Source organism: Marinobacter alexandrii (assembly GCF_005871205.1).
Lineage (GTDB): Bacteria > Pseudomonadota > Gammaproteobacteria > Pseudomonadales > Oleiphilaceae > Marinobacter > Marinobacter alexandrii.
On record NZ_SWKM01000013.1, the window covers coordinates 461,371 to 576,713 of the forward strand.

The window sequence follows — 115,343 nt, forward strand, 5'->3', positions numbered from 1 at the left end:
AGCTATCACGCCTTCGCGCAACAGAAACCGGTAAAACCGCCGCAAGCCGGACAAACGCCGGGCAGCGGTGGAGGTCTTTACACCATCAGCCAGCCCTCTGGACATCCAGGCGAGCAAATCGGTTCGGCGCACGGCCGTTAGCAAGGGTCGGCCGGGTTGTTCGTGCAACCAGTCCGCCAGGCGCATGAGATCGCTGCGGTACGCTTGCCGGGTCTTCTCCCCCAACCCGTCCTCCAGCCAGATGGCATCGGTAAAACGGGCAATGATTGCCTCATCTTCGAGTCTCAATACTCAATTCTCATGCAGTCGCTCTGACAGGAGCATGCCTGACCAAACAAACAGACACAAAAAAGGCAGCCAGTGGCTGCCTTTTTTACAAGCGTTCTGCTCAGCGAATGGCTGATCAGCCCAGCTTTTCCTTGATACGAGCCGCCTTACCAGACAGGTCGCGCAGGTAGTAAAGCTTGGCCTGACGCACGTCACCGCGACGCTTCACACTGATGCTATCGATCAGCTTGGAGAAGGTCTGGAACGTACGCTCAACACCAACACCGTAGGAAATCTTACGCACGGTGAAGGAGGAGTTCATGCCACGGTTACGCTTGCCGATGACAACACCCTCGAACGCCTGCAGACGCTCACGGTTACCCTCGGTTACGCGAACCTGTACAACCACGGTGTCGCCCGGCGCAAAGGCAGGGATTTCCTTGGTCATCTGTTCTGCTTCAAGTTGACTGATGATGTTGTTCTTGCCGCTCATCGTAATGCTCCTGATACCCAATCTTTTAATGCCCTGATGATTCAGAGGCACCCGGTTCGTTCAAAATCTCTTCCAGTAGCTGACGCTCTTCATCCGTAAACACCCGCTTTTCCAGCAGGTCGGGGCGTCGCTCCAGGGTTCGCCTCAGCGACTGTTTCAGTCGCCAACGCCGGATCTGATCATGGTGACCGCCCAATAAAACATCCGGCACCGCCTGACCTTCGTAAACTTCGGGCCGAGTGTAGTGCGGACAATCCAGCAAACCGTCAGCAAAGGAATCCTGCTCTGCCGACTGCGCATGACCCAGCGCTCCGGGGATGAGGCGTGTAACCGCATCAATGACGGCCATGGCCGCCAGTTCGCCACCGGACAGAACAAAATCACCCAGTGACACTTCCCGATCGACTTCCGTCGCAATCAGGCGTTCATCCACACCCTCGTATCGGCCTGCCACCAGAATCAGTCGCTCTTCAGCCGCCAGGGACTCAACAACAGTCTGATTCAGTGTTTCGCCCTGTGGCGACAAATACACCACACAGGCCTTACCAGGTGCCGATTCCCGTGCCGCACTGATCGCATCGCGGAGAGGCTGAATTTTCATCAGCATCCCCGGCCCACCACCGTATGGCCGGTCGTCCACGGTGCGGTGACGATCATGGGTGTAGTCACGGGGATTCCAGCTTTGGAAGGTCAGAAGACCATCCCGAACTGCCCTGCCCGTAATCCCAACGTCAGTTACCGCACTGAACATCTCCGGGAATAAACTGACTGCGCCAATCCACACCCGTCAGAACTCCGGATCCCAGTCTACAACCATCCGACCAGTTGCAAGGTCCACATCCCTGACCACCTGCTCGGGCAGGTAAGGAATCAGCCGCTCGCGCTGATCGATGGAGCTTGCCGAAGCTTGCACCACGAGGACGTCATTGGAACCCGTTTCAATCAGGTGGTGCACTGTTCCCAGACACTCACCATCGATCGTCGATACCTCAAGACCTTCAAGCTGAAACCAGTAAAACTCACCTTTCGGGAGCTCTGGCAGCTCATGGGTGCCGACTTTGACCTCTGCACCGCAGTACTTGAGAGCAACATCTCGATCATCAATGCCTTTAAGCCTGACGACGATCCCCTGCCCTTGGCGGCGACCTTCCTCAAGCTTGGCCGGAATACGTTTACCGTCCAGGTCTAAAGTCCAGTCGCGGTAGTTCAGGATTCCGTCCTTGGGGTCAGTGAAGGAGTAAACTTTTAGCCACCCCTTGACCCCAAACACCGAGGTAATCCGGCCGATCACAGTTTCCTGCGAATTCTGTGTCATGCCATAAACCCCGGTCTTAAGTCGTACTTACTCAGCGCCTTTCAGCAGCTGGGCAACGCGCTCGCTCGGCTGGGCGCCTTGGCCCATCCAGAATTCAACGCGCTCACGATCTACACGCAGACGCTCTTCCTGACCGCGGGCGACCGGGTTGAAAAAGCCAACTCGCTCAATGAAACGACCGTCGCGAGATTTGCGGCTGTCGGTAACTGTCAGATGATAGAACGGGCGCTTCTTTGAGCCACCACGAGCCAAACGGATGCTTACCATTTAACCAATATCCTGTTCTGTTGTACGAAACTTGTACGATTCACGCCAACTGAAACGCAGCTGGCGCGAAGACCCATACTCGAAAGGGGCGCTATTCTATGCTAATTGAGCGCCAATGAAAACAGGGAAACACGTTGATTCCCTGTTTTCGATGTAAGGCATTTTACATACGGCCAAACGGAGGCATTCCACCTCCACCACCGCCGGGCGGCATCATACCACCAAGACCGCGCATCATATTCGCCATACCACCCTTTTTGCCAAATTTTTTCATCATTTTCTGCATTTGCTTGTGCTGCTTGAGCAGACGATTGATGTCCTGGATCTGGGTGCCAGAGCCGGATGCGATTCGACGCTTGCGCGAGTTATTGATGGTATCGGGGTAGCGACGCTCCTTCGGAGTCATGGAGCAGATAATGGCCTCCATCTGTCCCATGGATTTGTCATTGACCTGCTGCTGCGCCATCTGGGCCATTTGACCCATGCCCGGCAACTTATCCATCAGACCACCGATGCCACCCATACTCTTCATCTGCTGGAGCTGATCCCGGAAGTCCTCTAGATCGAAGCTCTTACCCTTCTTGATCTTCTTGGTAAGCTTCTGGGCCTTCTTCTGATCCAGTTTGCGCTCTGCTTCCTCTATAAGGGAGAGCACATCGCCCATACCCAAAATCCGGGAAGCAACCCGGTCCGGATAGAACGGCTCAAGGGCGTCGGATTTTTCACCCACACCCAGGAATTTGATTGGCTTGCCGGTGATATGGCGAACCGACAGCGCCGCACCTCCGCGGGCGTCGCCGTCGGTCTTGGTCAGTACGACACCGGTCAACGGCAGCGCGTCATTGAACGCCTTCGCGGTATTGGCCGCATCCTGACCGGTCATGGCGTCAACAACAAACAGGGTCTCAACCGGATTCACCGCTTTGTGCAGTCGGCCGATCTCACCCATCATTTGTTCGTCTATGTGCAGACGACCGGCGGTATCCAGGATGACAACATCAATATGCTTTTTGCGGGCCGCGTCGATCGCACCCTCAGCAATGTCCACCGGATCCTGCTCGGCGGTGCTGGGGAAAAACTCCACACCGACTTCACCCGCCAGGGTTTCCAACTGCCGGATAGCCGCCGGGCGGTAGACGTCGGCACTGACCACCAGCACTGACTTTTTCTGACGCTCCTTAAGGAAGCGTGAAAGCTTGGCAACCGTCGTGGTTTTACCCGCACCCTGCAAACCGGCCATCATGATCACCGCCGGCGGCTGCACTGCCAGATTGAGGGACTCGTTGCCCTCGCCCATGACGCGCTCCAGCTCCTGCTGGACCACTTTCACGAACACCTGGCCAGGCGTCAGGCTGCGCTGAACTTCCTGGCCGATGGCCCGTGCGCGGACACCTTCGACGAAATCCTTGACGACCGGCAGGGCGACATCCGCTTCCAGCAGCGCCATCCGAACTTCGCGCAGCGTATCCTTGATGTTGTCATCGGTTAACCGCGCCTGACCGGAAATCTTGCGCAGGCTACCGGAAAGTCGGTCTTGGAGGTTCTCAAACATGTTGCTCTTCCGTACCCCGGATAAATTGAGTGCATGGAGTGCAGGTGCCGGCTAGGCGCCTTGATTCCAGTTGCATAATCGCGACATTATAACCAGACTATCGCCCTGAAACGACCAGCCCGGTCAAATCGGTGAAACGAACCACCGATCTCCTGTTAGAACAGTGGTATATAAGGAAGTTATGGGAACGCTGATTCTCGCGGTCACCGCTCTTTTCCTGTACAGCGTCGGCACCGCGCTGCAGGCTCTGCATTTCAGGGGACGCATTACCAGCAATCTCGCCATCACCACCTTGATCGGGGTGCTCGCACTGATCAGCCACGGCCTACTAATTGCCCAGAGCGTTCATCACGACGGCGGTTTCGACTTCGGCTTTTTTAAGAGCTCAGTACTGATTTCCTGGCTGATCGTGCTGCTGTTACTGGGCCTGAACCTCAGAAAACCGGTCCAGAACCTGTTCCTCGTTGTTTACCCGCTGGCCACCCTGACCATCATCTTGGCTCTGGTGACGCACACGCCGTCCAGACTGGTCTCGGACGACAGCTACGGCATGCTGTCACACATTGCACTTTCGGTCACAGCCTACAGCCTGTTTACCCTCGCCGCCATCCAGGCAACGCTGCTCTACTTCCAGAATCGCCAACTGAAGCACAACTATAACAGTCTGCTGGTGCGCAACCTGCCCCCACTGCAGACCATGGAGTCACTGCTATTTGAGATGGTGTGGGCAGGCGTGGTCATGCTGATCCTGGCCATCGCCACTGGCGCCCTGTTTGTGCAGGATCTGTTTGCCCAAGACCTGGCACATAAAACTGTTTTTTCCATGCTATCCCTACTGGTTTTCGTCGCCCTTCTGATCGGGCGCTATACCAAGGGCTGGCGTGGCCTGACGGCGAGCCGCTGGACGCTGGCGGGCTGCGTCCTGCTGATGCTGGCGTTCTACGGCAGCAAATTCGTCCTGGAACTCCTGTTCCAGAAAGGCGCCTGAGCCCGGACCTCATAACTTGACACCGACCTTGGCCACACCCTATTTTCCCCACTTGTCGGCAATATAAGGACACACCCCTTGAACGAAACATCGCTGACCGCGCTGTTTATCCTCCTCGTCGGCCTGATCATGTTGTCCGGTTTCTTCTCAAGTTCAGAAACCGGCATGATGTCCCTGAATCGATATCGCCTCAAACACCTGGCCAAAACTGGTCACCGGGGCGCGCGCAGGGCGGAAAAGCTGCTGCAGCGAACCGACCAGCTGATCGGGGTTATCCTGATCGGCAACAACTTCGTGAACATCTTTGCATCGTCGATCGCCACCGTCATTGCCATCAAGATCTGGGGCGACGCCGGCATCGCAATCGCGACCATCCTGCTGACCGTGGTGATACTGATTTTTGCCGAGGTCACGCCAAAGACCCTGGCAGCACTGTTTCCCGAAAAAATAGCCTTTCCGGCCAGCTACATCCTTGGCCCGCTGCTGAAAATCCTCTACCCCATCGTCTGGGCGGTGAACCTGCTCACCGGCGGAATCCTGAAACTCCTGCGGATCTCGCCGGAGGATGCAGCCACCGACCACCTCAGCCGGGAAGAACTGCGCACCCTTGTGAACGAGGCTGGCGCGCTGATACCGGCCAAACACAAGGACATGCTGGTCAGCATCCTGGATCTGGAAAAGGTCACGGTGAACGACATCATGGTGCCACGGAATGAAGTGGTTGGTATCGATCTGGAAGACGACACCGACACGATCCTGCGTCAGCTCCGAAGCAGTCAGCACACCCGCCTGCCGGTGTTTTCGGGCGACATTAACGAGATCAAGGGCATACTGCACCTGCGCAGCGTCTCCAAGCTGCTGCTGCACGAGGAAGTCAATAAGGCCATGATCATGCAACTGTGCCAGGAGCCCTACTTTGTGCCCGAAAGCACGCCGCTGAATACCCAGTTGATCAACTTCCAGAAGGGCAAGCGTCGATTCGGCGTGGTCGTGGACGAATACGGAGACGTGCTCGGTCTGGCCACCCTGGAGGACATACTCGAAGAGATCGTGGGCGAGTTCACCACCGACTACGCCGCCACCAGCCCCGACATCATTCCTCAGGACGACGGCACTTTTATTATTGATGGCACCGCTGCCGTGCGCACCATCAATAAAACCCTGGGCTGGAAGCTGCCGATCGACGGTCCAAAAACCCTGAACGGACTGATTACCGAAACCCTGGAGAATATTCCGGACACCAACGTGTGCCTGAAGGTGGAAGGGCACTGCGTTGAAGTGCTCCAGATCAAAGATAACGTGGTCAAAGCCGCCATCGTCCACCCGCGCAAACGCCGTAAACGCGCAGTGGCGAGGTAACCTCCAGGGCCACTATATATCCCGGAGCTATGAAAAACCGGACTTTAAAAAGATCAAATTTCAACCACCCCCTTGACCCTTATCAATTAGCCACCAACACTTATCATGGTGACGAATAAGTAATCATAAGGAGCATGCCTCTGAACCCAACGAAAAACGTTGGGTAGCTGTCCCATCCCGAAGCCGCGCAACCCGTTGCTCCCCAGGTTTTCACTGGTGGTACGGATAACTGGGTCAGTAACAACGGAACACGGCGCCTGCCACCTGCACCGTTTTTTGACGGCTATCGCAGGTCTGGTTTTAGTCATGTTAACTTTGCTGAAAATGCGGTAAATTTGACCAATAATTAGAAAATCAGGATTTTGCTCGGTCATGTATCCGGTTGAGGCGTAAAAGGAGTCTGCCATGAACAAGCAGTCCGGCATACATTACCTTCGCGAGCACAGGGAAGCGGGTAACAAACCGGTCCCCGCGGAGGTTACCCGCATCCGTGACACGGTGGTCGCCGGGCTGGGCGATCTGATGCAGGGTGCATTCGATGCCGTCGACGATTCGCTGTTCGAACTCGCTAACAATGCGCGTAGCAATAACGAACAGAATCGTTACTTCGAGGCCATGCGCGAGATTCGAATCAAGCGCAAAGGCGTCGAGCGCCATTTCCAGAGCGCCGTCGCCCATTTCTTCTCGAACCCGCCACACACCGGACACAGCCAAGAAGAGACTCTGAGCAAACAGGCCGGCTCCGAGAGCCTGTCGCTGGTGGGCGATGAGGACCTGGAAGAACAGGTTGCCCTGAACGCTATGATCACCAAAGCCAAGGCCCATTTCCAGGGCCCGCTGCTGCAATTACAGACCCGATTCAGCCAGGTCTACTCCGAAGCGACCGAAGAATCCCCCGTTAACCCAATGGCTCCCGAGCATCTCTGCAGCGCCTTCACCGAAGCCATTGAAGCCCTCGAGATCCAGATTCGCGAGCGTCTCATTTTGCTCAAGCAGTTTGATCGCTACGTGGTTTCCAACCTGGGCATGTTATTGGACGAGGCCAACCGGATTCTGATCCAGGCGGGTGTCATCCCCAACTTCCGCTACCACGGCAAAGCCGGGAAGCAATACAAAGCCGAATCCGCCAAGGATGCACCGCCCACGGCGACAGAGACACCGGAGCCAACTGGCCAGGCAAGCACCGAGGCCACAAGCAACAGCGCGGTATTCGAACAGATCCGTCAGATGCTGGCCCTGCAAAGGGCGAATGCCGGCATTCCGCCGCGTGCCTCCGATCCAGGCATTCGCCTGGTCGGTGATTCGGAGCTGGCCGACCTGCTGAACGCCCTGCCCCTACCGGATACTCGCCCCATCAGCGGCAATCTCAGCGATGGTGAGCCTATCACCATTGATCTCCGCTACGTGGTCCAGCAGATTCTGTCCCAGGCCGATACCGGCGATGGCCGGAAACCGGCGCTGAACGAGTTCGATGAGGACCTCATCAACCTGGTGTCGATGCTGTTCGAATTCATCCTGGACGATTACAACCTTTCAGCGCCAGTGCAGGTGCTGATCAGTCGGCTGCAGATTCCCATTCTAAAAGTAGTAATCAGGGACAAAAGCTTTTTTAGCCAGGCCAGCCATCCAGCTCGTCGCTTGCTTAACTCCATGGCCCGCGCCGGCATTGGCTGGAGTACCAGCGACGAAAAGACGAAAGACAAGCTTTACAACCAGATCCATAACATCGTTCAGCGGATTCTCAACGAATTCACCGGAGACGTCGCCCTGTTTGAAACCCTGAACCAAGAGTTTGACCAGTTTCTAGAGAAAGAGAACCGCAAGTCCTCCCTCGTCGAGCAGCGCACCCGGGAATCCGAACGGGGCCGCATCAAATCCCAACAGGCGCAGGAAACCGTCGACAACCTGCTCAGGCAGAAAGTTGCCCGTTACAAGCTGCCCGAAACTATCCATGACATCCTGATTAACGGCTGGAGCCGGGTAATGTTTCTCGCTTACCTGCGGGACGACGTGGAGCATCGCTGGAACGAATCCGTACGCGTTGTCGACGACCTGATCTGGTGCCTGCACCCCCATCAGGAAGACGACGAACGGGACCAATGGGTTCGGGTGGTTCCCAGTCTGCTCAAGACCCTTCGCGCCGGGCTCGAGGAGGTTTCCTACAACTCATCGAAACTGGATGTGATGATCGGCCACCTCAAGCACGAACTGGCCGAAGCCTTCCGGACCAACGCGGCCATCGAGGCGCGACAGGACTCACCAGCCGAACCTGAAGAAGACATCGCCACGCTGCATCAGACTGCGGTGGAACGCCAGCAACAACTGGAGGACGCCGCAATCTCCGAATATGTGACCCAGATCGATACCATCGACATTGGCAATTGGGTGGAATTCCGCCTGGTGAACGGTGCCAGCTTCCGCTGCAAGCTATCGGCGATCATTGAAGAGGCAGACTGCTTCGTGTTCGTTAACCGCATGGGACTGAAGGTCATCGAGAAGAATCGGATTGAGCTGGCACACGAAATGCGCCGCGGCCGCCTGACCCTGCTCGAACAGGGTGCCCTGATCGACCGGGCCCTGGACGCGGTAGTCGGCAGCCTACGGAGTAAAACAGCCTGAGTCTGATGCAACAAACAGACGGGGCCAAGCACAGCCTGCCGGCCGGCTATCGTATAGCACTGGCGATGTCGGCGGCTGTTCTGGCCCACACGCTGCTACTGTCCGGGTTTCCGTCGCCGTTTGAGGAAACCGACGATGCCCGCCATCGCGTCAGCGTTGAGCTGGTTGCCCCTGGCGCAGTAACCCGCCCGGAACGCCCTGCGGCGACGGCACTGGCCAATAGCCGCAACCCCAGATTCGAGGTAGCGTCCCTTCAGACAAAGACCACACCATCACGATCTGAACCCGCTCTCCGAAGCACCAGCGACTCCAGCGTCAGCACCAAGCCCCAAGCTCAAGCCTCGGCCACGAGTGCCCCGAGCAAACCGGCGGCCGGGGCCACCGCCTCAACGGCCTCCCGCGCAGGCGAGCAAGCCACCCTGATGGAGCCGCGACCGGTAGCAACCACCACCCGGATCACGGAATCACCAGACGAGCAGGACCCCTACCTCATCAAACTGGCAGTTCACCTGGGTCATGAGCTGGAAAAACTGAGAGTGCCAGCAATCGCCCAGCTGTCGGAACGGGTGGCGATGGAGATCGAGCTCCAGTTGCTGGGCAATGGTGCCCTGACACGGGCGAAGGTATTGAAATCGACGGGGCTTAAACGGATTGACGATGCGGCCTACCGTGCATCACTGGCCGCCAGCCCCTATCCAGAGCCTCCGGTCGGCGGCCAGAGCCGGTTCGAGATTGAACTGGTGTTCTCCCCGAACCGGTTCTGAAACGCTCAAATCAGGCTTCGGCCTGCTTGGCAGCATCCTTGACCATCTTGGCCAGTTCACCGCTCTCGGACATTTCGAGGACGATGTCGCAACCGCCTACCAGCTCACCGTTGATGTACAGCTGGGGATAGGTAGGCCAGCTGGAATACACCTTCAGGGCTTCGCGGAGCTCCTGGTTGTCCAGGATGTTTACAAATGCGAAGCGCTCGCCACAGGCCATCAGAGCCTGAACCGTCTTGGCGGAAAACCCGCACTGGGGTGCCTGGGGGCTGCCCTTCATGTACAGAATGACGGGGTTATCGCCGAGCTGGCTCTTGATGGTTTCGTTAATGTCCATGAACATTCACCTCTGATCGGAAACGGAATTGCCATCGGGCAACGGACTTGGTACCTATTGTACACGTCCAGCCGAGACCGCACCAAACACGGTACCGCGCCGGCTGCCTCAGCCTGGCGCCGCAGCGTTGTCATCCCTGCTACGAAGGGCTAGACTTGTTGGCCCATTTTTTCAGGCAACGTTTTCGCCAACTCCGGTGATGCCGGGCTTCGTTGACATAAGGGCCAATGCATGGCGGCACGACACTTTCTGACACTGAACGACATGACAACCACTGAGCTGGAAAGCCTGGTGGATCATGCCTCCAAACTCCGGAATGAGTGGCATCAGGGTAAGGTGCGGGACACCCTCAAGAATCGCGTTCTGGCGATGATCTTCGAGAAATCCTCTACCCGGACCCGGGTGTCGTTCGAAGCCGGAATGGCACAGTTGGGCGGCTCGGCAATGTTCCTGTCACCGCGAGACACCCAACTTGGGCGCGGAGAACCGATTGAAGACTCCGCCATTGTCATTTCCAGCATGGTCGATGCGGTGATGATCCGTACCTTCGCCCATGAGACGGTCCAGCGTTTCGCTGCCGCCTCCCGGGCACCGGTCATCAACGCCCTGACCGACGACTTCCACCCGTGCCAGCTGCTGGCTGATATGCAAACCTACCGGGAACACCGCGGCAGCATTCGCGGTGCCACCGTGGCCTGGATTGGCGACGGCAACAACATGTGCCATTCCTACGTCAATGCGGCGGCACAATTCGATTTCCATCTTAATGTTGCCTGCCCGGAAGGCTACGAGCCCGACGCCGAGCTGCTGAAAACCCATGGCGACCGGGTAACAGTATTTCGGGACCCGGCCGAAGCGGCGCGCAGCGCCAACCTTCTGGTCACCGATGTCTGGGCGTCCATGGGCCAGGAAGAAGAACAGAAGATCCGCGAGCAGGCCTTCCGAAGCTACCAGATCAGCCCAGCGCTGATGCAATTGGCCGACAAGGATGCTCTGTTTATGCATTGCCTGCCGGCCCACCGTGGCGAAGAAATTTCGGCTGACATGATGGAACACCCCAGCTCGGTGGTCTGGCACGAGGCCGAGAACCGGCTGCACGCTCAGAAAGCGTTGTTGGAGTTTCTCATCCTCAATCAGCTGAACTAACCTCATGCATACTCCCACCCATTCCCCGGACGGCTGGCTGCTCGAGGTGAACAACCTGTCTTGCGGTTACGGGGGTGACTCCGTAGTCAGGGACGTCAGCTTTGCACTCAGCCATGGCGACATCGGCTGCCTGCTGGGTCCCAGTGGCTGCGGCAAGAGCACCATCTTGCGAGCTCTGGCCGGCTTTCTCCCCCTGAACAGCGGTGAAATCAGTCTACTCTCCCAGGCCATCAGCCTGCCCGGCCGAACGCTGGCGCCCGAGAAACGCCGGGTGGGCATGGTGTTTCAGGACTACGCCCTGTTCCCGCACCTGACCATCGCCGACAACGTCGGTTTCGGCCTGCGCAACATGTCCAAGGCAGAGAAGCATCAAAAAGTGGCGGAACTGCTCGACGTGGTGCACCTGCAAGACCTGGCCAACAACTACCCGCACGAATTGTCGGGTGGCCAGCAACAGCGCGTCGCCTTGGCCCGCGCCCTGGCCCCGGAGCCGACTCTGATCCTGCTGGACGAGCCATTCTCCAACCTGGACGCAGACCTGCGTCGCCGGTTAAGCCTCGATGTGCGGGATATCCTGAAGACTCTCGGCATCAGCGCCATCCTGGTCACCCACGACCAGCAGGAAGCCTTTGCCATGTGCGATCAGGTCGCGGTGCTTCGCGACGGCCAGATCCAGCAGTGGGACGTTCCCTACAACCTTTACCACGAACCCTCTAACCGCTTCGTTGCCGGCTTCGTTGGTCAGGGCGGTTTCGTGCCTGGGAAGACATTGGGGCCGGATACCATCGAATCCGAGCTTGGCGTGATTCACGGCAACCGGGCCTACAACTGGTCAGCCGGCACCCTGGTGGATGTTCTCATCCGCCCCGACGACATCGTCTTCGATGCCGACTCCGAGCTTCGCCCCAAGGTGATTGAAAAAACCTTTGCCGGCACCTCGACCCTATACCGTTTCCGGTGTTCAGAAGACACCGAATTCGAGGCACTGTTCCGAAGCCACCTCGATTTTCACCTGGGCGAGCACGTGCCGGTGCGCGTCGAAGCCGATCACCTCATCGCGTTTGAGCGCAACGCCTGAGCGCAGTCAGTCGTTGCAGACACGCTCAACAGCATCGATCCAGCCAGCGTACAGGGACTCCCGCAGCGAGGGACCCATGCGCGGCTCGAATCGGTGCTCGCATTCCCAAAGTTTGGCGATTTCCTCAAGACTGGAGTAGACCCCCGTTTGCAGGCCTGCCAGATAGGCCGCGCCCAGAGCGGTTGTCTCGGTGATTTTGGGGCGGTCCACGGTGACATCGAGGATATCGGCGAGGAACTGCATCACCCAGTCGTTGACCACCATGCCGCCATCCACCCGCAAGGTTTTCAGGTGGGCACCGTCGTTCTGGATGGCCCGAATCAGGTCCTTGGTCTGGTAACACACGGACTGAAGACCCGCCGTCACGATTTCGGCTATTCCGGTATCCCGGGTCAGCCCCATGATCGCGCCTCGGGCATGCGGGTCCCAGTGTGGTGCGCCCAGACCGGTGAACGCGGGCACCAGGTACACCGGATTCTCAACACCTACAGACTCCGCATGCGCCGTAGATTCACTGGCGTGCTTGATCAGCTTCAGGCCATCCCTCAGCCACTGCATGGCAGCGCCAGCCACAAAGATGCTGCCCTCCATGGCATAGCAGGGTCTGCCATTGAGGCGGTAGGCCATGGTGGTTAGCAACCTGTTTTCCGATCGCAGCGCCTTATCGCCGGTATTCAGCATCAGGAAACAGCCGGTGCCGTAAGTGCTCTTCGCCATCCCCGGCTCGAAACACGCCTGCCCGATCAAGGCTGCGTGCTGGTCGCCGGCAACGCCGGCAATGGCAACCGGCGCCCCCAGCCACTCCGCCTGGGCGGTGCCATAATCTGCGGCGCTATCCAGCACCTCGGGCAGTAACGACCGGGGCACCCGGAACAGCTCCAGCAGCTTATCGTCCCAGTCCTGGTCGTGAATGTTGAACAATGCAGTACGAGAAGCATTGGTCGCATCAGTGCAGTGGGACTCGCCACCGGTCAGATTCCACAGCAACCAGCTGTCAATGGTGCCGAAGGCCAGCTCACCGGCCTCGGCGCGGACCCTTGCGCCCTCGACGTTATCGAGAATCCAGGCGATTTTCGTGGCCGAGAAATAGGGGTCAATCAGCAGCCCGGTGCGCTCCACCACCGTATCCTCGTGGCCGTCGGTCTTAAGCTTTGTGCACAGGGACGCGGTGCGTCGGTCCTGCCAGACAATGGCATGGTAGATGGGCTTGCCAGTGCTGCGCTCCCAGATCACGGTGGTTTCACGCTGGTTGGTGATGCCGATACCCGAGAGATCAGCGGCCGCAACGTTTGCCTTTTCCAGGGCACCGCGACACACCGCCAGCGTACTCTCCCAGATCTCAATCGCGTCGTGCTCAACCCAGCCGTCCTGGGGGAAATACTGGTGAAACTCCTGTTGGTCAGAAGCAACACTGGCACCGGTGTCATCAAACACAATAGCGCGGGAGCTGGTAGTGCCCTGATCGACGGCAAGCAGGTAGCGAGTCATAAAGATCTCCGTTTGTTTTTCCCGGATTCTAGCAGCAGTGGAAAAGCGAGGAGACCGAATGGGGCAAAAAAGGAGGGGAAAATAAAAAAAGGGCCGGAAAACCGGCCCTCAAATGACGAATGAAACAAGGAAAGTTCGTAAGAACTACAACCTCAAAAGCCATCCCTTACGCTCTTAGTATTAGCCAAGCGGTCACGTTCGTCCGTAGCGGTTGTGTAGCGACTTTGTTACATCTGGTTAGACCCTGGGCTGTAGATCACACAATCGGGTCGATCGGCTTCTTACGCGGCCACACCAGGCTGAAACGCGCCCCACCCAACTCGTTACTGCGGCCTACAAAAGCCTGCCCGCCATGCCAATACAGGATGCGCCTGACAATGGACAAGCCCAGGCCATATCCGCCAGAAGTACGGGTTCGGCTGTCATCAAGGCGTGCAAAGGCGGTAAACACTTTTTCCCAATCTTCCTCTGGAACCCCGGAGCCGTCATCTTCAACGTCAATCCGGCAGTTGTCCTCGTCGATGCTGCAACGCACCAGCACCCGGCCAGCCGCGTACCGACCAGCATTACCGACCAGGTTCTGAACAGCCCGGTGGATATAACGCGGCTCGACATCGGCAAGGGCCCATTGCTCGGAGGCCGGGTCAATATCAGCCTCGATTTTCAGTGCCGGTCGAATCAGCTGCTGCTCTGACACCACTTGCCGAACCAGATCGGTGACCGACGCCTCCTGCAACGAGAACACCGGCCCACCCTGCTCCAGCCGGGCGTAGGTCAGGATTTCATCAATCAGCTCATCCAGTTCCTGAATATCGCCATCGATGCCTTCGAGCTGCTTCTGCAGCCGCCCTTCATCCTGGCAGTCCTCGATCATCTGCACGCCGAACCGGATGCGGGCGACCGGCGTGCGCAGCTCATGGGAGACCGCGTGAATCATTTCACGCTGCACATTGACCAGACGCTGAATGTGCTCCGCCATGCCGTTAAAGGAGGCACCGAGGCGGGCAACCAGGGTTCCGGATCCGGTTTCCACCCGAGCGCCCATTTCACCGCGGGCAATGCGAACGGCCACCGACTCAACCTTCCTCAAGTTGCTGTCTACCGCACGCACACCAAGGAAAACCGCGACCGCGAGCACCCCGCCGACCACCGCCACCAGCAGCAAAACCACCGGCCAGGCCCAGGGCGTAAACGGGTGCGGCATGGCAATCCGGAACAGTTCACCATCGTCGAGCTGTAACAACACATGCCCCATACCGATCGGGCCCTGCTTGTAAAACACCAGACCATCCCTGGCTACCTGCTCAAGCACCTCATCGGAAGGCAACAGGGCAGCATCGTTCACTGGCGTCACTTCAACATTGAGCGCCTCGGCAAGCCGGGACGACATGCTGACACGCTCCTCCGGGCCCGACGCCCGAAGATGCCAGCGCACGATCAGGGCGACCGCTTCAGCCACCTCCTGGTAAGGATCGTCCAATTTCATCTGCAACACCCGGGCGTCGGGACCGGCTGCCAGAATCCGATAGCCAGCAGGGCTTGCCAGGGAGACAATCTGATCGTAGCCAAGGCGTTCCAGCGTTACCGGAGACAGGTCCAGCTCATCGGGAGAAGTCACTTCGAAGTCGTAGAGGGCACCGAGCCAGTGGTAGCGGTCGGCAGCATCGGGATCGGACTGGAGCCAACGCATCAGCGGCTCAGGGAAGCGCTCGTGCCAGAACTGGGACCTGACCGAATTAACCCCCACGAAGAGGGCGACACAGACAACCAGGACCAGCGTCACCAAACCGGCAAAGCGCGCGTAAAGCTTAAGAAAGAACATCAGGGGCATGTCATGAACCCTGGTACGGAACGCCGGTGCCTGCTAGAAAGGGTGCACCGGCTCCAGAGACTGAATTGTCAGGCTTCCTTTACGAACAGGTAGCCTTTACTGCGGACGGTCTTGATTCGACGGGGATGGATGGGATCGTCGCCGATCTTTGGCCGAATGCGGGAGACCCGAACGTCGATGGAGCGATCCTGACCGTCGTATTCGATACCACGCAAGGCGGTGAAGATCTCTTCGCGGCTCAGCACCCGTCCGGCGTTGCTCGCCAACAACCAGAGCAAGTCGAATTCCGCACTGGTCAGATCGATGCTGGCATCGCTCAGCCAGGCTTCGCGCATGGACCGGTCAACCACCAGGTCATTGAACTGCAGGCGGACCGGCTCTTCACCATTGGCTTCATTACCGGCGGCCTGCCCGGCTTCTGTCACACGGCGCAGCATGGCGCGTATGCGGGCCAACAGCACGCGCGGCTTGGCCGGCTTTCCGATGTAATCATCCGCGCCCATTTCCAGACCAAGGACCTGATCCAGATCATCGGTGCGGGCTGTCAGCATGATGATGGGGCCGGAATAGAACGGACGCACCCGACGGCAGATCGACAAGCCATCCTCGCCCGGTAACATCAGATCCAGTACCACCAGATCCGGCTGCTCGTTACGGATGCGCTCAACTGCCGCACCACCGTGGGTTTCGAGCGAGACTTGCAGACCGTTACTCTCGAGATACTCACGGGTCAGCTCGGCCAGTCGCTCATCGTCCTCAACAATGAGAATTCGCCAACTTTCGTTTGTCTGTTCCACGCCATCCATCTCTGATTTTGTTTTTCCAATTGTGATTCGTACCGTTCGCCCGACAATACAGGCAACCTGCGGTAACAGCAATTATACATGCTATTCAGAAATATACATGGAACTCGGACTCTGTTACAGCCCGTGACAAAGCGCCTCTTCAACTTCGGCTGATCGAATCCTGTCATACAGACGTCACCCGCTCGTCATGGGTGTGTCACACCGGCTTCATAGGCTTGTCGGGAAATGGACACAAAAGAGACCATGCCATGACCGGACAAACCGCGAGACCACGTCGAAGCGCTCGTCGCCTGACCAGCGACATCACCCGTAGCCCCGATTTGATTGAAGCGGCGCAGCGTCTGCGCTACCAGGTGTTTTCGGAAGAATACGGCAGTGATCTTGGTGCCGAGGTGCCAGGACTGGATCGCGATTCCTTCGACGACGTCTGCGACCATCTGATCGTTACCGACAGCGACAGCGGTGAGCTGGTTGCCACCACCCGGATTCTGCACCAGACCGACACCGAACTGGTCGGCGGCTTTTATTCCACCGGCGAATTCGATCTGTCTGCCCTGAACCAGTTGCCCGGTACCGTTGCCGAACTGGGCCGCACCTGTGTGCACCCAGACTACCGCAATGGCGCGACCATTGGATTGCTGTGGTCTGCCGTGGCTGAATATCTGATTGCCCGCAACGTTGACTACGTGATCGGTTGCGCCAGCATCAGCATGGCCGATGGCGGCCTGAAAGCCTGGCGGATCGCCCGTCATCTGCAGCGCGAGTATCTGGCAAACGACGAGTATCGAGTGTTTCCCCGACGAAAACTGCCACACCTGACCCACGTCGTGGATGAAACCCGGCCGGTCACCATTCCACCGCTGATCAAGGCCTACATGCGGCTTGGCGCCAAAGTATGCGGTGAGCCCTGCTGGGATCCGGAGTTCCGGTGCGCCGATTTGCTGGTCTTACTGGAAGTAAAAAATCTGGCCACTCGCTACAGCCGGCATTTTCTGGGCAAGGCCTCGTAAGGTGCCTTTTAGCCTGCCAGTGACACGCCAAAACGGAAGATCTTCCATGGCATGGCTCAGACTCACCTCCCGGCTGACCGCGTTTTGCCTGTTCCTGGCGGCGACAGTGCTGCTGGCATCCAGCCTCCTGGCGTTCGATGTGCTGACCCGCCGGCAAATTGATCGAACGCCTTGGGCACGCCGTTGCTTCCGATTAGCGTGCCGGTGTCTCGGTTTTCAGATTCGGGTTCACGGCGCCACGCCCGAACGCAACGTCCTGTACGTGAGCAACCACATCAGCTGGTCCGATATCCCGATTTTGGGCAGCTTGACCCCGATCCTGTTCCTGTCGAAGGCGGAAGTGAGCGACTGGCCCATCATTGGCTGGCTGGCGCAGCAGGCCGGCACCCTGTTTATCAAACGCGGGGGTGGGCGGGCCAGGCGAGTTCGAGCTTCGATTACGGAAAAACTTCAGGCGGGAGAGTCGGTGTTGGTATTTCCGGAAGGCACCACCGGTTTCGGCTTAACAGTGCTTTCCTTTCACGGCCTGCTGCTCGGCGCCGCCGCCGACTGCGAGTCGCCCATCCAGCCGGTGACCATCAGCTATCGCCGCGCTGGACGCCCGGACCATTTGGCTCCGTTCGTAGGCGACGATGCGTTCCACAGCCACCTGGTCACGCTGCTGAAACAGCCACCGACCCAGGTCGATGTCGTGTTCCACCCGGCGATTCGGGTCGAGCCCGAGCTGACCTCATCGCAATTGGCGCTCCAGCTCCGAAACACTGTCCAGGGCGGTCTGTCGCAGATTCAGGCCGGAGCTCTGGATCGCGCCGGGAGCAACATCATTAGAACAGCGGGTGGCCCTGAGCCATCTCATCCTCGGTAGCTTCCCGGCGGCCTACGATCTCCAGATCGAAGTACAGGGTGAAGCCGGCCAGCGGATGATTGGCATCAACCTTGACCAGGTTTCCATCAATGGAGACGACCTGAACAATTTGTGCCTCATCACCGGTATTGGTCTGAAACTTCATGCCGATCTGGAGATCCTCGACACCCTCAAACAGCGAGCGGGGCACCTTGCGGATCAGCTCGGGGTTGTGTTCGCCGTACGCCATCGCCGGCGGTACCGTGACCTCCAGGCAATCACCGACGTTGCGATCCTTAACCGCTTTCTGAATACCCTCGATGATGTCCGGGCTGCCATAAATAAAGTGCAGCGGCTCGCTGCCTTCGGAAGTATCGACAAGTTCGCCGATCTTGTTTTTCAGCACGTAGTGAACGGTGAAAACGTCAGGTTTGGTTTGTGAGACATCCATCAGGCTTATGGGTTTCCTGTGTCGGTTGGTGTGTCATTCAGTTGCAGACCGTAAATCACGAGGCGCTGATCCAGCTTTTCCCGCAGCCCTGACGGCTGCGCTAGCCCCATCCGCTCAAGCAATGGCGCAAAACGATTGTCGTCATCCCGGGCCCTGACGGCCTGCAATAGTGTCGACAGTTTACCACGGCGGGTTGCCGTTGCGGCTTTCAGGGTTTTAAGGGCTTTCCCTAACGTCAGTTCCTCGTCGGTAAAATCCCGCCCGAACGGGAACGCCGGAAACACATCCGCATCGCCCCCGGCCGTAATAGCTGCCTGAATCGCTTCCGGCGTATTGTCACACCAGTCCGCCGGCAGCTGGAAATCCACAGCCACCTTGCCGGCCTTCTGGGCCTGCTTCAGCAATCCGGGCTGAAAACGGGAATCGGCAATACGGATCAGCCGGAGATAGACCTGTTCGTCGGACTGGCCCCGCAGATCGGCGATGCCGTATTCGGTGATGACAATATCGCGCAGATGCCGGGGAATGGTGCAGTGGGCGTAGTTGAAGACAACGTTGGAGACGGCCTTTCCACCGGACTGGCGAGTAGCCCGCAGAGTGACGATGGACCGGGCTCCGGGTAGCTCATGGGCCATGGCGACAAAGTTGTACTGGCCGCCCACGCCGCTGACCACGCGACCATCCGCCAGCCCGTCCGACACTGCGGCACCGCCCAGGGTATACATCATGGTGGAATTGACAAACCGGCTGTGGAGCCGCTGTGCCGCTTTCAGCCGCTGGTCGCCAAAGCGATGATCATACAGGTGATTGATGAAATTGACGCTGGTCATACAGATCTGGTCCCGGCGCTCGTCACTCAGGTCCCGCAGCGACTGATAAAACCTCTCTGGCCCGACGTAGAAGCCGCCGTGCATGGTTACTCCGCCCTTCAGACGCGACCCAAGCGCCAGCGACTTAATGGCCTCCCGGGCCTGGGGATCATCCAGATCCCCATCCACCGACTCGGAGCCCACAAGCAAACGGCCGCCCCGGAGTTCCACGGTATCCCGAAGGATGCCCAACCGGACCAGCCAGGCCACATCCCGGGCCCGCATGGGTGAATCGATCAGCTGTTCGCGACGAAGCACATCCAGGGATTCCATCGTCACCTGCTCACTCAGCTCGCCCCGATTGATCAGGATCTGCAAACCGGCATGGTCGAAGACCTCACGCCTTAGAATGCCCGCCTGCATCAGGTACAGAAAACCATCCACCATCATCTCGCTGCAGCCATACAGCCCCCGCTCAAACGTGCCGGTGCCGCCGTCGGTCTCGGCCACAGGAAAACGCTCGGCAATTCTCAGATGATCGTACACCGCACGCCAGTGTTCGTTGTCCTTGTGGCGGAGGATGGCGCTGTGTACCAGGGCCGCCCCCAGGGAACCAATGCCCACCTGCAGGGTGCCGCCGTCTTTCAACAGGGCGCTGGCGTAAAAACCTATCAGGTGATCTTCCGGGCTGATGGCCATCTCCGGCGCCGAGAACAACGGGTAATCGGTGGAGGGCTGCTCGAACACCACATCAAACGCCGACTCTTCCACGGCGCTATGGCGATCCATCCAGGGCAGGTTCCGATTCATTTCCGCCACCAGAGCCACCGGCGTGCCCTGATCTTCGCGCGCCCGCAGCTCCGGGATCAGGTCGAGGGTCAGATCCGGATTGCAGCTCAGGCTGACCATACCCTCGCGCCCCGCAGGTTCGCCCGGGGCGACCATCTGGGCCACCACATTGACGCCCTGCGCCATCAGATCCCGAACCGCATGGGTGTAATTGCTGCAGACGTAATGCCTCTGTTGCGATTTATTGTTGAGGTAGTTGCCGGCTTTAAAGAAAAACTCGGAGACCTGCACGTTATCCGGCAGGCGATTAGCGGAGACGTCCCTGGCGTAGGCCAGTTCCGGAATCCGACCGTAGAGCCGGTCGGCAAAGGGGGTCAGAAATCGTTTTTCCAGTGACGAACCACCCCTGGGCGCCAAAAGCGACAGGGCGGTAACAATGTGCAGCTGGATTTCAGGATCAACCTTGGCACGCTGGTACAGGGCGTTAACGAACCGGATGGGTTTGCCAAGCCCCAGGGGCAGGCCAAGCGTGATGGTCTTCCCCACCCGATCAATCACTGCATCAACACAAGCCTCTACATCGTCTGAACGTCGACCAGTATCAGTCGCCATTGCCAAGCTCCTTATGGATCAATCCGGCTGTTGTTACGGGCGATGATCACACGACACCTGAACGCTGGCAATGTGCCAGATCAGGTTTGCGACAGAGAGATTAGTAATGCGAGGAGAAGAACAAACGGGACAGGGAGAGCTAGAAATTCCACTTCAGATTCAGGCAGGCACCTTCATTCAGCAGTGCGATGCCGTGATCAGGCTGGGCCGGTTCGGACGCATACCGCTTGCTGCCATCGTCGGAGCGGGTCAGGGTCAGCGTCAACAGGCGAGAGCCAATCTCACTGACCGCCTCGACCGGGCCATCGTCAAAATCACCGGACATGCGCTCCTGGAGCTCGTAAACGTCCTCAACGGTGACAGTTTCGCCCAACTCGTCGAATACGCGCTCAGCAGCTTCGGCGCGGACAACAAAGGCGACGAGATTAAGGGCTAGTAATGCGACAAAGATGCGAATAATCATGACACTTCAACGACCTGGAAACCGAAAGGATTGTAATGATACTTAAGGCTAAAGTCTAATGATTAAACGCCGGAAAGATGTGAAATTGAACACAAAAGCGCCACTGTTTTGTCAGCGAACACCCCCGTTTTTGTCAAAAAATAATCCAGGATATTTCAGCGTGTAACAGACAGCGCCCAGCCTTGGCATTTGCCGGGACTGGGCCGCCGGTTATGGGCAGGGATAGGTGAACTCCGTATGCAACGCCTCGATGGCGTCGAGCGCATCCAGGTCAAGGGAAATGGATGCGGAACCGATGTTTTCCTGCAGCTGCACCATCGTGGTGGCACCCACGATGTTGCTGGTGACAAAACTGCGACTGTTGACGAAGGCCAGTGCCAGTTCCACAGGTGACAGCCCATGCTCCCGGGCCAGCTCGACATAGGCCCGGGTTGCGGCCATGCCTCGGCTGTTGCTGTAGCGCTTGAACCGCTCATACAGGGTAAGCCGAGCTTTCTCCGGCCAGCTTTCGCCCAGGTACTTGCCGGAGAGCATGCCAAACGCCAGGGGCGAGTAAGCCAGCAAGCCGGCCTGTTCGCGATGGGCGATTTCAGCCATCCCCACTTCAAACGACCGGTTCAGCAGATTGTAAGGATTCTGGATACTGACCGCGCGTGGCCAGCCCTTTTCCCGGGCCAGGCGCAGATATTCCATGGTGCCCCAGGGGGTTTCGTTGGATAACCCGATTTGCCGGATCTTGCCCTCGCGGACCAACTCATCAAGGGCTTCCAGGGTTTCTTCAATGGGGGTAAAACTCTCTTCCGGATTAGTCTGGTACCCCAGCTGTCCAAAAAAATTGGTGCTCCGATCCGGCCAATGCACCTGATAGAGATCAATGTAATCAGTTTGCAAGCGCTTCAGGCTGGCCTCGCAAGCCTCCCGGATGTGGGCGCGGGTCAAACGGGGGCCGTTGCGGAGGTAGGTCAGGCCATTTCCCGGCCCTGCCACCTTGGAGGCAATGACCAGGTCGTCACGGCGGCCGCGTCGGGCCAACCAGTTCCCCAGGTACTGCTCGGTCAGCCCCTGGGTTTCAGCCCGGGGCGGCACTGGGTACATCTCGGCGGCATCGATGAAGTTCACACCAGCCTCGGTGGCGTAATCCAACTGCTCAAAGGCTTCCGATTCGGTGTTTTGCTCCCCCCAGGTCATGGTGCCCAGGCAGATCAGGCTGACATCAATGTCAGTATTTCCCAATTTTCGCGTTTGCATAGAGTCTCCGTATCGGATGGTGGAACGGGTAAAGGGATTGTCATGGGACTGTCGCAGTACTGTCACGCCCCGTTTTCATAGTGAGGACATGTCAGAGGAACCACAGGAATCATCGTGACCAAGACCGTTCAGGCCGCACGGCGCCAACAACACATTACCATTGTATCTGAGACCTTTCCGCCGGAAATCAACGGGGTGGCGAACACACTCAGGTATTTGTGCCAGGGTCTGATGCAGCGCGGTCATCGGGTCACTGTGGTGCGCCCCCGCCAACGCCATGAAAGCAAAGGCATGGTACCCAGTGCGGGCCGCGGCCTGTTCAGCCACGAACATGTGGTCACCGGCCTTCCGCTGCCGGGCTACGCCGACCTTCGTTTTGGTCTGGCCCGCAGTGGCGAGCTGCGCAGGCTCTGGCTGAAAGATCGACCTGACGCCATTTACGTGGCCACACAGGGCCCCCTGGGCGTTGCCGCCGTGTCGGCCGCCCGAAAGCTTGGCCTCCCGGTGAGTTCAGGGTTTCACACCAATTTTCACAGTTATAGCCGGTACTACGGTGTTGGCATCCTCGAACATCTTCTGTGCGCCTATGGCCGCTGGTTCCATAACCGCACCTCGATCACCCTGGTGCCTACCAGGAAAATGGCGCAGACCACTGCAGCTATGGGCATCAGGCCCACCGGACTCTGGAGCAGAGGCGTGGACTGCAACCGGTTTGCCCCTCACAAACGGGACCAGGCACTGCGAAAACGCTGGGGCCTCAAGGAAAACGAACGTGCTGTGATCTACGTGGGCCGACTGGCTCCGGAGAAAAACCTGTGCATGGCCGTGGCCTGCTTCGAACGTATTCGTGGCCTGCACCCCCAATCCCGGTTCATTCTGGTCGGTGATGGCCCCCTGCGGCGACAATTGGCTGAGCAGCATCCGGATTACATCTTCTGCGGCACCCAGCGCGGCGAAGACCTCGCCCGTCATTATGCCTCAGGTGACCTATTCCTGTTTCCGAGCAAGACCGACACTTTCGGCAATGTCGTTCTGGAAGCCATGGCCAGTGGGCTCGCTGTGATCGCCTTTGATGACGGTGCGGCCAGCGAACACCTTCGGCATGAGGAAAACGGCATGAAAGCCGACCTTCTCGAAGATGAGGGCTTTGTTGACGGCGCGCTGCGACTCGCCGACCAGCCCACGCTATTGAATCGCATTCGGGCCCAGGCCCGACTCGACGCTCTCGAGCTGGACTGGAACTCGCAAATTGAACAGTTCGAGCAACTGGTTTTCACCCAAACAGCCAGGACCGGATACCATGCCATTAACAAGCAAAGCATCTCGCTTCTTTGAACAGGCAGATCAACGGGAATATGCGTTCTGCCAGGCCATCAACCGCGTAGCCGGAGTGCCCTCGGTACTCGGCTACTTCCGACTGGTCAGCCGCCTGGGTGACGGCTGGTTCTGGTACGCGCTTATTCTGACCATCCCCTTTCTTTGGCCGGCCCAAGGTCCGGCGCTGGCTTTGCTCATGACCCTGACTGGCCTGACCTGCACCCTGACCTACAAGCTGCTAAAACGGCGCCTGATTCGGGAGCGGCCGTTCATTTCCTTCCCTTCCATCAACTGTGGAACGCCGCCCCTGGACAGGTATAGCTTCCCATCCGGGCACACCCTGCACGCGGCCTGCTTTCAGACCATGTTGTTCTTGGCCAGCCCTTCACTGGCTCTGGCCATCCTACCCTTCACCCTCAGTGTTGCCGCCTCACGGGTGGTGCTGGGATTGCATTACCCTACGGACGTTGCCGCAGGTGCCGTAATTGGTGGGTTGCTGGGGTATCTGTCGACGCACCACCTTCTGGCAGACTTCCTGCGGCTATTTCCGGCCTGAGTTCAGTCAAACAGCCGCAGCTGCGTTACCGGCGCATCGTCGTTGCGGAATCGCACTCCCAGCCCCAGCAGACGCACGGGGCGATCTTTCTCGCCCGCCAGCTCCTTGAACAGGGGCAGATAGTCCTCGATTTCCGGCTCCTGCACATGCTCGCGGACCCGTTCGAGAGTATGGGTGGAAAAGTCGCTGTAGCGGATTTTGATAAAAAGCTTGTGGATCGGCTTGCGCGCGCCTTTGCGGGTCAGCCGCAGATTCAGGTCCGCGACCAGCGCCGCCATGACGGTTTCGCAGGCGGCGCGATCGGGTAGATCGTGGGAAAAGGTTCGCTCGACACTGATTGACTTGGCGATCCGCGACACCACCACTGACCGGTCGTCACGCCCGTGCGCCATCTCATGCAGACGGTAGCCCTGCTTGCCAAAACGGTCCATCAGCACGTCCGGGCCAATGGCCTGAAGATCGCCACAGGTCTCGACACCCAGGGCATTGAGCTTGGCCGCAGTCACCTGCCCTACGCCAAACAGCTTCTGCACCGGCAGCGTGCGGACAAAGCCATCGACATCCTCAGGCCGGATTACGAACAGACCATCGGGTTTTTCCCAGTCACTGGCAATCTTGGCGAGGAATTTGTTGGGGGCGACGCCGGCAGACACAGTAATACCGACCTCGCGGCGAATGCGCTCGCGAAGGTACCGGGCCATCAGCGTGGCGCTGCCTTTGTGATCGGTGACCTCGGACACATCCAGGAAGGCCTCATCCAGGGACAGCGGCTCCACCAGATCGGTCATTTCCCGCAGAATGGCCATGACCTGCTGGGAAGCCGCCCGGTAACGGCCCATGTCCGTGGGCACAGTCACCAGGCCCGGACACAGCCGCCGGGCCTCGCTGCCAGGCATGGCTGAACGCACGCCGAAAGCGCGAGCCTTGTAGTTGCACGTGGTCACCACGCCCCGGCCACCGTCGCCACCCACGGCCAGCGGTACGTCCCGCAGGGTCGGATCGTCACGCATCTCCACCGCGGCGTAAAAGCAGTCACAATCGACATGAATGATCTTGCGCTGGTGCATGGTGCCTGAAACTCGCGTCAACATTCTGTACATTTATACAGCCTTGTATCTTACGGTACTATGCTGAGAATGTCAGAAATTCCAATGATCACGAGTCGAACCCATCGCGAGGCCCCATGAGCAATCCTATCCCCGAGTCAGACCGCACAGAAATTGAAGCTGCCGCCTTTCGTCGCCTGGTAAAGCACCTGCGCGAACACACCGAGGTCCAGAATATCGATCTGATGAATCTGGCGAGCTTCTGCCGCAACTGCCTGTCGAAATGGTATCGCGCCGAGGCCGAGCAGCAAGGCTTCGAGATCTCCGATCCTCAGGCTCGGGAGGAGATCTACGGCATGCCCTATGAAGAATGGAAAGACCGCTATCAGACCGGCGCCAAACAGGATCACAAAAAATGAACGTGAATGAGGCGGTGCGTATTCACCTGGCGTCCCTTGCCGCCGGCCGTGCGGAATTCGACGATACCCTGGCGCTGATTGAGCGCCATTTCGAGTACCGGCCGACCGGTTTCCACAACGGCCCACTGTACAACGCCGCCGGTGAGAATGCCGGCTCGTGCCGGGCCTTTGCCCTGGGCCAGTACTGCAATCTGACCGAGGCTGACACGCTGACGCTGTTCGCCCAGCACTACCACCAGGTTCTGGATGAGCCCACCGGCAGCAGCCATGGCAATATCCGCCAGTTCATCAGCACCGGCTGGTCCGGCATCCGTTTCGAGGACAGTCCACTGCGACCGCGCCCGTCGCCCAACACCATGGAAGAGACCCCTTCATGACCGATACCGCTAACCCCGGCGTTAAACAGGTTTTCCAGTTGAAAAGTGCCAGCGTGTCCATGACCGCACTGGAACTGCACTATTTCGACAATGAAGACTTCGAGGCCACACTTCGGGACAAGATCAGTCAGGCTCCGGGCTTCTTCAAGGACATTCCGATTATTGTCAGCCTGGAAAAATACGAAGGCCTGGACAGCGAGCTGGACTTCTTCAAGATTATCGGCGCGTGCCGTCGCCACCAGATCCATGTGGTCGGCGTGCGCGGCGGCAATGAAGACCAGCGCCGACTGGCCCGTGGTGCAGCACTGGCGTTGCTGCCCGGCAACAGCCAACGGGACCGCGCCCACGCCCCGGAAACCTCAGCCGAGACGCCGGAAGCCAACGGGTCAGCCGCGCCAGAAACCCAGGCTGCCAGCGCTGGCGAACCGGCACCGGCACGGGTGATCAACCAGCCGGTCCGTTCCGGTCAGCAGATTTATGCACCCGAGGGAGACCTGGTTATCCTGGCACCGGTGCAGGCCGGCGCAGAAGTACTGGCCGCCGGCAACATTCATGTGTACGGTCCGCTGCGCGGCCGGGCACTGGCGGGCATTCACGGGGCAGAGTCGGCCCGGATTTTCTGCCAATCTCTTGAAGCGGAGCTTGTGTCCATCGCCGGACACTATAAAATCTCCGAAGATCTTCAGGACAACGGCTGGAAAAAGGCTGTACAGATCCAGCTCAGGGAAGACCTGCTGGTGGTGACACCACTGGACAAGGCCTGATATCGAGACGGACTGCAACAATCTGACCGGATAATTCCGCAGACACGACGAATCCACCGCGAAACAGGAATTTTACCTTGGCTAGAATCATTGTCGTTACTTCAGGAAAGGGCGGCGTTGGTAAAACCACAACCAGCGCCTCTATCAGCACCGGACTTGCCAAACGCGGCCACAAAACCGTCGTTATCGATTTCGACGTGGGCCTGCGCAACCTGGATCTGATCATGAACTGTGAACGACGGGTCGTGTACGACTTCGTCAACGTCATCCAGGGTGAAGCGTCCCTGAACCAGGCGCTTATACGCGACAAGCGGGTGGATACCCTATACATCCTGCCCGCCTCCCAGACTCGCGAAAAGGAAGCCCTGACCAAAGATGGCGTCGAAAAAGTCATCAACGAGCTGTCGGACACCTTTGACTACATCGTTTGCGATTCACCAGCCGGCATTGAACACGGGGCCCTGATGGCGCTGTATTACGCCGACGAAGCCGTGGTCGTAACCAACCCCGAGGTATCATCGGTTCGCGATTCCGACCGTATCCTGGGCATTCTGCAGAGCAAATCCCGCCGCGCGGAAATGGGCCAGGACCCGGTCAAGGAGCACTTGCTGCTCACCCGCTACAACCCGCAACGTGTCGAGAAAGGCGAAATGCTGTCCGTGGCTGACGTTGAGGAAATCCTCGCAATTCCGCTGCTGGGTGTTATTCCGGAAAGTCAGGTGGTCCTGAATGCCTCCAACCAAGGCCTTCCGGTCATTCTGGAAGGCGAGAGCGATGCCGGCCAGGCCTACGACGATGCTGTCGGGCGGCTTTTGGGCGAAGACCGGGAACACCGGTTCATGACCGCCCAGAAGAAAGGGTTTTTCTCACGGATGTTCAAGGGAGGTTGAGGGATGAGTTTCCTCGATTACTTTAAAGGAAAGAAAACACACACCGCCAGCGTCGCCAAGGAGCGACTGCAAATCATCGTCGCCCATGAACGCGGACAGCGGGACCAACCAGACTACCTGCCCAAGCTGCAGCAGGAGCTGCTTGAGGTCATTCGCAAATACGTTCAGATTAGCGATGACATGATTCAGGTGGAAGTGGACCGTAACGACAGCTGCTCGGTGCTGGAACTGAACGTCACCCTGCCTGAGCGCTAACCGGTGCGCCACGCCCGCAGATTACCAGCGGGCATAATGGTCTTCCATCAATCCCCGTAGTCCGTCTACGGGGATTTTGTTTCCGGCATCGTCCCTTACAAACCCCGTGAAGGTGCCAATGAACTGACGAAAGTTGGACGCCAGCACCAGCGCGTTCATCTTTTCCCGGCGCACGCCAGACGGAACAAACTGCAGCGCCACCCGCCCGTCGTCAGTGCTTACATACCAGTCAGCCCCTGGCCGGTACCGATCAAAGACAAACCGCGCTGTTCCGACCCGGATGCAGCGCCCATCCAGCCAGATGGCATTTTCGGTCATGCCGGTCTCATTCACGCCAGCGGCCAGGTTAAGTCCAAGCGAGCGTCCATCAGCCAGTGTTCCCGCCATGCAGGCCCAATTCCAGGCCGTTTCCCGGCGCATGAACCCGCAGCTCCAGTCGACTGTCGCCCGAGTGCTGGCATCACACCGCCAGATCCGATGATCCCAGCGAATCTCGCCCTCCACCGGCAAGCCCGCGGATTTACGGGTGAATACCCAGCCATCGTAACCGGCCGGGCACACCAGCCGGAGTGGATCATTGTCGTCTTTGATCTCCAGATCAACCCGGATACCACCAGGCGCCGAGACGCTGATGTTGCGACCACCCGCAGCAGCACTCACCCGAAGCGATACATCGCCCTTGGAGAAACTGGCGACACCGTGCTCAGGCAGGGGCTCAATCCGGGTGCCACGAGCAAAGGGCTGGAGAAAGGATTGCTCGTACTTGGTGCCGGTTTCAAAGTCGTACAGGTAGAAAAAGCCATTAGCCACCAGCTTGAGATCCACCAGCGCCATGCCGAAAACCCAACCAGGCGCCATGGCACTGACAAACTGAAACTGGTTGAACCGCCAGCGCCGGGCCAGACGGGAGCGAGGGCGGTCCATGACCGAGCGCAGGTCATAGTCCAGATAATTGATCTCATCCACCGGGTGGTCAATCACCCCCGGCGTGAGCCTTCCCTTGTCATCAATGAGCTTGCGTAAGGTCATAATCGCGTCAGTTCGGGCCAATTGAAGGGACCGGCTACCCAGGGGGTTACCTGGTTCACAATCCCTTGTTTTGGTGGCCTTATGGGTTTTCGCCACATGCTAGACTCCGGCCACCGTCGCCAAGGAAGTTTACCTCATGAGAAAGACCGGAGCCCACCGATTTAAGGGCTACGCTTCAGCCATCTCCGGCGGGCTCGTCGCCTTGCTGGTAACCACTCTCGCTGCTGCCAGCGCCCAGGCCGATTTGCCTGCAGAGAACGCCGATGGCTGGAGTCTGCGCAAGGAAGCCGACAACATCCGCGTGTACACCATTGACCAGCACGGTTCCAGCTTCAAGGCGTTCAAAGCCGTGGCGACCCTGGATGCACCCATCGAAACCGTGATGGCGGTGATGATGAACCCCCAATCCTGTGTCGAATGGGTCTATAACTGCATCGAGTCCTATGCGTTCGGCTCCGGCACCTTCCATGACCGCTACGCCTATTCGGTCAATGACATGCCCTGGCCCGTCACTGACCGGGATTACGTGCTGCACATCCGAACACAAGGCAACCGGAATAGCGGCGAGATCGTCATGGACCTGAACGCCACTCCTAACCAGAGAGCTGGAATCGACAACCGGGTTCGCGTAGACCACTCCGACACTTTGTACCGTTTTATACCGGAAGGTGACAAAACCCGGATGGTCTGGCTGCAGCACACGGACCCTAACGGCGCCCTGCCCGGCTGGTTGGTCAACTCTCTACTGGTGGATATTCCCGTTCGTTCACTCAAGGCCCTGGAACAGGTGGCAGGCAAAGACCGATACCAGAATTTTGAGCTGATCTATAATGATCAGGATGAACTGGTGGATGTGCGCACAACCGAGCATTGAGGGATGACGCACATCCACTGACAGGCTAAGCTTTACGAAAATGAACACAAAGAAAAAGGCAGGCCCCGTTTAATGACCGTTCTCGCTTTCGAGATCATGACCCCGACCATCAAGGCAGTTCCCCAATCCTGGACCATGGACCGACTGGCGCGGTTCCTCACCGACAACGAAATCACCGGCAGCCCGGTCACTGACGAACACGGCGACATAGTGGGTATCGTTACCCTCAAGGACATCACCGAATTCCGCTGGAACGCTCACCGCTCTGGTGCAGACGCGAGCCTGACGTCCGAAGAGCAGGAAGAAGCCCGACGCCTGCGAATGGTGATTTTCGAGGAAATGGGCAAAGTTCCGGTCGAAGTCCGGGATATTATGACCCCGAGTATTTTATCGGTTGACGAGCAGACGCCCGTGCGCGACATTGCGGATATCATGATGCGTGAACACCTGCATCGGATCTTTGTCACCAGGGATTCAAAAATTACCGGCATCATAACCACTTACGACATGCTGAAGCTGATCTCGGACACCGCACTCACGCAACGGTGTACCGGTAACGACTGAGCCACCAGAGAGGTAGCGCCACCTATGCCCAGAGCACCAGAAGCTCGCAAAAAGATGTACGTCCTCGACACCAACGTTCTGATTCACGATCCCAACGCCCTCCTCAACTTTGAAGAACACGATGTCATCATTCCGATGACCGTCCTCGAAGAGCTCGACAGTCTGAAATCCGGCAAGCAAGCGGTCGCTGCAGACTGCCGTCAGGCCATCCGAAACATCGATAAACTGCTGGGCGATGCAACTCCGAAAGAGATCGAGAAAGGTGTCCCGATTGTGCGTGGCAAAAAAGCCGAGCCGCTGGGCAAGCTTCTGATTCTGATGAGCACGCAGCATGTGAATTCCCACTCGTTGCCCGAACACCTGAACGACAACAAGATCATCAATACCCTGGCGGCGCTGCAGAACGAGCACCGCGCCCGGGACATCATCCTGGTCAGCAAAGACATCAACATGCGTCTGAAAGCGCGCGGATTTGGCGTTGAAGCCCAGGATTACCACAACGACCAGCTACTGGACGATATCGATCTCCTGCCCAAGGGCTACCGGGAATTTTCAAACTCGTTCTGGGACACCATCGAGAAGGTGGAAACCATCCAGCGCGAAGGTATTACCGAGCACATCCTCAGGCGCGAGGGTGAGCTGGCACGGCTGAACATCAACGAGTTTGTGATTGACCAGCAAGGCTTTGTCGGCAAGGTCTCCGACCTGTCCGAGACCCAGATAGTGATCCGGGACCTGCATCAGCACGACCTGATGAACGAGGAAGTCTGGGGCCTGGTACCCCGGGATGTCTATCAGGCCCTGGCGCTCAACCTGCTTCTGGATCCGGACGTGCACCTGGTCAACCTGACTGGTTCCGCCGGTTCGGGCAAAACCATCCTGGCCCTGGCCGCGTGCATCGAAATGACGGTTGCCAGCAAGCTGTACAAACGCATCATCGCCACCCGCTCAACCCAGGGGCTGGACGAGGACATCGGCTTCCTGCCCGGCACGGAAGCCGAAAAGATGGAGCCCTGGCTGGGAGCCATCGTGGACAACCTCGAGGCCCTGCACGAAGACGACGAAAACATGACCGCCAGCGTGGATTACATCCTCAGCAAGGTGCCTCTGCACTTCAAGTCGATGAACTACATTCGCGGTCGCAGCTTCCAGCACAGCCTGATCATCATCGATGAATCCCAGAACCTGACACCGCACCAGATCAAGACCATCATCACCCGTGCCGGTAACGGCTCCAAGGTGATCTGCCTGGGTAACCTGGCACAGATCGACACTCCGTACCTGAGTGCCCTGAGCTCGGGACTGACCTACATGACCGAACGCTTCAAGAGCTTCCGTCACGGTGCCCACATCCACCTTCAGGGTGTGCCGCGCTCCGTTCTGGCGGAGTTCGCCGAGGCCAATCTCTGATCAGGCAAATATAGACAAACCAACACGACATAAAAAAGCCGGGGCCTCAGCCCCGGCTTTTTATTCCCCTGCCGATTACACCCGGTAGCGGCTGACTTGATCGGACATATCCGAAGCCAGGGCCTTGAGTCGCTGGGTTGCGGCCCCGGCCCGACGAGTGCCATCGGCGGTCTGTTCGGTGATCGCCACGATCTCGTGAACATTCTGGTTGATGGTCTCGGAAACGCTGGTCTGCTCTTCAGCCGCACTCGCAATCTGGCTGTTCATGTCATTGATAGTGCTAACCGCCTGATTGATCCGCTGCAGGGCAGCATCGACCTCACGGGTCTCTACCACGGTCGCCTCACTGCGTTCACTGATCGAACCGATCAAGGTGACGGCGTTGCCGGCGCCGGTCTGCAGGCGCTCAATGGTTTCCTGAATTTCCTGGGTGCTCTGCTGGGTCCGGCTGGCAAGGGTCCGTACTTCATCGGCCACCACCGCGAAACCACGGCCGGCTTCACCGGCACGCGCGGCCTCAATGGCGGCGTTCAGGGCCAGCAGGTTGGTCTGATCGGCAATCTCACGGATCACCTCCAGCACGTTATCAATCTTGCGGGAGTCCGCCCCCAGTTTTTCGATAACCTTGACGCCTTCCTCGACTTGCTCGGACAAGCCACCAATGACACCAATTGTCTGGTGCACCAGGCCCTGGGCATCACAGACCTGGGCGTTGGCTTGGTCGGCCGCCTCGGAGGCCTCGCTGGCGTTATTGGCCACTTCTTGGGCGGCCGCAGTCATCTCGTTCATCGCCGTCGCGACCTGGTCACTTTCGGATTTCTGGCGCTCAACACCGCCCTCGGCTTCCGCCATGACCTGGTTCAGTTCTTCGGACGCCTCATTCAGGGTGCGCGTCGACGACAGCACCTGTTCCACCAGACCGTGCACCTGGTCGGCGAAACTGTTGAAGGCGGTTGCCAGCTGGCTCAGCTCGTCCTTGCCGTCAATCTCAAGGCGCCGGGTCAGGTCGCCGTCGCCGCTGGCGATGTCATTCATGGCCGATACCGCCGATTTCAGTGGCCGGATGATGCTGCGCACCACGATCAGGGCCAGCAGCACGATCAGCGCCAGCGCCACCAGTGAAGTAGTAATGGAGCCGAAAACCGCGTCATTAAGCGACTCACCAACCTTCGCATCCATGGCCGAAATCTGGCCTTCCAGACCGTCCACCCAGAACCCGGTGCCGATCATGATGCCCCACTTCGGAAGCATTTCAGCGTAACCGAGTTTTGGTGCAATCTGGCCGGTATCACTGTTCTTCCAACCGTAGGATACGAAGCCACCGCCACTGCGCGCGGCCTTGACCAGTTCCCGGATCAGGTAGGTGCCATTGGGATCCTGGAAAGCCCACAGGTTTTTGCCTTCCAACGCGGGTTTAACTCCGTGCATGACGTTCACACCACTGGTGTCGTAGGCAAAAATGTAGCCTGGACTCCCGGAATCATTGAAACGCAACTGGCGCAGGATTTCGTATGCCTGCTCGCGGATTCTGGGATCGTCGGCGGAGCCCGGCTGATTGTAAAGATGAGCAATCGACGTCTGGGCTAGTTCCAGATAGTTCTTCAGCTCTTCCCGTTTACTGCTTTCCATGTCTGTGGAGAAGCCGGCAACAGCTTCATTACCGATTTCTCGGGCCTGATTCAGGTTGTACGTGGTGAGAAAGGCCGTCAGCACAATGACAGGCACCAGTGCCAACAACAGCACCCGTGTCTGGATGGTCAGATTTTTCATGGGAAAGACTTCTTTTAATCGGTGCAAGGAATGGCCGGAAATATCAGGCCAAAATTTCGCGCCAGCATACCCGGTGTCGGGCATCAAAATCATTCAAGGTAATGCATTATTTGGAAACAAACCGTAACCGAAGGGTTAGCGCGCTAAATCAGGGTCAGTCTTTGAACTCAGCCTTATCAAGACCGTGCTTTTTCATCTTGTCGTAAAGTGTCTTTCGGGCAATCCCAAGCTGCACCATCGTGTCCTTGATGCTGCCATGACAAACGTTCAGGGCACTGACAATAGCGGAACGCTCGAAACCATCCATCATTTCCGTAAGGGTCTGCCGACCGGCAACGTCATCGGAACCCGCGGCTGCATTTCCATCAAGTGCCGCTGGACCAAGCAGCACATAACGTTCGGCCAGATTCCTCAGTTCTCGCACGTTTCCGGGCCAGGAGTGCTGCATCAGACGAGCTGCCTGACTGGCGTTCAAGGGGATACTCTCGCGATCGTAACGAGCTGCAGCAATCAGCACGAAGTGATGGAACAGCATGGGAATATCTTCTTTGCGCTCCCGCAAAGGCGGAATATTCACCTTCACCACGTTCAGCCGGTAATACAGGTCCGAGCGGAATTCGCCAGCATCGCTCAGAGCTTTGAGGTCGGCCTTGGTTGCGGCAACGATGCGCACATCCACATCAATAACCTGATTGCTGCCCAGGCGCTCGACTTTCTGCTCCTCCAGCACCCTCAATAACTTGACCTGCAGGGGCATGGGCATGCTTTCCAGTTCGTCCAGGAACAGTGTGCCCCGGTGCGCGTGTTCGATTTTCCCGATACGACGCTTGTCGGCCCCGGTGAACGCGCCGGCTTCGTGGCCAAAGAGCTCGCTCTCAATCAGGTTTTCCGGCACTGCGCCGCAATTGATGGCGACAAAGTTGTGGGCGCTGCGCTGACTGTTTTCATGAATATAACGGGCCAACGCGTCCTTACCGGAACCGGTTTCACCGTGCAGCAAGACACTGGCGGAGATGTCCAGTACCGGGTCGATGGTGGACATCACCCGCTGCATGGTCGCGGATTCGCCCAGCAGCCTAGGCCCAGGGCGCGCCAGATGCTTTAACTGGGCCTTCAGGCGCCGATTCTCGAGTGCCAAATGCCGCTTCTCCAGCGCGTGTCGCAAGAGTTCGATTAATTCCTCATGGTCGAACGGCTTTTCGATGAAATCGTAAGCCCCCTGCTGCATCGCGGATACCGCGGTACTGATGTCGCCCTGGCCGGTCAGGATAATTACCGGAATGGCGTCGTCCAGCTCGCGCACCCGATCCAGCATGGCCAGGCCATCCATGCCCGGCATGTTGTAATCGCACAGCACCACGCCCTCGTAGTCGGCAGTGATGGTCTCAAGGGCCGAGGCTGCGTCCTCAAAACAGGCGACCGCCAGCTCCTCCAACGCAAAGGTCTGGCTGATGGCCTTCCGGATGTGTGGATCATCATCCACAAAGATTACCGAAGGTTCTGTCATTCCATGGTCTCCCGTTTTTTCAGGGTCAACACAAACTCCGCGCCGGGGCCGTCGGACCGGTTGTGCCCGGTCAACCGGCCGCCCAGGGCATCAACAATCTGGCGGGAGATGGACAAACCGAGCCCAAGCCCCTGCTTGACGGACTTGGTCGTGAAGAAAGGCTCAAATATCTGCTCGCTGTTGCCGGGCAGACCCGAACCGTTATCCCGCACCACACACTGCCAATGCTCGCCCTGGTCCTCGATGTCGATGCTGATCCGGGGCTGGTCCCGGTCTTCGACCGCCTGCACCGCGTTGGCCAGAAGATTAACCATCACCTGCTCGATGCGGATCAGGTCACCGTGACACAGGACCGGCTGCTCGGGCCGATGCCAGTGGATTTCGACACCGCCACTGCTGGTCTGGGCCTTGATGATCTTGAGCGCGGCATCGATGGGCTGGCACAGATCCACCACCGACGGTGGGCCCTCGGACTTGCGGGCGAACACCTTAAACTGCCGGGTCAGCTCGGACATCTTGTCACACAGGCTGACAATCTCCTGCAGGTTAGCATCCACCATCTCGGTGGCGCCCTTGTCCAGAAACTTGCGGCTGTTGCGGGCGTACGTCTGAATCGCCGTCAACGGCTGGTTCATTTCATGGTTCAAGCCCGCCGACATCTGCCCCAGCACCGCCAGCTTGGCCGCCTGAATCAGTTCTTGCTGGGTCTCCCGCAGCTCGGTCTGGGTGCGCTCCCGCTCCTGAATCTCTTCCAGGAGTTTTTCATTGGAGCGTTCCAGGTCCACCGTACGCTCGGCGACACTGCGCTCCAGCTGCTCGCCCCGCAGCGCCAGTTCCGCCTCCCGCCGGTACCGCTCGCGCAGATACAGCCAAGCCAGCAGCCCCCCGAAGAAAACTGCCAGACCGACGCCCACGAAGGCCAGCCGCATCCAGACCACCGACTGAGTACTGACCATCACTTGCAGGGTCCAGTCCAGTCGAGGCAGAGCCGTACGAACACTGAGGTAATCGCCCCCCTGTCCATCTTCCAGTATCCTGATTTTGCGGGATTGTTCGGACAGGCCCCAAGGCCGCCCCAGCGGTTGAAACTGGATCGGCGCCAGTTCCCGATTGGGATAGCGTTGGCGAGCGACTTCCCCCACCTCGGCACCTGCATCAGGCTGGAAATCCCGGTAAAGCCAGCGTGATTTGCTGGCCAGAAAGCTGATCCCCGACGGATCCAGCACCACCATCTCGGCCTCGGTCAGGGACGACGGCCGGTGCCACTGGGATTCCAGCTCGTGCACCAGGACTTTCACCGCAATTACACCCAGAATTTCTCCTTCCGGGCTCCAGATCGGATGGGAAAAATACAGGCCTCGCACGCCGGACATCAGTCCCAGGGCAAAATAGACCGCGGAATCACCGGTCGCTATAGCCTCGGAAAAGTACGGACGAAAAGAGAAATTGCGACCGACAAAACTGTCGTTCTGCTGGTAGTTGTTGGCGGCGATGGTCAGGCCGGAGGTGTCCATCAGGTAGACATCGGAGCTGCCGACGATGGTGGCCATTCGCTGCATTTCCTCATTGGCCAGCAGGATCAGTTCCGGGTTGTCGGGGTAGCGCAGCGCGTCTTCCAGCAGTGGGTGTTCGGCCATCAGCTCGGGGATCGGCAGGTAGCGGTTCAGCTCATTGGCGACCAGTTGGCGGTAACGAAAAGATTCTTCGAGACTTTCCTGTTCGACCTGTCGATAACCCACCCAGCCGCCAAGGGTCCAGGCCAGTACCAGGGTCAGAACAAGCAGTGCGATCGCACCAATCCGGTAGGGCATAGGGCCGGTTCCTAAAAAACAGCTAGAGTAGCGCCCGGAACCGGGCCGAACAACCGCAGCGAGTGCGACTGCCCTGCCCGCTCCGGGCCGACCGTCAGGCCGGCGCCACCCTCACGGCGCGCTGGCGCTGCATCAGGAACGCCAGTACGGCGAGGCCGATACCGGCCAGATCGGTCCAGATTCCACCTTCAATCATCATCAACGCGGCAACGATGAGCAGCACGCGGGTTACCCAGGGCGCCGACACCCGGGCAAACCAGCCCAGCACACCACCGGACAACATGTACACGCCGAAGGTGGCAGTCACCAGGGCCCGTGCAATCTCGAACCAGCTGGCATCCATCAACAGCGCACTGTTGTAGAAGAACATGAACGGAACGATGAACGCGGCAATCCCGATACGGAACGAGGCTACCGAGGTTTCCATGGCGTTGGCACCGGAGATACCGGCCGCCGCGTAGGACGCCAGCGCCACCGGCGGCGTGATCGCCGACACCACCGCAAAGTAGAACACGAAGAAGTGCGCGGTGAGCGGTTCAATGCCCAGCTGGACCAGACCCGGCGCAACTACTGACGCTGCGACGGCGTAGGCGGCCGTGGTCGGCATGCCCATACCCAGCAGAATCGAGATGAACATGGCAAAGATCAGCGCCAGCAGGTTACTGGCAGCAGCCACATCCAGAAGCAGCACCGAGAAGCGCGCACCGACACCGGTCAGGGAGATAACGCCAACGATAATGCCGGCGGCAGCACACACGACAATGATCTGAACCGCCATGTAGGACGCGATCTCAAAGGCCCTGAGGATGGACTTGAGACCCATCTTGTGAGGCGAGATCCAGCTCACCACTGCGGCAGACACCGTCGCCAGAGTACCGGCCCGAATCACCGAGTATCCCTGGAACAGGGCCACAATCAGGATAACAATCGGAATAAACAGATAGGCCTGTTTGGCCAGCCGCTTCAGGTTCGGCAGCTCGTCCTCGCGCATGCCGCGCATGCCCAGCTTCTTGGCTTCAAAATCCACCATGAAGTACACCGACGCGAAATACAGAATAGCGGGGATAATCGCGGCAATGGCAATTTCGGTGTACGGGATGCCGGTAATTTCGGCCATGATGAACGCGCCCGCGCCCATGATCGGCGGCATGATCTGGCCACCGGTGGAGGCGGCTGCTTCCACCGCGCCAGCGGATTTCTTGCTGTAGCCCACCTTCTTCATCAGCGGGATGGTCAGCGACCCGGTCGATACTACGTTACCGGCACTGGTGCCGTTGATCATGCCCATCAGGCCGGAGGCGAAGATGGCAACCTTGGCCGGGCCACCACGGGAGCGACCGGCGGCGGCAAAGGCAAAGTTCACAAAGTAGTCACCCACTTTTGAGGCCTGCAGAAAGGCCGCAAAAATGATGAACAGGATGATGTAGGTGGACGATACCGCCGTGGTCGGCCCAAGGATGCCGGCGTCGGTATAGACCTGACTGAAGAAACGCTGAACCGACAGCCCGGGATACCCCAGAAACCCGGGCAGGTACGGGCCGGCGAAGACGTAAACGAGAAACACCAGGCCGATAATCACCAGGGCCATTCCGGCCACCCGGCGGGTCAGCTCCATGATCAGGGCCGTACCAGCAATGGCTGCAAACGAGATGCCGATAGGCGCAAACGAGGTGCCCGTGGACATGCGCATGGTGGTGTTATAAACCACCAGGAAATAGGCCGCGACGGCAATGGAGCACACGATCAGAACCAGATCAGGTACGCTGAACCGGGAGCGCTCGCGCTGGTGGAACCAGGACATGACGACACCAAGTCCGGTGGCCGCCAGCAGGGGCCAGCCAAAATGCCAGGTTTCCAGTTCCACCGGGATCCGCAGGGTACCGCCCTGCACCATCTGATAGAACGAGAACGTCTGGTACAACGCGTACAATGCCGGAAGCAGCGCTGCTGCACCGAACCAGGTGGTCCAGCGGTGACGGGCTGAACCCTCTTCAGCAGAAACAAAACGGGCGCCGGCAAACAGTATAAAGCCCAGCACCAGCGCACCCGCGATGTGTACGATCCGGAACGACCAGGTTTCCAGCGGTGCGATGTTCAGAGAGTACAAATGGAACGCCGAATAGACAATGGCCAACAACGTTACGAATTTCAGGAGTCCGCCTTCGAACAGCCGGCGGTTGGCCTCAACCGGCTCCTCGTCCACATCGTGCGCCAGCATATGGTCTTCTTCAGGCATGGCCGTGTCGGCAGACTGGGGATGGTCGGTTTTGGAAGTGTGTTCTGTGGTCATGATAAACCCTGCTTACAGGAATACTGTCGTCGGCCTGAAGCCGACGGCATCCAGGGCGGGCCACCTAAGCGGCCCGCCCTGTCGGCGATGGTTACTGCTTGATGCTGCCGTCTTCGATCGGGTAACCGTTCTCGTTGAACCAGCGAGCGGCACCCGGATGCCAGGGCAGTACGTTGTTCTTGCTGTAGTTCTCAGGAACCGAGTTGCGAGCTGCCTTATGGATGGAGACCATCTTGTCGTTGTTCTCCATGGTCAGCTTGGTGATTTCGTACACGAAGCTCTCGGGCATGTCGCAGTTCACCATGGCGAAGTTCCACATGGACACCACGCGGGATGACTCGTTCAGGGACTGGTAGGTATCGGCCGGAATAGTGAACTCAGAGACCGGGAAGTTATCAGTGATCTTCTTGGCCTCGGCGTCGTTCATGCCAATGATGTTGACGTCGGTCTGTACTTCCAGCTGACTGACCGCCGGAATGGGGATACCAGCAGCAAAGGCCACTACATCAATCAGGCCATCCTGGAGCTGACCACCGAGGTCAGACCAGCTGCCGTTGCGGCGCTCGAAGTTTACGCCCAGGGTTTCCATCATCCGTGGGAAATAGGTATCGGAAGTTGAACCGGCCGGGCCGAAACCGATGGTGGCACCATCTGGAATCTCATCGATGGAAGTAATGCCGGAGCTGGTCAGTGCGGTAACCGAGAACGGCGTCTCGTACATCGGGAACATGGCACAGACATTATCCATGTTCATGCCCGGTGCCAGCGGACTTTTGCCCTCCATGGACTCACGAGCAGGGCCCATGGTAGTCAGGCCGAATTTCAGGTCGCCGGTGTGCACCAGCGCCATGTTCTGCATGGGGCCGCCGGTGATTTCAGCACCACCAGACACGCCCAGGTTCTCCGCAACAAAGTTGGCCCAACCCGAACCATAGGCGAAATAGGTGCCGCCCTGACTGGCGGTACCCACGGTAAAGCTCTCCGGCCATCCGGAACGGTCTTGCGCAAATGCGGTTGGTGCAACAACGAGAGTGGAGGCGAACGCGGCCGCCATCACGGCTTGGGTCTTCATAGAGGGTGCTCCCCGTTTCATTTTGTTTGTTGGGTGCTTATTAGAGCCATCAGAAAGACCAACGGCTTCAATCTAGACAGCAAGGAGCAGACCAGTTAATAAAAATTCTTTAAAACCAACACTCTACTAAAACAAACGGGCTTTCCCTGCTGAAAAATGGGTGAATGTCCACCCATAAAATTCAAGCAATGGGTGGGTATTCACACTCAGTGTAGAACGGATTGGGAGACTCGTAAGGCCGGAGGTCGGGCTTGAGATTTACCATCGTCCCTGTAGGGTTGCCACCAGGCGACGGCCACCGGAGTCGTCCCGGTGCTCGCACAGGTAGATCCCCTGCCAGGTGCCCAGGGCCAGTCGGCCATGATTGACCGGCAGGATCAGTGAGGGGCCTATGAGGATAGTTTTGATGTGGGCAGGCATGTCGTCCGGCCCCTCCGCGACGTGCTGGTAGTGCGGCGCGTTCTCGGGAACCATGACGTTGAAATGCCGCTCCAGGTCGCCGCGGACATCGGGATCGGCATTTTCATTGACCGCCAGCGACGCCGAGGTGTGCTGCAAGAATAGATGCAGCAGCCCCACTTCGCAGTTGCTCAGGTTGGGCGCCCGGGCCAGGACTTCATTGGTTACCAGGTGGAACCCCCTTGGCAGAGGTTCCAGGTCAATAAATGTCTGATCCCAGATCATCGTTAGCCTCCCGTCATTTCTGGTTTTCGTCCCACGGGTGCACCGGCACCACATCATCGGCCAGGTCCGACTCATAACTGCTACGGAAATGCTTCATGGCGGCTTCGGCTTCACCCAGCTCGTCAAAGCGTGCGATGTGGTAAATCGCCTCGCCCTCGTTGACCAGCGGCAGGTTGTTGACGCAGATAACGATGCCAGAACAGGGTGACAGCACCGCGTTTTCTGACTCGCCAAACGGATCAGCCACCATCGCCAGCTTCTGGCCTTTCCGAACCCTCTGCCCGAGCCTCGCCACCGGGCGCATGATGCCGTCAATATCGGTGCGCACCCACTGGGAGTTGGCGGCAGTTTCCGAGCGCGACTTAGGGGCGCCCGGGCCCTTCTTGGCCGGAATCATTTCCAGCTCCCGCATCACTCGAATCACGCCTTTCACGCCGCTGGAGATAACCACCTCGTCGAACCGCAGGGCTTCGCCGCCCTCAAAGGTGATAACTGGAATGTCCTGGGAATCGGCGTAGGCCCGGAGGCTACCGTCCCGCAGACCGGCGTTGATGATGATGGGAGCACCAAAAGCCTCAGCCATGCGAATGGTTTCCGGGTTCTTCAGCTCGGCCCGAATCTGGGGCAGGTTGAAGCGGTGAATCGCGCCAGTGTGCAAATCGATAATGTGCGACACGTTCTCCATGATCTGGGTGCGCAAAAGGTAGGCGATGCGACCACCCAGCGAACCGGATTCAGTGCCTGGAAAACAACGGTTCAGATCCCGTCGGTCCGGCAGGTAGCGAGTGCGCTGTACGAAGCCGAAGATATTGACAATCGGCACCGCCACCAAAGTGCCCCGCAGATGACGCAGGGCCGAGTTCTTCAGTACGCGACGAACAATTTCCACGCCATTGATCTCATCGCCGTGAATGGCTCCACACACCATCAGGACCGGGCCGGCCCGACGGCCGTGCACCACCTCCACCGGGATATGCAGCGGCGTGTGGGTATACAGCTTGGCGACCGGTACTTCCACGGTGCGCCGGGTGCCGGCCTTTATCTCGTAATCGGCAATAACGAAGGGGGCGCGTGCTGCCATCTCAGCCGCCCCCGCCCTTGGTTCGGGTTTTCCAGGGCTTCTGGTTCTTTTCGGTCCAGTTGATGATCATGCCGGCAATGTTTTTGCCTGTGGCATTCTCAATCCCCTCCAGGCCCGGTGACGAATTCACTTCCATCACCAACGGCCCACGGCTCGACCGCAGCAAGTCGACACCGGCAACGTTCAGGCCCATGGACTTGGCGGCCATCACCGCAGTGCGACGCTCTTCTGGAGTAATACGCACCAGTGAAGCACTGCCACCGCGGTGCAGGTTGGAGCGGAATTCCCCTTCCGCGCCTTGACGCTTCATGGCGGCAATCACCTTGTCACCGATAACAAAGCAACGAATATCGGCACCGCCCGCCTCCTTGATGAACTCCTGCACCAGGATGTCGGCCTTTAGCCCCATAAACGCTTCGATCACACTTTCCGCAGCCTTACGGGTTTCCGCCAGCACCACACCAATGCCCTGGGTGCCTTGCAGCAGCTTGATGACTACGGGGGCGCCCCCCACCATTTTCAGCAGCTCGGGTACGTTGTCCGGCTTGTTAGCAAAGCCGGTCACCGGCATGCCTACGCCTTTCCGGGCCAACAACTGCAATGAACGCAGTTTGTCCCGGGAACGGGTAATGGCCACTGATTCGTTCAGGGGAAACACGCCCATCATTTCGAACTGGCGCAATACCGCCGTACCGTAAAAGGTAACCGAGGCGCCAATACGGGGAATGACCACGTCGTACTCTTCCAGCACTTCCTCGTGGTAATGGATCTGGGGCTTTGCCGAGGTAATATTCATGGAGCAATGCAGGCAATCAATCACCTGCACGTCGTGACCCCGATTGATGCCCTCTTCCACCAAACGACGGGTGGAGTACAGATTTTTGTTGCGCGACAACACCGCAATTTTCATTTCTCGGTCCTTAGCGCCGGCTCGCCGGCTAAATAAGAGGCTTCAGGGTAAATCATTGAGCGCCCGCCCATGGCGGTGCGCCCTAGTAGCATCCGGAATCGCATGGAATCCCGGTTGGTCAGCGTCATTTCAATCGGCCAGCTTTGATCCCCCACTACCAGCGTGGTTTCGATCACCAGCCGCAACTCCCTATGTCCACCCGAATCGGACACATCACGTTCATCCAGCACCTTGGCATCGCACTCCACCACCTGGTGCAGGTTGTTCTGGACCGGATGAACCCAAAATCGAACCCGGCGCTCGCCATTGGCGGTGTATGGTTCCGTGCGAAAGGTATGCAGGCACGAGGTACGGGCCCCGGTATCCACCTTCGCCTTGATCCGGCCAATATCCAGATCCGGCAGTGCGATCCACTCCCGCCAGCCCAGGGCAACCTTATTGTCGTTGGGTTTCGGGGGGATGGACTTGATCATCTCAACGGTCTTGGTCGACATCCAGCGGTTCCTTGTTAGCAGTGGTCTCCGGCCCCAGCAACTGCACCCGGAACGGCTCCGAATGACTGCCGGCGTAGATACTGGTGTGCGGGAATGGGATCTCGATACCATCCCGGTCCAGTGTCTGTTTGATTGCCACCATCATACTGCTGCGGCCATCCAGCACTTTGTCCTTGGGCACCCAAAAGGAAAACTGCAGGTCCACCGACGACGGACCAAACGCAGTTACCAGCACAAAGGGTTTTGGCTCTTCCAGGCAAACGGAGTTCTTTTCGGCCAATTTCAACAACAGCGCCTCAACTCGCTCTACATCTTCAGCGTAGGCAATACCCACAGTCAGGTCGAGCCGGCGAATAGGGAACCGGGACCGGTTCACCACCCGGGTCTTGATCAGGGTTTCATTCGGAATCCGGACGTACAGGTTGTCCGGCGTCCTCAGTTTCACGCTTAGCATGTCGATGCCAACTACCTCACCAATGGTGGCATCGGCCTCGATGACATCACCAATTTCAAAGGGTTTTTCCACCAGCAGGAACAACCCGCTGATCATATTGGAGGCCGAGGTCTGGGAAGCGAAACCAATGGCTACCGTCAGTATCCCGGCCGCGCCCAGAACCACATCGAGCGAAAACCCGGCCTCCCGAAGGGCTGCGACGGCAAACAACAGCACGATGACGTAAAAAACCAGCCGGCGCACCATGACCGTGTGATGTCGGGTGCTGCGCTGTTCCATGAACCTCGCTGCACTGCGGCCCGCCACGGAGCCCAACACCACACCCAGCACCAGCAGAAACAGCGAACTGGCCCATACCCCCCAGGCAATGTCGGTGAACACCGACATCACACCGGCCTGAATTTGTTCTAACAAAACGATGACTCCCTCATACGGGGTTAACCAAACATGCGATCAAAGGCGCGGACAAGACGGCCACGGGCAATGGGCTCACGGGCTGGCCCAACCTGCTTGCACGGCCCTGCCGCTGCCAACAACGACTGGTCCACGTTCAGACTGGCCGAATTCATTTCGGTTTCACACACAACCGTCACCCCGGGTGTCCAGAGCTGGCCCCGTTCATTCAGGTGCAGGGACAGCAACGGCGTCGGCAGGCTGAACCGCTCCAGCAACAGCGGCGCCGTCCGCTGGTTCACGATGGTGACTGGCGTGACCGCCCGCCACGGCCGCTTGGGCACTGCCTCCAACACCAACCGGGCAAAACTGGACGACGAATAGCACAGCTCCCCCTCCATGGTGTTGCGACCGACCCACGTGAGTGAAGGTGTTCCCAGCGGCACCTCGGTCAGAACCGTTTTCGTCTCGCCGACGCAGACCTTCATCCATACCACCGTGCCGACATAGATGACGCAGCGGCCACCGGCGGGGATCGTCAGCGGTTGAAAAGGGCGGATGACCGTGGGCAGGGACGCAACACCGGGAATAAAGGTAACGACATTGGAATCACCGGGGCGGATGAAACGCTGTAGCTCCACGTCAGACGACGGCAAGGTGTGCCCGATGCTCTGGGTCCAGGTAACGGGATCTGTCTCCGGCGCCCGAGTCTGGGAGCGAACCTGCCATTCCTGATCCAGAAGAGTCACCCAAAGACGCACTTGCCCCAGCTGATGATACTGGGTTTGCCCGGACGCCAGGGTGTACGGCTGAGCCCACACGCCGTCTTGCAGGCCTTCGGTTTGGGGTTCTATTTGTGCCACGGGACTCCTTCGCATCTCACTGGCAGATTTCACTCACTATAATCCAATCATGGCAGCTCAGCGAATATCCAAGTCTGTGATTTTATTGAATCCTTGGCATGTATTTACCCTTATGCCTGACTTTATAAATAAGGTACTCCAAATGTACCTCCAAGAGAGCAACGCGCGACAGGATTTCCCATGACACAGCTGGTCTGGTTTCGAAACGACCTCCGCACCGCCGACAACCCGGCGCTCACCGCCGCCTGCAAAGCCAAGAGCGGCGTGCACGCATGCTTCATCCTTACACCAGAACAGTGGCAGGAGCACGACTGGTCCCCGGCCCGGGTGCACTTTGTCATTGCCCACGCCAATGCGTTGGCCAAGGAACTTGCGCAACTGGGTATTCCGATGACCTTTATTAATACCAAGCGATTCAGCGACAGCATCGAATCCCTGACGCAGCTTTGTCGCGATAAAGGCATTGGCCATGTGCACTTCAACGAGGAATACGGGGTCAATGAGCGCCGCCGCGATAAGCAGTTGAAACAGGGACTGGACGCTGAGGACGTGGGAGTCTGTAAGTACCGGGATCAGACTGTGGCCCCGGTGGGTGACATCCTGAATCAGCAGGAAGAGCCATACTCGGTGTTCACGCCCTTTTCCCGCAGCTGGAAAAAATGGATCGATGTCGCCCAACCGACCGTGCTGCCAATTCCCGAAGCCCAAGGCAAGCCGGTGAAGGCGGCGCGTGTGGAGGAGATACCCAAGGCGTTTCGCGATGCCCCGCCCCCGCTGGTAGAAACCGGTGCAGATGCCGCCCATGACCAGTTGGAAAGTTTCCTCAGCGAACGCGCCGGTGCGTATAAAGAAGATCGTGATTTTCCGTCACTGGATGGTACCAGTCAGTTGTCGCCCTATCTGGCCAACGGCGTGTTATCTGGCCGGCAGTGCCTGTTGGCGGCGCGCCAGGCCCAGGGCATGGGCGGCAATCAGGAGGGCCTGACCACCTGGATCAGTGAAATTGCCTGGCGCGACTTCTACATCAACATTCTTTACCACTACCCGCGCGTGAGCATGCATCGGGCGTTCAAAACCGACACTGAAGCGCTGACGTGGAATGAACCCGGTGAGAAGTTCGAGGCCTGGAAAGAAGGCCGGACCGGAATCCCGATTGTCGACGCCGCCATGCGGCAGCTGAATGAAACCGGCTGGATGCACAATCGCCTGCGCATGGTGACCGCCATGTTCCTGACCAAGAACCTGTTCATCGACTGGCGCTTGGGCGAGGCCTATTTCATGTCCAAACTGGTGGACGGCTTCCTGGCATCAAACAACGGTGGCTGGCAATGGAGCGCGTCGACCGGCACCGATTCAGCGCCCTACTTCCGGGTGTTCAACCCAGTGACCCAGAGCGAGCGCTTTGATCCGAAGGGCTATTTCATCCGCCAGTGGGTGCCGGAACTGGCCAAGCTCGACAACAAGCGCATTCACGATCCCGGCAACAAAGGCGGGGTTATTCCGAAGGGGTATCCGCGACCGATCGTGGACCTGAAGGAAAGCCGGAAGGAGGCGATTGCCAAGTTTCAGGCGTTGAAGGATTAGATCAGACACAGCGTGGCAACAGACTGGAAGACTCTGCCAAAACACGCTGTGAATACGTCCCTGTACGCTCGGCTCCGCCATCCATGGCTCCGCACGGTTTTGGCAGAGTCTTCCAGTCTGTTGCTATCGGATCAGGGGGTACCACAGACTGGGCATTCAGGATCCCTCGCCAGTTTCATTTCGCGCCAAGCCATTTGCCAGGCATCAAGGATCAGCAACCGACCAACCATTGGCGTGCCGACACCGGAAATCACCTTGATGGCTTCCATGGCCTGGGCCGATCCGATCATGCCGACCAGGGGCGCGATTACACCGGCCTCGGAACAGGTCAGTTCCTCGTTGCCCTGCTCGGGATAGAGGCAGTGGTAACAAGGGCTCTGGTCATTCCGGGAATCATAGACCGAGAGCTGACCTTCGCCCCGAATCGCGGCACCAGATATCAGCGGCACCTTGGAGGCCACACAAGCCCGATTTATGGCGAACCGGGTCTGGAAGTTGTCACAGCAATCCACCACCAGACTCGCTTCTTCCACCTGCCGGGCCAGAGCATCGCCGTCCAGGCGCTGGTTAAGGGCGGTGACTGAAACCAACGGATTGATCCGCTGCACCCGGTTGGCCAGGGCTTCGGCCTTCGACTGCCCCAGTTCCGACTGTTCGAAGCCGATCTGGCGCTGGAGATTCGCCAGCTCAATGTCGTCGTCATCCACCAGGGTCAGTTGGCCCACGCCAGCCGCACCGAGATACAACGCCACCGGGCAGCCGAGACCGCCAGCGCCTATTACCAGCACCCGAGCGGATTTCAGCGCCGTCTGACCCGCCACATCAAAACTGGGCATCAGAATCTGTCGGCTATAGCGCAGCAGCTCGTCATCACTGAGCATGTCGCTCTCCTCTCTGCTGATCCGATTTTGTTAAGCCACCGGGGCAACGCCCCAGTGTCATCCGATCACGGTCACCGTAGTCTTTCCGGGATTCCACCGCCCAGAAACCTCTTGCCTCCAACAACGAGCGAACTGCGGGGGCCTGATCAAAACCGTGCTCCAGAAGCAGCCAGCCACCAGGCTCAAGCCAGTCTGGCGCCTGCTCCACAATCTGTCGGATATCGTCGAGACCGTCCACACCAGAGACCAGTGCGGACGACGGTTCAAATCGCACGTCACCTTCATGGAGATGATGATCGGTATTAGCAATATAGGGCGGGTTGGACACGATCAGCTCAAATTTTCCGGAATTAAGGCCGGAAAACCAGGAACTTTTCAGCACCTCAACCGACAGCCCAAGCTCTTGGGCGTTTCTGCGGGCCAGTGTCACTGCTTCGTCCACGCAGTCGCAGGCAGTTACCTGCCATTGTCGCTGTTCACTGGCCAACGCCAAGGCAATGGCACCCGTGCCGGTGCCCAGATCCAGAACCCGGGCCGCCGCCGGAAGCGGCAGGGACAACGCCGCTTCCACCAGGCACTCGGTGTCGGGACGGGGAATCAACGTTGAGGGGCTGACTAATAAAGGAAGAGACCAGAATTCCTGATGCCCCAGAAGATAGGCCACCGGCTTGCCGTCAGTGCGTTCGGACACCAGGGTATCGAATTCTGCCGCCTGATCGGCGGAAACCTCGCGTTCTGGCCAGGCCCGGAAGCTGGTCCGACTCAGGCCGGTAACGTGGCTGAGCAGCAGCTCCGCATCCAATCGGGGGCTGTCGCCGCCGATACGCTCGACGGCCTGACGCAACAGACTCTCACAACTCAGCGAGGTGTTACTGGTCATCAGCCAGCGACGCCAGCAATTCGGCCTGGTGCTCCTGCTGCAAGGGCACCAGCACCGCATCCAGATCACCGGATACCACTTCGTCCAGCTTATACAGCGTCAGGTTGATGCGGTGATCAGTCACCCGACCCTGGGGGAAGTTGTAGGTACGAATCCGTTCGGAGCGATCACCACTGCCAACCAGACTCTTGCGGGTTTCGGCCATGGATTTCTGCTGCCGTTCCAACTCGGCATTTTGCAGCCGGGACGCCAGGAAACTCAAGGCCTTGGCCCGGTTCTTGTGCTGCGACCGCTCTTCCTGACACTCAACCACGATTCCGGTGGGCAGGTGGGTAATCCGGATCGCAGAATCGGTCTTGTTTACGTGCTGACCACCGGCACCAGAGGCGCGGAAGGTATCAACCCGAAGGTCCGACTTGTTGATTTCTACCGCCTCGGCTTCGTCCGCCTCCGGCATAACCGCCACGGTGCAGGCGGAGGTGTGAATGCGGCCCTGGGATTCGGTTTCCGGTACCCGCTGAACCCGGTGAGCACCGGATTCAAACTTCAAGGCGCCGTATACGCCGTCGCCAGCAACCCGGGCAATGATTTCCTTATAACCGCCGTGCTCGCCTTCGCTTTCGCTGACAACTTCAACCTGCCAGCGGCGGCGCTCCGCATAGCGACTGTACATCCGGAACAGATCGCCGGCAAAAATAGCGGCTTCGTCGCCGCCAGTACCGGCCCGGATTTCCAGGAACACGCTTTTACCGTCGTTGGGGTCTTTTGGCAGCATCAGGCGCTGCAGCTCTTCGTCCAGTTCTTCGTTTTTCTGCCGGGCAACCGCCAGTTCATCCGCCGCCATTTCCCGCATATCGGCATCGCTGTCTTCAGCCAACTCTTTGGCCGCTTCGATGTCGTTCAGGGATTCACGCCAAGCTTCGAAGCAATGAACAATCGGCTCTATCTCGGCAAATTCACGGGACAGATCCCGAAACTGGCTCTGATTAGAAATAACGGACGCATCGCTGAGCAACGCGCTGACCTCCTCGAAGCGGTCAGAGAGCTGTTCGAGGCGAGATTGGATCGATGGTTTCATATTTTTTCCGGGGTGGTCGGCTCGTCTGCTTCCAGAACATCCAGCTGGTGCAATTCACGCAGCCATTCGGTCACCTCGGGACGTCCTTCGGTAGTGGCCTTGCGGACCTGTACCGACGGTTCATGCAGAAGTTTGTTGGTAAGACCACGAGCCAGACTGCGCAACACCGTTTCCGGATCGCCTCCGTTGCGGAGAGTACGCAGGGCTTTTTCGGTTTCCACATCGCGCAGGACTTCGGCGCGTTGGCGGAATTGCTTGAGCGTTGATACAGCATCCAGTGCGCGGAGCTGGTTGAGAAAATCCTGAACCCCGGAGGCGACCAGGTTTTCAGCTTCCCGGGCCGCGCCCTCACGGGACCGGATATTTTCTTCAATGACCTGACGCAGGTCGTCGACGGTATACAGATAGACATCGTCCAGCGAGGCCACTTCCGGTTCAATATCCCGGGGAACAGCAATGTCCACCATGAAATAGGGCCTGTGCTTGCGCTTCTTTAACGCCCGCTCAACCGCACCCTTACCCAGAATGGGCAGCGGGCTTGCGGTTGAGGAAATGATGATATCAACGTCGGCCAGGTGTTCCGGGATTTCCGACAGCAGAATGCCCTTACCACCATGCCGACCAGCCAGGGTCTGGGCCCGCTCCAGAGTACGGTTTGCCACCAGGAAATCCTGCACGCCGGCATCGGCCAGGTGCCGGGCCACCAGCTCAATGGTCTTGCCGGCACCGATCAGCAGGGCCTTGTTGCGGAACATGTCGGCAAAAATGTGGTGCGCCATGCTTACCGCAGCGTAAGCCACCGACACCGGGTTTTCGCCGATCGCAGTCTGGGTGCGTACCCGTTTCGCCACCGAGAACGCCTGCTCAAACATTCGAGACAGGAAGGCGCCGCTGGCGTTGTTTTCCCGCGCCAGGGCATAGGCATCTTTCAACTGCCCGAGGATCTGGGGTTCGCCCAGCACCATGGAATCAAGCCCTGCTGCTACCCGCATCACATGCCGGACCGCCTCGGCATCCCGATAGACATACAGCGACTGTTCCAGCTCGGAGCAGTCGAGATCGTGAAAGCCCGCCAGCCAGCGCAGCACCGACGGCGCGCAGTCGTCATCACCCGCCAGGTACAGCTCCGTGCGGTTACAGGTAGAAAGAATGGCCGCCTCAGTAGCACCAGACGCCGCCCGCAATTCGGCAAAGGCGTGCGCCATGTGCTCCGGTGTGAACGCCACGCGCTCGCGCAGCTCTACCGGAGCTGTACGATGATTGATTCCGAGCGTTACCAGTGCCATGTCTTGGTTGTACAACCTTATGCCAACAGGGGTTAATGTCAGACATTTTAACGACCAGCGCCCTCCGCTGCCACCTTAATGCCGGAACGCTGCGGCAAGTGCGGACAGGTTGGGCAAGATCAGGCGCTTATGCCATTATAGGGAACCGGCCACGGCCGCGAGCCGATCCAGCTCAAACCAGCGGCGGGTTGGCGTCAATCTCTGATGAGCTGTCGACAGAATCACGGGAAGTTGCATGCAAAGATCCGCACCCTTACTGGCCACCTGCCTGCTAGGCCTCTCCCTCGCCGGTTGTGCCAGCCTGAATGGCTCCGGGGAAACCACCAGCACTGAAGCCCAAGCCGCCCCCGAGGTAAAACCCGCCAGTGAGGCGAGCATTGAGTATGCCGACTTCGAGCCGGACGTTCTTTATCTCCTTCTTACCGGTGAGATTGCCGCTCAGCGCGGCCGCTACGACGTCACCCTGGTGAACTACCTGAAGGCAGCCCAGAAGTCTCGGGATAAAGGCGTCATCGAACGCGCCATGCGCATTGCCCAATCCCTCAATGGCGACAACGCCCAGAGGCAACTCGCTGAACTGTGGCTGGAGGTCGATCCCGACAATCTGCAGGCCCTGCGGGTATCCGCCATCCAGGCCATCAAGCGCAACGAACTGAATACTGCGCTAGGCCACATGGAAAAAATCATGAACCAGGGAGGCGATGCTGATTTCGACAGCCTTGCCGCCATGGCCGGCAATCTCCCTCCGGAACAGCAGCAAGAACTACTGCAGCTATATAAGGAGATGGCGGAGCGCTACCCGAATTCTCCCGAACTCGAATACAGCATTTCACTGCTATTAAAAGTAACCGGCGATCCTGGTCAGGCCCTGAACCGACTGACCCCGCTGCTGGACGAGCACCCCAACTTCCAGCCAGCGATTATTCTCAGAGGCGACCTGCTCTATCAGGAAAATGCCCAGAAGCAGGCGCTTGATTACCTGATGACCAACACCCGCCGCTTCCCGAACAACCGCCGCATGGGCACACTTTATGGCCGCATGCTGTTGGGCGAGGGCGAATTGCAGGCCGCCCAGGACGAATTCAAGCGCCTGGTGCAGCAGTACCCGAACACTCCGGGCCTTCGTTTGTCACACGCCCTGGTTGCCATGGAAAACGGCCAGACTGATCTGGCCAGACAGGAACTGAATCGCCTGATCCAGCAGGGGCACCACGCCAACGAAGCCAACTATTACCTGGGGCGGCTGGAAGACGAGGCCGGCAATATCCAGCAGGCCATCAGCTATTATCAGAGCGTTGCCCAGGGCAACTACTATTTCCCGGCACTGGCGCGCACCAGCGAGCTTTTGGCCGAAGAAGATCGACTGGACGATGCCGTTGCCAATATTCGCAGCCTGAAAGGCGCCAACCCGCAACAAGCCGAGAACTTCTGGCTGCTGGAAGTGAACCTGCTGCTGGACCAGAACCGCAATCAGTCCGCCCTGGAAACTGCCACCGAGGCACTGGACGAATTCCCCGGCAATATCCAGATTCGCTACGCCCGAGCCATGATGCTGGACACCCTGGATCAGCCGGGACGCGCCGAGAAAGACCTCAAGCACATCATCGACGAGGATCCGGGCAATGCGGTCGCCCTCAATGCCCTGGGTTACATCCTGACCACCCGAACCGATCGCCTGAAGGAAGCCCGCAATTACATTGAGCGCGCCCTGGCCCTGGATCCGGAAAACCCCGCCATTCTCGACAGCATGGGCTGGGTCCTGTTCCGGGAAGGACAGCTGCAAACTGCCCTCGACTACCTGGCACGGGCCTGGTCCGCATTCCCCGATCCGGAAGTCGCTGCTCACTATGGTGAGGCGCTGTGGGTAAGCGGTGCCGAGGATCAGGCCCGCATCGTCTGGAAGGAAGGCCTGGAACAGGATGCTGACCACAGTGTTTTGCGGGAAACCATCGACCGGCTGACCGACAACGGTGATCTGTAATGCCACGAACGTACCGTTTATGGCTGTTACTGCCATTGATCGCCCTGCTTGGCGCCTGCACCACCATTGACCTGACCCCCCTGCCCGAGGGGATGACCGATCAGCCACCTGCTGGCTGGGCCAAGCGCAGTCAGCAACTGACCCGCTTCGACCACTGGCAGCTAATGGGCAAACTGGCAGTACGGCAACCTTCAGACAGCGGTACCGCGCTGATCAATCATTGGATCCAGCAGGGCGAAGCATACGACCTGGCCCTGTCGTCGTCATTCCTGGGTATGGGCAGCACCACGTTAAAGGGTGTGCCGGGGTTTATTGAACTGACGTTGCCCGGTGGCGACACCTACCGATCCGGCGAACCCGAAGCCCTGGTGGCCGCCGCCACCGGCTGGCAACTGCCCCTCAACCACCTGGTGTGGTGGATTCGGGGTCTGCCCGCCCCGGGCGACGATTTCCGTCTACTGTTTGATGACGCCAGCCAGTTGGCGATCATTCGCCAGGCCGGCTGGGAAATCCGCTACGACCGCTGGCAGCAATTCCTGCCAGACCACCCCACCCTGCCGGCGAAAATCACCGCCCTGAAAGACGACAAGCGGGTGCGATTAGTGGTCAGTGACTGGAACACCCTGGACACCAAGCCGTGACTAGCAGCATCACCCTGCCGGCGCCGGCGAAACTGAATCTGTTTCTGCATATTGTCGGGCGCCGGCCAGACGGCTACCACGAACTGCAAACCCTGTTTCAGTTCCTTGACCACGGCGACGACATCACCCTCACACTGACCCCCGAGCGCCCGGGCATTCGTCTTACCCAGGCCCTCGCCGACGTTCCCGACCAGGACAATCTGGTGCTGCGTGCGGCCGAGGCCCTGGCGAAACGGGCGGTCGCGCCCTTGCCCGGTGTCGACATCAGCATCATCAAACGCCTGCCCATGGGCGGTGGCCTGGGCGGCGGCAGCTCTGACGCCGCCACCACGCTGCTGGGCCTGAACCATCTCTGGCAGCTCGACCTCAGCATTGACGAGCTGGCACAACTGGGCCTGACACTTGGAGCTGACGTTCCGGTCTTTGTTCGTGGCCATGCCGCCTTTGGTGAGGGCGTGGGCGAAAAACTGACGCCGGCAACCCCGCCGGAAGACTGGTTCGTGGTTCTGAAACCCGGCTGCAACATCAACACCGGTAAGATTTTTTCCGATGAAGGGTTGACAAGGGACACCCCTAGAATCAAAATAGCGCCCGCTTTTGAGGGAGACGCCTCGAGGTACCGAAACGACTGTGAAGATGCGGTTCGAAGACTGTATCCTGAGGTCAACCAAAGCCTGGATTGGCTTGCACAATTCGGACCTGCAAGATTAACCGGAACCGGGGCTTGCATATTTGGACGTTTCCCTACAGAATCCGCAGCCCGGATTATCTGGGAAAGCAAACCCTCCGGCATCACGGGGTTCGTAGCTAAAGGGGTGAACTATTCGCCTCTACACAAAAAGCTGACAGAGCTGAAATGATGCCAAAAAAGCACGATACTGGGGTGTCGCCAAGTGGTAAGGCAACGGGTTTTGATCCCGTCATGCGCAGGTTCGAATCCTGCCACCCCAGCCACCTTTCTCCCGCTTCTTCTGAATCAAACGCCGATACTGAGAAGGATGCCGTCGTGTCCAAACTGATGATTTTTGCTGGCAACGCCAATCCTGAGCTTGCCAAAGACATCGCACAGAAACTCCACATTCCCATGGGCCAGGCTACTGTCGGTCGGTTCAGCGACGGTGAAACCACCGTTGAAATCAATGAGAATGTACGCGGCCATGATGTGTTCATCATCCAGCCGACCTGCTACCCCACCAACGATAACCTGATGGAACTGATTGTGATGGCCGACGCCCTTCGCCGGGCCTCCGCAACACGTGTCACTGCCGTTATCCCTTACTACGGGTATGCACGCCAGGATCGTCGGGTACGCTCTACCCGAGTTGCCATCAGCGCCAAGGTAGTAGCAGACATGATCTCCAGCATCGGCGTGGACCGTGTTCTGACCGTTGACCTGCACGCTGATCAGATTCAGGGCTTCTTCGACATTCCGGTGGACAACATCTACGCCACGCCGGTCATGCTCGAAGACATCGAGAAGCAGCGCTTTGAAAACTTCATCGTGGTTTCTCCCGACGTCGGCGGCGTTGTTCGCGCCCGTGCCGTCGCCAAGAAACTGGACGATGCCGACCTGGCCATCATCGACAAGCGTCGCCCGAAGGCGAACGTGTCCCAGGTCATGCACATCATCGGTGACGTTCGCGACAAGACCTGCATCCTGGTGGACGACATCATCGATACCGCCGGCACCCTGTGCAAAGCGGCCAACGCTCTGAAAGAGCATGGCGCAGCCCGGGTTGTGGCCTACATCACCCACCCGGTTCTGTCTGGCCCCGCGATTGATAACATCAACGCGTCGGATCTGGACGAACTGGTTGTCTGCGATACCATCCCGCTGGGTGACAAAGCCAAAAATTGTGATAGAATCCGCGTCCTCGGAATGGCCGGGCTGATGGCGGAGTCGATTCGCCGCGTCAGCAACGAAGAATCGATCAGTGCCATGTTCGAGAATGCCTAAGCGGGTTTAGCGCGCTAGCCCTCTGGCAAAACAAGCAGTTACCGAGTCGGGAGCCTAATCAGGCTCCCGACTCTTTTAGTCAGCCGGAAAAATCCGGCTTTTCAGAAACATCACCTGATCCAACGCCTGGTCGCGGGCAGTTCAGGTGACGATTGAGGTTATTACCATGTCTCAGGATTTTGTTATTGAAGCATTTCCTCGTGACGATCAGGGGAGAGGTGCGAGCCGCCGCCTGCGTCGTGAGGAACGGAAAATTCCAGCCATCATTTACGGTGGCAACAAGGAAGCAACCGCGATTTCCATCTGGCACAACGAGCTGAAGAAAGCTCTGGAAAACGAAGCGTTCTTCTCCCACGTTCTGACCGTTGAACTGGACGGCAAGAAAGAAAGCGTGATCCTGAAGGATCTGCAGCGTCATCCATACAAGCCCATCCTGACGCACGCTGACTTCCTGCGCGTAGACAAGGACCACGAAATCCACGTGAACGTACCGCTGCACTTCGTTAACGAAGAATCTGCACCGGCTATCAAGCTTCACGGCGGTGTGGCTAACCACCAGATCAACGAAGTTGAAGTGATCTGTCTGCCGCAGAACCTGCCTGAGTTCATCGAAGTGGACATGGCTGCGGTTGAAATGGACCAGGTTGTTCACCTGAGCGATCTGAAACTGCCGGAAGGCGTTCGTGTTGCTGCCCTGCTCCAGGGTGAAGATCACGACCTGCCGGTTGTCGCCATTCACAAGCCGCGCGGCGCGAAAGTCGACGAAGCGGAAGAAGGTGAAGAAGGCGAAGAAGGCGAAGAGAAGGAGTAATCACTCCGGGGGCAACGGCGAATGGCACAGGATATTGTCATGGTGGTCGGACTGGGTAACCCCGGTCCTGATTACGAGAATACCCGCCACAACGCCGGCGCCCTGTTCGTCGAAGCGCTGGCCCGCCATGCGGGCCAGACGCTCCGCCCCGAAAAGAAGTACCACGGACTCTATGCCCGCATTCAGTGGCAGGGACTCGACCTGCACTTGCTGAACCCCTCCACGTTTATGAACCGCAGCGGCCTGTCCATCAAGGCTCTGGCGGACTTTTTCAAGATTTCCCCCGAACAGATACTGGTTGCGCACGACGAACTCGACCTGCCCCCTGGCACTGCCAAACTGAAAAAAGGCGGTGGTCATGGTGGTCACAACGGTCTGCGGGATGCCATCGCGCACCTTGGCAGCAAGGAATTCCAGCGCCTACGATTGGGCATTGGTCATCCAGGCGATAGCCGCAAGGTGACCGGCTTCGTACTCGGCCGACTTGGCAAGAAAGAAACCGAGGAGCTGACCGCGGTCTTTGACGAGGTCATGCGGGTTCTGCCAGAGGCCGCCAGCGGTAAACTGGCCGCCGCCATGAACCGTCTGCACAGCTTCAAGCCTGCGCCCTGAGAGGGCATTTCCCCTTACTCGCACGTTCCGGCTGACACCGGTATAATCCGCCCACATTTTTTAGTACCAGCAGAGGCATTCCATGGGATTTAACTGCGGCATCGTCGGCCTTCCCAACGTCGGCAAATCCACCCTGTTCAACGCACTGACCAAATCTGGCATTGGCGCAGAGAACTTCCCGTTCTGCACCATCGAGCCCAATGCTGGTGTGGTAGCGATGCCGGATCCGCGCCTGAACAAGCTGTCCGAGATGGTCAAGCCAGAGCGCACGGTTCCGACCACCATGGAATTTGTCGACATCGCCGGCCTGGTTGCCGGGGCATCCAAGGGCGAAGGCCTGGGTAACCAGTTCCTGGCCAACATCCGCCAGACCGACGCCATTGCTCACGTGGTGCGCTGCTTCGAAGACGGCAACGTGATCCACGTGGCCAACAAGGTTGATCCGGCATCCGACATCGACGTGATCAACACCGAGCTGGCCCTGGCCGACCTGGACACCGTAGAGAAGGCCATCAAGCGCGTTCAACGCGTTGCCAAGAGCGGTGACAAGGAAGCCAAGGCCCAACTGGAGATGTTCGAAAAGCTGCTGCCCGTGCTGAACGAAGGCAAGCCGGTGCGCAGCATGAATCTGGATAAAGACCAGATGGCCCTGATCCGTGAGCTGTGCCTGCTCACGGTGAAGCCTACCATGTACATCGCCAACGTGAATGAAGACGGCTTCGAGAACAACCCGCACCTGGATACCGTGCGCGAGATTGCCGCTTCCGAGAACGCCGTTGTCGTCCCCATCTGCAACAAGCTGGAAGCCGAGATTTCTGAACTGGAAGACGAAGAAAAAGCCATGTTCCTGGACGAAATGGGCATGGAAGAGCCGGGACTGGACCGCGTTATTCGTGCTGGTTACGACCTGCTGGGCCTGCAGACCTACTTCACTGCCGGCGTGAAGGAAGTCCGCGCCTGGACCGTCCGTATCGGTGCCACTGCGCCCCAGGCCGCGGCCGTGATCCATACCGATTTCGAGCGTGGCTTCATCCGTGCCGAGATTGTGGGCTACAACGATTTCGTCCAGTTCAACGGCGAAGCCGGTGCCAAAGATGCCGGTAAATGGCGCCTGGAGGGCAAGGATTACATCGTTCAGGACGGCGACGTTATCCACTTCCGCTTCAACGTGTAACTTTTCAGGAAAAAGTCGGCCCCAAGCCTTGACAGGATGGGCCCAAATACTGAAAATACGCGCCTCGTTTAGGGCAACGCCCGGAACGAAATGGCAAGGTAGCTCAGTTGGTTAGAGCACAGCACTCATAATGCTGGGGTCGGCGGTTCGACTCCGCCCCTTGCTACCAGACTTCGAAAAGGGTCACGATTTTGGTCGTGGCCCTTTTTTTCGTCTGGTGATTTGTCTCCCGCAGAGACCCTAAGCAGGCTCACGGCATCTGGTGTTCAGGTGCGGTAGATAACGGGGCCGGCTTTCCAATAAGGTAGCCCTGTATTTTATCCACATTGAGCTCCCTCAGCATATTGAACTCTTCCTGAGTCTCCACTCCTTCAGCAACCACTTTCGCCCGGGCACGACGGGCGTAGGAGACAAGTGCGGCGGCAAGCGCCTGCTTCTTTTCGTCAATGTGAATATCACGAATCAACGTAAGATCCAGCTTGATGACGTCAACATCAAGTTCAAGGACGTGCTGAAACGTAGCGTAGCCTGCCCCCGCATCATCGATAGCGAGGCGGACTCCCATCTGTCTCAGATTATGGGCTGCCTCTCGAAGCTCAGAGTAGTTCACTATTCTGGAGTGCTCCGTTATTTCCAGGATGATGCGATGAGCGTCAAACCGATTAATCAGCCTCTCTGCTTCGCCGGACAGAATCAGCTCAGGGGAGGCGTTTACGCTCAGAAAGCACTGCTCAGGAAGCTTAAAAAGTTGGTCCAACGCCAATTTGATCGCCATCGACTCAAGGATTTCACGCTGCCCTACTTCAGCGGCTTCGCCAAACCAGACGTCTGGGGTGCGGTATGGCTCCGTTTTGAATCTGGCCAGAGCTTCATACCCGGCAATGGAAGCACTTGCCACAGACCAGATTGGCTGAAAATACATTTCGAACTGCTGCTTGGAGAGTAGATCACTCAGGCGTTGTCTAATTTCTTTGGTACGCAATTGGGCGTTTCGATAAGCTTCAATCCGGTCCGCTATAACACTTGCCACAAAACGAAGAATGGCAGGATCGCGCTGTTCCAGAGATCGATCGCTGGAGCGTTTCATACAGCACAAAGTGCCGTATAACTCGCCGCCTGAAAGATAGAGTGGAACACCAATATAGGAGCCGATAGAGAGTTCGTCAGTGATCGGCATTTTCCGTGTAATGGGATTGCGCGACGTATCTGAAATGATCGCTGGCAACTCACCTTCTGCGATTTTTTTGCAATAGGTGTCTTCATCTGCATGACAGAAAGAACCGGTCTGGGGGAGCTCAACGCCTTCTTTGCCATCAACGAAAACGGTGGTTCGAGACCCGTTTTCGAACTTACCGATGAACGCAATGTCCATGTCGAAGCTTTGGCGAAGCAACGACAGAAGACGGGACACCGAAACACTGACATCTATATCGAAAAACTCACTGGCAGGAACCATTTCCTGAGTGCCCATTGCAAAAACCCCATTTTATGCCTGTGTGACGACTACTATTTCTCTTACGATGCAATTTCCAAAATGTCCTGATACCGAGCTTAGATTAATCGCAAGAACATGCGACGAATCGCCCGGCGAAGGGTTTCCGTTAGCTGGCTGTCTCCGTGGGGACGCTCGAACACGCAGCGATAATACTCGGCAAAACGGCCAACCAATTGGCCATTGGACACCGCGATCTCACGCTCAATGCCTTCAGAGACACCGGTTCCTCATCCGTGCCCGGTGTTGCTATCCGTGGTTTACGAAATTTCTCCAGACTCACCGTATATCCGACTATAGTGCAGGAATCCACTAATTCCACTAGCGTCGCAAACAGCGAATATCTCACCCTGATATTATCGCTCGGACGGGATCACATTTATTCACAGCTGAAGCACACGAATCTGATATTCGCTTCCCAGGCCGCTGGCAAATTACACAACCTTTGACAATCGAAACCAGGCTATTGCGCTAGTATCGCACTTTGACTCCCTGAACTTTTTCCTGGTTAGTTCACATCATGCAATCGCGGCAAGCTGAGTCCCTTTTCCTGATCGTTCTGGTGGTGACGGTAAGCCTGCTTTCGGCCGGAAGCAGTCTGAAAACGGTCGCCGTCTCCCTGGCCTTGTTCGCAACCTGTCTGGCGGTGTTTTTCTACCCCTCAATTCTCGACTACCTGAAGCGTCGCCGCCGTGGCGATAGAGATGGTGGAGACTAACTCCAAGTACACCAAGCCCCGATGGGCTCAGAATGCCAGATAACGATAACCCAGCGGCCGCGGGCAGAGTACCCGGAAAGCGGATCAGTGGCCGCCTGCCCGGGACAGAACATTCAGCACGAACACTCCGGACACAATCAGCGCCATTCCAACCACTCCCCAGACATCCAGCTTCTGGTCGAACAATAGCCACCCCGCAGCCGCCACCAGCACAATGCCCAGGCCGGCCCAGATCGCGTAGGCGGTTCCCACCGGTATGCTTCGCAACGCCAGTGACAGGAGATAAAAGGCCACGCCATAGCCCACGACCACGATTACCGATGGCGCCAGCCGGGCAAAGCCATCACTCGCCTTGAGCGACGAAGTGGCCACCACTTCTGCGACAATCGCCAACGCCAGAAACACCCAATTTGTCATTCGTCGTCACCTCCGGAGGAATGGCGCGTCATTGTGCTGATTGGCTATCGGGATGTGAACCCCGACATTTCACTACCCGGCCCGATCCGCCAGCAGTCACCCTTCTCGCCGCCGTCAGAATGACATAAGCTCCGGTTTTACCCGAAGGAGTCCGTCATGCCCCAACCCAATGTTGTCGCCGGTTTGTCGCTGGATCGCCTCGAGCGTATTGCTAGTCACCTTGATGACAACTACATCAAGACTGGCAAATTGCCCGGGGCCGTTACCCTGGTGGCACGCCACGGGCAGGTGGTCTGGACCCACGCCCAGGGCTTGATGGACGTGGAGCGCAACAAGCCAGCCCGGAACGACACTATCTTCCGCATCTACTCCATGACCAAGCCGGTGACCTCCATCGCCATGATGCAGCTCTATGAGCAGGGGCGTTTCCTGCTGGACGATCCGGTGCACAAATACATCCCGACGTGGCGGAATCTGTCCGTCTACAAAGCTGGAAGCTGGCCCGACTTCGAGACCCAACCGGCGACCCGCGCCATGACCGTGCGGGACCTGCTCACCCATATGTCTGGCCTGACCTACGGGTTCCTGGAGCGCACCGAGGTTGATGCCGCCTACCGCCAGCTGAAACTGGATGGCAGTGGCACCCTGACCCTGGACAAGCTGGTCGACCGACTGGCCGACCTGCCATTGGAGTATTCACCCGGCACCGCCTGGAATTACTCGGTGTCGACCGATGTGCTCGGCTACCTGGTACAGAAGCTGTCCGATAAACCGCTCGACAACTACTTTCAGGAACACATCTTTGGCCCCCTGGGCATGACCGACACTGGTTTCCAGGTGCCTAAGGCTCAGTTGGATCGCTTTGCCGCCTGTTACCTGCACCAACCCGGCGACACCATGAAGCTTCAAGACGACCCGCAGCGCTCGCGCTACCTGAAAACACCCGGGTTCCTGTCCGGTGGTGGCGGGCTGGTGTCCACGATCACCGATTACCACCGGTTTGCCCAGGCCCTGTGCCAGGGGGGCGAGTATCAGGGCGAGCGCATCATCGGCCGGAAAACCCTGGAATTCATGCGCAGCAATCATTTGCCCGGCAATCAGGATCTGCCGGCGCTGTCGATTGGCGCTTTCAGCGAAACACCTTACGAGGGCAACGGCTTTGGCCTGGGTTTTTCAGTGAAAACCGACGTCGCCAAGTCCCACACCATTGGCTCCGTGGGAGAATACGGTTGGGGCGGCCTGGCCAGCACCAATTTCTTCGTCGATCCGGTGGAGGATCTGGTCGTGGTATTCATGACCCAGCTCATGCCCTCCTCTACCTACCCGATTCGCCAGGAACTGCGAGCAATGGTGCACGGCGCTCTCGTTTGACCGGTGTGACAATCCGGCCCATTCGACGATCTCAAACTCTGTGGCATACTGCTGGTCGACACCGATAACACCAACAAACCACAAGCAAGGAAGTTGCAATGAAACTCGAAACCCTGGCATTGCACGCGGGCTTCAGCGGAGACCCGACAACCAACGCTGCCACCACCCCAATCTACCAGACCACCTCCTACACTTTCGATGACACCCAACACGGTGCCGATCTGTTTGACCTGAAGGTGCAGGGAAACATCTACACCCGCATCATGAACCCCACCAACGGTGTTCTTGAGGAGCGCATGGCCCAGCTGGAAGGCGGCATTGGCGCGCTGGCCCTGGCATCCGGCATGGCGGCGATCACCTACGCCTTGCAAACCATCTGCAAGGTTGGCAATAACATCGTCAGCACCAGCCAGCTCTATGGTGGCACCTACAACCTGTTTGCCCACTCGCTGCCCAACCAGGGCATCGACTGCCGTATGGTCCCCCATGACGACTTTGACGCCGTAGAAAAGGCCATCAACGACAACACCCGCGCCCTGTTCTGCGAATCCATCGGCAACCCCGCCGGCAACGTGGTCGACATCCAGCGCTGGGCCGACATCGCCCATCGTCACGGCATCCCGCTGATCGTGGACAACACCGTCGCCACCCCGTTCCTGTGCCGTCCGTTCGAGCACGGTGCGGACATTGTTGTGCACTCCCTGACCAAATACATCGGCGGCCACGGCACCACGGTTGCCGGCATTGTGGTGGATTCCGGCAAGTTCGACTGGAAAGCCAGTGCCGCCAAGTTCCCGATGCTGAACGAGCCGGACCCGTCCTACCACGGCGTGGTATACACCGAAGCCCTGGGCCCGGCCGCGTTTATTGGTCGCTGTCGCGTGGTCCCGCTGCGCAACACTGGCGCCGCGCTGGCACCGTTCAACGCCTTCCTGATCATGCAGGGCCTGGAAACCCTGTCCCTGCGCATGGAGCGCCACTGCGAGAACGCGGAAAAAGTTGCCAACTTCCTGCAGCAGCATCCGTCTGTGGAATGGGTTAATTACGCGGCGCTGGCGAACAGCCCGTACAAGGCCTCCTGTGAGAAGATCTGCGGCGGCAAGGCCTCCGGCATTCTGAGCTTTGGCATCAAGGGCGGCCACCAGGCAGGGGCGAAGTTCATCGACGCCCTGCAGCTGATCTACCGCCTGGTCAACATTGGCGACGCCAAGTCCCTGGCCTGTCACCCGGCCTCCACCACCCACCGCCAGCTGAGCCCGGACGAACTCAAGAGCGCCGGCGTGAGTGAGGATCTGGTGCGGCTGTCCATCGGCATTGAACACGTCGATGACCTGATCGCCGACATCACCCAGGCCCTGGACGCTGCCCAGGCTTGATAAGCCGCTTCAACCCTGGCCGGGTACGACCAATGTCGTGCCCGGTACCCCCGTGATTGCCCCTATCTGCCTTGTAACTGGACCTTCCTGACATTACTCTTTAATGCTCACCAAGCTTTTATGCCTGAATGCCCCAATGCATGTATGCAAACGCATGCTCAAACGAGAGTCCCGTTGCAATGAGCGACACCGCAAAACCCCGCATTACCAGTGGTTCCAAATTCCGTAACGAGCACGGCTTTTCCGCCATCAAGGATGGTATCAAGCGCAGTTCGGGCGAGACCTCGGAATCCAAACCGGTAGAGCGCAAGCCCAAGTGGCTGCGGGCCAAGATGCCTGGTGGTGAGCGTTACGAAGCCGTTCGCAAGAACGTCAGCGACCATCGTTTGAGCACGGTGTGCCAGGAATCCCACTGCCCGAACATCGGCGAATGCTGGGCAGCCGGCACCGCCACCATCATGGTGATGGGTTCGGTCTGCACCCGGGCATGCAAATTCTGTGCGGTCGACACCGGCAACCCCAAGGGCTGGCTTGATCACGACGAACCGGACAACACCGCCAAGTCGGTGGAACTGATGGGCCTGCGCTACATTGTGCTGACTTCGGTCGACCGGGACGATTTGGACGACGGCGGCGCTGCCCATTACGCGGCCTGCGTGTCGGCCATCAAACAACGAACTCCTGAGGTCGCTGTAGAAGCCCTGACTCCGGATTTCGACGCGGTAATGCCCCACGTTGAGAAGGTGGTGGATTCCGGCCTGGACGTATTCGCCCAGAACGTCGAGACCGTTGAGCGCCTGACCAGCCGGGTACGCGACCCCCGTGCCGGCTATGAGAAAACCTTGAGCGTACTGGCACACGCCAAGAAACACCGACCCGACGTACTCACCAAGACCAGCCTGATGCTGGGCCTGGGTGAAACTGAAGAGGAAGTCCTGAAAACCATGGACGACCTCCGCGCCATCGGGGTGGATATCCTGACTCTGGGCCAGTACCTACGCCCGACGCCGAACCACCTGCCGGTAGAACGCTACGTTACGCCGGAAGAGTTCAACCGGTACCGGGAACTGGGTCTGGAAAAAGGCTTTATGGAAGTGCCCTCAGGCCCGATGGTGCGTTCAAGCTACCGCGCCGATAAAGTCTTTGATCAGAACAACCTGGGCCTTGCAGTGCCCGAGGTTCCCCAAATCGACAACGCCATGCAGATTCCCGTTAAAGCGGTCGACTGATCCGACGCCGCTGCGCGCCATCCTGAGCCCTCTGAAAGGTCACAGTTTTCGGCGCTTTGTGGCACACTCTGCTCTCGTTTTCAGCAGAGTAGTTGCTCCATGAACTGGTTCGGTACCCTATACGATCGCCTGATCCTTGCTCGTCCCCTGGTAGTTCTGGGTATTTTTACACTCCTGCTGGCCGTGGCAGCCATCAAGTTTGGCCAGTTCCGGCTGGATGCCTCGGCCGAATCCCTGGTACTGGAGAACGATCGGTCGCTGGAGCAGTACCGCAAGGTCAATCGTCGCTTCACCACCTCCGACGATTTTCTCATTGTGACCTACACACCCGAGGGTGAACTTTTTTCAGAGGCAGGCCTGAGCCGGCTTCAGGCCCTCCGCGACGAACTCCAGGCGCTGCCGGCAGTCGGTTCCACCAACAGCATCCTGAACGTGGCCCTGCTGCACAGCCCCGAGCTGACCCTGGACACCGTCGACGCCGAAATCAAAACCGTGGACGAAGATCAGGTTCCACCAGGCACCGTCCGCGCTGCCCTGTTGGACAACCCCCTCTACCCCAACCTGCTGATCAGCGAGGATGCCCGGACCACCGCCATCCAGGTTAATCTGCCGACACCGGAACAGTACTTTGAGCTGCTGCAGCAGCGAAACCAGCTCCGCGACAAGGTGGAAGCTGGCGATGCCTCGGCCGCCGAACGGGAACAACTGGAAGCGGCCCAGCAAGCCTTCATCGACTTCACCGAAACCCAGGGCAAGGAGCGCGACGCCACCATCGAGCGTGTGCGGACCATACTCGATAGCTACCGCGACGGCGCCGAGATCCATCTTGGCGGCGTGCCTATGATCGTGTCGGACATGATTCGCTTCATCAAGAACGACCTGTCCACCTTCGGGCTGGGAGTGCTGGCGTTTCTGGTGCTGACCCTGATCATCATCTTCCGCCAGTGGCGCTGGGTGCTGGTTCCCCTGCTGTGCTGCGGCTTTACCGTTTGGCTGATGATCGGCTTCCTGGGTTGGGCCCAGTGGCCGGTCACCGTGATCTCCGCCAACTTCATCGCGCTGCTGCTGATCATGACCCTATCCCTGACCATTCACCTGATGGTGCGGTACCGGGAATTCCAGCATGACGACACCGAGGGTGACCCTAGGGAAACCCTGCGTCAGACCCTCGCCGCCATGTTCAAACCCTGCTTTTACATGGCCATCACCACCATTGTTGCTTTTGGCTCCCTGACCTTCAGCGGCATCCGCCCGGTGATCGACTTCGGTTGGATGATGACCCTGGGCCTTTCCGTCGCCTTCCTGATCACCTTCCTTATCTTCCCGGTCTTGCTGCGTCTGCTGCCACCAAAGGCGGACTGGACAGTCACCTCCAACCGGGTGCCCTTTACCGACATCTTTGCCCGCTTTACTGCGCGATTCGGCAAGACCGTGCTGGTGGGCTCAGCCGTTATTGCTGTGCTCTGTGCCATCGGGGTGAGCCGACTGACGGTGGAAAACAGTTTTATTGACTATTTCAAGCCGTCGACCGAAATCCACCAGGGCATGATCACCATCGACGACCGCCTGGGTGGTACCACGCCCCTGGACATCGTGATTACTGACGAGGCAGCGCCGGAGAACGCCAGCACCGACAGCGACCCGTTCGCTAGCAGTTGCGACCCGTTTGTTGAGGATTGTGGTGACGGCGAGGAATACCGGGATACCTGGTACACCTATCAGAAGATGCAACGGCTGGAGCAAGTGCACAATTACCTCGACAGCCTGCCGGAAACCGGCAAAGTACTGTCCATTACTACAACCCTGGATATCCTGGCCCAGATCAATCAGGGCGAGCGGCTGGATGCACTGGAACTGGCCTTTGTACCGGCGGCGGTGCCGGACGACCTGCAGGACACCCTGCTGACACCCTACATTTCCGAAGAGCACAATCAGGCGCGATTCAGCATCCGGATCCTGGAAACCATGCCGGAGCTACGCCGACAGGCCCTGCTGGACAGGATTCATAACCATCTGACCTCAGAGCTTGGCTACGAAGAGGATCAAGTGCTGTTTGCCGGTATGACGGTAATGTACAACAACATGCTGCAGAGCCTGTTTGATTCCCAGATCAAAACCATCGGGGCGGTGTTCGTGGTAATCACCATCATGTTCCTGCTGCTGTTCCGCTCGCTCAAGCTGGCCCTGATCGGCATTGCCCCCAACCTGATTGCCGCCGGCTCGGTACTGGGCCTGATGGGCTGGCTCCGGATTCCGCTGGATATGATGACCATCACCATCGCGGCCATAACGGTTGGCATCGCGGTGGACGACACCATCCACTACATCCATCGGTTCAAGACCGAATTCATCAAGGACCGGGACTACTTCGCCACCATGCATCGCTGCCACCGCAGTATCGGTCGCGCCATGTTCTACACCTCCCTGACCATCGTCGCCGGGTTCTCGATCCTGGTGCTGTCCAACTTTATCCCGACCATCTACTTCGGACTGTTCACCGGCTTCGCCATGTTCATGGCGCTCTTGGGCGCGCTGACCCTGCTGCCGCGACTGATCATTCTGATCCGCCCCTTCGGTCCGGGCGCGGCCGAATAAAGGCACAAAAAAAGGCCGCATCCTCGGATGCGGCCTTTTCCAGTTCAGCGTAACCTGACTGGTTTACTGACCCTGCTTCTGCTTCTGCATCTGCTGCTGCATCATCTGTTGCTGTTGCTGACGCTGCTGCTGCATCTGCTGCATGCGCTTGTCCAGGGTGTCGCGCTGCTCTTCGGTAAACACGCTGTCCACTTTCGCCTGCATCAGGGTGGACAGGGCCGCGATCTCACCAGTCACATCACCGAGCTCTTCGGCGTTGTCACGGATTGAGTCTTCGTCGTACTCCGGCTTGATCTCAGCCTGCATCTGCTGCTGCAGGGCGCGGGCTTCCTGGCGGAGCTTGGCAATCTTGTCCTGCTTCTCATCGATGATGCCGCGAATCTCGGTTTGCTGATCATCGGACAGGCCAACCATCTGTGCCAGCTGATCCACCTGATCCGGCTGACCACCGGCGGCTTGCTGTGCGACCGCAGGCGCGGACAGGCTCAGTGCGACAACAGCGGTACCAAACATCTTTGCGAGCTTCATAGAGTTCTCCGTTATCGGGGTGGCCACGATTTAAAACCACCGATTCATACCAGTTATGTTGTTCAGGGTGTACACCCTAAAACATCACGGCGCCGGTTTTCACCCCGATGACCCTTCTTTTTGTACACATTTTCCAGCGAGTTAGCGCTCAACCCGCCACACTGGCGGGCCGAAACAAATGTGAAAGTTTGGTCATTCCCCTTCATAATGGCGCCGTCCAACGACCTCCGGAGTATATGAGATGGCAATTAACTGGTTTCCAGGGCACATGCACAAGGCCCGCAAGGAGATCAAGCAGGTCATGCCGCAGATGGACCTCATTATTGAGGTGCTGGATGCGCGCATCCCGTTCAGCAGCGAAAATCCGCTGGTACCTTCCCTGCGTGGCGACAAGCCGCTCATCAAGGTGTTGAATAAACGGGATCTGGCCGATCCGGAGATCACCCGGCAGTGGCAAAACTGGCTTGAAAAGGAGCGGGGGGTGCGAACCATCACCCTGACTCACAACCAGCGTAACGAAGCCCTGGGCATCCTCAAGCTCGCCCAGGAGATGACTCCCGACCATGATCGTCAGAAAAGCGCCCTGCGTGTGATGATCCTGGGCATTCCCAACGTCGGCAAGTCCACCATCATCAATACCCTGGCAGGCCGGCCCGCGGCCAAGACCGGCAACGAGCCAGCGGTGACCCGGGCGCAGCAGGCCATCAAACTGCCCGACAACATCCTGCTCTACGACACTCCCGGCTTCCTTTGGCCCAAGTTGTCGCCGGAAGCCTGCGGTTATCGCCTGGCGGTGACCGGCGCCATTCGCAGCTCGGTGCTGGATTTTGAAGATGTCGCGCTGTTTGAGGCGGAATTTCTCCGCCAAGCCTATCCGGAACTGATAAAGACCCGCTACGGCTTTGATGAGCTGCCGGTGGATGGCCTGGCGGTGATGGATGGCATTGCCGCCAAGCGCCGGTTCTTTGGTCGCGGCGGCATACCGGATCTGCACAAGGTATCCGAGGTGCTGCTGAATGAGTTCCGGGCCGGCACCCTGGGGCGGGTGTCGCTGGAAACCCCGGCGATGGTCGAGCAGGAAGCCGAGGAAGCCGCCCGGGCTGCCGCCGAAAAGGCCGAGCAGGAAGCTAAGAAAGAGAAGGGAAAGAAGAAGGGCCGCAGCGGCAAACGCTAAACGCACCGGTGGTCACGTACTCCGAGGGCACGGCATCGAACATGCCCCGGGCGGTGCGAACGAAGTGGGGCTGGTCGTAGAAGCCCGCATCTATGGCCAGCTGGGACATCGACTTGCCCCGCTCCCATTGGGCCAGTACCTGGTTCATTTTCAGGTGCAGTAAGAACCGCCGCAAGGTCACGCCGGTTTGCTGCCGGAACAGATGACTCAGCCGCGACGACGACAACCCCACCGCCTGGGCCAACCTGGCCACGTCCACCTTGTCCGGCAACTGGCTACGAAGCTCGTCACAGATCTTCCGAACCCGCCGGTCCATGGGCTCTGGTGAGCCACCCAACTGTTTTACAGCACTCGACAGCGCCTGCCAGACCGCCTGGCAATCACCGGACGACTCGCTGTGCAGGCTGGCCCCGGTTACAGGGATATCCACCGATGGCTGATCACCCAGCCGGTGCTGCAGGGCTCGCCAGAAATCACTGTCCGGATCAAGCTGGGCACACCACATCCGGGTGTCACCGGGATCGAGGGATTGCTCAACGTCCGGCGCCACCAGCGCAGCGGAAGTCATGCGCCAGTGCCCCCCAACCTGCAATCGGAAAGGGCCGTCGAGACCAACCAGCCAGGACGCACTGATGTGCCGATGGGGTCGGTTCGGTACCAGGTGCCCGATCACCTGCCAGTGATCGGGCCAGAGGAACAGGGTGCCACGTGGCGAATGCTGCATATCCGGGCCGGTTATCTGTCGTTACGGTGCCCAAAGCATACCTCAGGACAGACTTTTCTCCAGCCCTCGCCCAACAGCCATCCTGCCTATTCGACAAGATGCCGCGGGAATTAGTGTCGGTTAGTGACCCTGAATCTGTCCGTCAGAGTGGTCTTTGCCTTGGCTACGTTGGCCATGTGACACCGGCACCCCAAGCTTGGATGCAAATTCGATGCTGACAAAGATTGGCCCGATCAGCAGGAATACCAGGTCTTCAACAAACGAAGGTTTTTTACCTTCGATCTTGTGGCCATAGACCTGCAGGGCCCAGGCAGCAATCCAGACCACGAGGCTGGTCCAGAACAATGACCAACCGGCCGCCAAAACACCCTGGATGATTAGGGCCGAGACCGCGAACCAGCCGGCCATCAGTACAAACACTCCGACCGACAGGCGCAGGTAAACCAGACCGGAGATCGCCGCCAGCAGGGTCGCGCCGTTCACCCATTCGCCCGTTGTGCCGGTCAGGCCGAGCCAGCTACCGATAGGGATCAGCCAGAGCAGCCCGAGGGTTGAGAACACGATAGCCGGCACACACACGATGTGGACCCACTGATTGAAATTATTCTGATGACTGTCGCCATAATCACTCAGGAACTGAGCCAGTGAACGCATAATCAGGTCTCCGCTGTTGTTGTCTTTAATAATCGACACTTTAACAGGCACCTGGACTTCAACCTTGTACGTAACGGCTATCCTGCAATCTAACGATCCAGCCCCTGCCCCTTACCAAGGTCAAATATCCCGGGGCTGGCAAAGGGCCTACACTGGGGAATAACAGCATTGATCGCATGACGTCGCCCCAACTGGGCGAGTCGCACAGGAGGAATGTATGAGACGCGTTGTCGTCACCGGTATGGGCATTGTGTCCTGCCTCGGGAATTCACTGGATGAAGTGCTGGACAGCCTTAAACACGGCAAATCCGGCATCCGCTTCAACGAAACCTATAAAGAGATGGGCTTTCGCAGCCAGGTTTCTGGTTCGCCAGACGTAGACACCTCGGTGATTGATCGGAAGATGCGGCGCTTCATGGGACCCTCGGCCATGTACAGCTACCTGTCCATGGAGCAGGCCATCGCCCAGGCCGGCCTGACCGATGACCTGATCTCCAACGACCGCACCGGCCTGATTGCCGGTTCCGGTGGAGCGTCCTGCTCCAGTCAGGTCGAAGCGACCGACATCATGCGGGAGAAAGGTGTCAAGCGTATTGGGCCCTACATGGTGCCGCGGATCATGACCAGCACTGTATCCGCGTGCCTGGCCACCGCTTACAAGATTCGGGGCGTGAACTACTCCATGTCGTCTGCCTGCGCTACCAGTGCCCACTGTATTGGCCATGCCATGGAGCAGATTCAGGCCGGCAAGCAGGACATCGTGTTCGCCGGCGGCGGCGAAGAGGAGGACTGGAGCCTGACCATGATGTTTGACGCCATGGGTGCACTGTCCACCAAGTACAACGATGCGCCAGAAACCGCTTCGCGTCCGTTCGACAGCGGCCGGGACGGCTTTGTCATTGCCGGTGGTGGTGGCATGGTGGTGCTGGAAGAACTGGAGCACGCCCGCAAGCGTGGCGCCAATATCATTGCCGAACTGACCGGCTATGGCGCCACATCCGACGGCTACGACATGGTCGCGCCCTCTGGCGAAGGTGCTCAACGCTGCATGAAGCAGGCCATGGCAACCATCCGTGGCAAGGTGCAGTACATCAACGCGCACGGCACCAGTACGCCAGTGGGCGACGTGGCTGAAATGGGGGCGGTACGCGACACCTTTGGCGCCGACGTACCAACCATCTCCTCGACCAAATCGCTGTCCGGGCATTCCCTGGGCGCGGCCGGCGTGCATGAAGCCATCTACTCACTGCTGATGCTGCAAAACGGCCTTATTGCCGGCACTGCCAACCTGACCAATATCGATGACAAGATCAGCAACATGCCACTGGTCGGCCCGGCCGCGCAGCACGCCGAGCTCAGCACCGTCATGTCCAACAGCTTTGGCTTTGGCGGCACCAATGCTTCACTAGTGTTCGAGAAACTGTAATACTAAATCAAGTGACAGGCCCTCGCGCCTGTCACTTACCGACTGCTGCAAAAATTCCGCCCGCCATTGGCGTTGGCAAAGCCTCGCTTTCCTACTAAAGTTAAAATTTGATCAGGATCAATTTGGACGATCATCATGAGCAAAACGCTGCCCTTCCGTCAGGCACCCATCCCACTCAAGGCCTCGTGTCATACCTGCAGCCTGAGCAAGCTTTGCCTGCCGCTGGCCGTTAATGAAACCGACCTTGAAAGCCTGGAAGACATTGTCCAACAGGGACGGATTTATAATCGGGGTGAGCACATCTTCGACCAGAGCACCTCTTTCCGCTCCTGCTTTGCGGTGCGCAGTGGGGCTGTCAAGACGTCGATTGTTTCCGAGGATGGCGAGGAGCAGATAACGGGCTTTTTCCTGCCCGGGGAGCTGGTAGGGCTCGATAGCATGAGTGGGGATTTTTACGCCTGCACCGCAAAGGCACTGGAGCGAACCAGTATTTGCGAATTTCCGGTGCAGAAACTGGAGGAGCTGACATCCAGGTTACCCGACCTGCAGCATCACATGTACCAGCTGATGAGCCAGGAAATTCAGCATAGCCACCAGCTGACAATGCTGTTGAGCAAAAACACCGCCGAAGAACGCATTGCTGCACTGCTGCTGTCGCTGTCCAGCCGGTTTCAGCGCCGACGATTGTCCGGCATCCGTTTCAGCCTGCCGATGGCACGTAACGATATTGCCAATTTCCTGGGCCTGGCGGTTGAAACCGTCAGCCGGGTGTTTACCCGCTTCCAGAATCAGGGCCTGATCAGGGCCCGAGGTCGTGAGGTGGAGTTGTTGGACATACCAGCTCTGCAAGGCGTTTCGCGGGAGTTGTCCCGTCAGGTCTGCCCATAACAGACGCCGGCCACGGACTGGACTCAGTCGACCGGCGTTTTCTCATCCTGCCCGTTTTGCGCCTTCATCATGGCGAACTCTTCCACCAATCCGGAGCGCCAAGGCAGCTGTTTGATTCCAAATGTATTGCGGATCTTGGTGCAGATCAACGTGGTGTTCACCGGCTCAAGGTGGCCCCAGTCCGGCACCTCATCCACCACACGGGTATCTTCGGGAATGCCCGGAAGCCCCGCGATCGCCAGGCCCAACTCATACAGGTTGATCTCCTCCGCTCCGGCGTACTGGAACGTACCCCAGACCTCGGCACCACAATCGATCTGCTGAATCACCGCTGTAACCACCCGAGCCAGATCCCGCGCCGCCACCGGCTGGCCACGGCAGCGGCCCGGCAACATCAGGGTTTCGCCGGACGCGGTGCTGGCCTGAACCTTGCGAATAAAGCGGGCCAGACTCCAGCCAGTGCGCAAAATTATATGCCGAGGCAGTAGAGTACGCAGTGCCTGTTCGCATTCCCACTGCCAGTTGCCCAGTTCATTGCAGGGGTGCCCCGGGTTCGAGGTGATGTAACCTGTTTGCTTGCGGCCATCGAATACGTAGCACGACGACAGCTGTAACAACGCCATGCCACGATCACGGGCAAACTCGGCAATGGCTACGGGCAGGGAAAAGGCAGCCTTATGGGTGCCCTCAGGGTCGTTCTGGGCGACTTCGGGATCGGACAGCCAAAGCGCATTGACGATCAGATCCGTATCTTCCGGAATCCAGTTCTCCAGAGCATCAAGATTGGCACCGGCGGGATCGCTGACCAGCAAGGGGCTTACCTGCAGCGGCGTCTCACGCAGACGCTCCAGCACCAATTTGCCCAAGGGGCCATAATCATGAACAACAAGCACGTGCACGAGGGTTCAAAGCCTCCAGAACTTCACTGATTTGACGGAATTGCCGAACCGGTCTGGCCAATGGTTAACAAGGATCGGTCTCTACAATAACAGCCAACTACAAGCGCTGGCAGTTTTCTCTTTACCTTTTCTTTCAACAGTCTACAACAGCAGGATTCGAGATGCTGAAACAACAGAGCCACATCGTGGCGCCGATTCCAGACGAACTGCGTACCCGGGCACTCTACACCGTGGAACAGCTGCGGGAACGTGGCAAAGCCGACAAGGTCGCCATCGACCAGCTGTTTGAGCTTATTGTGGAACTGACCGATGCGGGTCTCGACTTCTTTTTCCTTGAGCCACTGCGCCGCCTGAACGCCGGCAGCATGATGATGGGCATGGCTAAAGTGGGCATCAGCAGCATGCTCAAGGGCAGCAAGATGGTGGTGCACAAGGTTCTGAAAAAACTGGATGATCGAAGCCTGGACGCGATTCTGAGCTTCATTGCCGAAATCATTCACGAGCCGGAACCGGCCTGAACCAGACCCGACTCGTGTCAGGCCCGGCTATAACACGGCTATAGATAGACGCGCGGCACCCGGGCAGTGATGCCCGTTAGCAACTCATAGGAAATGGTACCGGCGCAGCTGGCCACTTCATCCACGGCCACGGTTCCACCCCAGAGTTCAACCGGATCACCGGCCTTGGCGTCGGGCGCATTGCTCAGATCCACCGCGAGCATGTCCATGGACACCCGGCCAAGCAGGCGAATCCGCTTGCCATTGACGGCAGCGGGCGTGCCAGTGCCGGCGTGGCGCGGATAACCATCACCATAGCCGATGGCCACCATGCCCATGGGCGTATCCCGGTCGGCGACAAAACCGGCACCGTACCCTATCGACTCGCCGGTACGAACAAACCGGGTGTTGATCAGCGGTGCTTCCAGTGACATTACCGGTTTCAGGCCCAGCTCCGGGCCGGTCTGGCCCAGCTTTGGCGAACCACCGTAGAGCATGATGCCCGGGCGGCTCCAGTCGTACAGAGGCTGGTCATGGATGAAATGGGCGGCGGAATTACCGACGCTCCTCATCAGTTCAGGCCAAGCCGCTGTGGCTTCTTCAAAGCACAGGGTCTGTTCCGCCGTCATTGTGCTGACATTGTCGTCGGCACAGGCAAAATGGGTAACGAAACCAAGCAGCCCCGGGCGAGCGCCCATGGCATCCAGCCGTGTCATCACCTGCATCAGCTCACCGGACTGGAACCCTAGCCGGTTCATGCCGCTGTTCACCTTGAGCCAGAACGCCGGTCGGGCACCGGCCTGGGCCAGCCAGTCCAGTTGGTGATGCCCATGCACTACCGGCTCGAATCCGCGCCGGGCACACAATTCAAAATCTTCCGGGGCGTGCACGCCCTGCAACATGACCACCGGTTGCAGCAGACCAGCATCTCGAATGGCCTCGGCTTCACCCAGACAGGCCACGGCGTACTTGGGGGCGTCGTCGGCCAGGGCCTGAGCCACCGGCACGATACCATGGCCATAGCCATCCGCTTTTACCACCGCCATCGCCAGGGCTGGCGCGGCGCGCTCGGAAGCCAGTCGGTAATTATGGCGCAGTGCCTCCAGATCAATGCGGGCGACGGTACTGCGCGGCATCAGTATTCACCGCCGTAATCGCCGTAGTTACCGTGGGCGAGATCCTCGAACTTGGTGAACTTACCGATGAACGCCAGGCGAATGGTACCAATCGGGCCATTCCGCTGCTTACCGATGATGATCTCGGCAATGCCCTTGTCCTGAGAGTCTTCGTTGTACACTTCGTCCCGGTACACGAACATGATGACGTCGGCGTCCTGCTCGATGGCGCCGGATTCCCGCAAGTCCGAGTTCACCGGGCGCTTGTTGGGCCGCTGCTCCAGGCTTCGGTTGAGCTGGGACAGGGCCACCACCGGGCAACTCAATTCCTTGGCAATACCCTTCAGGGACCGGGAGATCTCGGAGATCTCCGCGGTCCGGCCTTCGGTGTTGCCGGGTACCCGCATCAACTGCAGGTAGTCGACCATGATCAGGCCAATCTTGCCGTCGTTTTCCCGGGCAATCCGGCGGGCCCGGGACCGCATTTCGGTAGGGCTCAGGCCCGGGGTGTCGTCGATGTACAGTGGCTTGTCCTTGAGCAGGCTAACCGCCGAGGTCAGGCGGGGCCAGTCGTCCTCTTCGAGCTTACCGCCCCGGACCTTGGTCTGATCAATCCTACCCAGGGACGACAGCATCCGCATGGCCAGCGCATCCGCGGGCATCTCCATACTGAATACCAGCACCGGGGTGCCGGTACTGATCAGCGCGTTCTCAACAATGTTCATGGCAAAGGTGGTCTTACCCATGGAGGGCCGCCCTGCCACGATAATCAAATCTGCCGGCTGCATACCGGAGGTCTGGTCGTCCAGATCCCGAAACCCGGTGGTCAGGCCGGTGGTCTGTTCACCGGACTCGAACAGTTCCTCAATCCGGCTCAGGGCCTTGGTCAGGATCGGATTGATGGCCTGCGGGCCAGAACCTTCCTTGACCCGGGATTCTGCAATCTGGAATACGTTGCGCTCAGCCTCATCCAGGATCTCGTTACTGTTGCGGCCCTGGGGGTTAAAAGCCGAATCAGAAATCTTGCCGGACACTTCCACCAGTTGGCGCAGCACCGATCGCTCACGGACGATATCGGCATAGGCCCGGATATTGGCAGCCCCCGGAGTTTTTTCCGCCAACTCGGCCAGATAGGCCAGCCCGCCAGCGTCTTCAATATCCCCGGCACGCTCCAGGAATTCCGCCAGCGTCACCACATCCAGGGGTTCACTCTCGCTGGCCAGTCGCTCCACTGCCCCGAAAATCAACCGGTGATCCTGTCGGTAGAAGTCGCCGGCGGAAATAATTTCCGACACTTCATCGAACCGACGGTTATCGAGCATAAGGCCACCCAGAACGGCCTGCTCGGCTTCAACCGAATGCGGCGGTACTTTGATGCGACTGGTTTCTAGATCACTACTGGCAGGTTTCAGGTTGGGCTTGGCCATAACAACGTCTTCTGCTGGGTAACACGAATGGTCCAGTTTACGGGGAACGCTTCGGGTTTGGGAGAGGCTGACAAAAAACTAAGAATACCAGAAAGCAACGGGCCCGAAACCGTCGCCGGTTCGGGCCCGTTCAATCAAGCTAGGCCGGCAGCGCCGGCCAGGCTGGACGCCGCAACAAGTTACGCCGCAACAACCGCCAGCTTAACAGTCACTTCTACGTCCGAGTGCAGCTGCAGCTCGATTTCGTACTCGCCGGTCACGCGAATCGGACCTTCGGGCAGACGAACTTCGCTCTTCTCGACTTCAGTGCCACCAGCGGTGATCGCATCAGCGATGTCACGCACACCGATAGAACCGAACAGCTTGCCTTCTTCACCAGCCTTGGAGCTGACGGTGAAGGATGCGCCTTCCAGAGCTTCAGCGCGTGCCTGGGCAGCAGACTGCTTCTCGGCAGCGGCCTTTTCCAGCTCGGCGCGACGCTCTTCGAACGCCTTCAGGTTTGCTTCGGTGGCAGGTACAGCCTTGCCATAGGGAAGCAGGAAATTACGACCGTAACCGGCCTTAACCTTTACCTTGTCACCCAGGGAGCCAAGGTTTGCAACTTTCTCGAGCAGAATAACTTCCATCTCGTTAACCTCTTCGTGCTTTATTCAGCCGGCCCGGCAGGCGTTATACGCTTCCGGATATCCAGCCAGCTATCCACAAAAGCCAGAACCACTAACAGAATCATCAGGCTTGGGCCCAGCAAAACCAGCGCAATGTAAAACAGCACCAGCCACTGACCACTCAGCTTTTTACGTCCAACGATGCCATGAATCAGGGCCAGGCTCGCCAAAAACAGCGGTGTCCCAGCCACCCAGACCAGCAACATGGAATTCAGCCCAAGTACCGGGCCAATCACCATGATGACTGCACACACCACCGCAACGGCGGGCGACAGCTTCAGGGCATGAAATTCCGAGCGGAATCCACCGGGGTTATAAAGCCCCGCCTGCCATGACCTGGCCAACATCGTCATACCGATGCCAGTGGCCAGGTAGGTACCCGCCATACTGGCATTCATGGTGTCCCGAATGACCTGTTCGAGGTCGCCCCCGAGGGTTCGGGCCACATCGGCATTGTACTGTTCGTAAAAGCTGACCCCGGCCTGGACCAGATCATCCAGTAATCCGGGGTAGATCACCGGCAACATAAGCCCGGTGACAATCGCCAGAAAACTCCCTCCGAGAAGGGCTCTTTCCCAGGACAGCGTGGTTCTGAGCACTGACGCCATCAGCATTACCTGCAGCAATACCGCCAGAGCAGTCGGGTCTTGCCCGAACCAGCTCCAGCCGAGTGCCGGAAGCAATGCCCAGAGGCCAACATTCAGCCCCTTACTGATGCCAAGCCTGAGAATCACCAGGCCGACAACCGCTGCGCCAATCCAGAACAGCAAAGGTACCGCAGTCGTGACTGCTGCTACCGCACTGGCCTGAAGGGGACCGCGCATTACAAATTGTGCGAGTGCACGCATGGTCCCAAGTCCTGTTTATCTGTTACTTAGTTGTCGTGGCTGTCCGAGTACGGCAGCAGTGCCAGGTAGCGGGCACGCTTGATAGCGGTAGCCAGCTGACGCTGATAACGTGCTTTGGTGCCGGTAATGCGGCTGGGCACGATTTTGCCGGTTTCAGTGATGTAGCCTTTCAGGGTGTCCAGATCCTTGTAATCGATCTCTTTAACACCTTCTGCCGTGAAGCGGCAGAATTTACGACGTCTGAAAAAACGAGCCATAACTTAACTCCTCAACTCCGGTTAATTACTCTTCTTCGTCCTGGGTCTCAGCTTTCTGACGGTCGTTTTGACGATCATCAGATTCTGCTGAACGACGCGGACGGTCGTCTCCGCCGGAACGACGGTCCTCACGGGACTCGGCAGCTTTCATCGGAGACAGATCGGTAACAGCTTCATCACGACGCAGAATCAGGTCGCGAATGATGGCATCGTTAAACCGGAAGTTGTGAGTCAGCTCGTCCATCGCGGCCTGTGAACATTCAACGTTCATCAGCACGTAGTGAGCTTTGTGAATCTTGTTGATCGGGTATGCCATGTGACGACGGCCCCAATCTTCCAAGCGATGTACCTGACCGCCATCTTCAGTGATGACGCCGGTATAACGCTCGATCATCGCGGGCACCTGCTCGCTCTGATCCGGATGTACCATGAAAACGATTTCGTAGTGACGCATGAGTTCTCCCTACGGTTTAAACAGCTTTCTTTTTGACCGCCACTTGAAATACCGGCGGCAAAACGTGAAAGCAAGGAGGTGACAGCCTTAGCTGTCGGTTTCTTTTTGCTTTATCAATAAGGCTTTACAAGAAAGGCTCGATCAAAAGCTCGGCTGAGCATGCCTGACAAACAGGCAATACAAAGCCACCCCTTGGAAAAGGGGTGACGTATTCTAGGCGGACAGGGGCTTCTGTGCAAGGGTTAACCAAGGCGCTGGCGCAAGGCCTGGTATAGGCAAACACCCGTAGCCACGGACACATTAAGGCTGTCGACATGACCAAGCATGGGAATGTTGATGAGCTGGTCACAGTGCTCCCGGGTCAGGCGGCGCATGCCCTTGCCCTCTGCCCCCATCACCAAGGCGACCGGACCCTTGAAGTCGGCCTGGAACAGCGTTGCATCCGCCTCGCCGGCAGTACCAATCAACCAGACCCCCTGATCCTTCAGGATTCTCAGGAAACGGGCAAGGTTGGTCACCCGCACAAACGGCACAGTTTCAGCCGCGCCACAGGCTACCTTTCTAGCCACTGGCGTCAAGGATGCCGATTTGTCTTTTGGCACAATCACCGCCTGAACACCCACGGCATCGGCGGTACGCATGCAGGCTCCCAGATTGTGGGGATCGGTGACGCCATCCAGCACCAACAGGAACGGCGGCTTGTCACTGCCAGCCAGCTGGGCCAGCAGATCGTCTTCGGTCCATTCCCGGCTCTCGCTCACGGCAGCCACGATGCCCTGGTGCACACCAGATACGCGCTCATCCAGTTCCCGACGGTGAACCACTTTCCAGCGAACGCCCAAACCGTCAAGCGCATCGGTCACGCTTTTGACTCGCTTATCCTGCCTGCCGGTCTGGATCCAGACCTGCTGCAACCGCTCGGGCTCACGCTTGAGGACAGCCTCAAACGCGTGCCAGCCAAACACAAATTCTCCGGACACTGACTCTGCTTCCTGTTATTTGCGGGATTTGCGTTTCTTGTCGGCTTTACCGCCCTTGCCCGGCTTCTTGTCCTTATCCAGGGCAAGCTTGGCGGCCTGGGCCACCAGCTCATCCCGAGCAGACATCGGCTCGTCCGGGTTCGGCTTCGAGCTTTCCGGCTTGGGCTTGGGACTGGGCTTGGAGGCCGCAGGTCGCTTCCGGGGCGCCTTCAGCGGGGCGTCCGACTTTTTGGCCGATTCCCCGGTCCGCGGCGCCTTGCTTGGAGCTTTCACCCGGTCCTCAGGCTTGCCGCCTCCAGATTTTTCACGTCCGGACTTGCCACCTCCAGACTTGCCACCAGCCTTGCGCCGCCCTTTCCTGGCGCCCGAACGATCCGGGATATCGAGCGCGTCCCGGTCCTCCTTGCGGTGCACCGGGTCACTGACCATCTCCAGGTCGATTTTGCGATCTTCCATACCGACTCGCATCACCTTAACCCGCAACTCGTCGCCCAGCCGGAAGCTCATGGCCGTGCGTTCGCCGATCAGGCGGTGCTTGGCGGAATCGTGATGGAAGAAATCGCCGCTGAGGGTAGACACATGCACCAGACCTTCAATATAGACACCGGACAGCTCGACAAAGAAACCGAACGGCACCACGGCCGCAATCACGCCGTCGAACTCCTCACCGACGTGGTCACGCAGGTACTCGCATTTGAGCCAGGCCATGACATCGCGGGTGGCGTCGTCGGCGCGGCGCTCGGCCATTGAGGTGTGTTCACCCAGCTGCTGCATGCGCGCAAAATCGTAAGGGTACTCCGCCAACTCCGGATCCGGCTTCGGCGGCTTCACAATATCCTTGGACGCTGATTCGCTGTGAATCACCGACTTGATGGCCCGGTGGGCGATCAAATCAGGGTAGCGACGAATCGGCGACGTGAAGTGCGAGTAACCGGAAAATCCGAGACCAAAGTGACCACCTTCCTCAGGGCTGTACACCGCCTGACTGAGTGAACGCAACATGACCGTCTGGATGACGTTGGCATCAGAGCGATCCGAAATCTCTGACAGCAATGCCTGGTAGTCTGCGGAACTGGGACTATCACCGCCACCCAACTGCAGACCCAGCTCACCCAGGAACAGCCGGACCGCATTCAGACGCTCTTCGGACGGGCCATCGTGAACTCGGTACAGCGCCGGCAGCTTATGTTTCTTGAGGAACCTGGCGGTGGCCACGTTCGCGCACAGCATGCACTCTTCGATGATCTTGTGAGCATTGTTCCGGGTAACCGGGACGATCTCTTCAATCTTGCGATCAGCATCGAAGACAATCTTCGTTTCCGTGGTTTCGAAGTCAATCGCGCCGCGCTCGGTCCGGGCCTTACGAAGCAATTGATACAGACCATAGAGGTTGTGCAGCTGCGGCAGCACATGGGCGTACTGCTCACACAGACGATAACCCGACTCGGTATCGGGATTTTCCAGCATGTCGCTCACCTTGTTGTAGGTAAGCCGGGCATGACTGTACATCACCGCCTGATAGAAGCTGTAGCCACTGATTTTGCCAGAAGCACTGATGGTCATGTCGGCCACCATGCATAAGCGATCGACACCTGGATTCAGCGAGCACAGGCCGTTGGACAGCTTCTCGGGCAGCATTGGAACCACGTGATCCGGGAAGTACACCGAAGTACTGCGGTTTACCGCCTCATCATCCAGTGGCGAGCCCGGACGGACATAATGAGATACGTCTGCAATCGCAACCAGCAGGCGGTAACCACCCCGTGGTCTTGGCTCGCAGTAGACCGCATCGTCGAAGTCACGAGCGGTCTCATCATCAATGGTCACCAACCGGAGGTTACGGATATCAACCCGGTTTTCTTTATCTTTTTCAGTGACCTCATCAGGAATCTTGGCAACCTGCTCCCCTAACGCTGGCGGCCAGCTGTTGGGAATGTCGTAGGACCGGATGGCAACATCAATTTCCATGCCTGGCGCCATATGCTCGCCCAGCACTTCAACAATCTTGCCCAGCGGCTGAGTTCGCACACTGGGCTGACGAATGATGTCCACGACCACGTATTGGCCGTGACGAGCCTCAGCCGCGTGCTCCTGTGGTATCAGCACTTCGTGATTGATACGGGCATTTTCCGGCACCACGAAACTGATACCGCTTTCCTGAAAAAACCGGCCCACGGTCTGATTGGTACGGTACTCGAGCACCTCGACAATGACGCCTTCGCGGCGTCCCCGGTCGTCAACCCGGTCCACCCGGGCAGCCACCCGGTCACCATGAAAGACTTGGCGCATCTGGCGCGCGGTAAGAAATAGATCCGAGCCACCGTCGTCCGGCACCAGAAAACCGAAGCCGTCCTTGTGACCGATGATACGACCAGTCACCAAGTCCGCTTCTTCGATGGGCAGGTAAGCACCACGACGGTTACAAATCATCTGCCCGTCACGACACATAGCAATCAGGCGACGGCGAAGGGCTTCAACACCCTCAGGCGAGGTTTGCCCCAGCTCGTCGCACAGGGTTTCATGAGTTGCCGGCGCCCCTCTCTCTTTCAGGTGGGCGATAATGAACTCACGACTTTGAATAGGGTTTTCGTACTTCTCTGCCTCACGATTGGCGTGAGGGTCTTGATCTTCTTTTTTCCTGGAAACCATTCGGATCCTTGCTGTGATACTGAGCCTCGAAGGCTCACGTGTATAAGATTTGTCTTGCAGTATAACGTCGTGATGGGGTAGCTGCCTAACAAGGGAAGAAGAATAGGCATAAATACCTGCCCACCTTTTTTCGAAAAAACGTTTGACAGCTTTTGCCGTAATTATTAAAGTACGCGCCATCGGTTGAGGGACACACCTAACCGCTGGCAGAAACGTCCAGTTTTCAACTGACTAACGACGAGACTGCAAATCACCTGCCGAGGTGGTGAAATTGGTAGACACGCTAGCTTCAGGTGCTAGTGGGGGCAACCCCGTGGAGGTTCAAGTCCTCTCCTCGGCACCATTTCCTCCCCCAGGAAATGGTAAATTACCAAAATTAAACGATTTCCTTCGAAGTAGCACCTACCCGCTGATCTGCGCGGCCGGACTGTTTGCGTTTTATCTCTTGCGGGCGATCGCCTACTGCAACAGCCCTATCAGGTAATCAGACAGCGACTGATAATCGTATTCGACCCGTGCGTAAGCCGATGTTGGCGTGCGATCAAACTCGCGACCACAGGACTTGTCGCCGTTGTGCCGGGTCAGATAGGCCTCCTCGATCAGGTTTGCCTGGGCCGAAGAAAACTCCGAACTTCCCACCGACGGGTAGTACATCATCCATTCAAAGCCCCGCGTCGCATCCACGTTGCTCAGACCGGCGGTTTGTGGATCCAAAAAGCCGTAACGCAGCAAACGATTGAACGTCACCTCCCTATTGGTGCCGGGGTCTAACAGCGTGCGGGTGTCCAGTTCCATTTCCAGATCGTTGAACGACACTGGCTGGGGTTCATAGCCCGAAAAGGCGAACGGTTCTATCGCAGTGACCGCCCCATCCAACCCCGCCATGCCATCCACCTCACACTGTTCACGGGCCCCCGCCAGTTGCAACGACATCAATTCAGTCGCGTCTTCGCTCAGGGTGCGAGAAACAAAACCAGCGACTTCGCTTGCGATGGCCCCTGACTGAAGAGTCCGGGTCAGCACGGAACCATCCGGCCGGGAAATGCGGGCCTGGAGCTCAACCCGGTCATCGCTATCAATCGTCCAGCTGTAGGTGACCTCTGAATTACCACCTAGTTCGCTGGATCCGGCAAAGATACCTTCATGCTCATGACAGGTGGTCGCGGTCTCGAAATGGATCTGATCCTTGGCCCAGTCGAACACGAGCCGCTCATCGATGCCGGGAATGTCGTAATTAATCACACTCTGCTCAGACAGCGCCGCCGAGGGGAACCATTGAGTAGCGAGCTTGGAAGCGTAGCCGTCGACCGCCACCAATCGTGCCAGCTCCGGCATTGACGGCGCCAGACAGCCATTGGCCGAAATCGACTTGAGCTGCCCCGCCTCGGTGTAGTCAAACACCAGTTCTGCCGACTGCTTCAGGTCCGACACGCCTGTCGGTAGGCCTGCTGACAGTTCAGGCTGGGCAAGGATGCGCTGACGGGTCAGCAGGATCGGGTTGCTGAGTTCCAGAGCGGCTTCAGGCAACGCCAACGAATCCACCGCCAAGGTGGCGTATTTGCCGCCGGCCGCTTCATCGACAATATTCACGATGTCGGTGGCGTGCTGCACCAAGGACACCCCCAGCAAAACCGCTGCCTCGGCGCTCAGATAACGCTCGGTACCGGTGCTGTCGGCATTGGCCAGCAGTTGGTTATAGTCGGCTGGAATCTGACTGGCCATGAACCGGGCCAGTGCCCGGGCGTAGGCATGGGCACGCTCGTCTTCCGCCTGGACGTAATCCCGCAAGAGGTTCATGCCCACCAGACTGTCTGGCAGATTATGGCTCGACCCTGTCGCCAGCCCCGCCAAGGCCCGGAATCTGGCCAGGGTCGTCAGGGGCGTGACATTACGCACGCCAGGTGACGCCGACAGCAGGTAGGCACTCGTAACCGCGACATTGCCCACTGGCGTTTGCTCCAGGGTTTTGCCCGGCAGCGCCAGGGCGTGTAATGGGTAATCCCGGGGATCGAGGTCCGGCCCCACTTCCGGATCCTGCTCCAGTTCGGCCACATCGAGGGAAAAGTCGCCGTTTTCACCCGACATGGCGGTCGGCTCGCCGGCGTCAAGCACCACTTCTGCGCCGTTCTCCAGGGCAATGGTCATCGGCCCCGGGGTGTGCTGGCCATCGCCGTCCATATCAAGCCAGACCCGCGCGTTGATCAGGTAACCATCGATGGCCTTGCCGGTGTAGGCCACCGGTTCGCTGTATTTGAGACCGTCAAAGTCTCTGCCATCGACAGGCAGCTTGTCGGATTCCTCGCCACACCCGGCCAGACCGAGGGCGAGAACCAGAAGTGACACACTGGGGCAATGGGCAGGCTTCATCACGGCAACCGTTTATCCTTGTTAGAGGTTGTGCCGACACTCTAAGGGATGTGGGAACGGGAGACCTTGATAGGTTTGGCAATTTGTAAACTTTGGTAACCGAAGCAGACAGCCCCCGGTGCACCGCAACGGGGGCTAATAGTCAGAATGAACGGGCAACAATTTCCTTCATGATTTCGTTGGTGCCGGCGTAGATTCGCTGCACCCGGGAATCTGCCCAGGCGCGGGCGATCGGGTATTCCCACATATAGCCGTAGCCACCGTGCAACTGCACGCATTCGTCCATCACCTTGCACTGCAGGTCGGTGGTCAGCTGCTTGAGCATGGCGGCGGTCGGGATATCCAGCTTCTTATCCAGGTGCAGTTCCAGGCAACGATCGGTGAACACCCGCGCAGCAGTGATTTCAGCTTTCATCTCAGCCATCTTGAAGCGGGTATTCTGGAACGAAATGACCGGTTTATCGAAGGCCTTGCGCTCCTTCACGTAATCCAGAGTCCACTGCCACGCGGCCTCGGCGGCTGCAACTGCCGACAGCGCCACCTGAAGACGTTCAGCGGGCAGCTCCTGCATCAGTTGGAAAAAGCCCTGACCTTCCATGGAACCCAGCAGGTGCGTTGCCGGCACTTTCACATCCTGGAAAAACAGTTCCGACGTGTCCTGAGCCTTCATACCAACCTTGTTCAGGTTCTGGCCTTTCTCGAAGCCTTCCCAAGCGGCCTCAACCAGAAACAGACTGGTGCCCTTCGCGCCCTCTTTCGGATCGGTCTTGGCAACCACAATCACCAGGTCCGCCAATTGGCCATTGGTGATAAAGGTCTTGGAGCCGTTCAGTAGATAGTGATCGCCATTTTTGACCGCTGTAGACTTCACGCCCTGCAGGTCGGAACCGGCACCTGGCTCGGTCATGGCGATGGCGGTGACCATTTCGCCGGAAACGAGCTTGGGTAGATAATTCTGCTTCTGCTCTTCAGAGCCGTAATGGAGGATGTACGGCGCCACGATGTCGGAATGCAGTCCCCAGCCGATGCCGGTCAGCCCGGCGTAGGCTACTTCTTCCATGACCACTGCGCTGTAGCGGAAATCCGCCCCTACTCCGCCGTACTCTTCCGGCATGGTCGGGCACAGGAAGCCCAGCTCACCAGCCTTGCGCCACAGCTCACGACTGACCTGGCCGTCTTTCTCCCATTGCTCGTGATAGGGCGCCGCCTCCTGCTCGAGGAATTTGCGGACGGAATCGCGGAAGCCTTCGAGATCGGCGTCGAACAGTGTACGTGGAATCATGGTAAACCTCGGTGAGTGACCCATATTGTGATTGTCGTTCACCAAGTCTCGGCCGGGCGGCCGTTTCACTCAATGGTGAAAACCATCAATCGGGCTGACCAAAACCATCGCCGGCAGGCGTTAATCCTGGTTGTTACGCTTACTCTCCGAGCGGGCTTCGCCCCAGCGCGGCATCAGATCCTGGGCGATTCCGAGGTGATCCAGCAGCCGGGCAACGATAAAGTCAACCAGGCCCTGAACCGATTCAGGCTTGTGGTAGAAGCCGGGGCTGGCGGGCATGATCACGGCGCCCATGCGGGTCAGCTTCAGCATGTTCTCAAGGTGGACCTCGGAGAACGGCGCCTCCCGGGGCACCAATATCAGCTGCCGGCGTTCTTTCAGAGCGACATCGCCGGCCCGCTCAATCAGGTTATCGCTGGCACCGGTGGCCAGTGCCGACAGGGTGCCGGTGCTGCACGGGCACACCACCAGCGGGGCTTTTTCACCGGACCCGGACGCCGGCGGCGCAAACCAGTCGTCACGGCCAAACACCAGGATCTGCCCGGGTTCGGCGTCCGCCCAGTCGGTCAGGAACTCCTGCATGGCGGGCGGCGTGCCCGGCAATTTCAGCTCGGTTTCAGTGGCAATCACCACCTGAGCTGCCCGGCTGACCATGACATTGATCCGACAACCCGCCGCGACCAGGCATTGCAGCAAGCGCAAGCCATACTGGGCGCCCGATGCGCCGGTAAAAGCCAGATTTACAGTTCGCGCCTGCGCTGCGGTGTCAGTCATGGTTCGCCTTGATCATAGGTGTGATAACGGAAGAATCAGCCCTGAATACGCTCAAGCTCGGCAACAAGTTTACCGTGGATACCACCAAAACCGCCGTTGCTCATAATCACAATGTGGCAGGGCCTGGGCAGATCGTCCAAGGCCCGGTCAATCAGGGCGTCAACTGACGCCTCGACCTGGTGCCGGCCTTCGTCAACATGCCCGGCTTGCCACTCGGCGACCAGCGCCGGCAGCCAGTCCATGTTGTTGAGATTAGCCCATAGCACCCGGTCTGCCATGGCGGCGCTGGGCAGCAGCGTCTGCTGGTGCACGCCCTGCTTCATGGTGTTGGAGCGCGGCTCGATCAGCGCCACAATGGGCTCTTCGCCGACCTGCGCGCGCAGGCCTTCCAGGGTGGTCGCGATCGCGGTCGGATGATGGGCAAAATCATCGTAGACCCGGACGCCGCCAACATCGGCCAGCAACTCCATGCGGCGCTTGACGCCGGAGAACCGGCACAGGGCTGCAACGGCGTGGTCCGGCGTGATGCCCACATGGCGTGCAGCGGCGATGGCGGACAGCGCATTGCGCACATTGTGCATGCCGGTCTGCGACCACTTCAGGGTGGCCACCGGCTGCTCATGGTGAATCACCATAAACCGGCTACCGTCCTCAGAAAGCAGTTCGGCCCGCCAGTCGGAGGTTCGGGGCGTTTCACTGCCGATAGCAGTGTCCTGAACCGGACTCCAGCACCCCAGCTCCAGGGCATTGTCCAGATGCGAGTCCACCGCTGGGCGAATCACCAGGCCCTGGGATGGCACGGTGCGCACCAGATGGTGGAACTGTCGCTCGATGGCCTCGACGTTGTCGAAGATATCGGCGTGGTCGAACTCCAGATTATTGAGGATCAGGGTGTGCGGCCGGTAGTGAACAAACTTGGAGCGCTTGTCGAAAAACGCGCTGTCGTATTCATCCGCCTCGATGACAAAGAAATCGCTGTTGCCGAGCCGCGCCGACACCGGGAAATCGTTAGGCACACCGCCCACCAGGTAACCGGGCTGGAATCCGGCCTGTTCCAGAATCCACAACAACATGGAGGTGGTGGTGGTCTTCCCGTGGGTTCCTGCCACCGCCAGAACCCAGCGATGACGCAGCACTTCCCGGGCCAGCCATTCCGGCCCCGACATGTAATCGATGTTGCGGTTGAGCACCGCCTCCACTTCGGCGTTGCCGCGGGACATGGCGTTACCGACCAGTACCAGGTCGGGTTTGGGCTCCAGATGGTCGGCGCTGTAACCTTCCATCAACTGAATGCCCTGGGCTTGCAGCTGGGTGCTCATCGGCGGGTACACGCCCTGATCGGAGCCGGTCACGGTATGACCGAGCTCCCGGGCCAGTACCGCAAGGCTGCCCATGAAGGTGCCACAGATTCCCAGGATATGAATATGCATTCCGTTACTGCCTCTGCCATTGAAACCCGACAAGCCTCCCGTATCCGTCCGGGCCCGTCAAGAGCCGCGCTATCCGCAATCCTGCTCATGAAAATCCACGCGGTTTGGCGTATCATCTGCGCCAACGTTGAACCAGAGGAGGCTCCAGCCCAAGATGGCCATCAAGAACGCATTCTACGCTCAGTCTGGCGGTGTCACCGCCGTCATCAATGCCAGTGCCAGCGGTGTCATCCAGACCGCCCGCAAACACCCGGATAAGATCGGCAAGGTCTTCGCCGGCCGAAACGGTATTATCGGGGCGCTGCAGGAAGAGCTGATTGATACCAGCCTTGAAAGTGATGAAGCCATCCAGGCACTGATCCACACACCGGGTGGTGCTTTTGGTTCCTGCCGTCACAAGCTCAAGAACATCTCGGAGAACCGTCGCGAATACGAGCGCCTGATCGAGGTGTTCCGCGCCCACGACATCGGCTACTTCTTCTACAACGGTGGTGGCGACTCCCAGGACACCGCCTACAAGGTGTCGCAGATTGGCGAGAAGATGGGCTACCCCATCACCTGTATTGGCGTGCCCAAGACCGTCGACAACGACCTGCCGTTCACCGACTGCTGCCCGGGCTTCGGTTCCGTGGCCAAGTACATTGCCACCTCCACCATGGAAGCCAGCCTGGACATCAAGTCCATGTGCGAAACCTCCACCAAGGTGTTTATCCTGGAAGTGATGGGTCGCCACGCCGGCTGGATTGCGGCATCCGGCGGTTTGGCTGGCCAGGGTGAAGGCGAACCGCCTCACATCATCCTGTTCCCGGAAATCCCGTTTGATCGCGACGCCTTTCTGGCCCGCGTTGATCACTGCGTGAAGGAATACGGTTACTGTGTGGTGGTGGCTTCCGAGGGTGCCCAGTACGAGGACGGCCGTTTCCTGGCCGACGCCGGTGCCAAGGATGCCTTTGGCCACACCCAGCTGGGTGGCGTAGCCCCTGCCCTGGCCAACATGGTGAAACAGGCCCTGGGCCACAAGTACCACTGGGCCGTTGCCGACTACCTGCAGCGTAGCGCTCGTCACATTGCCTCGGCCACAGACGTGAAGCAGGCCTACGCAGTCGGTGAAGCCGCAGTGGAAATGGCGATCAATGGCAAGCAGGCCCTGATGCCAACCATCGTCCGGGAGCAGGCGAAACCCTACCGGTGGAAGATCGGCGAAGCGCCCCTGAGCGAAGTGGCCAACCAGGAAAAGAAAATGCCGATTCACTACATCACCGATGACGGCTTTGGCATCACCCAGGATTGCCGTGACTACCTGCAGCCGCTGATTGAGGGCGAGAGCTTCCCGCCGTTCGAAAACGGGCTGCCACGGGTGGCGAAGCTGAAGAATCAGCTGGTCGAGAAAAAACTGAAAACGCCGTTCCAGATCTGAACTCTTTGAAAGAGCTGACGACATAAAAAACGCCCGGCGCTGATCGCAACCGGGCGTTTTTTGTTTAGGGCCCTCACTCAGTCCTGGAGCGCGGCTTCCCGACTGCGGACGAACTGAAAAAACTCATCACAGCCACCAACGTACTGATCACCGACCAGAATCTGCGGCACGGTGTACACGGGCCGGCCGATCTTATCGGCAATGTCTGCCTTGCTTAGGCCCTCGGCCATGATATCGATCCAGGTGTGGGCCAAGCCCTTGGCCTCGCAAAGGCCTTTCGCCCGGACACAGAATCCGCAACTGGTGCGACCGTAAATTGTTACATGATCCACTGGGACCTCCTGAAATACCGAAATTTGCGCGTAGCACTTCCAAAAAAGTTTGGCGCTATGATCGCACGGTCGCGAAAAATTGAAAATTGAAGCTCTGAATCAGGGTCATAGCGCAGGACCATACCGTCGGTCCCGGCCATGCTCTCAGGTCTTCAGTCGACCCAACTCCCGCTCCAGCACCTGAACCTGTTCATCGAGGGTGTAGCCACTGCCCTTGACCCGGGACGCCAGCTCACGCAAATCATTGGCAGCGTCGCCAATGTGGGTCAGGTTACGGTTAATCTCTTCACTGACCGAACTCTGCTCCTCGGCTGCGGTGGCCACCTGGGTGACGTGCTCGACGATGGTACCGATACGTTCCACAACCGTTGCCAGCGAGTGAGCCGCTTCCTGGGTGCCATCAACCGCAGACGACGCGCGCTCGACGCCATTCTCGATCACCGATACGGCGCCGTTCACGTCCACTTTCAGGCCATCAATCATCTCGCTGACTTCGTCAGTGGACTGTCTGGTACGCTGCGCCAGGGTCCGGACCTCGTCCGCAACCACCGCAAACCCCCTCCCCTGCTCGCCGGCGCGGGCCGCTTCGATAGCGGCATTCAGCGCCAACAGATTGGTCTGCTCGGCAATACCGCGAATCACGTCCAGAATTCGGTTGATGTCCTCACTGCGGCTGGCAACGTGACCAATCGCAGTGCTGGCCTGGCCCATATCGGTGGAGACCGCGTTCACGCCACTGACCGCCGACTGCAGGGTGTCCTGGGTAAAGCGAATGCCGTCCTGAGCCATGCGCGCGTTTTCGGCGGCATCGCCGGCAAAGCCGGCGACCTCACCGGCAGCTACGGACATCTCATTCATTGCGGTCACCACGCTTTCAATGTCCTGGTGCTGGCGCGAGGTCTGCTCGTCCGTCTCCAGGGCAATGGCCCCTACACCCTTGGCCTGTTCACGAACCTGTGAGTTCACGTCCTTGAGGTCATTGATCATGCCCCGCAACCTGGCCAGGAAGGTATTGAAACCGCCCGCCAGGTCAATCAGCTCGGCGTGGGTGTCGATGTCCAGTTCACGAGTCAGGTCACCTTCGGCACTGGCGAGATTCTGCATCCGGTCGCGGATTTCATTCAGGGGCCGGGTCACCGAACGCACCAGCACGATCAGCACCAACGTGGCCAACACCACCACTACACTACCAACCACGGTCTGATCGGTAGCGGTAGCCGCTACTTCGTCCTTCAGCAGGCGCGTCATTGCCTGCACGCTGGCCAGGGCCGCGTCCCGGGGCAGTTCAATCAGCAGCGACCATTGGCTATTGGCCAGACTGATGTCCACCGGGTAGGACACCGCCAGGGTCTCTCCATCGTCAAAACTGCCCTCCCCCTGGTGCAGCTGCACGAATTCGTCCGCCAATTCCGGCAAGGCTTCGTTCAGGGGACGGCCCAGTTGGTCCTGGTAATGACTGGACGCGGCTATCAGGCCGCGCCGGCTCAGCAGGGTGACACGGGACTGGCCGTCAAACAGCGTCTGACTGACCTCGGTGATGGCCTGCTGCAGGGTTGTCAGGTTTAGATCGGTTCCGGTCACCCCGGCGAACTCACCATCATCCAGAATGGGGATAACCAGGCTGGTCATCAGCTCGGTGTAGCCTTTCTCGATTTCGTATTCGTACGGCTCCATGATGCACGGGGTCTTCGATTCAAGGGAGCACAGGTACCACTCGCCGTCGCGGATACCGAATTCGTTGCGGGTCTCCAGATACTTGAACGCTGTGTCTGCCGAGCGGTTAAATACCACGTTGCCGTCGGGCCCCCGGTAATAATAAATCTCCAGGGTGCCTTCGTTGCTGCTGTGCTCTTCAACACCGCCGGTGAAATACCGATCCTGACCGTCGTACGCGTCTGGCTCGAAATGGGCGTAAATAGAGCTCAGACTGGTCTGCTCTTCCAGAATGGCGCCAATGGTCTCCTGCATATCCCGGCGGCTGATCCGGCCGGAACTGTCGGCCTGGATATTGCGCGTGATAATATTTCGCACCACCTCTGGCGTGCGGTAGGCCGTGGCAAACTGACCGCTGACCAACTCGCCGTACTTGCCGGCGGTCGCACTCAACTGGTCCATGACAATGCCCTGCACCGTGCCCCTGGCCTCCGTCGTCAACCGGTCCTCCATGCTGGCAAGCGACATCTGGGCGGTGACGACAATACTGATACCCAGCACCAGCAACAGGGAAATCACCAGGGCATAGAGTTTGAACTGAAGGGAAAGCTGTTTCATTGTGAGGCAACCTGTTTGTCGCGGCAGCAACATTGTGAATTTCGAATCAAGGAGATCTGATTGGCGTATCTGACGCTTTTCCTGACGGCGTTTGCCGCCGCAACATTACTTCCGGCCTACTCGGAAATCATGCTGGGCACATTGGTGACGCAAGGATTTTCGTACTGGTGGCTATGGTTTTCAGCCACCCTGGGCAACACGCTCGGCTCCGTTGTTAATGGGATTATCGGCCGACAAGTCGATCGCTTTAAGGATAAGAAGTGGTTTCCCATCAGCGAAATGCAGCTGCACCGCGCGCGCAATCGTTTCAATCGTTACGGTCAGTGGTCACTGTTGCTGGGTTGGCTGCCCTTGGGCGGCGATGCGCTCACCCTGGTAGGCGGCATCATGCGGGTGCCGTGGCTGAACTTCGTGGTCCTGGTAGCCATCGGCAAGGGGCTGCGTTATGCCTTCGTGCTCTGGCTGGTCGCGGAAGCGTCATCACCGTAGAGGTATTTGCGCAGTAACGGCTCACCGTTGAATTCGGAGTGCAGCACGGCAACAAAGGTATACACGCCAATCAGCTTGCGGTTGAGGAAGACAAACTCTTTGGGCGGCACCCGGAAATACCGGCTGATAGCTGAGCGGGCCGCCTGGCGAGCCACTCGTGACGGCAGGTCACTCTGCTTCCAGCGGTACTCACCGTGGCTGTTCACCGCGTAGTCCGGCCACTGGTCCTGATCCGAGGCCAGTGGTTCCAGCACCGACATGCACACGTTGCCGAATGTCTCCAGCACGTCCCGAGGCCAGTCCAGGCTCATGAATCGAAGTTTCACGCCACCATCGATGACCGCCTCAAGATCCTGTTCATAGGAAGCCTGGATCATCTGCCGAACCGGATTCAGGAACCGGTCGCTGTAGGATTGCACCGCGCCAAAATCGAGCAGCACAATGCGATCATAACCGGGGTCCTCCCCTTCTTCACCGGCAATCCGAATCCGGTAATTACCAAAGTTGGGATCGGTCTGGATTTCGCCCCAGACAAACAGCTCCCGGAAGAACAGCTCCAGAGCGGCTTTGCCCAGCGCACTGCGACGCTCCAGGGGCAACTCCTTGACCGGACCCGAACTCACCGAGTGGCCATGCTCGTAGGTGGAGGCAATAACATGGGCGCTGGAGTACTCCTGGAGTACCCGCGGCACGATAAAGCGCGGATCGGAGGCCAGCATTTCCCGGAATTTCTCGGTGGTCCGGGCCTCCAGTCGATAATCCACCTCCCGGTGCATCATATCCCGGACTTCTTCCAGCCAGTCGTTGAACTCCGGTCCAAAACTGACTAACCGGGCAATTTTCAGCAGCTGGGCGACGGCATTCAGGTCGCTGTCGACCGCATCGGCCACCCCGGGGTACTGAACCTTCAGCACGAGTTCCAGACCGTCACTGCGGCGCACGGCCCGATGCACCTGGCCCAGCGATGCTGCGCCAATCGGCTCAGGATCAACCTCCAGCTCCGCCAGACGCGCCGTCCCCAGTTCCTCTTTCAGCACCCGCTCAATGGCGGACCATTCCAGCGAGGTGGTCTGGTCCTCCAGCGTGTGCAGGGCTTCGGTTACCTCGTCGGGCAGGAAGTGCTCCCCATACAGCGCCATGACTTGGCCAATCTTGACCACACTGCCCTTGAGCTGGCCCAACTCATCCACCAGAAAGCGCGCCTGACTCGAGAGCATGGCGCGATGTTTCTTCTCCCGCTTCTCGCGATTGCTGAACCAGTTGGTGGCCATGTGCGAAGCCATGCGAGTACCGGCGAACAAACCAGCGCGGGTGAGACTGAGCCGACGCTCGAAGCTGCCGGTTTTAATGCGGGAGACCGATTTTCCTGGACGTCTACTGGCTGACATGCGTGACCTGTCGGGATCCGAGAATTTCACCGCCACCAGCGGCTCTGGTCATTATACGGATGCGGTGCCAATCTGACCTACCTCTATCGACTCGGCAATAGCGGCCACCGGGCCAATGCAAGGCTGCCCAGTGCGGAGCCGGCGCTTACCAGCCCTCGCGGTAGTCAACCGCCGAGGCGCCGAGACCGGCGACCAGCTGAGCCGCCAAACGACGCTCAAGCTCGGGCACCGTCGCATCAGAACTGAAATCGGAGACCTGGCTCATGGGCAGGCCAGCGTAGCCGCAGGGATTGATGCGACGGAAGGGTTCCATATCCATGGCCACGTTCAGGGCCAAGCCGTGGAACGAACAGCCGCGCCGAACCCGAAGCCCGAGCGAGGCAATCTTGGACTCACCCACATAGACCCCGGGCGCGTCTGCCCTGGGGGCAGCCTCGATGTCCAGCTCGGCCAGCGTGCGGACAATGGCCTGCTCGATCTGGTCGACCAGCGCCCGCACCCCAAGTTTGCGTCGGCTCAGATCAATCATCAGATAGATCACCAGCTGACCGGGGCCGTGATAGGTGACCTGACCGCCCCGGTCCACCGGGATCACCGGAATGTCGCCGGGGGCAAGAATATGCTCGGCCTTGCCCGCCTGCCCCTGGGTGTAAACCCGGGGGTGCTCCAGACACCAGAGTTCGTCGGTGACGGTATCATCCCGATCGGCGGTGAAGGCCTTCATGGCCTCCCAGGTTTCCATGTAGGGCTGCTGCCCCAGTGAACGAACGATCAGGTCGGCCATTGTGCTTACAACACCATATGAATCCGGCCGCTGGCCTTGAGCTCTTCAAACAGCGCTTTGAGCTGGGTTTCCCCGGTCGCCACGATGGTCAACTGAACGGAGGAGAAGCGCCCCTTGCTGCTGTCGTTCACCGCGATTCTGTCCTCAGTAATACCCGGCGCATGCCGCTCGACAACCTCGACCACAAAGTCGGTGAAATCCGGTGCGGCATTGCCGATGACCTTGATGACGTAATCACAGGGGAATTCGATTTTTGGTGCTTTCGGCTCACTCATGCCGTCAATACTCCCTGAGGCATATCATGCCCCTTACTGAAACAACTGAACGAAAAAGAGCTTGATGGCATCCCAGATGCGCTTGAAGAAGCCGCCTTCGGGAACGTCCGTCAGAGCCTGTACCGGCTGGTCCACCAGAACCTCACCGTTCAGGGAAACCTTCACCCGGCCCAACTCGTCTCCCACCTTGATGGGCGCTTTAATTACGGAATCAAGGTCAACCGTGGATTCCAGGTCATTGCGCGAGCCTCGGGGAATGGTCACGAACACGTCGTCAGTCATGCCAACCGAAACCTGGTCGGCCTGACCCGACCAGACCTGGGCCTTAATGACTTCCTGACCGGTCCGGAACAGGCGCTCGCTCTCGTAGTAACGGAAGCCATAATTCAGCATCTTCTGAACTTCCTGGGAGCGGGATTCAGAGCTGCTGGTGCCCATCACCACGGCAATAAACCGGGAATCGTTACGTTTCGCCGAGGCCACCAGACAGTATCCCGCTTCCTCAGTGTGCCCGGTCTTCAGACCATCAACCGAGTCATCCCGCCACAACAGGCTGTTGCGGTTGGGCTGACGGATTTTGTTATAGGTGAAATGCTTCTCCGCGTAGATCGGGTAATTTTCCGGGTAATCATTGATGATGGCACGCGCCAGGATCGCCAGGTCATAGGCGGTGGAAAAGTGTTCCGGCGACGGCAGGCCGGTGGCGTTCTCAAAATGGGTGCCCTTCATGCCCAGCAACTGTGCCTGCTGGTTCATGATATCCACAAACGCGTCCTCACTACCGGCAACGAATTCGGCCAGCGCTACCGAGGCGTCATTACCGGACTGGATAATCACACCCTTGAGCAGGGTCTCAACCGGAACGCTGGTGCCCTCGCGGACGAAGGTCCGAGAACCTTCGGTTTTCCAGGCGCGAACGCTGATCGGCACCATATCCGACATGCTGATGCGACCCTCGTCCAGCTCACGCTCGACAATGTAAGCCGTCATCATCTTAGTCAGACTGGCCGGTGGCAGACGCTCATGGCTGTTTTCTTCCATGATGATGCGACCGCTCTTGGGGTCCATCAACACGTAGGAGCTGCCGGCAATCTGCGGCGGCGAGGGGATCAGGACTGACTGCGCTGTCGTTTTTCCAACCAACGCCAGCGTCAGAACCAACAGAATCGAACAGGAACGGAGCAATGATTTTAGGGCCATGGGTTCAGTCATTTATCGTTAGGTGTGTGTCTTTCTGATTGCTTTTCAGTGTGAATCAGTCAGCAGAATCGATTGGGCGAAGCCCCGGGATTCAAGCAGGCTCTGCGCCCTTCGGGCACTGGTCTCGTCGGCGAACGGGCCAACCTGCACGCGATGGAAGCGACCCGAGCCGGTATCAATGGACCGGACCCGCAGCGGCTTCTCAACAATTGCCTGGGCCCTGTCCCTGAGTTTCTCCGCCGGATCACGGCTGCTGAACGAGCCCAGTTGGACGAACAGGGCATCGTTACCGACGGTCATCTGGCCGCTGGCAACCACCTGGGTCTCAGGATCATTCACGGTATCTCCGGGCATGAACGGCTGCCCCGCCAGCGTCATCGAACCATCTGGCCGCACGGTGATCGCAGCCACCTCGACCCGGGCAGTGCCCCGAGATTGGTATCCCAGTTTTTTTGCCGCTGCGTAGGACAGGTCAATCAGCCGGTCACCATGGAAAGGACCACGATCATTCACCCGGACAATGACCGAACGTCCGTTATCCAGATTCGTCACCCGAGCATACCCCGGAATCCGAAGGGATTTGTGGGCCGCAGACATAGCGTACATGTTAAAGGTTTCGCCATTCGACGTCTTGTGGCCATGAAACTTCTCGCCATACCAACTAGCGGTGCCCCGTGCAACATAGCCATCGTTGCTGCCCACCACCTGATACTGCTTGCCCCACACCGTGTACGACGACTTGTTGCCAGCCCGGCGCGGGGCCTCATACACCGGCTTGGCATCGGCCAGCCCGGAGGCGTCAAAATTGCCCGACGGAGCCCGATCCTGGGAAATACTGTAACGGGAAGAATGGTCGGTTTCCGGCGATGACGCGCACCCGGCAAGCAGCAGGGCCAATGACAGCGCCAAAAGGGATGAAAGCGAAGGTTTGAAAATCACAGTCCGGAAATCCTCTTGCACACCGGCCGCCAAATCAACGGGCGGGCAGCCGTGGCTTATTGTAACGGGTTATAACCAAGGTTCACCATTACCCACTCGCCACCTTTACCTAGGCGCTGATCATTCGGCGGTGGGTGTGAATGGACATCAGGACACCAAAGGCCGCCATCAGGGTAACACCGGAGGTGCCGCCATAACTGATCAATGGCAGCGGTACGCCCACCACCGGCAGCAGACCACTGACCATACCGACGTTGACAAAGATGTAGATGAAGAAGGTCATGGTCAGGGCGCCGGCCAGCAGGCGGCTGAACGAATCCTGGGCGGTAGCGGCGATGTACAGGCAGCGCAGGATAATCAACACGTACACCAGCATCAGCACCAGCATGCCAATGAAGCCAAACTCTTCCGCCAGCACCGCGACGATGAAATCGGTGTGACTCTCGGGCAGGAACTCCAGGTGCGACTGGGTGCCCTGCAGCCAACCCTTACCGTCAATGCCGCCGGATCCAATGGCGGTCTTTGACTGAATGATGTTCCAGCCGGCTCCCAATGGATCGCTCTGAGGATCCAGCAAGGTCAGCACCCGTTGCTTCTGGTACTCGCGCATGACGAAGAACCACATCATCGGGGCCGAGACTGACACCAGGGCTACAAACGCCAGAATCAGCTTCCAACTGATGCCGGCGAAGAACACCACAAACAGACCGGCCATGCCGACCAGCAGCGAGGTGCCCAGATCCGGCTGCTGAATGATCATCATCATTGGCACCAGCACGATGGCCAGGCCGACGATGACATGACGAAAACGGGGTGGCAGGAAATGCCGCGACAGGTACCAAGCTGCCATCATCGGGACCACCAGTTTCATCAACTCGGAAGGCTGGAACCGGGGCAGCCCGGGAATTGCCAGCCAGCGCTGGGCACCCTTGGCCCCAACACCTACCAGTAGTACCGCCAGCAAGGCGGCAATCCCGGCGGCGTAGAGCCAGGGCGCCCAGCGCCGAAACACCGAGGGATCGAGCTGGGCAAACACCAGCATCACCACGAATGCGACGCCGAGCCTTATGCCCTGGGCCTTGACCACCTGGCTGTTGCCGTCGGCGCCGCTATACAGCACGAACAGACCACCGGAGACCAACGCCAGCAGCAGGAACAGCAGGACCGGATCCAGGTGCAACGCCGACCAGATGCCCCGAGGCCGGCCCAACGGGTTGGTGGCCGTCGGATCGATAAAATCGTGCAGTGCCATTAATTCTCTCCCCCGGAGTCGACCCTACCCACCAGCGCCTCGTCGTCTGACTGCTGGAATTCCAGCAACCAGGCGTCAAACAGTTCACGGGCCACAGGCGCGGCGGTACTACTGCCGCCACCGCCGTTCTCGACGATTACAGCGACCGCGATTTCCGGGTTTTCAACCGGTGCAAAGCCGACAAACAGGGCGTGATCTCGAAGCCGTTCCCGCACCTCCTCGGCATCGTATTCCTCGTCCTCAGCCAGACTGAAGACCTGTGCCGTACCGGTCTTGCCTGCCATGCGGTAGGGTGCGCCAGCCCCGGCCCCACGCGCCGTGCCTTTGCGACCGTGCATGACCTCGGCCATGGTGTCTACCACATACTCCCAATCACTGGGGTCTTTCAGCTTCAGGGGCTCATGATTGCCATCGGGCAGGAAGCCAGACACGGACGTGTCACCATCAATGTCTTTCAAAAGCCGGGGCTCAGCCCAACTGCCCCGATTGGCAATCAGGGAGGTAGCGGTGGCCAGCTGCAACGGTGTCGCCAGCATGAAGCCCTGACCAATCCCCATATTCACCGAATCGCCCGGGTACCATTGCTCATCCCGCATCGCCCGCTTCCAGTCCCGAGACGGCAGCAAGCCGCTCAGTGCACCGGACACATCCAGGGCGGCGTCTTCGCCAAAGCCGAAGCGGGACAGGTAGTCGTACATGGTATCCACGCCCATTTTCACCGCGATTTCATAAAAATAGACATCGCAGGATTCTGCCATGGCGTCCATCAGGTCTACCCAGCCGTGGCCGCCACGCTTCCAGTCCCGATATCGTCGACCGGATTCGTTCAGCCTGAAATAACCCGGATCCCAGATGGTGTAGTCCTTGGTCGTCGCGCCACTGTCCAGGGCCGCAATCGCCAGCATCGGCTTCATGGTTGAACCGGGTGGGTACTGGCCTCGAAGCGCACGGTTAAACAACGGCTTGTCCCGGCTCTCGCTGAGCTCGCGATAGTCCGTGACACTGATCCCGGTAACAAACTTGTTGGCATCGAAACCGGGCACACTGGCCAATGCCAGAATGCCGCCAGTTGCCGGCTCGATCGCCACGATGGCGCCCCGCCGGCCGTCCAAAAGTTCGTGGGCGCGCTTCTGCAGCCTCAGGTCCAGGTGCAACTGCAAGTCCTCGCCCGGCACTGGGTTTTCCCGCTCCAGAACCCGCAAGGTCCGGCCCCGGGCATTGGTTTCCACGTGCTGGTAACCAACCTGTCCGTGCAGGATGTCCTCGTAGAAGCGTTCGATACCGGACTTGCCGATATAGTTGGTGCCGGCGTAATTAACCGGATCTATGCGCTGCAGCTCATCCCGGTTGATGCGACCAACAAAGCCCAGGGCGTGGGCGGTAAGTTCACTGTGGGGGTAATATCGAACCAGCTCGGCCTTGACCTCGACCCCGGGCAATTCGTGCCGGTGCACAGCCAGGCGCGCCATCTCCTGTTCGTCGAGGTCGTAACGTAGCGGGATTTCCTGGAAAGGGCGACGAGGCTCCTGCAATCGACGCTGGAAGCGCTCAAGGTCCTCTTCGGAGACATCCAGAATACGGTCGAGTTGAGTCAGTGTCTCGGCCATGCCGTCCACCCGCTCAGGCACCAGGGTGACACTGAACACTGGGCGATTTTCCGCCAGCAGGGTGCGGTTGCGATCGTACACCAGCCCCCGGGGCGGCGGGACTGACTGGACCTGCACCCGATTCTTGTCGGACAGAGTGGTGTACACCTCGTGCTCGACAATCTGCAACTGGTACATCCGGGCCAATAGGCCACCGATCAGCACCAGCACGAAGGCCAGCATGACCAGGGTGCGGCGTTGGAACAATCGGCGCTCGGCGGCAGTATCCTTGAATTCACCCCACGGCATAGTCGATCCTATGCCCGATGGTACGGGTGGTTACGGGTAATCGACCAGGCCCGGTACAGTTGCTCGGCCAGCAGAATACGTACCAGTGGGTGGGGCAGTGTCAGGGGCGACAGCGACCATTGCTGGTCGGCACGTTGACGACAGGCGTCCGCCAAGCCATCAGGACCACCGACGAAGAAGCTGACATCGCGCCCATCTTGCTGCCAGTTCTCAAGCTGGCTCGCCAACTTTTCCGTGGACCAGGGACGACCACCAACCTCAAGAGCGACGACCCGGTCTTTCGGGCCGGACGCAGCCAGCAGGGCCTCGCTCTCGCGTTGCATCAGTCTGGGGATATCCGGGTTTTTGCCCCGGTGTGCCAAGGGGATTTCGACCAGTTCCAGCGGCAGTTCCGGCGGCATCCGGCGGGCGTAATCATGATACCCGGCACTGACCCAGTCGGGCATCTTCTGCCCCACGCAGATCAGACGTAAGCGCATGCTTATTCGCTGCCCGCAACACCAAGATCCGGGGCATCACGCCAGAAGCGCTCCAGATCGTAGAACTCGCGCGTGGCGGGCATCATGACGTGAACAATCACATCGCCCAAATCCACCAGGATCCAATCGCTCACGGTGTCGCCTTCCACGCTGTTGGCACGAATGCCTTCGTCCCGGGCTTCCGAGACCACTGAGTGGGCAAGGGATTTTACATGTCGGTTGGACGTTCCGGATGCCAGAACCATGAAGTCGGTGACACTGGTACGGTCACGGACATCAATTACGCTGATGTCCTGTGCTTTCACATCTTCGAGCGCGTTAACTACCAGATCTTTCAGTTGTTCTGCCTGCATAATCACCCTGTTGGACGGGCGTCAGCCGAGGTGGCCGCCCGAAAAGTCTATTCAGCGGCGATTGTAGCACTAAAAGTTGCCGTCGGGGCAGGCTCCATAGAGCCCCAGACGACGAATCTCCTGCCATACCGAATCCGGGACCAGATAACGGGGTGACCTACCGGCTTCAATCCGTTCACGGATGCCGGTCGCAGAAATCTCCAGCAGTGGCAGCTGCAGGTCCAGCATCAGGCCACAGGGCCGGCCATGCAAGGCCTGAGGGTCAGACACCCGGCGCTCAGCCAGCAACGCCGCCGGCAGTCCGTCCGGGTCGAGCTCAGCACCGGGCCGGCGTACCACGACAATGTGGGCAAGCTCGGGAATCGACTGCCACTCCCGCCAACGGTCAAAACTGGCGAACGAGTCGGTGCCGACCACCATGATCAAGGGGTGTTCCGGCCCCAGCTCACTACGCAACTGGCGCAGGGTATCAGCGGTGTACGACGCCCCCGCCCGCTTGACTTCGCGGTCATCAACGCGCAGCTGAGGCTCCGCCGCCACCGCCAGCTCCAGCAGCCTCAACCGCTGGTCGGCAGAGGCCCCGGTATCACCTCGGTGAGGCGGGATATGGCACGGCATCAGGTTGATCGGTGCAACTTCCAACCGATCACTGATTTCCAGGGCCAGCCGGAGATGGCCATGATGAACCGGATCGAAGGTGCCGCCATAGATCACATGCATTGGCATCAGGTCCGGATGTGGCCGTCGCCGAACACCACGTATTTCTGGGACGTCAGGCCCTCAAGCCCTACCGGCCCGCGGGCGTGGATCTTGTCGGTGGAAATACCGATTTCTGCACCCAGGCCGTACTCGAAGCCGTCGGCGAAGCGGGTGGAGGTATTGACCATCACCGAACTGGAATCCACTTCGGTCAGGAAGCGCCGCGCCCGGGTGAAGTTTTCGGTGATGATGCTGTCGGTGTGTTGAGAGCTGTAGCGGTTGATATGCTCGATGGCACCATCGAGACCATCGACCACCCGTACCGCCAGGATCGGCCCAAGGTATTCCGCTTCCCAGTCAGCTTCCACTGCCTCAACGACATCAATAATACCGCGGGTACGCTCACAGCCGCGCAGCTCTACTTCCTTTTCTACAAACGCCGTGGCCAGCAACGGCAGGATATCATCGGCGATCTCGCCATCGACCAGCAGGGTTTCCATGGTATTGCAGGTGCCGTAGCGCTGGGTTTTGGCATTCACCGCAACGTTCAGGGCTTTTTCCGGATCGGCGTGACTGTCAATGTAGACGTGGCAGACGCCGTCCAGGTGCTTGATCACCGGCACACGGGCGTCACGACTGATCCGCTCGATCAGGCCTTTGCCACCGCGCGGAACAATAACATCAACGTATCGGGGCATGGTGATCAGCTCGCCCACCGCGGCGCGGTCGGTGGTTTTGACCACCTGCACAGCGGTCTCCGGCAAACCGGCCTCGGCCAGACCCTGGCTCAGACACCGTGCAATAGCCTGGTTGGAATGAATGGCCTCGGAGCCGCCCCGAAGAATGGTCGCGTTACCCGATTTCAGACACAGGCTGGCCGCCTCCACAGTCACATTGGGACGGGATTCGTAGATAATGCCAATCACCCCCAAGGGCACTCGCATCTTGCCCACCTGGATTCCCGACGGACGATAGGTCATGTCGGTGATTTCACCGATTGGATCGGGCAAGGACGCGACCTGGCGAAGCCCCTCGATCATGGTATCGATCCGCTCCGCAGTCAGCTCCAGTCGGTCGAGCATGGCGCCGTCGAGACCGTTACTCCGGCCGCTTTCCAGGTCCCTGGCGTTGGCCTCGGCCAGCTCAATGCGTGCCGAATCCAGGGCCCGGGCTGTGGCCAGCAGGGCCTGGTTGCGCACCGCCGTTGTGGAGCGCGCCACGAGCGTCGCGGCTGCACGAGCCTGCTCCCCGACCTCAGCCATATAAGCTGCAATATCCATCCGTTTACCTTCGTGTTAATCAACAGAATTCATTATTCGAGTCTAACTTTACCTTTCCCGTTTCAAGTACGCACCCCAAACAGATATTATAACCTTGCGATATGCCACATACTTAGGGAGTTTCTGAAAAGGACGGACACCATGGCCCAGTTGGCCGAAAACTTTTTGTTGAGCAGACTGTCGCGGGCCGGATTCGTGGTCCTGATTGCCATTTCGGCGCTCAGCGCAATACTGGGCGAGCCCCTGACGGCCGCCGCTGCCGCCGCCGCGGCTGGCATCGTGATTTGCGCACAAACCTTTCACAGCAATCGTCAGCAACACCCCTGGCCGAGCATCCAGCGGTTGTTTTTCGTCGCGCTTCTATTACTCATGCTGACCAGTTTCTGGACCGGACCCTGGGCGCTCAGCCACTGGTTCTACGCCCTGCCCCTGCTCGCCTTTGCGCTGCTTCCCCTGCGGCTGGCAGTGGGCATCACCCTGGCGATGATGCTGCTTGCCGGCCTTGCCATCCCCCTGGCCACCGGCCTGGCCGACCGACACCAGATGGTCAGCGCGTTCATGTTGACCACCCTGCTCTCGGGCCTGCTGGTGTTCCTGCGCGAGTACAAAAACCGCCAACTGGCACCACTGCGCCGCACCGATGAGCTGACCCAGGCCGCCAGCCGGGAATACCTGTCCGCAGACCTGCACAAGGAAATCCAGCGCAGCGAGCGTGAAGGTACCGACATGTCCATTATCATGATTGGCCTGGACACCCACCTCAGTGACCGCAATCCGGACCAGGATATTCGCTCTATCCTGCCCCGCATCGGGCGCTACCTGCATTCCCAGATTCGGGATTTCGACACCTACTACCGGGTCGCGGACCTGCAGTTTCTGGTCATTCTACCCGGCATTTCCACGCACAACGCCATCAAGCGTTCGGAGATCATGCGCAACGGCCTGGGCAAACTTCTGGAATCCCACCACATGGCGCTCACGGTTAGTACCGGCGTTGCCGGCCTGAACATTGGTGATGACGCCGACAGCCTGCAGCAGAGTGCCGCCAATGCCCTACGCCGAGCCCAGCAGCAAGGCGGCAACCGGACCCAGGCCTACAGCGCCTGGAACCAGACCGGGAACAAGACCCCTCCGCGCGCGCAAGGACCCACTTCATGACCGAGACCCGCCTGAGAACCTGGACGCATGGAACCGGCTATGTTCTGGCTACGCTCTTTATTCTGGCGCTGGCGATGCAGAATCTTCGTTATGGTTTTTACGAGCTATTCTACCTCGCCACCGGCATGGCGACCCTGACCCTGGCGGGGGTTGCCTATACCGCGGTGTGCCGCCGTCACCAGTTGTCGGCGCCCGGACACCTGATCATCCTGTCGGGCCTGAACAGCGGCCTCCTGGCCGCCGTGCTGACACTCGACAGCCCTGGCATCACCCACTGGGCCATGCCACTGCTGATCCTGAACCTGCTGATCCTGCCGCTGCGCCAGGGCATGGCGCTGTCGTTCCTGCTGCTACTGCCAACGGCAGGGGCGGTGCTGTTCCAACAACCCACCACCGATGCCGTCATCACCATTACCGGCCTGGTGATTCTGTTCGCCGCGGCGTCGCTGTATATCTGGCACTACGACCACATGGCCCAGTCTGCCGAAGATTTGGCCATTACTGATCCGGTAACTGGAGCCCACAACGCCCGCTTCCTGGATGAAACCCTGCAGAAAGAAATTAGCCGGGCCATCGCCACCGGACATCAGCTGTCGGTCATTGATCTCAGCATCGACTACGCTGACGAAGCGGCAGACCTACACGGCAAGGCTGGTGTGCAAACGCTGTTTCGCGACATGACCGAGCATTTGTTTGATGTCATACGGGCCGGCGACACCCTGTACACCCTGAACGAGTCGGAATTCTTCCTGATCCTGCCTTACACCCCTGAAGAAGGCGTGCGGGTGATTGCCGAACGGATCCGCCGGACCATCGCCGAACACCAGTGGGCCGTTGTCGGCAAGGCCACGGTCAGCATCGGCTGCACGACCCGTGGTACCGGCGACACCCGCACCGATGGCCTGCGCCAACGGGCTCATGCCGCCATGGAAGAGGCCCGCCGACGCGGTGCCGATTCGGTCTGGTTCAGTGCCGGAGAGACTATCGCAGCATGAGCGGTGATTGGCTCAGGGAGTTATCGGCCTGGTTAAGCCTACACCCGGGATGGCTGGCCACGGCTTTATTCAGTACCGCCTTTGTCGAGTCCCTGGCGATTGCGGGCATCATCGTGCCTGGGGTGGCGATTCTTTTCGCCATCGCTGCACTGGCCGGACAAACTGGCATGCCACTGACCGAAGCCCTGATCTGGGCGGGTCTGGGCGCCATCGCTGGCGACACCGCCAGTTTTGCCCTCGGACGCAAACTCCAGGGCCGGCTCAACGTAGTGTGGCCACTCAGCCACTACCCGATTCTGATGGCGAAAGGCCAGGCCTTCTTTCGCCAGCACGGCGGTAAGAGCGTGGTCATCGGACGCTTTGTCGGGCCCATACGCCCAATCATTCCCCTGATTGCCGGTGCCCTGTGGATGCCCTGGCAACGATTCCTGGCGTTTAATATTGTTTCAGCGGTGGGCTGGGCGCCGGTGTACATACTGCCGGGCTTTCTGGTAGGCAGCGCGCTGGCCAGCGACATTCAGCCGCCAGCGTACTTTTATCCGGTGGTGGGGATCAGCCTGGCCACCCTGATGGTGGTGTATCTGGTGCTGGTCCAGTTTCAACTGGGCCTGGGCAAGGGTGGGCGACTTTATCACTGGCTGGAACGGCGCATGGCCAGATACGACGCTACCCATCGTTTCTGGCGCCTGTACACCAACCACCGTCCGGACCGGGGAGGCGAGTTTCCTCTCGCCTCCATCATGCTGGCGCTGGGCGCTTCCGGCCTGTTCCTGATCTGGGGCCAGTTAGCCACCCAGACGCACAGCCTCGAGCCTTTCAATCAACTGGCGCTGATCTGGTTTGATCAGCTCCGGCAACCGCTACTCGACGGCCCGGTGATTATCGCCACCCTGCTGGGGGATCCGCCGGTGCTGGCAGCCGCAGCAGTACTGGCATGTCTGACACTGGCATTCCGGGGCTACTACGCCGCGGCCATTCATATTGTCATGGCCGCCGCACTCACTATCGTCCTGGTCTGGCTGCTAAAACTTACCCTCGGTGTCGACCGGCCCGACGCGGTGTTCCGTCCGCCGTCGTCCGGCGCCTTTCCAAGCGGCCACAGCGCCGGCATCACCGTGTTTGTCACCCTTCTGGCCAGTTTCGTTGCGGGCGAAAGCCGCAAACGCCAGCGCTGGCAGTTCTATGTCCTGTTTTCGTTGCCGCTGGTGCCGATAGCCCTCAGCCGGCTGTATCTGGGAGTACACTGGTTTACCGATGTGATTGGCGGCATATTGCTGGGGCTGGCGATTACTGGTGGAGTGCGGGCGAGTTACAGTCGGTACGACCGGGTGCACCTGGCCCCGGATCTGTCGATGGCCCTGGCTGCAGGCGCATGGCTGGCGTTTGCCGTCGGTTATGTTGTCCTGGCCTGGCCGGAGGCGCAGGTAAACCTGCGCCCTGCCTAACACATGGTTTCAGCCCTCTTCCAGGGCCTCCAGCAATTCCTGCAAGCGGCTCAGCCGCTCCAGCGGATCCTGCAATTCAACCAGGCGCTGCTTTTCCTGCTTGTCGAGAGGCAACAACTCTGTCAGGCGCCAGCCAACGTGCCGGGCATCGCCATAATCCACATCCATATCCAGATCCCGCACGACTGGATGCCGAAACAGCGCCCGGAGCACTGACGGCAGCTCGTTAAAACGATCCGGCACCTCACTGTCGGCCTCATCGAGTAAAACCTCGACATCGCCCACATTGAGACCATCCTCCTGCCGCCAGCTCCTGACCACAGTGACCTTTGCCGTTCCCTCCACCGTGATGCCCAACAGACCGTTCTCCAACTGCTGAAAATCAATGATGCGAACGTAAGTACCGATGTCATAGAACGACGCCGTGGGTCCGACCTCCGCACCGTCGCGCAGCAGCACGACGACAAAGCCCCGGTCTTCTTTCAGGCACCGGGTCAGCATGTCGATGTATCGCGGCTCAAAGAGCTGCAGGGGTATCCGGCCCCGGGGGAGGACAATGGAATTCAGCGGAAAAAGTGGAACATTCATATCAGTGCAGGTCACCGAGAGGTGGACTCCAGAGTTAAAAGACCCAATGAGGTCATCGAATTGACAGCAACTGCTGCACTTCATCCACCCGGGCACGGGCTTCCGTGAGAAGCTGCAGACTCCTCGACGCATTCAGTTCCAACTCACCCAGCCGACGATAGGCTGGTATCTCATCAAAACACGGCAGCCCGGCGTTTTGCCGGGAACCAATCATCGAATGCAACTGCGCTACAATCACCACGTCCGTGAGCTGGGGTTCGGCCGACCGGCACTGGTAGTCCCAACTCTCCGCGTGGCGCACAGCCTCAATAAACGTTGCCGGGAAGCCCCAGTTCTCCAGCACCGCCGTGCCAACGTCGGCACGGAGCTCGCTGATTGCATGGCGCAGGTTGTCCGGGTTGGCAAACAGGCCAGTATGGTGCTCCGCCTGAACCAGTACCGGCACCACGCCGATGTCGTGCAGCAAACCCGCCAGCAGGGCCTCTTCCGGGTTTAACCGGGTGGCATGATCCGCCAGTACCCAGCACAACGCCGCCACCTCCCTCGAATGCCGCCATAGACGCTCCATTTCCTGCTGCAACGCAGGCTGGCGCGTTTTGAACACCTCCCGCATGGAGAACACCGTCACCAGCTGACGGGTGGTGTGCATGCCCAGGCGAACAACTGCCTCGCGCACGGTTCGAACATCACTGAAGCCTCGATAGAGCGGGCTATTACAGGCCCGCACCAGCTTGACGGCGATGGAGGGATCCGCCGAGACCGCATTGGCCACCAGTTCTGCGCTGGAGTCGTCCCGATCAACCGCCCGACGAACCTTCCAGGCCACATCCGGCACACTGGGCAGCTGGATCTGGTTGGAGCGTAGATCAGAGTAGAACTCCATCAACAGCTCACTCTCATCATTCGTCTCACTGGCCTCGGCCGCCGGGGTTTCGTTCGAGTCCATCTCCTCCTGTTCCACCGGCGCAGAGCGCAACATCTGGTTCAGGATATCCTGCTCGACAATCAGAAATTCGCAAAGCTTGACCGCAATCACATCGTACATCCGTGGCTGCAGTCGAGCGATGGGATTGAGTGCGGCATCCGATTCAGCCTCAATCAACGTTTTCCGCCCGTCCACCGATTCCAGCTCAATCTTGCCGGAGATCAGAAAAAAATCGAGACCGTCCCGAACGCCCTTCTCCAGGACTCTCTGACCCGAGCCATAGGTGCGGCGTTCACCACGACTGGCAAGCAACACCAGTTGCGCGTCGGAAAGCCGATTCAACGGTCGAAACTCTCTCAGACGACGAAAAGGCAGACTGTCCTCCCCGGCCATGGGCAAGCTCCTTATATCATCCCGATCCAATGACGATGATTGATCCCTGTTAGTCATTGTAAGCGCCGTCTGCCAAAACAACCATGCGATAGGTGTCTAATCTGGTATCCTTTGACGCTGCACAAAGCCAACCAACAATCACCACCCGGTAAACACAGAGAGATCAGAACATCATGCCTCAGTATCGTTCGCGGACTTCCACCGCCGGTCGCAACATGGCCGGTGCCCGCGCCCTCTGGCGCGCCACTGGTATGAAAGATGGAGATTTTGGCAAGCCTATCATTGCGGTTGCCAACTCCTTTACCCAGTTCGTACCCGGCCACGTTCACCTGAAAGATCTGGGGCAACTGGTCTGCCGCGAAATTGAACGGGCCGGAGGTGTCGCCAAGGAATTCAACACCATCGCCGTTGACGACGGCATCGCCATGGGCCACGACGGCATGCTGTACTCTCTGCCTTCCCGGGAGATTATCGCCGACTCCGTCGAGTACATGGTCAACGCCCACTGTGCCGACGCTCTGGTGTGTATTTCCAACTGCGACAAGATCACGCCGGGCATGCTGATGGCCGCCATGCGCCTGAATATACCGACCATTTTTGTGTCGGGCGGCCCGATGGAAGCCGGCAAAACCAAGCTCTCTGAACACAAACTTGACCTCGTCGATGCCATGGTGATCGCCGCCGACCCGAACGCCGACGACGAAACCGTAGCCGAGTACGAGCGTAGCGCCTGCCCTACCTGCGGCTCCTGTTCTGGCATGTTCACCGCCAACTCCATGAACTGCCTGACCGAGGCCATCGGGCTGGCGTTGCCCGGTAACGGTTCCATGCTGGCCACCCACGCCGATCGTGAGCGCCTGTTCCTGCAGGCCGGTCGTCAGATTGTGGAGAATGCGCGCCGCTATTACGAGGAAGATGACGCTTCGGTACTGCCATTGAGCATCGCCTCCATGGCGGCCTTCGAAAACGCCATGGTGATGGACGTCGCCATGGGTGGCTCCACCAACACCATCCTGCACCTGCTGGCAGCAGCCCAGGAAGGCGGCGTGCCATTTACCCTGAACGAGATTGACCAGCTGTCCCGCAAGGTGCCGCAGCTGTGCAAGGTGGCTCCCAACTCCCCGAAATACCACATGGAAGATGTCCACCGTGCCGGCGGCATCATGGGCATCCTCGGCGAACTGGAGCGCGGTGGTCTGATCAACACCGACCTGCCCACCGTGCACAGCAAGACCATGAAGGAAGCCCTGCAGACCTGGGACATCATGCGGTCACCACCGGCCGACGTAGTCGAGTTCTACAAGGCCGGCCCGGCGGGCATTCCCACCCAGACCGCATTCAGCCAGAACACCCGGTGGCCAACCCTGGACGGCGATCGTGAAACCGGATGCATCCGGGCTGTGGAACACGCCTACTCCTCCGAGGGAGGCCTGGCAGTGCTGTACGGCAACATCGCGCTGGACGGCTGCGTGGTGAAGACCGCGGGCGTGGACGAGAGCATCTTCGTATTCGAGGGCACGGCGCGGGTATTCGAGAGTCAGGATTCTGCCGTGGCCGGCATCCTCAGTGATGAGGTTCTGCCCGGTGAGGTGGTGATTATTCGCTATGAAGGTCCCAAGGGCGGACCGGGCATGCAGGAAATGCTCTACCCCACCAGCTACTTGAAATCCAAAGGCCTGGGCAAGGACTGCGCGCTGCTGACCGACGGCCGTTTCTCCGGCGGCACTTCCGGCCTGTCCATCGGCCACGCTTCCCCCGAAGCGGCCGCAGGCGGCGCCATCGGGTTGATCGAGAATGGTGATCGCATCCGCATCGACATTCCGAACCGCACGATCAACGTGGAGCTGGACCAGCACGAGCTGGACCGTCGTCGTGAAGCCCGCGATGCCAAGGGCTGGAAACCCGAGCTGGCGCGGGATCGAAAGGTCTCTGCAGCCTTGAAAGCCTACGCCCTGCTGGCTACCAGCGCGGATAAGGGCGCGGTCCGGGATCTCAGTAAACTCGACTGAGTTTTCACTGGCCCACAAAAAAGCCCGCTCAGGCACACCTGGCGGGCTTTTTTTGTTCGTGCTGGATTACCAGAGCGACCAGCCGCCTTCGTCGTCTTCTTCGATGGCGCCTTCGGTCTTGCTATCAGCCTTGGCTGACGCAGAGGAACTCGAAGCATCATCGCTGCTCGCAGACTCGCTGGAACCTGTCGATGCCGCAGCAACTTTAACAGAGATCATGCCCAGAGCTTTTTTGGTCTCGTCATCAAGCATACCGGTGGCCTGCAGGCCATTGTCCTTCTGGAATTGGGTCAGGGCCGCGCGGGTGGAGTCGTCCATTTGGGCACTAACATTCTGGATTTCATACCCAGCCCCATAGAGGGCATTTTTGACGGCTACGGTGTTGTTGGCAGAAACCGTGGGGGCCAGCCCGAGCATCATTACGGTACCGGCGGCGATGGCCAGACGGCCCAGATTATTGGTCATTTTTTTTGTATTACTCACCTGCATTACTCCCGATCACATCGATACACTGGTCTTGTTATGTTGAGGTGCCCATCTCCACGATTTCGGGCGAACGCTAAAACCTTACCACATTTTCATCTTTGAACACCCCGCGCGATGCAGTGAGCGTCAAACAGATTCCTCGTCCTGACGATTCGGTACCGCAACTGACGGTTGGCGATGGGATTCTTCGCCAAACTCCCGGATGAAGATGCCCCAGAAGGCCATAAACAGCGCCGCCACCAGCGGCCCCATGACAAATCCATTGACCCCGAACATGACGATGCCACCCAGCGTAGACAGCAGCACAATGTAATCCGGCAGCTTGGTGTCCCGGCCCACCAGCACCGGGCGCAGCAGGTTATCCGCCAGCCCAATCACCACCACACCGAAAATGGTCAGAATGGTCGCCTCCACCATGTCTCCGATGGCGGCCAGGTAGATAGCGGCCGGCACCCAGACCAATGCCGCGCCCACCGCGGGCAACAATGAAACGATGGCCATGACTACGCCCCACAGCAGCGCACCCTTGATGCCCAGAATCCAGAAGATCAGGCCACCCAGGGCACCCTGAATGATCGCAATTAACAAGTTGCCCTTAACCGTGGCGCGGGTGACTTCCGCAAACTTGGCGAACAGCAGACGCTCACGCTCGTCCCCTAGCGGCAGAGCCTTGATCAGCAGCTCCACCAGCTTGCTGCCGTCCCGCAGCAGGAAAAACGCCAGGTACACCATCAACGCCAGGCCGAGAAAGAACTGGAAGGTATTCTGTCCGACGCCGAGCGCCTGCTTCGCCAGGAACTGGCTACCACCGACAAACAGACTGACCACCCGATCACGAAGCTCGTCAAAACTGACATCAAAGGGCGCCAGAAACGCTTCGATGGCCGGGAACGACTGGTTAACCTGGTCAATGTATTCGCCCGGCCGTATTTCGCCACTCTGGATTCGCTGGTATAGACCAACGCCCTCGGCGATCAGGGACGTGACCAGCACCAGGACTGGTATCACCACAATAACCATGCAGATGATCAGGGTGATCAGGGCGTTCAGGTTCGGGCGCTCCCCCAGCTTGCGCACCAGAAGTTGCTGGACGGGATGGAAAATCAGAGCAATTGCCACCGCCCAGAAAATAGGACCAAAAAACGGCTTCATCAGCAACACAAAAGCCAGGGACACGCCCACCAGCATTGCGAGAAAAGTCCGTGTTTCGAGTTTTGCGTACATAGTTCTGATTGTTCCTGACCAAGAAGCGAAGACGGGCCTACGGTGTTATCAACCGCGTGACCGCCTTAGCCTATCACGGCAACGTGGCCACTGTAGCCTTCTTAGGGGTATAGTGGTCGGTTATTGATCAGCTAATATGAGACAGGTTGTACTGTTGGAATTTGAAACGTTTACGCCGGAAACTGCTCTGGAAGCCGCCGTCGAACTGCGCCGGGTTCTGGCCGCCCGAACCCATCGCCGCAAAGTGATGGGGCAGGAAGTGCTGGTGCCAGGCCAACTGGGCGAGGCCTTGCAACTGCCACGCACCATCAACCGGCTGCAAAGCAAACAGCAGCGGCAGCGGGAACTTGGCCTGGACGATTTTCACGAACTCTGGCCAACCCTGTCGCCGACAACCCGGGAAAAGGTTCTCCGGGCCATCGGCTGGTACGATCCGAAAGCGCTTGATTGGGAAGACAAGCGCTCCAACCGTCGACCGGTGGTCGATCCGGACAATTGAGGCGTAACACTGAGGCTTAACTTAAAACGGGACCTCAACTTTAAATTGTCACACTTCATCCATAGGTTGGATGTATCAGGAGGATAACTATGAGCTTGCATGATCAACAAATTTACACCGCCTACCTGGCCGAAGGCAGCACCGTGCCCACCTTACTCTGCGGCCACTGCCGTTCGATTCTTTCCCGGGCCCGGATCTTCCGGAACGAAGGCGACAATCAACGAGAGACCGAATGCCAGACCATAGGCCTCTGCTCCGCCGACGATTGCGGTGCGGTGAACTGCTGCGACGCCGCCATGGCGCGAATTGACAACCCGGAACAGCTGTTCGGCATCGCGTCCTGATTCAAACCGGCAACGCTCTGTTACGCAACTCAAACACACAAAATTTCCATCTGATTTATCCTGTTCGTTGACGATTGCTTAAGTCGTCCCGCCTTTCGGGACCGGCAGTTTCTGGCAATCACCTTCCATCAGTCAGGACAGTCGATGGCATGCGTATTCTGAGAACCGATGAAGCCCGCTTCGCAGGTCTTCCGGATTACCCGTTCGCTCCGCATTACCTGGAAGTAGCGCCCAGCCTCAGGATGCACTATGTGGACGAGGGGCGGAAGACGGCTTCACCGGTGTTGATGCTGCATGGAGAGCCGTCCTGGTCTTACCTTTACCGGCATATGATTCCGCTGGTTGCCAGCGCCGGTCATAGAGTCCTTGCACCCGACCTTGTCGGCTTCGGCAAGTCGGACAAGCCATCCGAGGTTGGAGACTACAGCTACGACCGCCATTTGGCATGGCTTAGCGCCTGGCTGGAGGAACTCGACCTTCGCAACGTCACTCTGGTGTGTCAAAACTGGGGCTCGCTACTGGGCTTGAGATTGGCTGCCGAGCACTCGCATCGGTTCAGCCGGATCATCGTTGGCAACGGCATGCTACCCACTGGCGACGACCCGATGCCGACAGTGTTTTCTATTTGGAAGGTATTTGCCGGCCACAGCCCCTGGTTTCCGATCAGCCGCATTGTTCAACTGGGAACCGAGCGTACGCTCACCAAGGCCGAGCTGGCCGCCTACGAGGCGCCCTTCCCGTCTGCGGATTACAAAGCCGGTGCCCGCGCCTTCCCCGGACTGGTTCCGCTATCCGGCGACGATCCTTCCGGAGCGGCAAACAAAGATGCCTGGCGGGTGCTGGAGAAATGGCGCAAACCCTTCATCACCTGTTTCAGTAGCGGTGACCCGATTACCCGTGGCGGCGATCGCGACATGCAACGCAGGATTCCCGGTGCCCACGGTCAGCCCCACATCACGCTGCGGGGCGGTCATTTCCTGCAGGAAGATTCGCCGGAAGATTTCGCGCGCGTTGTTATTGACGCAATGAAGTCGGAGATGGCGGCCTGAGCCGCCATCTCCCACAACTCTCTATTCTCTTCTGGAACGCTCTATAGCTTTCTCCAAGCCCATTAACCGAAGACAGTCACGGTCTGACGGCTCAGTGCAACCAGTTCACCACCAGCAGTCCAGATGCCAGCCTGGGTGTGGCCATAACCCGCACCGGCTTGATCGATACTGGCCTTGTAAAGCAGCCAGTCACCGGGCTCCAGGGCTGGACGCGGGTGCACAATGTCCAGGGCCCAGCTCAGGGAGCTGGCCGGTGCCGGGCCCCTCAGGTGCGACAGGACCGCCGGCGGCCACGCGTCAATCAAGGCAACTATGTGAGCATCGGAAAAGCTCTCCGGAGTTTCCCGGAACTGCATCCAACCACCCATTTCACGGCCACCTTTGCCGCTGAAGGGCATGTGACCAAACGCCCACCGCATCTCGATGTGCTGGGTAAAATCCGGAGTCACGCCCGGAATGTAGGGCAATGCCTGGCACTGCTCGACCGGTTCGCACCCGGGGGCTGGCAGTGCATCTACCTGCACTGCGGATTGGCGGTCGCCACCAAAGCTGGCGAGGCAAACCAGGCGCGGTTCACCACCCTGCAGAATACGCCCCTGCACCTGGCTTACCGCCTTGCCCTCGCGCAGAATCTCGGCTTCAAAGGTGGCCGCAACGCCCGGCTCTACTGGCCCAACAAACGACACCT

General features: G+C 58.7%; 111 protein-coding genes and 3 tRNA genes (2 of these 114 only partly in view). 47 read left to right on the forward strand and 67 right to left on the reverse strand.

Annotation, left to right across the window (positions count from 1 at the left end; genetic code table 11):
• From xerD to ffh, 6 genes are all read right to left on the reverse strand, one after another.
• Positions 1–288: the start of a site-specific tyrosine recombinase XerD gene (xerD, locus tag FCS96_RS13075; RefSeq protein ID WP_138440818.1), read on the reverse strand. It extends 615 nt beyond the left edge of the window; the window shows 288 of its 903 coding nt (coding positions 1–288); the start codon lies at positions 286–288; the stop codon falls past the left edge of the window.
• Positions 289–403: 115 nt separating this feature from the next.
• Complete coding sequence (gene rplS / locus FCS96_RS13080; RefSeq protein WP_138440819.1) at positions 404–760, reverse strand: 50S ribosomal protein L19; 357 nt, start codon at positions 758–760, stop codon at positions 404–406.
• Between the two features lie 25 nt (positions 761–785).
• A complete protein-coding gene (gene trmD / locus FCS96_RS13085; RefSeq protein ID WP_138440820.1) occupies positions 786–1,544 on the reverse strand; it encodes a tRNA (guanosine(37)-N1)-methyltransferase TrmD in 759 nt (252 codons plus the stop codon).
• A 3-nt stretch (positions 1,545–1,547) separates the two neighbouring features.
• Entirely contained in the window at positions 1,548–2,075 is a 528-nt protein-coding gene (rimM, locus tag FCS96_RS13090; protein WP_138440821.1) for a ribosome maturation factor RimM, read from the reverse strand.
• A 27-nt stretch (positions 2,076–2,102) separates the two neighbouring features.
• On the reverse strand, positions 2,103–2,342 hold the full coding sequence (rpsP, locus tag FCS96_RS13095; protein ID WP_138440822.1) for a 30S ribosomal protein S16: 240 nt from the start codon (positions 2,340–2,342) through the stop codon (positions 2,103–2,105).
• 163 nt (positions 2,343–2,505) lie between these two features.
• On the reverse strand, positions 2,506–3,894 hold the full coding sequence (gene ffh / locus FCS96_RS13100; protein ID WP_138440823.1) for a signal recognition particle protein: 1,389 nt from the start codon (positions 3,892–3,894) through the stop codon (positions 2,506–2,508).
• A 181-nt stretch (positions 3,895–4,075) separates the two neighbouring features.
• On the opposite strand from ffh, the gene FCS96_RS13105 reads away from it, so the two are divergent.
• From FCS96_RS13105 to FCS96_RS13120, 4 genes are all read left to right on the forward strand, one after another.
• Positions 4,076–4,882 (forward strand): cytochrome C assembly family protein, encoded by an 807-nt coding sequence (locus FCS96_RS13105; protein ID WP_138440824.1) that lies wholly within the window; start codon positions 4,076–4,078, stop codon positions 4,880–4,882.
• Between the two features lie 78 nt (positions 4,883–4,960).
• On the forward strand, positions 4,961–6,241 hold the full coding sequence (locus FCS96_RS13110; RefSeq protein ID WP_138440825.1) for an HlyC/CorC family transporter: 1,281 nt from the start codon (positions 4,961–4,963) through the stop codon (positions 6,239–6,241).
• A gap of 405 nt (positions 6,242–6,646) precedes the next feature.
• Positions 6,647–8,860, forward strand: coding sequence for a DUF1631 domain-containing protein (locus tag FCS96_RS13115; protein WP_138440826.1), 2,214 nt, complete (start codon positions 6,647–6,649; stop codon positions 8,858–8,860).
• A gap of 5 nt (positions 8,861–8,865) precedes the next feature.
• A complete protein-coding gene (locus tag FCS96_RS13120) occupies positions 8,866–9,624 on the forward strand; it encodes a TonB family protein (protein ID WP_138440827.1) in 759 nt (252 codons plus the stop codon).
• 10 nt (positions 9,625–9,634) lie between these two features.
• On the opposite strand, the gene grxD is transcribed toward FCS96_RS13120, so the two are convergent.
• Complete coding sequence (gene grxD / locus FCS96_RS13125) at positions 9,635–9,961, reverse strand: Grx4 family monothiol glutaredoxin (protein ID WP_138440828.1); 327 nt, start codon at positions 9,959–9,961, stop codon at positions 9,635–9,637.
• Positions 9,962–10,192: 231 nt separating this feature from the next.
• On the opposite strand from grxD, the gene argF reads away from it, so the two are divergent.
• Both argF and FCS96_RS13135 read left to right on the forward strand, forming a co-directional pair.
• On the forward strand, positions 10,193–11,107 hold the full coding sequence (gene argF, locus FCS96_RS13130) for an ornithine carbamoyltransferase (protein ID WP_138440829.1): 915 nt from the start codon (positions 10,193–10,195) through the stop codon (positions 11,105–11,107).
• A 4-nt stretch (positions 11,108–11,111) separates the two neighbouring features.
• Positions 11,112–12,185, forward strand: a complete 1,074-nt coding sequence (locus tag FCS96_RS13135; RefSeq protein ID WP_138440830.1) for an ABC transporter ATP-binding protein — start codon at positions 11,112–11,114, stop codon at positions 12,183–12,185.
• Between the two features lie 6 nt (positions 12,186–12,191).
• Here the strand turns inward: FCS96_RS13135 and glpK are convergent, their stop codons facing one another.
• The 3 genes from glpK to FCS96_RS13150 all read right to left on the reverse strand — a co-directional run bounded on the left by glpK (position 12,192) and on the right by FCS96_RS13150 (position 16,310).
• Positions 12,192–13,673 carry a glycerol kinase GlpK gene (gene glpK / locus FCS96_RS13140; RefSeq protein WP_138440831.1) on the reverse strand — a complete coding sequence of 494 codons (1,482 nt, stop codon included), beginning with the start codon at positions 13,671–13,673 and terminating at the stop codon, positions 12,192–12,194.
• Positions 13,674–13,929: 256 nt separating this feature from the next.
• Entirely contained in the window at positions 13,930–15,504 is a 1,575-nt protein-coding gene (locus FCS96_RS13145) for an ATP-binding protein (protein WP_138440832.1), read from the reverse strand.
• Between the two features lie 68 nt (positions 15,505–15,572).
• Positions 15,573–16,310, reverse strand: coding sequence for a response regulator (locus tag FCS96_RS13150; RefSeq protein ID WP_138440833.1), 738 nt, complete (start codon positions 16,308–16,310; stop codon positions 15,573–15,575).
• Positions 16,311–16,558: 248 nt separating this feature from the next.
• Here FCS96_RS13150 and FCS96_RS13155 point away from each other — a divergent pair, with 248 nt between their 5' ends.
• The gene (locus FCS96_RS13155) at positions 16,559–17,320 is read left to right on the forward strand and encodes a GNAT family N-acetyltransferase (RefSeq protein WP_138440834.1); all 762 of its coding nucleotides are present in this window, start codon (positions 16,559–16,561) and stop codon (positions 17,318–17,320) included.
• Between the two features lie 46 nt (positions 17,321–17,366).
• Positions 17,367–18,185 carry a lysophospholipid acyltransferase family protein gene (locus tag FCS96_RS13160; RefSeq protein ID WP_138440835.1) on the forward strand — a complete coding sequence of 273 codons (819 nt, stop codon included), beginning with the start codon at positions 17,367–17,369 and terminating at the stop codon, positions 18,183–18,185.
• Here FCS96_RS13160 and FCS96_RS13165 read toward each other — a convergent pair.
• The 4 genes from FCS96_RS13165 to FCS96_RS13180 form a co-directional block, all read right to left on the reverse strand.
• Positions 18,145–18,615: an FKBP-type peptidyl-prolyl cis-trans isomerase gene (locus FCS96_RS13165; RefSeq protein ID WP_138440836.1), complete on the reverse strand. Its 471-nt coding sequence runs from the start codon at positions 18,613–18,615 to the stop codon at positions 18,145–18,147. The genes FCS96_RS13160 and FCS96_RS13165 overlap by 41 nt on opposite strands.
• A 5-nt stretch (positions 18,616–18,620) precedes the next feature.
• Positions 18,621–20,825, reverse strand: a complete 2,205-nt coding sequence (locus FCS96_RS13170) for an acetyl-CoA hydrolase/transferase C-terminal domain-containing protein (protein WP_138440837.1) — start codon at positions 20,823–20,825, stop codon at positions 18,621–18,623.
• A 139-nt stretch (positions 20,826–20,964) separates the two neighbouring features.
• Complete coding sequence (locus tag FCS96_RS13175; RefSeq protein ID WP_138440838.1) at positions 20,965–21,288, reverse strand: hypothetical protein; 324 nt, start codon at positions 21,286–21,288, stop codon at positions 20,965–20,967.
• A gap of 210 nt (positions 21,289–21,498) precedes the next feature.
• Entirely contained in the window at positions 21,499–22,536 is a 1,038-nt protein-coding gene (locus FCS96_RS13180) for an NADP(H)-dependent aldo-keto reductase (protein ID WP_138440839.1), read from the reverse strand.
• A gap of 114 nt (positions 22,537–22,650) precedes the next feature.
• Between FCS96_RS13180 and FCS96_RS13185 the strand changes: the two genes are divergently transcribed.
• Entirely contained in the window at positions 22,651–23,871 is a 1,221-nt protein-coding gene (locus FCS96_RS13185) for a glycosyltransferase family 4 protein (protein WP_138440840.1), read from the forward strand.
• Entirely contained in the window at positions 23,837–24,409 is a 573-nt protein-coding gene (locus tag FCS96_RS13190) for a phosphatase PAP2 family protein (protein WP_138440841.1), read from the forward strand. Before FCS96_RS13185 ends, FCS96_RS13190 begins: the two co-directional genes overlap by 35 nt.
• A 2-nt stretch (positions 24,410–24,411) precedes the next feature.
• Here the strand turns inward: FCS96_RS13190 and dinB are convergent, their stop codons facing one another.
• Positions 24,412–25,476: a DNA polymerase IV gene (gene dinB, locus FCS96_RS13195; protein ID WP_138440979.1), complete on the reverse strand. Its 1,065-nt coding sequence runs from the start codon at positions 25,474–25,476 to the stop codon at positions 24,412–24,414.
• Between the two features lie 116 nt (positions 25,477–25,592).
• Here dinB and FCS96_RS13200 point away from each other — a divergent pair, with 116 nt between their 5' ends.
• The 5 genes from FCS96_RS13200 to minE all read left to right on the forward strand — a co-directional run bounded on the left by FCS96_RS13200 (position 25,593) and on the right by minE (position 28,160).
• Entirely contained in the window at positions 25,593–25,874 is a 282-nt protein-coding gene (locus tag FCS96_RS13200; RefSeq protein WP_138440842.1) for a DUF1244 domain-containing protein, read from the forward strand.
• On the forward strand, positions 25,871–26,251 hold the full coding sequence (locus FCS96_RS13205; protein ID WP_138440843.1) for a HopJ type III effector protein: 381 nt from the start codon (positions 25,871–25,873) through the stop codon (positions 26,249–26,251). Before FCS96_RS13200 ends, FCS96_RS13205 begins: the two co-directional genes overlap by 4 nt.
• Positions 26,248–27,015, forward strand: coding sequence for a septum site-determining protein MinC (gene minC, locus FCS96_RS13210; RefSeq protein WP_138440844.1), 768 nt, complete (start codon positions 26,248–26,250; stop codon positions 27,013–27,015). The genes FCS96_RS13205 and minC overlap by 4 nt, the downstream gene beginning before the upstream one ends.
• Positions 27,016–27,092: 77 nt before the next feature.
• Positions 27,093–27,905 (forward strand): septum site-determining protein MinD, encoded by an 813-nt coding sequence (gene minD / locus FCS96_RS13215; protein WP_138440845.1) that lies wholly within the window; start codon positions 27,093–27,095, stop codon positions 27,903–27,905.
• A gap of 3 nt (positions 27,906–27,908) precedes the next feature.
• A complete protein-coding gene (gene minE, locus FCS96_RS13220; RefSeq protein ID WP_138440846.1) occupies positions 27,909–28,160 on the forward strand; it encodes a cell division topological specificity factor MinE in 252 nt (83 codons plus the stop codon).
• Positions 28,161–28,181: 21 nt separating this feature from the next.
• Here the strand turns inward: minE and FCS96_RS13225 are convergent, their stop codons facing one another.
• Complete coding sequence (locus tag FCS96_RS13225) at positions 28,182–29,189, reverse strand: DUF2804 domain-containing protein (protein WP_138440847.1); 1,008 nt, start codon at positions 29,187–29,189, stop codon at positions 28,182–28,184.
• A gap of 136 nt (positions 29,190–29,325) precedes the next feature.
• Here FCS96_RS13225 and FCS96_RS13230 point away from each other — a divergent pair, with 136 nt between their 5' ends.
• The 3 genes from FCS96_RS13230 to FCS96_RS13240 all read left to right on the forward strand — a co-directional run bounded on the left by FCS96_RS13230 (position 29,326) and on the right by FCS96_RS13240 (position 32,037).
• On the forward strand, positions 29,326–30,063 hold the full coding sequence (locus FCS96_RS13230) for an START domain-containing protein (RefSeq protein WP_138440848.1): 738 nt from the start codon (positions 29,326–29,328) through the stop codon (positions 30,061–30,063).
• 72 nt (positions 30,064–30,135) lie between these two features.
• Positions 30,136–30,627 carry a CBS domain-containing protein gene (locus FCS96_RS13235; RefSeq protein ID WP_138440849.1) on the forward strand — a complete coding sequence of 164 codons (492 nt, stop codon included), beginning with the start codon at positions 30,136–30,138 and terminating at the stop codon, positions 30,625–30,627.
• 54 nt (positions 30,628–30,681) lie between these two features.
• Positions 30,682–32,037: a PhoH family protein gene (locus tag FCS96_RS13240; protein ID WP_138440980.1), complete on the forward strand. Its 1,356-nt coding sequence runs from the start codon at positions 30,682–30,684 to the stop codon at positions 32,035–32,037.
• A gap of 75 nt (positions 32,038–32,112) precedes the next feature.
• Here FCS96_RS13240 and FCS96_RS13245 read toward each other — a convergent pair whose 3' ends face one another.
• The 11 genes from FCS96_RS13245 to FCS96_RS13295 form a co-directional block, all read right to left on the reverse strand.
• Positions 32,113–33,807 carry a methyl-accepting chemotaxis protein gene (locus FCS96_RS13245; protein WP_138440850.1) on the reverse strand — a complete coding sequence of 565 codons (1,695 nt, stop codon included), beginning with the start codon at positions 33,805–33,807 and terminating at the stop codon, positions 32,113–32,115.
• 154 nt (positions 33,808–33,961) lie between these two features.
• Positions 33,962–35,314, reverse strand: coding sequence for a sigma-54-dependent transcriptional regulator (locus FCS96_RS13250; protein WP_138440851.1), 1,353 nt, complete (start codon positions 35,312–35,314; stop codon positions 33,962–33,964).
• Entirely contained in the window at positions 35,311–37,125 is a 1,815-nt protein-coding gene (locus FCS96_RS13255; protein ID WP_138440852.1) for a sensor histidine kinase, read from the reverse strand. Before FCS96_RS13255 ends, FCS96_RS13250 begins: the two co-directional genes overlap by 4 nt.
• Before the next feature lie 94 nt (positions 37,126–37,219).
• Positions 37,220–39,415, reverse strand: coding sequence for a TRAP transporter permease (locus FCS96_RS13260; protein WP_138440853.1), 2,196 nt, complete (start codon positions 39,413–39,415; stop codon positions 37,220–37,222).
• 91 nt (positions 39,416–39,506) lie between these two features.
• Positions 39,507–40,487, reverse strand: a complete 981-nt coding sequence (locus FCS96_RS13265; RefSeq protein WP_138440854.1) for a TAXI family TRAP transporter solute-binding subunit — start codon at positions 40,485–40,487, stop codon at positions 39,507–39,509.
• 258 nt (positions 40,488–40,745) lie between these two features.
• Positions 40,746–41,171, reverse strand: coding sequence for a secondary thiamine-phosphate synthase enzyme YjbQ (locus FCS96_RS13270; protein ID WP_138440855.1), 426 nt, complete (start codon positions 41,169–41,171; stop codon positions 40,746–40,748).
• A 13-nt stretch (positions 41,172–41,184) separates the two neighbouring features.
• Complete coding sequence (locus tag FCS96_RS13275; protein ID WP_138440856.1) at positions 41,185–42,252, reverse strand: succinylglutamate desuccinylase/aspartoacylase family protein; 1,068 nt, start codon at positions 42,250–42,252, stop codon at positions 41,185–41,187.
• A 1-nt stretch (position 42,253) separates the two neighbouring features.
• Entirely contained in the window at positions 42,254–43,162 is a 909-nt protein-coding gene (gene rimK / locus FCS96_RS13280) for a 30S ribosomal protein S6--L-glutamate ligase (RefSeq protein WP_138440857.1), read from the reverse strand.
• A complete protein-coding gene (locus FCS96_RS13285; protein ID WP_138440858.1) occupies positions 43,159–43,656 on the reverse strand; it encodes an ATP-dependent zinc protease family protein in 498 nt (165 codons plus the stop codon). The genes rimK and FCS96_RS13285 overlap by 4 nt, the downstream gene beginning before the upstream one ends.
• Positions 43,637–44,497 carry a mechanosensitive ion channel family protein gene (locus tag FCS96_RS13290; RefSeq protein ID WP_138440981.1) on the reverse strand — a complete coding sequence of 287 codons (861 nt, stop codon included), beginning with the start codon at positions 44,495–44,497 and terminating at the stop codon, positions 43,637–43,639. The genes FCS96_RS13285 and FCS96_RS13290 overlap by 20 nt, the downstream gene beginning before the upstream one ends.
• Before the next feature lie 50 nt (positions 44,498–44,547).
• A complete protein-coding gene (locus FCS96_RS13295; RefSeq protein WP_138440982.1) occupies positions 44,548–45,357 on the reverse strand; it encodes a hypothetical protein in 810 nt (269 codons plus the stop codon).
• A gap of 189 nt (positions 45,358–45,546) precedes the next feature.
• On the opposite strand from FCS96_RS13295, the gene phrB reads away from it, so the two are divergent.
• Complete coding sequence (gene phrB, locus FCS96_RS13300) at positions 45,547–46,950, forward strand: deoxyribodipyrimidine photo-lyase (RefSeq protein WP_138440859.1); 1,404 nt, start codon at positions 45,547–45,549, stop codon at positions 46,948–46,950.
• A 131-nt stretch (positions 46,951–47,081) separates the two neighbouring features.
• Here the strand turns inward: phrB and FCS96_RS13305 are convergent, their stop codons facing one another.
• Genes FCS96_RS13305 through hemA form a run of 4 tightly spaced genes read right to left on the reverse strand, consistent with a single transcriptional unit; the run spans position 47,082 to position 51,075 of the window.
• Positions 47,082–47,831, reverse strand: coding sequence for a HesA/MoeB/ThiF family protein (locus FCS96_RS13305; RefSeq protein ID WP_138440860.1), 750 nt, complete (start codon positions 47,829–47,831; stop codon positions 47,082–47,084).
• A complete protein-coding gene (gene prmC, locus FCS96_RS13310) occupies positions 47,821–48,711 on the reverse strand; it encodes a peptide chain release factor N(5)-glutamine methyltransferase (protein WP_138440861.1) in 891 nt (296 codons plus the stop codon). The genes FCS96_RS13305 and prmC overlap by 11 nt, the downstream gene beginning before the upstream one ends.
• Complete coding sequence (gene prfA, locus FCS96_RS13315; RefSeq protein ID WP_138440862.1) at positions 48,701–49,789, reverse strand: peptide chain release factor 1; 1,089 nt, start codon at positions 49,787–49,789, stop codon at positions 48,701–48,703. The genes prmC and prfA overlap by 11 nt, the downstream gene beginning before the upstream one ends.
• Positions 49,786–51,075: a glutamyl-tRNA reductase gene (gene hemA / locus FCS96_RS13320; RefSeq protein WP_138440863.1), complete on the reverse strand. Its 1,290-nt coding sequence runs from the start codon at positions 51,073–51,075 to the stop codon at positions 49,786–49,788. The genes prfA and hemA overlap by 4 nt, the downstream gene beginning before the upstream one ends.
• Positions 51,076–51,310: 235 nt before the next feature.
• Here hemA and FCS96_RS13325 point away from each other — a divergent pair, with 235 nt between their 5' ends.
• The 9 genes from FCS96_RS13325 (at position 51,311) to FCS96_RS13365 (ending at position 58,420) form a co-directional block, all read left to right on the forward strand.
• Complete coding sequence (locus tag FCS96_RS13325; protein WP_138440864.1) at positions 51,311–53,056, forward strand: tetratricopeptide repeat protein; 1,746 nt, start codon at positions 51,311–51,313, stop codon at positions 53,054–53,056.
• Entirely contained in the window at positions 53,056–53,697 is a 642-nt protein-coding gene (gene lolB, locus FCS96_RS13330; RefSeq protein ID WP_138440865.1) for a lipoprotein insertase outer membrane protein LolB, read from the forward strand. The genes FCS96_RS13325 and lolB overlap by 1 nt, the downstream gene beginning before the upstream one ends.
• Positions 53,694–54,557, forward strand: coding sequence for a 4-(cytidine 5'-diphospho)-2-C-methyl-D-erythritol kinase (gene ispE / locus FCS96_RS13335; protein WP_138440866.1), 864 nt, complete (start codon positions 53,694–53,696; stop codon positions 54,555–54,557). Before lolB ends, ispE begins: the two co-directional genes overlap by 4 nt.
• Before the next feature lie 19 nt (positions 54,558–54,576).
• Positions 54,577–54,651: transfer RNA gene (locus tag FCS96_RS13340), tRNA-Gln, on the forward strand.
• A 52-nt stretch (positions 54,652–54,703) separates the two neighbouring features.
• Entirely contained in the window at positions 54,704–55,654 is a 951-nt protein-coding gene (locus FCS96_RS13345) for a ribose-phosphate pyrophosphokinase (RefSeq protein WP_041340382.1), read from the forward strand.
• 166 nt (positions 55,655–55,820) lie between these two features.
• Entirely contained in the window at positions 55,821–56,465 is a 645-nt protein-coding gene (locus FCS96_RS13350) for a 50S ribosomal protein L25/general stress protein Ctc (RefSeq protein ID WP_138440867.1), read from the forward strand.
• A gap of 21 nt (positions 56,466–56,486) precedes the next feature.
• On the forward strand, positions 56,487–57,077 hold the full coding sequence (gene pth, locus FCS96_RS13355) for an aminoacyl-tRNA hydrolase (RefSeq protein WP_138440868.1): 591 nt from the start codon (positions 56,487–56,489) through the stop codon (positions 57,075–57,077).
• Positions 57,078–57,159: 82 nt separating this feature from the next.
• Entirely contained in the window at positions 57,160–58,251 is a 1,092-nt protein-coding gene (ychF, locus tag FCS96_RS13360) for a redox-regulated ATPase YchF (RefSeq protein WP_041340377.1), read from the forward strand.
• Positions 58,252–58,343: 92 nt separating this feature from the next.
• Positions 58,344–58,420 (forward strand) — tRNA-Met (locus tag FCS96_RS13365).
• 81 nt (positions 58,421–58,501) lie between these two features.
• Here the strand turns inward: FCS96_RS13365 and FCS96_RS13370 are convergent.
• Complete coding sequence (locus FCS96_RS13370) at positions 58,502–59,722, reverse strand: sensor domain-containing phosphodiesterase (protein ID WP_138440869.1); 1,221 nt, start codon at positions 59,720–59,722, stop codon at positions 58,502–58,504.
• A gap of 541 nt (positions 59,723–60,263) precedes the next feature.
• On the opposite strand from FCS96_RS13370, the gene FCS96_RS13375 reads away from it, so the two are divergent.
• Positions 60,264–60,461, forward strand: coding sequence for a hypothetical protein (locus FCS96_RS13375; RefSeq protein ID WP_138440870.1), 198 nt, complete (start codon positions 60,264–60,266; stop codon positions 60,459–60,461).
• Between the two features lie 84 nt (positions 60,462–60,545).
• Here the strand turns inward: FCS96_RS13375 and FCS96_RS13380 are convergent, their stop codons facing one another.
• Complete coding sequence (locus FCS96_RS13380; RefSeq protein WP_138440871.1) at positions 60,546–60,878, reverse strand: DMT family transporter; 333 nt, start codon at positions 60,876–60,878, stop codon at positions 60,546–60,548.
• 156 nt (positions 60,879–61,034) lie between these two features.
• Between FCS96_RS13380 and FCS96_RS13385 the strand changes: the two genes are divergently transcribed.
• From FCS96_RS13385 to FCS96_RS13400, 4 genes are all read left to right on the forward strand, one after another.
• Positions 61,035–62,249, forward strand: a complete 1,215-nt coding sequence (locus tag FCS96_RS13385) for a serine hydrolase domain-containing protein (protein WP_138440872.1) — start codon at positions 61,035–61,037, stop codon at positions 62,247–62,249.
• A gap of 98 nt (positions 62,250–62,347) precedes the next feature.
• Positions 62,348–63,625, forward strand: coding sequence for an O-acetylhomoserine aminocarboxypropyltransferase/cysteine synthase family protein (locus tag FCS96_RS13390; protein WP_138440873.1), 1,278 nt, complete (start codon positions 62,348–62,350; stop codon positions 63,623–63,625).
• A 179-nt stretch (positions 63,626–63,804) separates the two neighbouring features.
• Positions 63,805–64,854, forward strand: coding sequence for a lipoyl synthase (gene lipA / locus FCS96_RS13395; RefSeq protein WP_138440874.1), 1,050 nt, complete (start codon positions 63,805–63,807; stop codon positions 64,852–64,854).
• A 99-nt stretch (positions 64,855–64,953) separates the two neighbouring features.
• Complete coding sequence (locus tag FCS96_RS13400; protein WP_138440875.1) at positions 64,954–67,449, forward strand: efflux RND transporter permease subunit; 2,496 nt, start codon at positions 64,954–64,956, stop codon at positions 67,447–67,449.
• Positions 67,450–67,512: 63 nt separating this feature from the next.
• Here the strand turns inward: FCS96_RS13400 and FCS96_RS13405 are convergent, their stop codons facing one another.
• Positions 67,513–67,977 carry a Spy/CpxP family protein refolding chaperone gene (locus FCS96_RS13405; protein ID WP_138440876.1) on the reverse strand — a complete coding sequence of 155 codons (465 nt, stop codon included), beginning with the start codon at positions 67,975–67,977 and terminating at the stop codon, positions 67,513–67,515.
• 241 nt (positions 67,978–68,218) lie between these two features.
• On the opposite strand from FCS96_RS13405, the gene ylqF reads away from it, so the two are divergent.
• The gene (ylqF, locus tag FCS96_RS13410; protein WP_138440877.1) at positions 68,219–69,151 is read left to right on the forward strand and encodes a ribosome biogenesis GTPase YlqF; all 933 of its coding nucleotides are present in this window, start codon (positions 68,219–68,221) and stop codon (positions 69,149–69,151) included.
• Here the strand turns inward: ylqF and FCS96_RS13415 are convergent.
• Positions 69,105–69,875, reverse strand: coding sequence for a helix-turn-helix domain-containing protein (locus FCS96_RS13415; RefSeq protein ID WP_138440878.1), 771 nt, complete (start codon positions 69,873–69,875; stop codon positions 69,105–69,107). The two genes, ylqF and FCS96_RS13415, sit on opposite strands and share 47 nt — an antisense overlap.
• A 120-nt stretch (positions 69,876–69,995) precedes the next feature.
• Entirely contained in the window at positions 69,996–70,568 is a 573-nt protein-coding gene (locus FCS96_RS13420; protein ID WP_228264103.1) for an Mpo1 family 2-hydroxy fatty acid dioxygenase, read from the reverse strand.
• 178 nt (positions 70,569–70,746) lie between these two features.
• Here FCS96_RS13420 and fabB point away from each other — a divergent pair, with 178 nt between their 5' ends.
• A complete protein-coding gene (fabB, locus tag FCS96_RS13425; RefSeq protein WP_138440879.1) occupies positions 70,747–71,955 on the forward strand; it encodes a beta-ketoacyl-ACP synthase I in 1,209 nt (402 codons plus the stop codon).
• 135 nt (positions 71,956–72,090) lie between these two features.
• Positions 72,091–72,843 (forward strand): fumarate/nitrate reduction transcriptional regulator Fnr, encoded by a 753-nt coding sequence (gene fnr / locus FCS96_RS13430; RefSeq protein ID WP_138440880.1) that lies wholly within the window; start codon positions 72,091–72,093, stop codon positions 72,841–72,843.
• Positions 72,844–72,866: 23 nt separating this feature from the next.
• Here the strand turns inward: fnr and FCS96_RS13435 are convergent, their stop codons facing one another.
• Positions 72,867–73,742, reverse strand: coding sequence for a sugar nucleotide-binding protein (locus FCS96_RS13435; protein WP_138440881.1), 876 nt, complete (start codon positions 73,740–73,742; stop codon positions 72,867–72,869).
• A gap of 161 nt (positions 73,743–73,903) precedes the next feature.
• On the opposite strand from FCS96_RS13435, the gene FCS96_RS13440 reads away from it, so the two are divergent.
• The gene (locus tag FCS96_RS13440; RefSeq protein WP_138440882.1) at positions 73,904–74,260 is read left to right on the forward strand and encodes a hypothetical protein; all 357 of its coding nucleotides are present in this window, start codon (positions 73,904–73,906) and stop codon (positions 74,258–74,260) included.
• A 38-nt stretch (positions 74,261–74,298) separates the two neighbouring features.
• Here the strand turns inward: FCS96_RS13440 and alr are convergent, their stop codons facing one another.
• From alr to rnr, 8 genes are all read right to left on the reverse strand, one after another.
• Positions 74,299–75,375 carry an alanine racemase gene (gene alr / locus FCS96_RS13445; protein WP_138440883.1) on the reverse strand — a complete coding sequence of 359 codons (1,077 nt, stop codon included), beginning with the start codon at positions 75,373–75,375 and terminating at the stop codon, positions 74,299–74,301.
• Positions 75,375–76,781 carry a replicative DNA helicase gene (dnaB, locus tag FCS96_RS13450; RefSeq protein ID WP_138440884.1) on the reverse strand — a complete coding sequence of 469 codons (1,407 nt, stop codon included), beginning with the start codon at positions 76,779–76,781 and terminating at the stop codon, positions 75,375–75,377. Before dnaB ends, alr begins: the two co-directional genes overlap by 1 nt.
• A 179-nt stretch (positions 76,782–76,960) precedes the next feature.
• Positions 76,961–77,407, reverse strand: coding sequence for a 50S ribosomal protein L9 (rplI, locus tag FCS96_RS13455; protein WP_138440885.1), 447 nt, complete (start codon positions 77,405–77,407; stop codon positions 76,961–76,963).
• A gap of 20 nt (positions 77,408–77,427) precedes the next feature.
• A complete protein-coding gene (locus FCS96_RS13460) occupies positions 77,428–78,294 on the reverse strand; it encodes a YybS family protein (RefSeq protein ID WP_138440886.1) in 867 nt (288 codons plus the stop codon).
• 26 nt (positions 78,295–78,320) lie between these two features.
• Positions 78,321–78,551, reverse strand: a complete 231-nt coding sequence (gene rpsR, locus FCS96_RS13465; protein WP_007154918.1) for a 30S ribosomal protein S18 — start codon at positions 78,549–78,551, stop codon at positions 78,321–78,323.
• Between the two features lie 25 nt (positions 78,552–78,576).
• Positions 78,577–79,005: a 30S ribosomal protein S6 gene (gene rpsF, locus FCS96_RS13470; RefSeq protein ID WP_138440887.1), complete on the reverse strand. Its 429-nt coding sequence runs from the start codon at positions 79,003–79,005 to the stop codon at positions 78,577–78,579.
• A gap of 242 nt (positions 79,006–79,247) precedes the next feature.
• Positions 79,248–79,985: a 23S rRNA (guanosine(2251)-2'-O)-methyltransferase RlmB gene (gene rlmB / locus FCS96_RS13475; protein WP_138440888.1), complete on the reverse strand. Its 738-nt coding sequence runs from the start codon at positions 79,983–79,985 to the stop codon at positions 79,248–79,250.
• A 15-nt stretch (positions 79,986–80,000) separates the two neighbouring features.
• The gene (gene rnr / locus FCS96_RS13480) at positions 80,001–82,634 is read right to left on the reverse strand and encodes a ribonuclease R (RefSeq protein ID WP_138440889.1); all 2,634 of its coding nucleotides are present in this window, start codon (positions 82,632–82,634) and stop codon (positions 80,001–80,003) included.
• A gap of 256 nt (positions 82,635–82,890) precedes the next feature.
• On the opposite strand from rnr, the gene FCS96_RS13485 reads away from it, so the two are divergent.
• Positions 82,891–82,977: transfer RNA gene (locus FCS96_RS13485), tRNA-Leu, on the forward strand.
• Between the two features lie 116 nt (positions 82,978–83,093).
• Here the strand turns inward: FCS96_RS13485 and FCS96_RS13490 are convergent.
• The 4 genes from FCS96_RS13490 to mpl form a co-directional block, all read right to left on the reverse strand.
• Positions 83,094–85,001 carry a hypothetical protein gene (locus FCS96_RS13490; protein ID WP_138440984.1) on the reverse strand — a complete coding sequence of 636 codons (1,908 nt, stop codon included), beginning with the start codon at positions 84,999–85,001 and terminating at the stop codon, positions 83,094–83,096.
• 142 nt (positions 85,002–85,143) lie between these two features.
• Complete coding sequence (locus FCS96_RS13495) at positions 85,144–86,283, reverse strand: acyl-CoA dehydrogenase family protein (protein ID WP_138440890.1); 1,140 nt, start codon at positions 86,281–86,283, stop codon at positions 85,144–85,146.
• A 120-nt stretch (positions 86,284–86,403) separates the two neighbouring features.
• Positions 86,404–87,057, reverse strand: coding sequence for a flavin prenyltransferase UbiX (locus FCS96_RS13500; RefSeq protein ID WP_138440891.1), 654 nt, complete (start codon positions 87,055–87,057; stop codon positions 86,404–86,406).
• Positions 87,058–87,092: 35 nt separating this feature from the next.
• Positions 87,093–88,487 carry a UDP-N-acetylmuramate:L-alanyl-gamma-D-glutamyl-meso-diaminopimelate ligase gene (gene mpl, locus FCS96_RS13505; protein WP_138440892.1) on the reverse strand — a complete coding sequence of 465 codons (1,395 nt, stop codon included), beginning with the start codon at positions 88,485–88,487 and terminating at the stop codon, positions 87,093–87,095.
• A 154-nt stretch (positions 88,488–88,641) separates the two neighbouring features.
• Between mpl and FCS96_RS13510 the strand changes: the two genes are divergently transcribed.
• Positions 88,642–89,904, forward strand: coding sequence for a 6-phosphofructokinase (locus FCS96_RS13510; protein WP_138440893.1), 1,263 nt, complete (start codon positions 88,642–88,644; stop codon positions 89,902–89,904).
• Positions 89,905–89,981: 77 nt separating this feature from the next.
• Here FCS96_RS13510 and FCS96_RS13515 read toward each other — a convergent pair whose 3' ends face one another.
• Positions 89,982–90,236, reverse strand: coding sequence for a GrxA family glutaredoxin (locus tag FCS96_RS13515; protein WP_138440894.1), 255 nt, complete (start codon positions 90,234–90,236; stop codon positions 89,982–89,984).
• Between the two features lie 144 nt (positions 90,237–90,380).
• Complete coding sequence (locus FCS96_RS13520; RefSeq protein WP_138440895.1) at positions 90,381–92,507, reverse strand: methyl-accepting chemotaxis protein; 2,127 nt, start codon at positions 92,505–92,507, stop codon at positions 90,381–90,383.
• Positions 92,508–92,567: 60 nt separating this feature from the next.
• On the opposite strand from FCS96_RS13520, the gene FCS96_RS13525 reads away from it, so the two are divergent.
• Positions 92,568–92,996 carry a YqaA family protein gene (locus FCS96_RS13525; RefSeq protein WP_138440896.1) on the forward strand — a complete coding sequence of 143 codons (429 nt, stop codon included), beginning with the start codon at positions 92,568–92,570 and terminating at the stop codon, positions 92,994–92,996.
• Here the strand turns inward: FCS96_RS13525 and FCS96_RS13530 are convergent.
• The 11 genes from FCS96_RS13530 to FCS96_RS13580 all read right to left on the reverse strand — a co-directional run bounded on the left by FCS96_RS13530 (position 92,951) and on the right by FCS96_RS13580 (position 103,540).
• Positions 92,951–94,384, reverse strand: a complete 1,434-nt coding sequence (locus tag FCS96_RS13530; protein WP_138440897.1) for an ABC1 kinase family protein — start codon at positions 94,382–94,384, stop codon at positions 92,951–92,953. The genes FCS96_RS13525 and FCS96_RS13530 overlap by 46 nt on opposite strands.
• Positions 94,385–94,529: 145 nt before the next feature.
• On the reverse strand, positions 94,530–95,168 hold the full coding sequence (gene lipB, locus FCS96_RS13535) for a lipoyl(octanoyl) transferase LipB (protein WP_138440898.1): 639 nt from the start codon (positions 95,166–95,168) through the stop codon (positions 94,530–94,532).
• 5 nt (positions 95,169–95,173) lie between these two features.
• The gene (locus FCS96_RS13540; protein ID WP_407658110.1) at positions 95,174–95,452 is read right to left on the reverse strand and encodes an HP0495 family protein; all 279 of its coding nucleotides are present in this window, start codon (positions 95,450–95,452) and stop codon (positions 95,174–95,176) included.
• A gap of 24 nt (positions 95,453–95,476) precedes the next feature.
• Positions 95,477–96,643 carry a D-alanyl-D-alanine carboxypeptidase family protein gene (locus FCS96_RS13545; RefSeq protein WP_138440900.1) on the reverse strand — a complete coding sequence of 389 codons (1,167 nt, stop codon included), beginning with the start codon at positions 96,641–96,643 and terminating at the stop codon, positions 95,477–95,479.
• A 45-nt stretch (positions 96,644–96,688) separates the two neighbouring features.
• Positions 96,689–97,582, reverse strand: a complete 894-nt coding sequence (locus tag FCS96_RS13550; protein ID WP_138440901.1) for a septal ring lytic transglycosylase RlpA family protein — start codon at positions 97,580–97,582, stop codon at positions 96,689–96,691.
• Between the two features lie 109 nt (positions 97,583–97,691).
• Positions 97,692–98,834 carry a rod shape-determining protein RodA gene (gene rodA, locus FCS96_RS13555; protein ID WP_138440902.1) on the reverse strand — a complete coding sequence of 381 codons (1,143 nt, stop codon included), beginning with the start codon at positions 98,832–98,834 and terminating at the stop codon, positions 97,692–97,694.
• Complete coding sequence (mrdA, locus tag FCS96_RS13560; RefSeq protein WP_138440903.1) at positions 98,834–100,729, reverse strand: penicillin-binding protein 2; 1,896 nt, start codon at positions 100,727–100,729, stop codon at positions 98,834–98,836. The genes rodA and mrdA overlap by 1 nt, the downstream gene beginning before the upstream one ends.
• Positions 100,730–100,737: 8 nt before the next feature.
• Positions 100,738–101,208 (reverse strand): 23S rRNA (pseudouridine(1915)-N(3))-methyltransferase RlmH, encoded by a 471-nt coding sequence (rlmH, locus tag FCS96_RS13565; protein WP_138440904.1) that lies wholly within the window; start codon positions 101,206–101,208, stop codon positions 100,738–100,740.
• Positions 101,209–101,210: 2 nt separating this feature from the next.
• Positions 101,211–101,561, reverse strand: a complete 351-nt coding sequence (gene rsfS, locus FCS96_RS13570; protein WP_138440905.1) for a ribosome silencing factor — start codon at positions 101,559–101,561, stop codon at positions 101,211–101,213.
• Between the two features lie 69 nt (positions 101,562–101,630).
• Positions 101,631–102,281 (reverse strand): nicotinate-nucleotide adenylyltransferase, encoded by a 651-nt coding sequence (gene nadD, locus FCS96_RS13575; protein ID WP_138440906.1) that lies wholly within the window; start codon positions 102,279–102,281, stop codon positions 101,631–101,633.
• Between the two features lie 5 nt (positions 102,282–102,286).
• Complete coding sequence (locus tag FCS96_RS13580; protein ID WP_138440907.1) at positions 102,287–103,540, reverse strand: glutamate-5-semialdehyde dehydrogenase; 1,254 nt, start codon at positions 103,538–103,540, stop codon at positions 102,287–102,289.
• A 141-nt stretch (positions 103,541–103,681) separates the two neighbouring features.
• Between FCS96_RS13580 and FCS96_RS13585 the strand changes: the two genes are divergently transcribed.
• From FCS96_RS13585 to FCS96_RS13595, 3 genes are read left to right on the forward strand one after another with little or no spacing between them, the layout of a single operon-like run.
• Positions 103,682–104,698: a GGDEF domain-containing protein gene (locus FCS96_RS13585; protein ID WP_138440908.1), complete on the forward strand. Its 1,017-nt coding sequence runs from the start codon at positions 103,682–103,684 to the stop codon at positions 104,696–104,698.
• The gene (locus FCS96_RS13590; protein ID WP_138440909.1) at positions 104,695–105,693 is read left to right on the forward strand and encodes a GGDEF domain-containing protein; all 999 of its coding nucleotides are present in this window, start codon (positions 104,695–104,697) and stop codon (positions 105,691–105,693) included. Before FCS96_RS13585 ends, FCS96_RS13590 begins: the two co-directional genes overlap by 4 nt.
• A complete protein-coding gene (locus FCS96_RS13595; RefSeq protein ID WP_138440910.1) occupies positions 105,690–107,138 on the forward strand; it encodes a bifunctional DedA family/phosphatase PAP2 family protein in 1,449 nt (482 codons plus the stop codon). The genes FCS96_RS13590 and FCS96_RS13595 overlap by 4 nt, the downstream gene beginning before the upstream one ends.
• 9 nt (positions 107,139–107,147) lie before the next feature.
• On the opposite strand, the gene FCS96_RS13600 is transcribed toward FCS96_RS13595, so the two are convergent.
• Together FCS96_RS13600 and FCS96_RS13605 are read right to left on the reverse strand one after the other, a co-directional pair.
• Entirely contained in the window at positions 107,148–107,726 is a 579-nt protein-coding gene (locus FCS96_RS13600; protein WP_138440911.1) for an LON peptidase substrate-binding domain-containing protein, read from the reverse strand.
• Positions 107,727–107,778: 52 nt separating this feature from the next.
• Entirely contained in the window at positions 107,779–109,044 is a 1,266-nt protein-coding gene (locus FCS96_RS13605; protein WP_138440912.1) for an HDOD domain-containing protein, read from the reverse strand.
• A 173-nt stretch (positions 109,045–109,217) separates the two neighbouring features.
• Between FCS96_RS13605 and ilvD the strand changes: the two genes are divergently transcribed.
• On the forward strand, positions 109,218–111,053 hold the full coding sequence (ilvD, locus tag FCS96_RS13610; protein WP_138440913.1) for a dihydroxy-acid dehydratase: 1,836 nt from the start codon (positions 109,218–109,220) through the stop codon (positions 111,051–111,053).
• 66 nt (positions 111,054–111,119) lie between these two features.
• Here the strand turns inward: ilvD and FCS96_RS13615 are convergent, their stop codons facing one another.
• Entirely contained in the window at positions 111,120–111,536 is a 417-nt protein-coding gene (locus tag FCS96_RS13615; protein WP_228264104.1) for a peptidoglycan-binding domain-containing protein, read from the reverse strand.
• Between the two features lie 129 nt (positions 111,537–111,665).
• Entirely contained in the window at positions 111,666–112,763 is a 1,098-nt protein-coding gene (locus FCS96_RS13620; RefSeq protein ID WP_138440914.1) for an AI-2E family transporter, read from the reverse strand.
• A 136-nt stretch (positions 112,764–112,899) separates the two neighbouring features.
• Here FCS96_RS13620 and FCS96_RS13625 point away from each other — a divergent pair, with 136 nt between their 5' ends.
• From FCS96_RS13625 to FCS96_RS13635, 3 genes are all read left to right on the forward strand, one after another.
• On the forward strand, positions 112,900–113,262 hold the full coding sequence (locus FCS96_RS13625) for a hypothetical protein (RefSeq protein ID WP_138440915.1): 363 nt from the start codon (positions 112,900–112,902) through the stop codon (positions 113,260–113,262).
• An 89-nt stretch (positions 113,263–113,351) separates the two neighbouring features.
• Positions 113,352–113,606: a hypothetical protein gene (locus FCS96_RS13630; protein WP_171040782.1), complete on the forward strand. Its 255-nt coding sequence runs from the start codon at positions 113,352–113,354 to the stop codon at positions 113,604–113,606.
• 149 nt (positions 113,607–113,755) lie between these two features.
• Positions 113,756–114,655 carry a haloalkane dehalogenase gene (locus FCS96_RS13635; RefSeq protein ID WP_138440916.1) on the forward strand — a complete coding sequence of 300 codons (900 nt, stop codon included), beginning with the start codon at positions 113,756–113,758 and terminating at the stop codon, positions 114,653–114,655.
• Positions 114,656–114,717: 62 nt separating this feature from the next.
• On the opposite strand, the gene FCS96_RS13640 is transcribed toward FCS96_RS13635, so the two are convergent.
• A protein-coding gene (locus FCS96_RS13640; protein ID WP_138440917.1) for an acyl-CoA thioesterase crosses the window boundary here: on the reverse strand, positions 114,718–115,343 show its 3' portion. Its footprint extends 163 nt past the window's final position; only the last 626 of its 789 coding nucleotides appear in the window; its start codon lies off the right edge, out of view; the stop codon is at positions 114,718–114,720.

Coding starts and splice junctions, on each gene's coding strand:
- rplS (WP_138440819.1), bottom strand. CDS start 760: ATGAGCGGCAAGAACAACATCATCAGTCAACTTGAAGCAGAACAGATG.
- rimM (WP_138440821.1), bottom strand. CDS start 2,075: ATGACACAGAATTCGCAGGAAACTGTGATCGGCCGGATTACCTCGGTG.
- rpsP (WP_138440822.1), bottom strand. CDS start 2,342: ATGGTAAGCATCCGTTTGGCTCGTGGTGGCTCAAAGAAGCGCCCGTTC.
- ffh (WP_138440823.1), bottom strand. CDS start 3,894: ATGTTTGAGAACCTCCAAGACCGACTTTCCGGTAGCCTGCGCAAGATT.
- FCS96_RS13105 (WP_138440824.1), top strand. CDS start 4,076: ATGGGAACGCTGATTCTCGCGGTCACCGCTCTTTTCCTGTACAGCGTC.
- FCS96_RS13115 (WP_138440826.1), top strand. CDS start 6,647: ATGAACAAGCAGTCCGGCATACATTACCTTCGCGAGCACAGGGAAGCG.
- FCS96_RS13120 (WP_138440827.1), top strand. CDS start 8,866: ATGCAACAAACAGACGGGGCCAAGCACAGCCTGCCGGCCGGCTATCGT.
- grxD (WP_138440828.1), bottom strand. CDS start 9,961: ATGGACATTAACGAAACCATCAAGAGCCAGCTCGGCGATAACCCCGTC.
- argF (WP_138440829.1), top strand. CDS start 10,193: ATGGCGGCACGACACTTTCTGACACTGAACGACATGACAACCACTGAG.
- FCS96_RS13135 (WP_138440830.1), top strand. CDS start 11,112: ATGCATACTCCCACCCATTCCCCGGACGGCTGGCTGCTCGAGGTGAAC.
- glpK (WP_138440831.1), bottom strand. CDS start 13,673: ATGACTCGCTACCTGCTTGCCGTCGATCAGGGCACTACCAGCTCCCGC.
- FCS96_RS13145 (WP_138440832.1), bottom strand. CDS start 15,504: ATGCCCCTGATGTTCTTTCTTAAGCTTTACGCGCGCTTTGCCGGTTTG.
- FCS96_RS13150 (WP_138440833.1), bottom strand. CDS start 16,310: ATGGATGGCGTGGAACAGACAAACGAAAGTTGGCGAATTCTCATTGTT.
- FCS96_RS13155 (WP_138440834.1), top strand. CDS start 16,559: ATGACCGGACAAACCGCGAGACCACGTCGAAGCGCTCGTCGCCTGACC.
- FCS96_RS13160 (WP_138440835.1), top strand. CDS start 17,367: ATGGCATGGCTCAGACTCACCTCCCGGCTGACCGCGTTTTGCCTGTTC.
- FCS96_RS13165 (WP_138440836.1), bottom strand. CDS start 18,615: ATGGATGTCTCACAAACCAAACCTGACGTTTTCACCGTTCACTACGTG.
- FCS96_RS13170 (WP_138440837.1), bottom strand. CDS start 20,825: ATGGCGACTGATACTGGTCGACGTTCAGACGATGTAGAGGCTTGTGTT.
- FCS96_RS13175 (WP_138440838.1), bottom strand. CDS start 21,288: ATGATTATTCGCATCTTTGTCGCATTACTAGCCCTTAATCTCGTCGCC.
- FCS96_RS13180 (WP_138440839.1), bottom strand. CDS start 22,536: ATGCAAACGCGAAAATTGGGAAATACTGACATTGATGTCAGCCTGATC.
- FCS96_RS13190 (WP_138440841.1), top strand. CDS start 23,837: ATGCCATTAACAAGCAAAGCATCTCGCTTCTTTGAACAGGCAGATCAA.
- dinB (WP_138440979.1), bottom strand. CDS start 25,476: ATGCACCAGCGCAAGATCATTCATGTCGATTGTGACTGCTTTTACGCC.
- FCS96_RS13200 (WP_138440842.1), top strand. CDS start 25,593: ATGAGCAATCCTATCCCCGAGTCAGACCGCACAGAAATTGAAGCTGCC.
- FCS96_RS13205 (WP_138440843.1), top strand. CDS start 25,871: ATGAACGTGAATGAGGCGGTGCGTATTCACCTGGCGTCCCTTGCCGCC.
- minC (WP_138440844.1), top strand. CDS start 26,248: ATGACCGATACCGCTAACCCCGGCGTTAAACAGGTTTTCCAGTTGAAA.
- minE (WP_138440846.1), top strand. CDS start 27,909: ATGAGTTTCCTCGATTACTTTAAAGGAAAGAAAACACACACCGCCAGC.
- FCS96_RS13225 (WP_138440847.1), bottom strand. CDS start 29,189: ATGACCTTACGCAAGCTCATTGATGACAAGGGAAGGCTCACGCCGGGG.
- FCS96_RS13230 (WP_138440848.1), top strand. CDS start 29,326: ATGAGAAAGACCGGAGCCCACCGATTTAAGGGCTACGCTTCAGCCATC.
- FCS96_RS13235 (WP_138440849.1), top strand. CDS start 30,136: ATGACCGTTCTCGCTTTCGAGATCATGACCCCGACCATCAAGGCAGTT.
- FCS96_RS13240 (WP_138440980.1), top strand. CDS start 30,682: ATGTACGTCCTCGACACCAACGTTCTGATTCACGATCCCAACGCCCTC.
- FCS96_RS13245 (WP_138440850.1), bottom strand. CDS start 33,807: ATGAAAAATCTGACCATCCAGACACGGGTGCTGTTGTTGGCACTGGTG.
- FCS96_RS13250 (WP_138440851.1), bottom strand. CDS start 35,314: ATGACAGAACCTTCGGTAATCTTTGTGGATGATGATCCACACATCCGG.
- FCS96_RS13255 (WP_138440852.1), bottom strand. CDS start 37,125: ATGCCCTACCGGATTGGTGCGATCGCACTGCTTGTTCTGACCCTGGTA.
- FCS96_RS13260 (WP_138440853.1), bottom strand. CDS start 39,415: ATGACCACAGAACACACTTCCAAAACCGACCATCCCCAGTCTGCCGAC.
- FCS96_RS13265 (WP_138440854.1), bottom strand. CDS start 40,487: ATGAAGACCCAAGCCGTGATGGCGGCCGCGTTCGCCTCCACTCTCGTT.
- FCS96_RS13270 (WP_138440855.1), bottom strand. CDS start 41,171: ATGATCTGGGATCAGACATTTATTGACCTGGAACCTCTGCCAAGGGGG.
- FCS96_RS13275 (WP_138440856.1), bottom strand. CDS start 42,252: ATGGCAGCACGCGCCCCCTTCGTTATTGCCGATTACGAGATAAAGGCC.
- rimK (WP_138440857.1), bottom strand. CDS start 43,162: ATGAAAATTGCGGTGTTGTCGCGCAACAAAAATCTGTACTCCACCCGT.
- FCS96_RS13285 (WP_138440858.1), bottom strand. CDS start 43,656: ATGTCGACCAAGACCGTTGAGATGATCAAGTCCATCCCCCCGAAACCC.
- FCS96_RS13290 (WP_138440981.1), bottom strand. CDS start 44,497: ATGTCGGTGTTCACCGACATTGCCTGGGGGGTATGGGCCAGTTCGCTG.
- phrB (WP_138440859.1), top strand. CDS start 45,547: ATGACACAGCTGGTCTGGTTTCGAAACGACCTCCGCACCGCCGACAAC.
- FCS96_RS13305 (WP_138440860.1), bottom strand. CDS start 47,831: ATGCTCAGTGATGACGAGCTGCTGCGCTATAGCCGACAGATTCTGATG.
- prmC (WP_138440861.1), bottom strand. CDS start 48,711: ATGACCAGTAACACCTCGCTGAGTTGTGAGAGTCTGTTGCGTCAGGCC.
- prfA (WP_138440862.1), bottom strand. CDS start 49,789: ATGAAACCATCGATCCAATCTCGCCTCGAACAGCTCTCTGACCGCTTC.
- hemA (WP_138440863.1), bottom strand. CDS start 51,075: ATGGCACTGGTAACGCTCGGAATCAATCATCGTACAGCTCCGGTAGAG.
- FCS96_RS13325 (WP_138440864.1), top strand. CDS start 51,311: ATGCAAAGATCCGCACCCTTACTGGCCACCTGCCTGCTAGGCCTCTCC.
- lolB (WP_138440865.1), top strand. CDS start 53,056: ATGCCACGAACGTACCGTTTATGGCTGTTACTGCCATTGATCGCCCTG.
- FCS96_RS13350 (WP_138440867.1), top strand. CDS start 55,821: ATGTCTCAGGATTTTGTTATTGAAGCATTTCCTCGTGACGATCAGGGG.
- pth (WP_138440868.1), top strand. CDS start 56,487: ATGGCACAGGATATTGTCATGGTGGTCGGACTGGGTAACCCCGGTCCT.
- ychF (WP_041340377.1), top strand. CDS start 57,160: ATGGGATTTAACTGCGGCATCGTCGGCCTTCCCAACGTCGGCAAATCC.
- FCS96_RS13370 (WP_138440869.1), bottom strand. CDS start 59,722: ATGGGCACTCAGGAAATGGTTCCTGCCAGTGAGTTTTTCGATATAGAT.
- FCS96_RS13375 (WP_138440870.1), top strand. CDS start 60,264: ATGCAATCGCGGCAAGCTGAGTCCCTTTTCCTGATCGTTCTGGTGGTG.
- FCS96_RS13380 (WP_138440871.1), bottom strand. CDS start 60,878: ATGACAAATTGGGTGTTTCTGGCGTTGGCGATTGTCGCAGAAGTGGTG.
- FCS96_RS13385 (WP_138440872.1), top strand. CDS start 61,035: ATGCCCCAACCCAATGTTGTCGCCGGTTTGTCGCTGGATCGCCTCGAG.
- FCS96_RS13390 (WP_138440873.1), top strand. CDS start 62,348: ATGAAACTCGAAACCCTGGCATTGCACGCGGGCTTCAGCGGAGACCCG.
- lipA (WP_138440874.1), top strand. CDS start 63,805: ATGAGCGACACCGCAAAACCCCGCATTACCAGTGGTTCCAAATTCCGT.
- FCS96_RS13400 (WP_138440875.1), top strand. CDS start 64,954: ATGAACTGGTTCGGTACCCTATACGATCGCCTGATCCTTGCTCGTCCC.
- FCS96_RS13405 (WP_138440876.1), bottom strand. CDS start 67,977: ATGAAGCTCGCAAAGATGTTTGGTACCGCTGTTGTCGCACTGAGCCTG.
- ylqF (WP_138440877.1), top strand. CDS start 68,219: ATGGCAATTAACTGGTTTCCAGGGCACATGCACAAGGCCCGCAAGGAG.
- FCS96_RS13415 (WP_138440878.1), bottom strand. CDS start 69,875: ATGCAGCATTCGCCACGTGGCACCCTGTTCCTCTGGCCCGATCACTGG.
- fabB (WP_138440879.1), top strand. CDS start 70,747: ATGAGACGCGTTGTCGTCACCGGTATGGGCATTGTGTCCTGCCTCGGG.
- fnr (WP_138440880.1), top strand. CDS start 72,091: ATGAGCAAAACGCTGCCCTTCCGTCAGGCACCCATCCCACTCAAGGCC.
- FCS96_RS13440 (WP_138440882.1), top strand. CDS start 73,904: ATGCTGAAACAACAGAGCCACATCGTGGCGCCGATTCCAGACGAACTG.
- alr (WP_138440883.1), bottom strand. CDS start 75,375: ATGCCGCGCAGTACCGTCGCCCGCATTGATCTGGAGGCACTGCGCCAT.
- dnaB (WP_138440884.1), bottom strand. CDS start 76,781: ATGGCCAAGCCCAACCTGAAACCTGCCAGTAGTGATCTAGAAACCAGT.
- rplI (WP_138440885.1), bottom strand. CDS start 77,407: ATGGAAGTTATTCTGCTCGAGAAAGTTGCAAACCTTGGCTCCCTGGGT.
- FCS96_RS13460 (WP_138440886.1), bottom strand. CDS start 78,294: ATGCGTGCACTCGCACAATTTGTAATGCGCGGTCCCCTTCAGGCCAGT.
- rpsR (WP_007154918.1), bottom strand. CDS start 78,551: ATGGCTCGTTTTTTCAGACGTCGTAAATTCTGCCGCTTCACGGCAGAA.
- rpsF (WP_138440887.1), bottom strand. CDS start 79,005: ATGCGTCACTACGAAATCGTTTTCATGGTACATCCGGATCAGAGCGAG.
- rnr (WP_138440889.1), bottom strand. CDS start 82,634: ATGGTTTCCAGGAAAAAAGAAGATCAAGACCCTCACGCCAATCGTGAG.
- FCS96_RS13490 (WP_138440984.1), bottom strand. CDS start 85,001: ATGAAGCCTGCCCATTGCCCCAGTGTGTCACTTCTGGTTCTCGCCCTC.
- FCS96_RS13495 (WP_138440890.1), bottom strand. CDS start 86,283: ATGATTCCACGTACACTGTTCGACGCCGATCTCGAAGGCTTCCGCGAT.
- FCS96_RS13500 (WP_138440891.1), bottom strand. CDS start 87,057: ATGACTGACACCGCAGCGCAGGCGCGAACTGTAAATCTGGCTTTTACC.
- mpl (WP_138440892.1), bottom strand. CDS start 88,487: ATGCATATTCATATCCTGGGAATCTGTGGCACCTTCATGGGCAGCCTT.
- FCS96_RS13510 (WP_138440893.1), top strand. CDS start 88,642: ATGGCCATCAAGAACGCATTCTACGCTCAGTCTGGCGGTGTCACCGCC.
- FCS96_RS13520 (WP_138440895.1), bottom strand. CDS start 92,507: ATGAAACAGCTTTCCCTTCAGTTCAAACTCTATGCCCTGGTGATTTCC.
- FCS96_RS13530 (WP_138440897.1), bottom strand. CDS start 94,384: ATGTCAGCCAGTAGACGTCCAGGAAAATCGGTCTCCCGCATTAAAACC.
- lipB (WP_138440898.1), bottom strand. CDS start 95,168: ATGGCCGACCTGATCGTTCGTTCACTGGGGCAGCAGCCCTACATGGAA.
- FCS96_RS13545 (WP_138440900.1), bottom strand. CDS start 96,643: ATGGCCCTAAAATCATTGCTCCGTTCCTGTTCGATTCTGTTGGTTCTG.
- rodA (WP_138440902.1), bottom strand. CDS start 98,834: ATGGCACTGCACGATTTTATCGATCCGACGGCCACCAACCCGTTGGGC.
- mrdA (WP_138440903.1), bottom strand. CDS start 100,729: ATGCCGTGGGGTGAATTCAAGGATACTGCCGCCGAGCGCCGATTGTTC.
- rlmH (WP_138440904.1), bottom strand. CDS start 101,208: ATGCGCTTACGTCTGATCTGCGTGGGGCAGAAGATGCCCGACTGGGTC.
- rsfS (WP_138440905.1), bottom strand. CDS start 101,561: ATGCAGGCAGAACAACTGAAAGATCTGGTAGTTAACGCGCTCGAAGAT.
- nadD (WP_138440906.1), bottom strand. CDS start 102,281: ATGCATGTGATCTATGGCGGCACCTTCGATCCGGTTCATCATGGCCAT.
- FCS96_RS13580 (WP_138440907.1), bottom strand. CDS start 103,540: ATGGATATTGCAGCTTATATGGCTGAGGTCGGGGAGCAGGCTCGTGCA.
- FCS96_RS13585 (WP_138440908.1), top strand. CDS start 103,682: ATGGCCCAGTTGGCCGAAAACTTTTTGTTGAGCAGACTGTCGCGGGCC.
- FCS96_RS13590 (WP_138440909.1), top strand. CDS start 104,695: ATGACCGAGACCCGCCTGAGAACCTGGACGCATGGAACCGGCTATGTT.
- FCS96_RS13595 (WP_138440910.1), top strand. CDS start 105,690: ATGAGCGGTGATTGGCTCAGGGAGTTATCGGCCTGGTTAAGCCTACAC.
- FCS96_RS13600 (WP_138440911.1), bottom strand. CDS start 107,726: ATGAATGTTCCACTTTTTCCGCTGAATTCCATTGTCCTCCCCCGGGGC.
- FCS96_RS13605 (WP_138440912.1), bottom strand. CDS start 109,044: ATGGCCGGGGAGGACAGTCTGCCTTTTCGTCGTCTGAGAGAGTTTCGA.
- ilvD (WP_138440913.1), top strand. CDS start 109,218: ATGCCTCAGTATCGTTCGCGGACTTCCACCGCCGGTCGCAACATGGCC.
- FCS96_RS13620 (WP_138440914.1), bottom strand. CDS start 112,763: ATGTACGCAAAACTCGAAACACGGACTTTTCTCGCAATGCTGGTGGGC.
- FCS96_RS13625 (WP_138440915.1), top strand. CDS start 112,900: ATGAGACAGGTTGTACTGTTGGAATTTGAAACGTTTACGCCGGAAACT.
- FCS96_RS13630 (WP_171040782.1), top strand. CDS start 113,352: ATGAGCTTGCATGATCAACAAATTTACACCGCCTACCTGGCCGAAGGC.
- FCS96_RS13635 (WP_138440916.1), top strand. CDS start 113,756: ATGCGTATTCTGAGAACCGATGAAGCCCGCTTCGCAGGTCTTCCGGAT.